Source organism: Hungatella hathewayi WAL-18680, from assembly GCF_000235505.1.
GTDB lineage: Bacteria > Bacillota > Clostridia > Lachnospirales > Lachnospiraceae > Hungatella_A > Hungatella_A hathewayi_A.
Map to the genome: position 1 here is coordinate 345573 of NZ_JH379027.1, position 115343 is coordinate 460915.

109 protein-coding genes, 4 tRNA genes, 1 pseudogene, 1 riboswitch and 1 other annotated feature (2 of these 116 cut by a window edge) are annotated in these 115343 nt (G+C 50.8%); of the genes and pseudogenes, 92 read left to right on the plus strand and 22 right to left on the minus strand.

The window, feature by feature from the left end; genetic code table 11:
• On the minus strand, positions 1-139 hold the beginning of the coding sequence (locus HMPREF9473_RS01665) for an anthranilate synthase component I family protein (protein ID WP_080568843.1). Its footprint begins 1334 nt before the window's first position; the window shows 139 of its 1473 coding nt (coding positions 1-139); the start codon lies at positions 137-139; its stop codon lies off the left edge, out of view.
• Between the two features lie 70 nt (positions 140-209).
• Positions 210-476, minus strand: a binding site (T-box leader).
• A gap of 162 nt (positions 477-638) precedes the next feature.
• Here HMPREF9473_RS01665 and spoVT point away from each other — a divergent pair.
• Complete coding sequence (gene spoVT / locus HMPREF9473_RS01670) at positions 639-1187, plus strand: stage V sporulation protein T (protein WP_006778314.1); 549 nt, start codon at positions 639-641, stop codon at positions 1185-1187.
• Positions 1188-1227: 40 nt separating this feature from the next.
• Here spoVT and HMPREF9473_RS01675 read toward each other — a convergent pair whose 3' ends face one another.
• Positions 1228-2544, minus strand: coding sequence for an ATP-binding protein (locus tag HMPREF9473_RS01675; RefSeq protein WP_006778315.1), 1317 nt, complete (start codon positions 2542-2544; stop codon positions 1228-1230).
• Positions 2541-3251: a LytR/AlgR family response regulator transcription factor gene (locus HMPREF9473_RS01680; RefSeq protein WP_006778316.1), complete on the minus strand. Its 711-nt coding sequence runs from the start codon at positions 3249-3251 to the stop codon at positions 2541-2543. Before HMPREF9473_RS01680 ends, HMPREF9473_RS01675 begins: the two co-directional genes overlap by 4 nt.
• Before the next feature lie 197 nt (positions 3252-3448).
• Here HMPREF9473_RS01680 and HMPREF9473_RS01685 point away from each other — a divergent pair, with 197 nt between their 5' ends.
• The 29 genes from HMPREF9473_RS01685 to HMPREF9473_RS26660 all read left to right on the plus strand — a co-directional run bounded on the left by HMPREF9473_RS01685 (position 3449) and on the right by HMPREF9473_RS26660 (position 33514).
• Positions 3449-4879, plus strand: coding sequence for an APC family permease (locus tag HMPREF9473_RS01685; protein ID WP_006778317.1), 1431 nt, complete (start codon positions 3449-3451; stop codon positions 4877-4879).
• 36 nt (positions 4880-4915) lie between these two features.
• Positions 4916-6157: a metal-dependent hydrolase family protein gene (locus HMPREF9473_RS01690; RefSeq protein ID WP_006778318.1), complete on the plus strand. Its 1242-nt coding sequence runs from the start codon at positions 4916-4918 to the stop codon at positions 6155-6157.
• Between the two features lie 139 nt (positions 6158-6296).
• The gene (locus tag HMPREF9473_RS01695; RefSeq protein ID WP_006778319.1) at positions 6297-6677 is read left to right on the plus strand and encodes a MazG family protein; all 381 of its coding nucleotides are present in this window, start codon (positions 6297-6299) and stop codon (positions 6675-6677) included.
• A gap of 98 nt (positions 6678-6775) precedes the next feature.
• Positions 6776-7051 (plus strand): HU family DNA-binding protein, encoded by a 276-nt coding sequence (locus tag HMPREF9473_RS01700; RefSeq protein WP_006778320.1) that lies wholly within the window; start codon positions 6776-6778, stop codon positions 7049-7051.
• Positions 7052-7054: 3 nt separating this feature from the next.
• The gene (locus HMPREF9473_RS01705; RefSeq protein WP_006778321.1) at positions 7055-7294 is read left to right on the plus strand and encodes an RNA-binding S4 domain-containing protein; all 240 of its coding nucleotides are present in this window, start codon (positions 7055-7057) and stop codon (positions 7292-7294) included.
• 71 nt (positions 7295-7365) lie between these two features.
• Positions 7366-7650, plus strand: a complete 285-nt coding sequence (yabP, locus tag HMPREF9473_RS01710) for a sporulation protein YabP (RefSeq protein WP_006778322.1) — start codon at positions 7366-7368, stop codon at positions 7648-7650.
• A gap of 24 nt (positions 7651-7674) precedes the next feature.
• Positions 7675-8127 (plus strand): spore cortex biosynthesis protein YabQ, encoded by a 453-nt coding sequence (yabQ, locus tag HMPREF9473_RS01715; protein ID WP_006778323.1) that lies wholly within the window; start codon positions 7675-7677, stop codon positions 8125-8127.
• Positions 8128-8442, plus strand: a complete 315-nt coding sequence (locus tag HMPREF9473_RS01720; RefSeq protein ID WP_006778324.1) for a septum formation initiator — start codon at positions 8128-8130, stop codon at positions 8440-8442.
• Between the two features lie 168 nt (positions 8443-8610).
• Entirely contained in the window at positions 8611-10026 is a 1416-nt protein-coding gene (locus HMPREF9473_RS01725) for a SpoIIE family protein phosphatase (RefSeq protein ID WP_006778325.1), read from the plus strand.
• 140 nt (positions 10027-10166) lie between these two features.
• A complete protein-coding gene (tilS, locus tag HMPREF9473_RS01730; RefSeq protein WP_006778326.1) occupies positions 10167-11528 on the plus strand; it encodes a tRNA lysidine(34) synthetase TilS in 1362 nt (453 codons plus the stop codon).
• On the plus strand, positions 11518-12042 hold the full coding sequence (gene hpt / locus HMPREF9473_RS01735; protein WP_006778327.1) for a hypoxanthine phosphoribosyltransferase: 525 nt from the start codon (positions 11518-11520) through the stop codon (positions 12040-12042). Before tilS ends, hpt begins: the two co-directional genes overlap by 11 nt.
• Positions 12043-12075: 33 nt before the next feature.
• Positions 12076-13887, plus strand: coding sequence for an ATP-dependent zinc metalloprotease FtsH (gene ftsH / locus HMPREF9473_RS01740; RefSeq protein ID WP_006778328.1), 1812 nt, complete (start codon positions 12076-12078; stop codon positions 13885-13887).
• A 344-nt stretch (positions 13888-14231) separates the two neighbouring features.
• Positions 14232-16394 carry a glycoside hydrolase family 13 protein gene (locus HMPREF9473_RS01745; RefSeq protein WP_006778329.1) on the plus strand — a complete coding sequence of 721 codons (2163 nt, stop codon included), beginning with the start codon at positions 14232-14234 and terminating at the stop codon, positions 16392-16394.
• A 192-nt stretch (positions 16395-16586) separates the two neighbouring features.
• A complete protein-coding gene (locus HMPREF9473_RS01750) occupies positions 16587-17933 on the plus strand; it encodes an L-fucose/L-arabinose isomerase family protein (RefSeq protein ID WP_006778330.1) in 1347 nt (448 codons plus the stop codon).
• 145 nt (positions 17934-18078) lie between these two features.
• On the plus strand, positions 18079-19089 hold the full coding sequence (locus HMPREF9473_RS01755) for a LacI family DNA-binding transcriptional regulator (protein WP_006778331.1): 1011 nt from the start codon (positions 18079-18081) through the stop codon (positions 19087-19089).
• A 184-nt stretch (positions 19090-19273) separates the two neighbouring features.
• Positions 19274-20626, plus strand: coding sequence for an ABC transporter substrate-binding protein (locus tag HMPREF9473_RS01760; RefSeq protein ID WP_006778332.1), 1353 nt, complete (start codon positions 19274-19276; stop codon positions 20624-20626).
• A 44-nt stretch (positions 20627-20670) separates the two neighbouring features.
• Complete coding sequence (locus tag HMPREF9473_RS01765; protein ID WP_006778333.1) at positions 20671-21582, plus strand: carbohydrate ABC transporter permease; 912 nt, start codon at positions 20671-20673, stop codon at positions 21580-21582.
• A 14-nt stretch (positions 21583-21596) separates the two neighbouring features.
• Positions 21597-22436, plus strand: coding sequence for a carbohydrate ABC transporter permease (locus HMPREF9473_RS01770; protein WP_006778334.1), 840 nt, complete (start codon positions 21597-21599; stop codon positions 22434-22436).
• Positions 22437-22458: 22 nt separating this feature from the next.
• Positions 22459-23322, plus strand: coding sequence for a class II fructose-bisphosphate aldolase (locus HMPREF9473_RS01775; RefSeq protein ID WP_006778335.1), 864 nt, complete (start codon positions 22459-22461; stop codon positions 23320-23322).
• A 4-nt stretch (positions 23323-23326) separates the two neighbouring features.
• Positions 23327-24682 (plus strand): sulfatase-like hydrolase/transferase, encoded by a 1356-nt coding sequence (locus tag HMPREF9473_RS01780; RefSeq protein ID WP_006778336.1) that lies wholly within the window; start codon positions 23327-23329, stop codon positions 24680-24682.
• A gap of 37 nt (positions 24683-24719) precedes the next feature.
• A complete protein-coding gene (locus HMPREF9473_RS01785) occupies positions 24720-25772 on the plus strand; it encodes an SIS domain-containing protein (protein ID WP_006778337.1) in 1053 nt (350 codons plus the stop codon).
• Between the two features lie 91 nt (positions 25773-25863).
• A tRNA-Tyr gene (locus HMPREF9473_RS01790) sits at positions 25864-25945 on the plus strand.
• A 54-nt stretch (positions 25946-25999) separates the two neighbouring features.
• A complete protein-coding gene (locus HMPREF9473_RS01795) occupies positions 26000-26254 on the plus strand; it encodes a helix-turn-helix domain-containing protein (protein WP_006778338.1) in 255 nt (84 codons plus the stop codon).
• A 137-nt stretch (positions 26255-26391) separates the two neighbouring features.
• Positions 26392-27609, plus strand: a complete 1218-nt coding sequence (locus HMPREF9473_RS01800; protein WP_006778339.1) for an ROK family transcriptional regulator — start codon at positions 26392-26394, stop codon at positions 27607-27609.
• Positions 27610-27883: 274 nt separating this feature from the next.
• Positions 27884-28537 carry a fructose-6-phosphate aldolase gene (gene fsa, locus HMPREF9473_RS01805; protein WP_006778340.1) on the plus strand — a complete coding sequence of 218 codons (654 nt, stop codon included), beginning with the start codon at positions 27884-27886 and terminating at the stop codon, positions 28535-28537.
• Between the two features lie 20 nt (positions 28538-28557).
• Positions 28558-29397: a transketolase gene (locus HMPREF9473_RS01810; RefSeq protein WP_006778341.1), complete on the plus strand. Its 840-nt coding sequence runs from the start codon at positions 28558-28560 to the stop codon at positions 29395-29397.
• Positions 29385-30344 (plus strand): transketolase family protein, encoded by a 960-nt coding sequence (locus HMPREF9473_RS01815; RefSeq protein WP_006778342.1) that lies wholly within the window; start codon positions 29385-29387, stop codon positions 30342-30344. The genes HMPREF9473_RS01810 and HMPREF9473_RS01815 overlap by 13 nt, the downstream gene beginning before the upstream one ends.
• Positions 30345-30561: 217 nt before the next feature.
• Positions 30562-32274 (plus strand): DUF5722 domain-containing protein, encoded by a 1713-nt coding sequence (locus HMPREF9473_RS01820; RefSeq protein WP_006778343.1) that lies wholly within the window; start codon positions 30562-30564, stop codon positions 32272-32274.
• 178 nt (positions 32275-32452) lie between these two features.
• A complete protein-coding gene (locus HMPREF9473_RS26660) occupies positions 32453-33514 on the plus strand; it encodes an NUDIX hydrolase (protein ID WP_006778344.1) in 1062 nt (353 codons plus the stop codon).
• An 89-nt stretch (positions 33515-33603) separates the two neighbouring features.
• Here HMPREF9473_RS26660 and HMPREF9473_RS01830 read toward each other — a convergent pair whose 3' ends face one another.
• From HMPREF9473_RS01830 to HMPREF9473_RS01840, 3 genes are all read right to left on the minus strand, one after another.
• The gene (locus HMPREF9473_RS01830; RefSeq protein WP_006778345.1) at positions 33604-34782 is read right to left on the minus strand and encodes a DUF4317 domain-containing protein; all 1179 of its coding nucleotides are present in this window, start codon (positions 34780-34782) and stop codon (positions 33604-33606) included.
• Positions 34783-34820: 38 nt separating this feature from the next.
• A complete protein-coding gene (locus HMPREF9473_RS01835; RefSeq protein ID WP_006778346.1) occupies positions 34821-35468 on the minus strand; it encodes a GntR family transcriptional regulator in 648 nt (215 codons plus the stop codon).
• Positions 35469-35562: 94 nt separating this feature from the next.
• Positions 35563-36210, minus strand: coding sequence for a GntR family transcriptional regulator (locus HMPREF9473_RS01840; RefSeq protein ID WP_006778347.1), 648 nt, complete (start codon positions 36208-36210; stop codon positions 35563-35565).
• Between the two features lie 291 nt (positions 36211-36501).
• On the opposite strand from HMPREF9473_RS01840, the gene HMPREF9473_RS01845 reads away from it, so the two are divergent.
• The 8 genes from HMPREF9473_RS01845 to HMPREF9473_RS01880 all read left to right on the plus strand — a co-directional run bounded on the left by HMPREF9473_RS01845 (position 36502) and on the right by HMPREF9473_RS01880 (position 43412).
• A complete protein-coding gene (locus tag HMPREF9473_RS01845; RefSeq protein WP_006778348.1) occupies positions 36502-37395 on the plus strand; it encodes a DUF6282 family protein in 894 nt (297 codons plus the stop codon).
• Between the two features lie 28 nt (positions 37396-37423).
• Positions 37424-38164 carry a PIG-L deacetylase family protein gene (locus HMPREF9473_RS01850; RefSeq protein WP_006778349.1) on the plus strand — a complete coding sequence of 247 codons (741 nt, stop codon included), beginning with the start codon at positions 37424-37426 and terminating at the stop codon, positions 38162-38164.
• Positions 38165-38205: 41 nt separating this feature from the next.
• A complete protein-coding gene (locus HMPREF9473_RS01855) occupies positions 38206-39282 on the plus strand; it encodes a TAXI family TRAP transporter solute-binding subunit (protein ID WP_006778350.1) in 1077 nt (358 codons plus the stop codon).
• A 67-nt stretch (positions 39283-39349) separates the two neighbouring features.
• Positions 39350-41278: a TRAP transporter permease gene (locus HMPREF9473_RS01860; RefSeq protein ID WP_034857805.1), complete on the plus strand. Its 1929-nt coding sequence runs from the start codon at positions 39350-39352 to the stop codon at positions 41276-41278.
• Entirely contained in the window at positions 41275-41976 is a 702-nt protein-coding gene (locus HMPREF9473_RS01865; protein ID WP_006778352.1) for an RraA family protein, read from the plus strand. The genes HMPREF9473_RS01860 and HMPREF9473_RS01865 overlap by 4 nt, the downstream gene beginning before the upstream one ends.
• Positions 41977-41984: 8 nt before the next feature.
• Complete coding sequence (locus tag HMPREF9473_RS01870; RefSeq protein WP_006778353.1) at positions 41985-42923, plus strand: AEC family transporter; 939 nt, start codon at positions 41985-41987, stop codon at positions 42921-42923.
• Positions 42924-43103: 180 nt separating this feature from the next.
• Positions 43104-43176 (plus strand) — tRNA-Phe (locus HMPREF9473_RS01875).
• Between the two features lie 165 nt (positions 43177-43341).
• A tRNA-Gly gene (locus HMPREF9473_RS01880) sits at positions 43342-43412 on the plus strand.
• Positions 43413-43443: 31 nt separating this feature from the next.
• On the opposite strand, the gene HMPREF9473_RS01885 is transcribed toward HMPREF9473_RS01880, so the two are convergent.
• The 4 genes from HMPREF9473_RS01885 to HMPREF9473_RS01895 are packed head-to-tail and all read right to left on the minus strand — an operon-like array spanning position 43444 to position 47671.
• Positions 43444-45189, minus strand: coding sequence for a flavocytochrome c (locus HMPREF9473_RS01885; RefSeq protein WP_006778354.1), 1746 nt, complete (start codon positions 45187-45189; stop codon positions 43444-43446).
• Complete coding sequence (locus HMPREF9473_RS01890; protein ID WP_006778355.1) at positions 45186-45953, minus strand: response regulator transcription factor; 768 nt, start codon at positions 45951-45953, stop codon at positions 45186-45188. The genes HMPREF9473_RS01885 and HMPREF9473_RS01890 overlap by 4 nt, the downstream gene beginning before the upstream one ends.
• Positions 45931-46353, minus strand: coding sequence for a sensor histidine kinase (locus HMPREF9473_RS25870; protein WP_006778356.1), 423 nt, complete (start codon positions 46351-46353; stop codon positions 45931-45933). Before HMPREF9473_RS25870 ends, HMPREF9473_RS01890 begins: the two co-directional genes overlap by 23 nt.
• A gap of 37 nt (positions 46354-46390) precedes the next feature.
• Complete coding sequence (locus tag HMPREF9473_RS01895) at positions 46391-47671, minus strand: cache domain-containing sensor histidine kinase (protein ID WP_006778357.1); 1281 nt, start codon at positions 47669-47671, stop codon at positions 46391-46393.
• A gap of 205 nt (positions 47672-47876) precedes the next feature.
• Between HMPREF9473_RS01895 and HMPREF9473_RS01900 the strand changes: the two genes are divergently transcribed.
• From HMPREF9473_RS01900 to HMPREF9473_RS01910, 3 genes are all read left to right on the plus strand, one after another.
• Positions 47877-49976, plus strand: coding sequence for a flavocytochrome c (locus HMPREF9473_RS01900; RefSeq protein WP_006778358.1), 2100 nt, complete (start codon positions 47877-47879; stop codon positions 49974-49976).
• A gap of 163 nt (positions 49977-50139) precedes the next feature.
• Positions 50140-50212: transfer RNA gene (locus HMPREF9473_RS01905), tRNA-Gly, on the plus strand.
• 75 nt (positions 50213-50287) lie between these two features.
• Positions 50288-51010: a DUF5131 family protein gene (locus HMPREF9473_RS01910; RefSeq protein WP_006778359.1), complete on the plus strand. Its 723-nt coding sequence runs from the start codon at positions 50288-50290 to the stop codon at positions 51008-51010.
• A gap of 64 nt (positions 51011-51074) precedes the next feature.
• Here HMPREF9473_RS01910 and HMPREF9473_RS01915 read toward each other — a convergent pair whose 3' ends face one another.
• From HMPREF9473_RS01915 to HMPREF9473_RS01945, 7 genes are all read right to left on the minus strand, one after another.
• A complete protein-coding gene (locus HMPREF9473_RS01915) occupies positions 51075-52151 on the minus strand; it encodes an ABC transporter permease (protein ID WP_006778360.1) in 1077 nt (358 codons plus the stop codon).
• Positions 52129-53019 carry an ABC transporter ATP-binding protein gene (locus tag HMPREF9473_RS01920; RefSeq protein WP_006778361.1) on the minus strand — a complete coding sequence of 297 codons (891 nt, stop codon included), beginning with the start codon at positions 53017-53019 and terminating at the stop codon, positions 52129-52131. Before HMPREF9473_RS01920 ends, HMPREF9473_RS01915 begins: the two co-directional genes overlap by 23 nt.
• Positions 52995-53777, minus strand: coding sequence for a hypothetical protein (locus HMPREF9473_RS01925; protein WP_006778362.1), 783 nt, complete (start codon positions 53775-53777; stop codon positions 52995-52997). The genes HMPREF9473_RS01920 and HMPREF9473_RS01925 overlap by 25 nt, the downstream gene beginning before the upstream one ends.
• Complete coding sequence (locus HMPREF9473_RS01930; RefSeq protein ID WP_034857809.1) at positions 53767-54306, minus strand: RNA polymerase sigma factor; 540 nt, start codon at positions 54304-54306, stop codon at positions 53767-53769. Before HMPREF9473_RS01930 ends, HMPREF9473_RS01925 begins: the two co-directional genes overlap by 11 nt.
• 195 nt (positions 54307-54501) lie before the next feature.
• Positions 54502-55557, minus strand: a complete 1056-nt coding sequence (locus tag HMPREF9473_RS01935) for a fibronectin type III domain-containing protein (RefSeq protein ID WP_006778364.1) — start codon at positions 55555-55557, stop codon at positions 54502-54504.
• 99 nt (positions 55558-55656) lie between these two features.
• The gene (locus HMPREF9473_RS01940; protein WP_006778365.1) at positions 55657-56133 is read right to left on the minus strand and encodes an SAM-dependent methyltransferase; all 477 of its coding nucleotides are present in this window, start codon (positions 56131-56133) and stop codon (positions 55657-55659) included.
• Positions 56134-56221: 88 nt separating this feature from the next.
• On the minus strand, positions 56222-57040 hold the full coding sequence (locus HMPREF9473_RS01945; protein WP_006778366.1) for a MerR family transcriptional regulator: 819 nt from the start codon (positions 57038-57040) through the stop codon (positions 56222-56224).
• A 253-nt stretch (positions 57041-57293) separates the two neighbouring features.
• Between HMPREF9473_RS01945 and srtB the strand changes: the two genes are divergently transcribed.
• From srtB to HMPREF9473_RS01965, 4 genes are all read left to right on the plus strand, one after another.
• Positions 57294-58067 (plus strand): class B sortase, encoded by a 774-nt coding sequence (gene srtB / locus HMPREF9473_RS01950; protein ID WP_157140194.1) that lies wholly within the window; start codon positions 57294-57296, stop codon positions 58065-58067.
• A gap of 67 nt (positions 58068-58134) precedes the next feature.
• Positions 58135-58566, plus strand: coding sequence for a DUF3788 domain-containing protein (locus tag HMPREF9473_RS01955; protein ID WP_006778368.1), 432 nt, complete (start codon positions 58135-58137; stop codon positions 58564-58566).
• A 179-nt stretch (positions 58567-58745) separates the two neighbouring features.
• Positions 58746-60251 (plus strand): hypothetical protein, encoded by a 1506-nt coding sequence (locus HMPREF9473_RS01960; protein ID WP_138669831.1) that lies wholly within the window; start codon positions 58746-58748, stop codon positions 60249-60251.
• A 141-nt stretch (positions 60252-60392) separates the two neighbouring features.
• Positions 60393-60926: a nitroreductase family protein gene (locus HMPREF9473_RS01965; RefSeq protein WP_006778370.1), complete on the plus strand. Its 534-nt coding sequence runs from the start codon at positions 60393-60395 to the stop codon at positions 60924-60926.
• Between the two features lie 60 nt (positions 60927-60986).
• Here HMPREF9473_RS01965 and asnA read toward each other — a convergent pair whose 3' ends face one another.
• Positions 60987-61994, minus strand: coding sequence for an aspartate--ammonia ligase (asnA, locus tag HMPREF9473_RS01970; protein WP_006778371.1), 1008 nt, complete (start codon positions 61992-61994; stop codon positions 60987-60989).
• Positions 61995-62233: 239 nt separating this feature from the next.
• On the opposite strand from asnA, the gene HMPREF9473_RS01975 reads away from it, so the two are divergent.
• The 25 genes from HMPREF9473_RS01975 (at position 62234) to HMPREF9473_RS02095 (ending at position 88435) form a co-directional block, all read left to right on the plus strand.
• Positions 62234-62584 carry an AtpZ/AtpI family protein gene (locus tag HMPREF9473_RS01975; protein ID WP_006778372.1) on the plus strand — a complete coding sequence of 117 codons (351 nt, stop codon included), beginning with the start codon at positions 62234-62236 and terminating at the stop codon, positions 62582-62584.
• Complete coding sequence (locus HMPREF9473_RS01980; protein WP_006778373.1) at positions 62577-62987, plus strand: hypothetical protein; 411 nt, start codon at positions 62577-62579, stop codon at positions 62985-62987. Before HMPREF9473_RS01975 ends, HMPREF9473_RS01980 begins: the two co-directional genes overlap by 8 nt.
• A 37-nt stretch (positions 62988-63024) precedes the next feature.
• Positions 63025-63738: a F0F1 ATP synthase subunit A gene (gene atpB / locus HMPREF9473_RS01985; RefSeq protein WP_006778374.1), complete on the plus strand. Its 714-nt coding sequence runs from the start codon at positions 63025-63027 to the stop codon at positions 63736-63738.
• 110 nt (positions 63739-63848) lie between these two features.
• Positions 63849-64106 (plus strand): ATP synthase F0 subunit C, encoded by a 258-nt coding sequence (atpE, locus tag HMPREF9473_RS01990; protein WP_006778375.1) that lies wholly within the window; start codon positions 63849-63851, stop codon positions 64104-64106.
• Between the two features lie 44 nt (positions 64107-64150).
• Positions 64151-64666 (plus strand): F0F1 ATP synthase subunit B, encoded by a 516-nt coding sequence (atpF, locus tag HMPREF9473_RS01995; protein WP_006778376.1) that lies wholly within the window; start codon positions 64151-64153, stop codon positions 64664-64666.
• Positions 64654-65202 carry an ATP synthase F1 subunit delta gene (gene atpH, locus HMPREF9473_RS02000; protein WP_006778377.1) on the plus strand — a complete coding sequence of 183 codons (549 nt, stop codon included), beginning with the start codon at positions 64654-64656 and terminating at the stop codon, positions 65200-65202. Before atpF ends, atpH begins: the two co-directional genes overlap by 13 nt.
• 39 nt (positions 65203-65241) lie before the next feature.
• Positions 65242-66744, plus strand: coding sequence for a F0F1 ATP synthase subunit alpha (gene atpA / locus HMPREF9473_RS02005; RefSeq protein ID WP_006778378.1), 1503 nt, complete (start codon positions 65242-65244; stop codon positions 66742-66744).
• Positions 66745-66809: 65 nt separating this feature from the next.
• Entirely contained in the window at positions 66810-67667 is an 858-nt protein-coding gene (gene atpG / locus HMPREF9473_RS02010; RefSeq protein WP_006778379.1) for an ATP synthase F1 subunit gamma, read from the plus strand.
• A 40-nt stretch (positions 67668-67707) separates the two neighbouring features.
• A complete protein-coding gene (gene atpD, locus HMPREF9473_RS02015) occupies positions 67708-69099 on the plus strand; it encodes a F0F1 ATP synthase subunit beta (protein ID WP_006778380.1) in 1392 nt (463 codons plus the stop codon).
• 11 nt (positions 69100-69110) lie between these two features.
• The gene (atpC, locus tag HMPREF9473_RS02020; protein ID WP_006778381.1) at positions 69111-69509 is read left to right on the plus strand and encodes an ATP synthase F1 subunit epsilon; all 399 of its coding nucleotides are present in this window, start codon (positions 69111-69113) and stop codon (positions 69507-69509) included.
• Positions 69510-69523: 14 nt separating this feature from the next.
• The gene (locus tag HMPREF9473_RS02025) at positions 69524-70444 is read left to right on the plus strand and encodes a nucleotidyltransferase family protein (protein WP_006778382.1); all 921 of its coding nucleotides are present in this window, start codon (positions 69524-69526) and stop codon (positions 70442-70444) included.
• Between the two features lie 131 nt (positions 70445-70575).
• The gene (locus HMPREF9473_RS27165; RefSeq protein WP_006778383.1) at positions 70576-71226 is read left to right on the plus strand and encodes a hypothetical protein; all 651 of its coding nucleotides are present in this window, start codon (positions 70576-70578) and stop codon (positions 71224-71226) included.
• 132 nt (positions 71227-71358) lie between these two features.
• Positions 71359-73833: a hypothetical protein gene (locus tag HMPREF9473_RS02035; RefSeq protein ID WP_006778384.1), complete on the plus strand. Its 2475-nt coding sequence runs from the start codon at positions 71359-71361 to the stop codon at positions 73831-73833.
• A 111-nt stretch (positions 73834-73944) separates the two neighbouring features.
• Entirely contained in the window at positions 73945-75237 is a 1293-nt protein-coding gene (locus HMPREF9473_RS02040) for a UDP-N-acetylglucosamine 1-carboxyvinyltransferase (protein ID WP_006778385.1), read from the plus strand.
• Between the two features lie 70 nt (positions 75238-75307).
• Positions 75308-76147, plus strand: coding sequence for a tyrosine-type recombinase/integrase (locus HMPREF9473_RS02045; RefSeq protein ID WP_006778386.1), 840 nt, complete (start codon positions 75308-75310; stop codon positions 76145-76147).
• Positions 76148-76557: 410 nt separating this feature from the next.
• Positions 76558-77325: a signal peptidase I gene (lepB, locus tag HMPREF9473_RS25875; protein WP_006778387.1), complete on the plus strand. Its 768-nt coding sequence runs from the start codon at positions 76558-76560 to the stop codon at positions 77323-77325.
• 42 nt (positions 77326-77367) lie between these two features.
• Complete coding sequence (locus tag HMPREF9473_RS02055) at positions 77368-82719, plus strand: hypothetical protein (RefSeq protein ID WP_006778388.1); 5352 nt, start codon at positions 77368-77370, stop codon at positions 82717-82719.
• An 87-nt stretch (positions 82720-82806) separates the two neighbouring features.
• A complete protein-coding gene (locus HMPREF9473_RS25880; protein ID WP_006778389.1) occupies positions 82807-83403 on the plus strand; it encodes a hypothetical protein in 597 nt (198 codons plus the stop codon).
• Positions 83400-83972, plus strand: coding sequence for a hypothetical protein (locus tag HMPREF9473_RS25885; protein ID WP_006778390.1), 573 nt, complete (start codon positions 83400-83402; stop codon positions 83970-83972). Before HMPREF9473_RS25880 ends, HMPREF9473_RS25885 begins: the two co-directional genes overlap by 4 nt.
• Positions 83973-83982: 10 nt before the next feature.
• A complete protein-coding gene (locus HMPREF9473_RS25890; RefSeq protein ID WP_006778391.1) occupies positions 83983-84522 on the plus strand; it encodes a hypothetical protein in 540 nt (179 codons plus the stop codon).
• Positions 84523-84559: 37 nt separating this feature from the next.
• Positions 84560-85270, plus strand: coding sequence for a hypothetical protein (locus HMPREF9473_RS02075; protein ID WP_006778392.1), 711 nt, complete (start codon positions 84560-84562; stop codon positions 85268-85270).
• A 39-nt stretch (positions 85271-85309) separates the two neighbouring features.
• The gene (locus tag HMPREF9473_RS02080) at positions 85310-86029 is read left to right on the plus strand and encodes a hypothetical protein (protein WP_006778393.1); all 720 of its coding nucleotides are present in this window, start codon (positions 85310-85312) and stop codon (positions 86027-86029) included.
• Positions 86030-86069: 40 nt separating this feature from the next.
• The gene (locus tag HMPREF9473_RS02085) at positions 86070-86261 is read left to right on the plus strand and encodes a helix-turn-helix domain-containing protein (RefSeq protein ID WP_006778394.1); all 192 of its coding nucleotides are present in this window, start codon (positions 86070-86072) and stop codon (positions 86259-86261) included.
• A 228-nt stretch (positions 86262-86489) separates the two neighbouring features.
• The gene (locus HMPREF9473_RS25895; protein WP_006778395.1) at positions 86490-86996 is read left to right on the plus strand and encodes an L-2-amino-thiazoline-4-carboxylic acid hydrolase; all 507 of its coding nucleotides are present in this window, start codon (positions 86490-86492) and stop codon (positions 86994-86996) included.
• A 44-nt stretch (positions 86997-87040) separates the two neighbouring features.
• Positions 87041-88435, plus strand: coding sequence for an MFS transporter (locus tag HMPREF9473_RS02095; RefSeq protein WP_006778396.1), 1395 nt, complete (start codon positions 87041-87043; stop codon positions 88433-88435).
• A gap of 73 nt (positions 88436-88508) precedes the next feature.
• On the opposite strand, the gene HMPREF9473_RS02100 is transcribed toward HMPREF9473_RS02095, so the two are convergent.
• Positions 88509-89942 (minus strand): GntR family transcriptional regulator, encoded by a 1434-nt coding sequence (locus HMPREF9473_RS02100; RefSeq protein WP_006778397.1) that lies wholly within the window; start codon positions 89940-89942, stop codon positions 88509-88511.
• A gap of 170 nt (positions 89943-90112) precedes the next feature.
• Positions 90113-90232: riboswitch (SAM riboswitch) on the plus strand.
• Positions 90233-90344: 112 nt separating this feature from the next.
• On the opposite strand from HMPREF9473_RS02100, the gene metK reads away from it, so the two are divergent.
• From metK to HMPREF9473_RS02150, 10 genes are all read left to right on the plus strand, one after another.
• Complete coding sequence (metK, locus tag HMPREF9473_RS02105; protein WP_006778398.1) at positions 90345-91532, plus strand: methionine adenosyltransferase; 1188 nt, start codon at positions 90345-90347, stop codon at positions 91530-91532.
• Positions 91533-91656: 124 nt separating this feature from the next.
• On the plus strand, positions 91657-92358 hold the full coding sequence (locus tag HMPREF9473_RS02110) for an MBL fold metallo-hydrolase (RefSeq protein ID WP_006778399.1): 702 nt from the start codon (positions 91657-91659) through the stop codon (positions 92356-92358).
• 18 nt (positions 92359-92376) lie between these two features.
• Positions 92377-93150 carry a threonine/serine ThrE exporter family protein gene (locus HMPREF9473_RS02115; RefSeq protein WP_034857818.1) on the plus strand — a complete coding sequence of 258 codons (774 nt, stop codon included), beginning with the start codon at positions 92377-92379 and terminating at the stop codon, positions 93148-93150.
• The gene (locus HMPREF9473_RS02120) at positions 93147-93599 is read left to right on the plus strand and encodes a threonine/serine exporter family protein (protein WP_006778401.1); all 453 of its coding nucleotides are present in this window, start codon (positions 93147-93149) and stop codon (positions 93597-93599) included. Before HMPREF9473_RS02115 ends, HMPREF9473_RS02120 begins: the two co-directional genes overlap by 4 nt.
• Entirely contained in the window at positions 93596-94879 is a 1284-nt protein-coding gene (locus HMPREF9473_RS02125; RefSeq protein WP_006778402.1) for a dihydroorotase, read from the plus strand. The genes HMPREF9473_RS02120 and HMPREF9473_RS02125 overlap by 4 nt, the downstream gene beginning before the upstream one ends.
• 74 nt (positions 94880-94953) lie before the next feature.
• Positions 94954-95373, plus strand: coding sequence for an HIT family protein (locus tag HMPREF9473_RS02130; protein ID WP_006778403.1), 420 nt, complete (start codon positions 94954-94956; stop codon positions 95371-95373).
• Positions 95374-95508: 135 nt separating this feature from the next.
• The gene (locus tag HMPREF9473_RS02135) at positions 95509-96354 is read left to right on the plus strand and encodes an amino acid ABC transporter substrate-binding protein (protein ID WP_006778404.1); all 846 of its coding nucleotides are present in this window, start codon (positions 95509-95511) and stop codon (positions 96352-96354) included.
• Positions 96355-96480: 126 nt separating this feature from the next.
• The gene (locus HMPREF9473_RS02140) at positions 96481-97134 is read left to right on the plus strand and encodes an amino acid ABC transporter permease (RefSeq protein WP_006778405.1); all 654 of its coding nucleotides are present in this window, start codon (positions 96481-96483) and stop codon (positions 97132-97134) included.
• Between the two features lie 11 nt (positions 97135-97145).
• Complete coding sequence (locus HMPREF9473_RS02145; RefSeq protein WP_006778406.1) at positions 97146-97910, plus strand: amino acid ABC transporter ATP-binding protein; 765 nt, start codon at positions 97146-97148, stop codon at positions 97908-97910.
• A gap of 178 nt (positions 97911-98088) precedes the next feature.
• Complete coding sequence (locus HMPREF9473_RS02150; protein ID WP_006778407.1) at positions 98089-99726, plus strand: ABC-F family ATP-binding cassette domain-containing protein; 1638 nt, start codon at positions 98089-98091, stop codon at positions 99724-99726.
• Positions 99727-99782: 56 nt separating this feature from the next.
• Here HMPREF9473_RS02150 and lepB (HMPREF9473_RS02155) read toward each other — a convergent pair whose 3' ends face one another.
• Complete coding sequence (lepB, locus tag HMPREF9473_RS02155; RefSeq protein WP_006778408.1) at positions 99783-100340, minus strand: signal peptidase I; 558 nt, start codon at positions 100338-100340, stop codon at positions 99783-99785.
• Positions 100341-100542: 202 nt separating this feature from the next.
• Between lepB (HMPREF9473_RS02155) and HMPREF9473_RS02160 the strand changes: the two genes are divergently transcribed.
• The 8 genes and pseudogenes from HMPREF9473_RS02160 to HMPREF9473_RS02195 all read left to right on the plus strand — a co-directional run bounded on the left by HMPREF9473_RS02160 (position 100543) and on the right by HMPREF9473_RS02195 (position 111445).
• Positions 100543-101829, plus strand: a complete 1287-nt coding sequence (locus HMPREF9473_RS02160) for a DUF3810 domain-containing protein (protein WP_006778409.1) — start codon at positions 100543-100545, stop codon at positions 101827-101829.
• Between the two features lie 92 nt (positions 101830-101921).
• Entirely contained in the window at positions 101922-104420 is a 2499-nt protein-coding gene (glgB, locus tag HMPREF9473_RS02165; RefSeq protein ID WP_006778410.1) for a 1,4-alpha-glucan branching protein GlgB, read from the plus strand.
• Positions 104421-104439: 19 nt separating this feature from the next.
• Complete coding sequence (locus HMPREF9473_RS02170) at positions 104440-105408, plus strand: mechanosensitive ion channel family protein (protein WP_006778411.1); 969 nt, start codon at positions 104440-104442, stop codon at positions 105406-105408.
• Between the two features lie 239 nt (positions 105409-105647).
• Positions 105648-107043: pseudogene (locus tag HMPREF9473_RS02175) on the plus strand (ABC transporter substrate-binding protein).
• A 109-nt stretch (positions 107044-107152) separates the two neighbouring features.
• Positions 107153-107995 carry a carbohydrate ABC transporter permease gene (locus HMPREF9473_RS02180; protein WP_006778413.1) on the plus strand — a complete coding sequence of 281 codons (843 nt, stop codon included), beginning with the start codon at positions 107153-107155 and terminating at the stop codon, positions 107993-107995.
• Positions 107995-108834, plus strand: a complete 840-nt coding sequence (locus tag HMPREF9473_RS02185; protein ID WP_006778414.1) for a carbohydrate ABC transporter permease — start codon at positions 107995-107997, stop codon at positions 108832-108834. The genes HMPREF9473_RS02180 and HMPREF9473_RS02185 overlap by 1 nt, the downstream gene beginning before the upstream one ends.
• A gap of 17 nt (positions 108835-108851) precedes the next feature.
• The gene (gene malQ / locus HMPREF9473_RS02190; RefSeq protein ID WP_006778415.1) at positions 108852-110348 is read left to right on the plus strand and encodes a 4-alpha-glucanotransferase; all 1497 of its coding nucleotides are present in this window, start codon (positions 108852-108854) and stop codon (positions 110346-110348) included.
• A gap of 68 nt (positions 110349-110416) precedes the next feature.
• On the plus strand, positions 110417-111445 hold the full coding sequence (locus HMPREF9473_RS02195) for a LacI family DNA-binding transcriptional regulator (protein ID WP_006778416.1): 1029 nt from the start codon (positions 110417-110419) through the stop codon (positions 111443-111445).
• An 89-nt stretch (positions 111446-111534) separates the two neighbouring features.
• Here the strand turns inward: HMPREF9473_RS02195 and HMPREF9473_RS02200 are convergent, their stop codons facing one another.
• Positions 111535-112245 carry a hypothetical protein gene (locus HMPREF9473_RS02200; RefSeq protein ID WP_006778417.1) on the minus strand — a complete coding sequence of 237 codons (711 nt, stop codon included), beginning with the start codon at positions 112243-112245 and terminating at the stop codon, positions 111535-111537.
• Positions 112246-112395: 150 nt separating this feature from the next.
• On the opposite strand from HMPREF9473_RS02200, the gene HMPREF9473_RS02205 reads away from it, so the two are divergent.
• Together HMPREF9473_RS02205 and HMPREF9473_RS02210 are read left to right on the plus strand one after the other, a co-directional pair.
• Complete coding sequence (locus HMPREF9473_RS02205) at positions 112396-112929, plus strand: HD domain-containing protein (RefSeq protein ID WP_006778418.1); 534 nt, start codon at positions 112396-112398, stop codon at positions 112927-112929.
• Between the two features lie 44 nt (positions 112930-112973).
• On the plus strand, positions 112974-114134 hold the full coding sequence (locus HMPREF9473_RS02210) for a polysaccharide deacetylase family protein (RefSeq protein ID WP_006778419.1): 1161 nt from the start codon (positions 112974-112976) through the stop codon (positions 114132-114134).
• A gap of 14 nt (positions 114135-114148) precedes the next feature.
• On the opposite strand, the gene HMPREF9473_RS02215 is transcribed toward HMPREF9473_RS02210, so the two are convergent.
• Entirely contained in the window at positions 114149-114415 is a 267-nt protein-coding gene (locus HMPREF9473_RS02215; RefSeq protein WP_006778420.1) for a hypothetical protein, read from the minus strand.
• Positions 114416-114574: 159 nt separating this feature from the next.
• On the opposite strand from HMPREF9473_RS02215, the gene HMPREF9473_RS02220 reads away from it, so the two are divergent.
• Together HMPREF9473_RS02220 and HMPREF9473_RS02225 are read left to right on the plus strand one after the other, a co-directional pair.
• Entirely contained in the window at positions 114575-115096 is a 522-nt protein-coding gene (locus HMPREF9473_RS02220) for a hypothetical protein (protein WP_006778421.1), read from the plus strand.
• A 227-nt stretch (positions 115097-115323) separates the two neighbouring features.
• On the plus strand, positions 115324-115343 hold the 5' end (the start) of the coding sequence (locus HMPREF9473_RS02225; protein WP_006778422.1) for a hypothetical protein. It continues 763 nt past the right edge of the window; the window shows 20 of its 783 coding nt (coding positions 1-20); its start codon is at positions 115324-115326; the stop codon falls past the right edge of the window.

Below are 115343 nucleotides of genomic sequence, written 5' to 3' on the forward strand. Positions count from 1 at the left end.
AGAACCGGGTGCTCTTTTCCGCGATGCGGCGAAGAAGGGTGATTGGCGTCACCACATCCGCGTAAACTTCCCGGCAGAGTGGAATTCGTTTGTAATACTTTGCGAGTTTTGTAATTTCCTCACAGTCTGGTGTGATAATCATAGTGCGTTTCTCCTTTCCTGATGATATTTAAAATAATTGAAATAATAAAAAAAGACTTCTGCCCCTCGAAAGGGACAAAAGTCTTGAATTAACTTCTGCGGTACCACCCAAATTGGCGTAAACTACGCCCACTCAAAAATGCACTAACATGCATCTCCCCTTGGTAACGGATAGGAACCCCGTCGCCACCTACTCTCCATGAATACTGATAAATATGGATTTCAAAGCGCCCTCGCAAGTCCATTCGGATGAATTATTAAGACCTTCTTCCACCATATGAAGGCTCTCTGTGCAAAATAGAAACATCTTACTTACTCTTGCTCACCGGTTTGTTTGGTGATATTTAATTGTGCTTTAGTATATTACAGCGAAAAAGAAATGTCAACTAAATTTTGGAAAAAATTTTAAACCTTATGTAAAAGAAGTGTATAAATTCCTCAATTTTACAGATACTACTTCCAGAAACGGATAGTACAGTAAATGGAGGAATAATTTTATGAAAGCTACGGGAATCGTAAGAAGAATTGATGATTTGGGGAGGGTAGTAATACCAAAGGAGATTCGTAGAACACTTCGTCTGCGGGAGGGAACGCCACTGGAGATTTTCACGGACAGAGAGGGAGAAATCATTTTAAAGAAGTATTCTCCTATGGTGGAACTGACTGCATTTTCCGGTCAATATGCGGAAGCCATGGCCCAGTCGACCGGGATGATTGTATGTATTACGGACAGAGACCAGGTGATTGCCGTGTCCGGCGGCTCCAAGAAGGACATGATACAGAAGACTATCAGCAAGCAGCTGGAGCATATCATCGGAGAGCGCAACGTGGTGATGGCATCCAAGGATGACAAGGCGTTTATCTCCCTGACCTCCGATGAGATGGAGGGCATCACAGCCCAGGTGATTGCGCCAATTATCTGCGAGGGCGATGCCATCGGCTCAGTGGCCTTACTTAGCAGGGATGCCAAAGCAAAATTCGGAGATATGGAAATGAAGCTGGTCTTGACAGCCGCCGCCTTCCTGGGACGCCAGATGGAGGCATAAGACAAATAGACAGAGAAATGAAAAAAGAGGGGATTGCCTGTCACGCAATGCCCTCTTTTTCCAATGCCAGCATAATGCTGACGGTAAAGGTATGTTCCTCATGGCTGATTTTCATGTCGCCCTCGTATTTTTCCACCACGGTGGAGACGTTGGAGAGGCCGATGCCGCAGAAGGTTTCTCCGGTTTTGGTGCTCTCGTAGCGGGCGCCGCTCATGTGGTATTCTCCGTTGAAGGAGTTGGTGATGCTGATGACAAGAAATGCCTTGCGGAACAGGATTTCCACATTGATAAATTTGCGGATGGAGTCGTCGGTGATTCGCTCGCAGGCTTCCACCGCGTTGTCCAGAAGGTTCCCCAGGATGATGCACATGTCCACATTTTCGATGGGAAGGGTAGGCGGAATCATGATGTTGGTGGTGAAGGCGATGTGGGCTTCCTCCGCCTGGAGCTTGGTGCGGCTTAACATGATGTTGACCATCCGGTTCCCGCTGCTGACGGGGACCGTTAAATGGTTGGTGGAATCGTAGATTCCGTTGATATATTCCAGGGCCTGGCCGTACTGCTCCATCTGAAGCAGGGAGACAAGGCTGTGTAAGTGGCGTTTTAAATCGTGGCGCAGGGCCGTGATTTCCGTCTGGGCTTCCTCCACCTGTTTGTAGTAGTCGGTCTGCATGGACAGCAGCTGGTCGGCCATAATCCGCTTCTGGCGCACCTCGTTGATGATAAAGGTCTTGTCCACCAGGTAGAACAGAAAGAAGGTGGTGCACATGAGGATTCCGGCAATATCGGAATACAGAAGAAAGGTGTTGTCCCGCACGGAAAACAGGTGGATGGATATGAGCAGGATGCCAAAGGGATAGATGTAGCTGATAATGGCATACAGCGTCAGCTTGTTAGAGTCGTGCATCTTGCGGAACTGGACAAACAGCAGGGTGAACAGGAAAAATAAAATGCAGGCCAGCATCTGGGACGCGGCGCCCTGAACGAAATTGCTGGGCAGCGCCGGTATCTTCTGATGCACCAGTCCCATAATCAGGACGGAAGCTATCAGCTTGCAGGAATAGTTCAAAAACACGAACAGGCAGGCCACTAAAACCTTAATCTGATTGGAGTCCTGGTAGAACAGACAGGCAATCAGAAGCGAGAACAGACAGTAGAAAAACCAGGCGCTGAACAGCGGAAAATCCTGCACATAGGTCACCATCTGAAACAGAAAGTAGACCAGAAAGGCCCCCCGGATAAGATACCGCGGCAGCGCCTTGGGGTGCAGGAAGGTCTGGCAGAGCCAGAAGAATATCCAGGTCTCAGCCATAGACAAAAGCAGGCTGTTAATCAGGTGGTAGACGGACGGCATCATAGGTGGGCCTCCATATAGCTGAGAAATTCATGGCTGACATCCTTGCGCTTGTGCTTGCTCATAGGGATGACGTCCTGGTTGTCCATAGTAACCGATTCCTTGAAAATGTTTCGGACCCGGCTGATATTTACCAGGAAGCTCTTATGGATCCGGATAAAGCCGTGGGGCCTTAATTCCTCCTCCAGTGCGCTGATGGTTCCTGTAAAGGAGAAACGCCCCTCCTCAGCAACGACCTGAATGGTGCGGATATTGGATTCCAGGTAGTAAATATGCTCCGTCATCAGCTTGGTAGTGCCGGTTTTGGACGGAAAGGTGAAAAAGGAATTCCGCTGCTGAATCAGGTGGTCCAGCGTGTTGCGGACGGCATTCAGAAAATCCTCCTTCACCACCGGTTTTACCAGATAGCGGCAGGCGTTCACCAGATACCCATCCACCGCGTAGTCCACGGTGGCCGTCACAATCAGGATAGGAAGACTCTCATCCACTTTCCGAATCTCCTTGGCCACCTCAATGCCGTTCATCTCCTCCATCCGCATATCCAGTATCAGCAGGTCGTAAAATTGCTTCTTCTGATAGTCCTTAATCAAATCAATTCCGTTGCTATAAGTATAAATCTGAATGGGATAATGCTCCTGCAATTCAGACAAATATTCCGTGAGCTGTAATGTATCCTCTGCGCTGTCGTCGCAGCATACGATTCTGAACATGATAAATTCCCCCAATGATGTGTCTTAAAGTGTTCAAAAGCTACTGTACATTATAGTCTTGCACGGGTAAAAAAGCAAATGGATTTGACCGATTATGACACTGGATTTATCGATTTTGCAGGGCATATTGAATTTAGAAATTTAAGGAGTAAAATGAGTCTCGACAAGACAAAAGGAAAGACAAGGGGGAAGGTTTTATGCCTGAATCAAAGGGAGCCGCGTCAGGCGGCACAGGGATGAAAAAGACATTATCCATCTGGAACTTTTTTACCATCGGATTCGGCGCCATCATCGGTACCGGATGGGTGCTGCTGGTAGGTGACTGGATGGTAATCGGCGGCGGTCCTATCGCGGCTATGATTGCATTTTTAATCGGCGCTATTTTCCTGCTTCCAATCGGAGCGGTGTTCGGAGAGCTGACAGCAGCCATTCCCATATCGGGTGGCATCATTGAGTACGTAGACAGGACTTACGGCAACAACATGTCCTACATAACCGGCTGGTTTCTGGCTCTTGGAAACGGCATTCTGTGTCCGTGGGAAGCCATCGCCATCTCCACGCTGGTATCTGATATGTTCGGGGGTCTGTTCCCGATTTTAAGAGCCGTGAAGCTCTATACCATCATGGGAGCGGATGTGTATCTGTTTCCGACGGTGATTGCACTGGGGTTTGCATTTTACGTGATTTCGCTGAACTTCAGAGGAGCCAGCGCGGCGGCAAAGCTCCAGGCATTTCTGACCAAGGCGCTGCTTGCAGGCATGCTTTTAGCTATGGGCATCTCCTTTATCAAGGGCGGTCCATCCAACATTCTGCCGGCATTTTCAAAGGCCACTGGCCCAAGCTCCACCACCAGCGCAAACAATATGTTTGCCGGAATTATCTCCGTGCTGGTGATGACACCGTTCTTCTATGCCGGGTTTGACACGATTCCCCAGCAGGCGGAGGAAGCGGCGGAAGGACTTGACTGGAACAAGTTTGGCAAGGTTATCAGTATGGCGCTTTTGGCAGCCGGCGGTTTTTACATGATTTGTATCTATTCCTTCGGTACCATCATTCCTTGGACCGAATTTGTACAGAGTACGGTACCGGCACTGGCGTGTCTGAAAAATATCAATATGGTTCTGTATGTGGCCATGCTGATTATCGCTACATTAGGGCCTATGGGACCCATGAATTCCTTCTATGGGGCCACAAGCCGTATCATGCTGGCGATGGGGCGTAAAGGACAGCTTCCGTCCTCCTTCGCGGAGATTGATGGAAAGAGCGGTGCTCCGAAAATGGCAAATATGGTTCTGGCGGTGCTGACCGTAGTGGGACCGTTCCTGGGCAAAAATATGCTGGTTTCGCTGACCAACGTATCGGCGCTGGCCTTCATTTTCTCCTGCACCATGGTGAGCTTTGCCTGTCTGAAAATGAGAAAGACGGAGCCGGACCTGCCTCGTCCTTACAAGGTACCTGGCGGCAAGCTTGGCATCAGTATGGCGTGTCTGGCGGGAAGTATTATTATTGCACTGATGGTAGTACCCTTCAGCCCTGCGGCCTTAAAGCCGGTAGAGTGGGCGATTGTGGCCGGATGGCTGGTGATTGGTCTGATTTTAAAAGCGGTTTCTTCAAAGAAAAGCGCTTAAAATATATTTTTAAATTTCATAAAGGAGGATTCACATATGAACAAAGTTGCATTTCGCGGCGGTCTTTTGATTGACGGTACCGGCGCAGAGCCAGTAAAAAACAGTCTGGTGCTGGTAGAGGACGACAAGATTGTCTATGCAGGCGCTGACAAGGAAGTGACAGATTATGAGGTAAAAGACATCACAGGTAAGACCATTATGCCAGGTCTGATTGACTCCCATCTTCATTTCTCCGGTAACTTGACTGACGATGACAGTGACTGGGTACTGGAGGATGTGGTTCAGAAATCGGTTGTTGCCGTTCAGCAGGCTCATGAGTGTCTGGAGAATGGTCTGACCACTGTTGGTGAGATTGGGCGCAACGGTATCGCTATCCGTAACATGGTAGAGGCCGGCGTGATGAAAGGACCTCGTGTGGTAGCTACCGGACTTGGCTTCTGCCGCACCGCTGGACATGGCGATTCCCACAAACTGTTACGGGAGCATAACGACCTGGCTCATCCGTGGGCAGAGCGCGTTGACAGCCCATGGGATTTGAGAAAGGCAGTGAGAAGAAGACTGCGCGATAACCCTGACGCTATCAAAATCTGGTCAACAGGCGGCGGTATCTGGCGCTGGGACCAGAAGCTTGACCAGCATTATACACTGGAGGAAATCCAGGCAGTGGTTGACGAGTGCAACATGGTACATATTCCGGTATGGTCCCATGCGGAAGGCTACGGCGGAGCTCTTGATTCCGCAAAAGCCGGCGTTCATTTAATCATCCACGGACAGACCTTAAATGACGAGTGTCTGGACATTATGGCGGCTAAGGGCATCTACTTCTGTCCGACCATCCAGTTTCTGCATGAATGGTTCAAGACCTATGCTCCGCCATACATCCCGGAGGTACATGACCAGTATCCTGGTGAAACCGTGGCAGAGAAAGAGTTAAACCGTGTTTATGCAAACCTTAGAAAAGCAAAAGACAAAGGCATCGGCCTGACCATCGGTTCCGACTCCTTCTGCTCCAGCCTGACTCCTTATGGCACAACGGCTATCGGCGAGATGTACTCCTTCGTAGAGTGCGCAGGCATCAGCCCGATGGATACCATCATGGCAGCAACCAAGGTTGGCGCCGAGATGCTGAAGGTTGACGACGTGACAGGAACCCTGACCCCAGGTAAGAGCGCAGATCTGCTGGTTATCAACGGCAATCCGCTGGAGAATATCCGCGCCATCGCAGTTGACAACATGGATGTTATCATGAAAGAGGGTTATTTCGTAAGAAACAACTAAGGAATAAGGCGAATGAGCGCCTCAATGGGCCGTGATGCGGCTTTGAGGCGCTCATTCCTTTTTTGGCTGATGACTGGCATTCAGGCTATCTTTTTCTTTCGGATTCTGCTATGATGAAGAAAAAATGGAGGGCAGGTATATGCATACATTTGACGATTTGGTCCATATTATAGACGAGCTCCGTTCCGAGCATGGTTGTCCCTGGGATAAGGAGCAGACACACGAGAGCTTGAAGATTTGTCTGGCCAACGAAAGCCAGGAGGTTTATGACGCCATTGACAATCAGGACATGGAGAACCTCTGTGAGGAACTGGGAGATATCCTGCTCCAGGTGATGCTGCACAGCCAGATAGCCAAGGAAGAAGGGGCGTTTACCATCGACGATGTGGTGGATGGCGTGTGCCGGAAGATGATTCGCAGACACCCCCATGTATTCGGGGATGTGAAGGTGAATTCTGTCGAAGAAGGTCTGGCGCTGTGGAATGCAATAAAAAAGCAGGAAAAAGCCGAAAAACCTTGACAAAGCATGGAGAAACGGCTATAAATGATAGAGTATAGAAAATTTATAATGGAACAGAATGGTTGCCATTATAATCCATATTTAGGAGGAAGATGTCAATGAATAAGACAGAGTTAATCGCAGCAGTAGCTGAAAAGGCAGAAATTTCGAAAAAGGACGCTGAGAAGGCAGTTAAGGCATTCACAGAGGTTGTTTCTGATGAGTTAGTGAAAGGTGAGAAGATTCAGTTAGTTGGATTTGGTACATTCGAAGTATCTGAGAGACCAGCCAGAGAGGGTAGAAATCCTAAGACAGGCGAAGTTATGACAATCGCTGCTTCCAAAGCACCAAAGTTCAAAGCTGGTAAAGCATTAAAGGACATGGTAAACGAATAATTCATGAGATTGGACAAGTTTTTGAAGATATCACGACTCATTAAGCGCAGAACCGTTGCCAACGAAGCGTGTGACGCAGGCCGCGTTCTGGTCAATGACAAGCCGGCCAAGGCATCGCTGAACGTAAAGGTGGGTGACACCATTGAAATTCAGTTCGGGACAAGCTCTGTCAAGGTAGAAGTACTGGATGTGCAGGAGACCGTGAAGAAGGATGAGGCCAAAGAGCTTTATCGCTATCTGTAACATGAATAAATTGAGAAACCTCTTAATATACTTAAGCAGATGATTGTATAAGTATGTTAGGAGGTTTTTTTATGGATGAAAAAATAGGGACCCGCCCTCACAAGCTGGCGATTCAGAACCGCGCCGTGGGCAATATCACGGGAATTCAGGACGTGGTATCCTTTGATGAGAATCAGGTTGTTCTGGACACGGATATGGGCCTCCTGACCATCAAGGGCAAGGATATGCATGTGAGCCGTCTGACCCTGGAGAAGGGGGAGGTGGACGTGGAAGGGACCATCGATAGTCTGGTATATTCCTCCAATACCTCTTACAGAAAATCCGGTGAATCCGTCTTTACCCGGCTGTTTAAATAGAGGTGCGGAAGGAAGGTGACAGGCATGAGCGCAACCATCAATTATGAGGTAAGGCTTCTGGCGGTAAGCTTTCTGACGGGGGTGGGGCTGCTGGTGGTCTATGATTGTCTGCGGGTATTCCGCCTTCTGTGTCCTCACAGCGATATTGCCGTTGGAATAGAAGACATGCTCTATTGGATATATTCGGCACTGATGACATTCAGCCTGCTGTACCGGGAAAATGACGGCGATATCCGGGCCTACGCCGTGGTGTCGGCCTTCGTGGGAATGGCCCTGTATCAGTGGCTTGTCAGCCGTAATTTCCTAAAGTACTTGAAAAAACTGTTAAAGTATCTTAGAATGAAGACAGGTAAACATAAAACGGAAAGACAGAAGAAACGAAACGAGAAGAAAAGCGGGAAACAGCGCGAGAAATTGAAAAAGCGTGAGACAAGCAGACACAGGAAGCAGACATCAATAAAAGAAGCCGGTGATTGAATGAGAGTCAGAGTTTCAAAGAAGAAGAAAAAAGACAAGCTGGGCAACCGGATGGCGTTGCTGGGCATTACATTTGTGGTTATCAGTATGGCCGTTGTGGTCAATCTGCGCGGCGCGTCGTTAAAAGATAAGGAACTGCAGTACCAGATGAAGGAAGAGACCCTGCAAAAGCGCCTGGAGCAGGAGGAGCAGAGGGCCGAGCAGCTGGAGGAGCAGAGAATCTATGTCCAGACCAAGCAGTACATAGAGAAAGTAGCCAAGGAAAAACTGGGGCTGGTGAATCCCGATGAGATTCTGTTAAAACCGGCCGAATAATAACAGGAATATTTTGTCGATGAGTTTCATGGATTTGCGTCCATGAAATGACATTTATTTCCCTTCTGACCATGTATAATGCCAGTGGAGAAGGAATGCCCGGGAGGGGCATTTCCGAAAGACCGGCCCACGAAAGCGGTGGGAGATACAGGTTAGGAGGGATTTTTTGTGTTGAATCGAAGGAGCGGCCATAAGGATATGGCCGATATTCATGTATATACGGCAAAGAAACTGAGCGATATGGCCGGTTCCCTGGAGGAGTTGGCGAAATCCTTTGATGACGAGATAAACGGAGGGGGACGTCTGACGAAGGAGGACGGGCTGGCCGCCATGCAGACTGCCGGCGCCATGGTGTGCGGGGACTGCCGCCGGTGCAACGTGTATTCCGATACGGAAAAGGAGGACAGCTATTATCTGTACTATCTGCTGAGAGCCTTTGAGCAGAAGGGCAGCATCGACTATGAGGACATGCCAAGACTGTTTCAGGAGACCTGCCGGAGGAAAGAGGATTATCTGGGGCAGCTGAACCGCCATCTGGGGAAGGCCACCATGAATCTGTCCTGGAAGAACCGGTTTCTGGAGAGCCGGGACGCGGTGGTGTCCCAGTTTCGGGAACTGGCGGTGATATTGGAGGAGTTCTCCAGACAGATGGAGGAGGCGGTCGACGTGACGTCCCAGTACGAGCGGGCGGTGCGCCGGGTCTTCTATCATCAGAACATGGTGATTGACCATATGCTGATTCTGGAGTACGAGAACCGCTGCCGGGAGGCATTTCTCACGGTGAAAACCAATCATGGGAAATGCATCACGACAAAAGAAGCGGCCGGCTATCTGGGACAGGCTATGGGAGACGGCGAGTGGGATGTGGCCAGGGACAGCAAGGTGATTGTGACCAGGCAGTTTGCCACTATCCGGTTTATCGAGAGCGGGAAATACCGGGCGCTTTACGGCGTGGCCAAGGCGGTGAAACAGGGAGAAGCAATATCGGGGGATAATTATACCTTCTGTGAGAATACGTCCGGGCAGGTGGTGATGAGTCTGTCGGACGGTATGGGCAGCGGGGAGACGGCCTGGGAGGAGAGCAAGCGGGTCATCGAACTGACAGAGCAGCTGCTGGCCGCCGGCTACTCGCCAAGGTCGGCATTAAAGCTGGTCAATACCATCCTTTTGCTGGCCGGCACGGAGCAGCACCCGGCCACCATTGATTTGTGCTGCATAGACTTGTATACCGGTGTGCTGGAAGTGATGAAGCTGGGGGCGGTTGCCACCTTTATCATCGGAGATGACGGCGTGGAGCTTCTGGAGGCGGTGGATGTGCCAGCGGGGGTATTAAATCCCGTTGAGCCGGTGCTGCTGTCCAGGAAGCTGTGGGAGAACAACCGGATTGTGATGGTCAGCGACGGGGTGCTGGACGCGCTGCCGGGGGCGGAGAAGGAGCAGGTCATGAAGGATTTTCTGGAAAGCATCCCAAGGAGGACGCCCCAGGATATGGCGGAGCGGATACTGGAGTTTGCCGCCTCGTTTGCGGAGAGCGCCAGAGACGACATGACGGTGCTGACGGCGGGAATCTGGAAGAGAAATTAAGGATACGGCTGACAGGCGGGTCTGCAGCCGTAACAAAAGAATTGCAACTGCGGGGAAATCCTAGTATACTATCCACAGATGTAACAGTTTAGACGGTTATTGGGCTGTTTTTAGAGAATGACGGATTGAGGAATGATATCATGCAAAAGAAGGTGAGGGACTATATATCGTCCTGCCATATGCTTGAGGAGGGGGAGCAGGTGATTGCCGCGGTGTCCGGTGGGGCGGATTCGGTGTGCCTGCTTCATCTTCTTGTGGGGCTTCGTAAGGAACTGCATATCGGCGTCAGCGCCGTCCACGTCCACCACGGTATCCGTGGGGAGGAGGCGGACAGGGACGCGTCTTTTACGGAGGAACTCTGCCGGAGTCTGGGGGTCCCCTGTCTTGTGGTGCGCAAAGATGTGCCGGGATATGCCGCCCGGCATTCCATGTCCCTGGAGGAAGCGGGGAGATACCTGCGCTATGAGGCATTTGGGGAGGAGGCCAGGCGGCTTGGCGGGGCCAAGATTGCGGTGGCCCACCACAGCGGAGACCAGGCGGAGACCATTTTACACAATCTGCTCCGGGGCAGCAGTCTGAAAGGACTGGGGGGGATGGAGCCGGTGCGGGATGGCATTATCCGGCCGCTTCTGACCTGCAGCCGGGAGGAGATCCTGGATTATCTGGGACAGAACGGTCTCACCTACTGCGAGGATTCCACCAACGCCGGCGGCGATTACACCAGGAACCGCCTGCGCAACGTCATTATCCCGCAGCTTGTCAGTGAAATAAATCACGGGGCGGTGGAACATATTATCCGCGCCGGGGATATGATAGGGCAGGCGGATGCATATATTAAAAAAGCGGCTGTCAGGGAACTGGAAGTCCATGGACAGTGGGAAGAAGAGCGGGCAGGGATGGATACGGATGTCCTGAAGGAACTTGACGGGATTGTGGGAAGCTATGTCATCATGGAGATGATAACCAGGCTTGGCGGCTCCAGCAAAGACATCACGTCCCGGCATGTGGCGCTGGTACGGGAACTTCTTGACAAGGAAGTGGGCGCCCGGCTGAATCTGCCTTATGCACTGACTGCCAGAAGAAGTTATACGAAATTGTGGATAGAGCGTGAAAATAAATCCACTCCTGTGGATAACATTCCGGAAATTCCCCTTCCAACGCCGGTATTTACTGTGCTGGAGCGGGAAAAACATCAGAAATTTCCAGAAAATGAGTATACGAAATGGTTTGATTATGATAAAATAAAGGGTACGTTATCTGTTAGGACCCGGCAAACGGGAGATTATATCACTTTGAGGGATGGAAAACGGAAAACCGTGAAATCCTATATGATTGATGAGAAAATTGAGAGAGAGCTGCGGGATGGAATTCCGCTTCTGGCAGAGGGAAACCATGTTTTATGGATTGTCGGATATCGAATCAGTGAATATTATAAGATAACAGAGGAAACGAAGAAGATACTGCAAGTACAGATGGATGGAGGAAGAGACCATGGCAGATAAGATTCGGGTTTTAATCCCTGAAGAAGAGGTCAACAAGAGAATCAGTGAAGTGGCGGCACAGATAAGCAAGGATTATGAGGGACGTGATATTCACCTCATCTGCATTTTAAAGGGAGGCGTGTTCTTTACCTGTGAACTGGCGAAGAGGATTACGGTTCCGGTATCCCTTGATTTCATGTCCGTGTCCAGCTACGGGGCAGGCACCGTGTCCAGCGGCGTTGTGAGAATCATCAAGGATTTGGATGAACCGCTTGACGGCAAGGATGTCCTGATTGTGGAGGATATCATTGACTCGGGCAGAACTCTGGCTTACCTGATTGAGGTCTTAAAACAGAGGAATCCGAAACGGATCCAGCTGTGCACCCTGCTTGACAAACCGGAGCGCAGAGTGAAGAAAGAGGTGGAGGTAGCGTACACCTGCTTTACCATTCCGGACGAATTTGTAGTGGGATACGGTCTGGATTACGACCAGAAATATAGAAATCTGCCATACATCGGAGTGGTGGAACAATAAATAACGACAGTCAGAATATAAGGAGGCAGCTAGTTGAAACAACGTCAGCCATTAAGCGGTTTTGGGTTTATCGTGCTGGCCATCATGATTGTCATGCTGGCTACAACATTTAACAGACAAAATTACAGTGAAAAGATTACGACCCAGGAGTTTTTGACAGAACTGGAAGCGGGGAACGTGGCATCAGCAATTTTGAAGCCCAACAAGGAGACCCCGACGGGAGAACTTATCCTGCTCATGAAAGACGGCAAGGAGAAGCAGTTATACCGCTCCGATGTGGAAGCGACAGAGACGCTTTTGCTGGAACACGGAATTTCCTACGAATTGGAAAATGTGCCCCAGGAGAATTATCTCCTGACCATTGTACTGCCGATTATCATCTCGGCCGTGGTGTTGGTGGGGCTGTTCATGTTTATCAACGCCAGAGCGGCGGGAAGCGGCGGAGCCAACGCCAAGATGATGAACTTTGGCAAGAGCCGGGCCAAGATGAGCAAGGAGACCGGCAAGACCAATTTTAAGAAAGTGGCGGGACTGCAGGAGGAGAAGGAGGACTTGGAAGAACTGGTCGATTTCCTCCGCAATCCCCAGAAATACACGGCGGTAGGCGCCAGAATTCCGAAAGGTGTGATTCTGGTGGGCCCTCCGGGAACCGGTAAAACACTGCTTGCCAAGGCGGTGGCCGGGGAGGCGGGAGTGCCGTTCTTCAGCATTTCCGGTTCGGACTTTGTGGAGATGTTTGTCGGTGTCGGCGCGTCCAGAGTCCGGGATTTGTTTGAGGAGGCCAAGAAGAACGCCCCCTGTATCGTGTTTATCGACGAGATTGACGCGGTGGCAAGACGGAGAGGCACCGGCATGGGCGGCGGCCACGATGAGAGGGAGCAGACATTGAACCAGCTGCTGGTTGAGATGGACGGCTTCGGAGTCAACGAGGGCATCATCGTGATGGCGGCCACCAACCGTGTGGATATTCTGGACCCGGCTATTTTGAGACCGGGACGTTTTGACAGAAAGATTGGAGTGGGCCGGCCGGATGTGAAGGGCCGGGAAGAGATTCTGGAAGTTCACTCCAAGGAAAAGCCATTAGGCGAGGATGTGGATTTGAACCGGGTGGCCAGAACTACCTCCGGCTTTACCGGCGCGGATTTGGAGAACCTGCTCAATGAGGCGGCCATCGTGGCGGCCAGGGAAGGGCGCAAGTTCATCCAGCAGGCGGATATTGACCGCTCCTTTATCAAGGTGGGAATCGGTGCGGAGAAGCACAGCAAGGTGATATCCGAGAAGGAGAAGAAGATTACGGCTTACCACGAGGCAGGGCATGCCATATTATTCCATGTGCTTCCTGATGTGGGACCGGTGCATACGATATCCATCATTCCTACGGGAATGGGAGCGGCAGGCTACACCATGCCTCTGCCGGAAAATGATGAACTGTTCAACAGCAAGGGCAAGATGCTTCAGAATATCATGGTGTCCCTGGGAGGAAGAATCGCGGAGGAGATTATCTTCGACGATGTGACCACCGGAGCATCCCAGGATATCAAGCAGGCGACGAGCATCGCCCGGGCGATGGTGACCAAGTACGGAATGTCGGATAAGGTAGGTATGATTAACTACGACAATGACGACGATGAGGTGTTCATCGGCAGAGATTTGGCGCACACCAAGAGCTACGGGGAGCATGTGGCCTCAGCCATTGACAGCGAGGTGAAGAGAATTATTGACGAGTGTTATGAGAAGGCCAGAGCCATTATTCAGGAACACGTGTCCGTTTTACACCGCTGTACGGAGCTTTTAATCGAGAAAGAGAAGATTGGACAGGAAGAATTCGAAAGTTTGTTCGAATAATTGGAAAAGTTGCACAAAAATTACGATACCTTTTTGTGAAGTTTGTGCAGGCTGATTCTTACATCCTGGGGGAACTTATGATATTATAATTAACGTAACCCCCCCCCAATACATTATATAGTTTTTGCTACACCCCATAAGTAACGAAATACCTTCTCCTAAAAGAGCCAGCTACCCCGCTGGCTCTTTTAATGTCTATGGACAAGAAAACGTATTCGTGCGCGTGAAGGGGCGTCAGGGCAGTAAATATCTTTCATCTGCGGGTGCGATTGGCTGTTGTATATTTGGGCAGAATCATATAAAATAGAGTTATGAGGGTGGTATTAAGAAGGGAAATAGAATTGATGGAACCTGAGAATTTGACGTTGAATATAGAAAAGTTAAACAGACAGGCGCTGTTTTGTGACGAGAACGAGGATTTCCGCATTCCGCCGGAACCGGATGCCGGGGAGCAGGTGACGCTTCGGTTCCGGACGGCGAAGAACAATGCGGACCATGTCTATTATATAGAAGAAGGAAAAACCCTGGAAGTGGAGATGGAGAAGGCGGATAGTGATGAGATGTTTGATTACTACGAGCATCACTTCACGGTTGGGGAACAGGTGGTGTGTTACCGCTTCCGGGTGGAGAAGGGCGAGGAAATCTGCCATTACAACCGCCTGGGGGCCGCTATGGATACCCAGAGCTGTTTCAGTTTCCGGATTACGCCGGGGTTTCACACGCCGGAATGGGCCAAGGGCGCGGTGATGTACCAGATATTTGTGGATCGGTTCCGCTGTGGCGATACCAACAACAATGTGGAGACGGGAGAGTATGTCTATATCGGGCGGCCGGTATACCGGGTGGATGAATGGGACCGCTATCCGTCCACTATGGATGTGGGATGCTTTTATGGCGGAGATCTGCAAGGTGTCCGGGATAAGTTGGATTATATCCAGTCCCTGGGGGTGGAAGTCATTTATTTCAACCCTATCTTTGTGTCGCCGTCCAACCACAAGTACGACTGCCAGGATTACGACCATATTGACCCCCATTACGGGAAAATTGTGAAGGATGGCGGGGAACTGGTGGCGGAGGACGCCAAGGACAACAGCGGCGCGTCCAAATATGTGATCCGTTCGGCGGATAAGGCCAATCTGGATGCCAGTGACAAGTTTTTTGCCGATTTTATGGAGGAGATACACAGCCGGGGGATGAGAGTTATCATTGACGGCGTGTTTAATCACTGCGGCTCCTTTAACAAGTGGCTGGACAGGGAATTGATTTATGAGCGGGACGGCTCCTACGATTGCGGAGCCTATGTGTCGGCGGACAGTCCCTACCGGACTTTCTTCAAGTTCTTCCGGGAGGACGCGTGGCCGAATAATCCCAACTACGACGGATGGTGGGGCCATGACACGCTGCCGAAGCTGAATTACGAGGAGTCGCCGAAGCTGTATGAGTACATTATGAATATAGCCAGAAAATGGGTGTCTCCGCCCTACTGTGTGGATGGCTGGCGGCTGGATGTGGCGGCGGATTTGGGCCACAGCAGTGAGTTTAACCATCAGTTCTGGAGAGATTTCCGGAAGGTGGTCAAGGAGGCCAACCCGGAGGCGTTGATTCTGGCGGAGCACTATGGGGACCCTATCGAATGGCTTCAGGGGGACCAGTGGGATACCATTATGAATTATGACGCGTTTATGGAGCCGCTGACCTGGTTTTTGACAGGGATGGAGAAGCACAGCGACGAGTGCAACGCGAGTCTTTACGGGGACGGGGAGAATTTCTTCCGCTCCATGTATTACCACATGAGCCGGATGCAGACCCAGTCGGTGCAGACAGCCATGAACGAGCTGTCCAACCACGACCATTCCCGGTTTATGACGAGGACCAACCGGACTGTGGGCCGTATCGGCAATATGGGACCGGCCGCGGCGGAGAAGGGCGTGCATCACGGGATTTTCCGGGAGGGCGTGCTGATTCAGATGACCTGGCCGGGGGCGCCGACCATCTATTACGGCGACGAGACCGGCATGTGCGGCTGGACGGACCCGGACAACCGGAGAACCTATCCCTGGGGACGGGAGGACCACGAGCTGATCGAGTTCCACAAGTATATGGTGAGTATCCATAAAAAGAACGCGGCGCTTCGCAGGGGCTCTTTGAAGAAGTTGCTGGCGGACAGACAGCTGATATCCTACGGCCGCTTCTGTGGCAATAACCGCTGCGTGGTAGTGGTGAATAACAGTGCCGTCAGCCGTACCGTGAAGGTACCGGTCTGGGAAATCGGAATCTGCGACAATGACCGGTTGACGAGAGTGATGATGACGTATACGGAAGGGTATAACGTGGGCGCCGTGGACTGCCCGGTGGAAGATGGGATATTGACATTGGAGATGTGTGGAAACTCAGGGATAGTGCTGGTGTCCAATAAAGATGAGCGGAGAGAGCCGGTAGAGAAAAACGAACAGGCCGGGCAAAGCAAACAACTAGAGCAAAGCGAACAGATAAAACCAGCTGAATAAGCAGACAGATATTAGAACCCGGCGGATGACAAGTCCGTCCGGGTTCTTTTTTTATGAAAATTACGCAAACGATTGGGTAATATTTTTTGCTAATGGAGTTGACAAATTGATTTACATAGGGTAATATTCATATATACACACGTGTTGATAAAGAAATAATTTAACATATTACACAAAACGAAAGGAGGAGCTATGGAGAAACAATTGAATATTGGTTTTCTTACCACCTACTCCGGACGGTGGCCCCAGGAGGTACCTAATCAGAGGAACCGGGAGTACGGGGACTGGCTGGAGGCGAATCTGCCAAAACTTCATGTGGTGAGGGCGGATGTGCTGGGATGCGGGAAAGCCGAGGTGGCTGCCATAACCAGGCAGTTTAAGGAAGCGGAAGTGGATGTCATCGTGATGGTGTACGGAGCATTTACAGGAGATGACATATCGACCTATCTGAGTGAGATGCTGAAGGTTCCGATTATCCTGTGGGCGCCCTACGAGGTACCGTTTCAGAAGGACGACAGACTTTACTCCAACGCCCTGTGCGCCATGACCATGAATTCAGCGGCCCTTCGCAGAGTGGGAGTCAAGTGCCACACCGTCTACGGGAGCTGGGATGATGAGCGGGCGGCCAGGAAGGTGAAGTCCCTGCTGATGGCCTACCACACGGTGAAATGTCTGAAACATACCCAGCTTGGTCTGCTCGGTTACCGGCCTACGGCATTTTACAATTGTGCCTTTGACGAATCCCTGATTCGCAGAGTGTTCGGTGTGAAGATTGAGGAGACGGATTTGAAGGTGGTGTTTGACAAGATGGACGCCCTGCTGAAGGAAGCGTACGAGGCGGACATGGCGAAGATGGAGCAGGAATTTGACACCAGCAGAGTGCCGGAGGGACATTTAGAGAATCACTCCAAACTGTATCTGGCATTGAAGGACGTGATGGCGGAGCAGGGCTACGATTTCGGAACGTTGAAATGCTGGCCGGAGATGGGCAATTTACATACGACGCCATGCGCGGTATTGGGGCGATTGGCGGACGAGGGCATCAATATTGGATGCGAGGGCGACGTGGACGCGGAGCTGGCCCAGATGGCCGAGTTCTATCTGACCGGGCAGCCCAGCTTTATTACCGATATGATTAACATTGACGAGAAAGAGAATGTGATGACATTCTGGCATTGCGGCAACGCGGCGCCATCTCTGTGCAACCCCAAGTATCCGGTATCCATGTGCAACCATCCGCTGGCTGGACAGGGAACCGCCTTTTACGGGGCGCTGAAACCCGGTAAGGTGACTGCCGCCAGATTCTGTAATCTGGGCGGGGAATACAAGCTGTTCCTGCTGTGGGGAGAAGCGGTGGATATGGACCGATATACCAAAGGCATCATGGCCAATATCCGGGTGGAGAAACCGGTGAGAGAGATTATTGAGCAGATCATCGAGGAGGGAGTGCCCCACCATTACAGCCTTGTATGGGCGGATGTGGCAGACGAACTGAAGGAAGTCTGCGGGCTGCTTGGAATCCAGGTGATTGAGGCATAGGACCTGCGGGCAGCGTGGCAGAGTTAGTTATCCGAAAGCATCAGGCGAAATAACCGCATGAAATGGAAAGGAACATTTGACAGCTGTCTGAGGAAAAGATAAACTATACATATTCGATGATATAGTTTAGAAAAGAGGATTTCCTATGAATCAGAACGGTGAACGGGTGACAAGGGCGGATGTGGCGAAGCTGGCGGGTGTCAGCGAGACCATCGTCTCCTATGTGATAAACAATAACCGCTACGTAGCCAAGGAAAAGCGTGTACGGGTGGAGGAAGCCATCAGCGCGCTGAACTACCGGCCCAACAACGTGGCGAGAGCATTAAAAGGCAAGCACAGCAATCAGATCCTGTTTATTGCCGACCAGATAACCAACGAGTATTTCAGCCGCATTGTCAGCGAGATGGATAAATACGCCTACGAGGCGGGCTATCTGATCTCCCTGTGCGCCAACCGGAACACGCCGGAATTTGTGTCCCAGGTCATCAGCAGACAGTATGACGGCATCATTATCAGTTCCACCAGCTTTCCCACGGAATATGTGAAGGAGTTGGACAATGCGGGGATTCCTGTGGTGATGTTTAAGCACCGCAGAAGGCAGCAGCTGCCGGAGCGGGTGGCCGTTCTGGCGTCCGGACTGTATACGGGGGCCAGAGACTGTGTCAGCCATCTGGCGGAGACCGGGAGGAAGAATATTATCTACATCGACCGTATCAGCCGCAGAGGAAACCGGAGCACGGAAGATGATTTGAGGCTCAGCGGATTTGTTGATGAGATGAACGCGAGGGGATTCCGTCTGGATGAGTATAGCACCGTGGCCGGCTGCCACAATGAGATGGAGCTGACAGAGGCGGTGGCAAAACGATTGAAGGAAGGCCCCAAAGTAGACGGAATGTTTGGCAGAAATGATATGGTAGCCTGTATCGCCATGAATGCGGCCATGAGCCTTGGTTACAAGGTGCCGCAGGATTTGGGCGTTATCGGCTTTGATAACTCCAGCATCAGCCAGTTCTGTTCCCCACGTCTCAGCACCATGGAGATGCAGCGGGAGGAAATCAGTCGTACGGCGATCCAGATGATTATGGATATGGTGGACGGAAAACGGCCGGAGAATGCGGAGTTTCGCACGAATTTAATCGTGCGGGAGAGTACCTGATGGAAGGGGTACTCTCTGTGATAAGAAAATTGCGGAATTGAGGTTTTTTGTCCCAGATATACACACGAGTGTACAAATGCGGGGAGGACAACGTGGGACGCTCCGGTCATACGGCCGGAAACCTGGATTCTGTGATGAGATAAACCTAAAACAAAATGTTAAAGAGAAAGAGAGGGTATTATTTATGAAGAAAAGACTGTTAGCACTTGCAATGGCATCAGTTATGGTTATCGGAACAGGATGTTCCAGCGGAAAGACTGACGCACCGGCCACAACACCGGCACAGACGGAGGCTAAGACAGAGTCCAAGGCGGAGACCGACGCACCGAAGGAGACGGAAGGCTCCATGGAGCCAGTGACCATCAAGGTAGCCAACTACGCGCTGTTGGAGCAGGGCTACGAGGCATTCTGGAACGGCGTAAAGACCGGTTTTGAGGCGGAGAACCCCAACATTACCATCGAGTGGGTGACAGCCCCTTACGGCGAGATTGTGAACCAGGTTATCAACATGGCAGGCGGCGGTGACAGAATTGATATGATATTCGGCGAGATTGGATGGGTACCAGGTCTTGCGGATGCAGGGCTTACCGTGCCGGTAACCGATGTACTGCCGGCCGACTATCTGGCGGATTTCTATCCGGCGATTCTGGATTCCTTCAACATTGACGGCCAGCCTTACGGACTGCCCATGTACGTGTCTCCCTACGTTCTGTACTACAATACGGAACTGTTTGAGCAGGCAGGTCTTGACCCGGCGGCTCCTCCGACAACCTATGATGAGATGTTAGAGTATGCGGAGAAACTCTCCAAACTGAAAGACTCCAACGGTAACCCGGTTTACGCCTTTGGCCAGACAACAGCATCCGTACCGGTATCCGGTTCCTCGATTAACGGCATGATTTTCAACTTCGGCGGCACTCTGCTGGCAGACGACGGCACCTTAAGCGTTGACAACCAGGGATTCAAGGATGCCATCACCATGTTAAAGACACTGGATGAGAAGGGCTACAACCCGCAGAATGCGAAGTTAAAAGACTTGAGAAACTTGTTTGCACTGGGACAGCTGGCAATGTACTATGACCAGTCCTGGGGCTTCAACGGAATTCAGTCTATCAACCCGGATGCCAAGAACTTTACCGCTTCCGCAAAACCACTGTCAGGCGGAGCAGGCAAGGGACAGAGTATCTTACAGGCACACTGCCTGATGTATGCCGACAACGGCGATGCTCAGAGAGAGGCATGCAGCAAGCTGACCCAGTATCTGGTAACCTCTGAAGTGTTAAATGATTATCTTGCAAACATTACACCTGCTTATCCGGCGAAAAAGGATATGGAAGGCAGCGAGAATATGAACCCGGTACTGGCAGGCGCGGCAGGTTCCGCTGAGAATGTAACCGCCCAGGTATTCGTTCCCCAGATTAATGATTTGAACCTGGAGCTGTGTACACTGGCACAGTCCGTAACCGTATCCGGCAAGGATGTGGACGCGGCGATTGCGGACTTTAAGAAAGCGGCGGAAGCGATTCTGGAGCAGTAGAAGAGCAGACGCAGATTCGGAAATGAAGATATGGAGGTATTTTTATGGAACGTGGCAGAACGTTAAGCAGGTCAATGAAAGATAAACTGTTTTCGCTGCTTCTGGCATCACCGGCAATCATCATGACGACCGTTTTTATTCTGGTTCCCGTGGTTGACTCGGTTATCAAGAGCTTTACGAAGTACCAGATAAAAAATATCATCAGTGGAAAACCGGGAACCTGGAATAATTTTCAGAACTATATCAAGTTATTTCAGAATGCAAAGCTGCCGCAGGCCATATCGAATACATTTATCTTCGTGATTGTGGTGGTACTGAGTGCATTTATCCTCGGTATGGCATTGTCTCTGATACTGAACAGCAATGTAAAAGGGGCAAAGATTATTCAGGGCGTTATGATGACGCCCTGGGTAATCCCCACGGTTATCTCGGCCTTAATCTGGATGTGGCTGTTCCAGCCCCAGTACGGCCTGGTGAAATATCTGATTTCGGTGTTTAGCGGCGGGACGGTAACGAATCTTGCGGTGCTGAATAACCCGAAAACAGCCCTCATGGGCGTCAGTATCGCGGCGCTGTGGAAGCAGGTCCCGCTGATGACCCTGTTACTCCTGGCAGGACTTCAGAACGTGCCGGAGGAGCTTTTGGAGGCGGCCACGGTGGACGGCGCCAACCGGGTGCAGAAGTTCCTGCACATCACGATACCCAGCATGCGGAGCGTCATCAGTATCGCGGTATCCATGTCCATCATTGAGAATTTCAAGCAGTTCCCGCTGTTCTGGACCATGACCGGAGGCGGACCGGACGGAGCAACGACCACACTGGCTATCTTAAGTTACCGGGAGGCGTTTGTCAGCCAGGATTTAGGTTCCGGCGCGGCGGTAACCACCGTCTGGATGCTGTTGATGATTGGCGTTATCTTTATCTACAACAAGCTGTTTAAAAAATCTGACGATTAAGGAGGGGAATAGCCATGAAGAGAAAACAGATAGGACTTCAGTGTCTGATGTATGCGATTATGGCCCTGATTCTTGTATTTCTGCTGTTCCCCGTCTACTGGATGGTTGTGACAGCTTTGAAAACCAATATGGAGGCTTACAAATATCCTCCCACCCTGGCGCCAAACGAACCGACGGTGTCCAGTTTCAAGAGCCTGCTGACGGTAAATAATCAGTTTTTTGTATACTATAAGAACAACTTTATTGTCTCCGGCTTTGCAGCATTGATTTCCACCTGTGTGGCACTGGTATCCGGTTATGCGCTGTCCCGTTTTCATTTCAAATGGAACCGGTGGATTCTGGCGGGCCTGTTATCATCCCAGATGTTCCCGGTTGTCAGCCGTATGATATCCCTGTACGGACTGCTTGGGAAAGTAAACCTGATTAACACCAGAGTCGGGCTGATACTGGCCGTGGTGGCGGCGCAGATTCCGTTCTGCACCATCCTGATGTCCAGTTTCTACGACGCAATACCCAGGGAACTGGAGGAGGCGGCCACGGTAGACGGCTCCAAGCGTTTCCAGACCCTGTTCCAGGTGATTGTGCCTTTGGTGAAGCCTGGAATCCTGGCGGTAGGCATTTATTCCTTCCTGATGACATGGGATGATTATCTGCATGCGGCCACGCTGATTCAGACAGATGCCCTGCGGACGCTGTCAGTAGGAATTGCACTTCGCTATCTCGGTGAGCTTTCCTATGACTGGTCGCTGGTCAACGCCATCTCCGTTGTGGGGGCGCTGCCGATGATTCTGCTGTTTGTCTTCTTCCAGAAGTATATGGTGAAGGGACTTGTTGCAGGGGCAGTAAAAGGATAGCAGAAAAAAGGAGAATACAACTATGTTAGTGACAAATAGAGAGAATATGATACATGCGGCCAAGTCCGGCTACGCCATACCGGCCATTAACACCCAGGGGGGGAATTTTGACATCATCTGGGCAGTCTGCAAGGCGGCGGAGGAGTTGAAATCCCCAGTCATTCTGGCCCATTATGTGAACACGGGAGCTTACTCTGGCCATGACTGGTTTGTGGAGGTGTGCCGCTGGTGCGCCAACAAGGTGTCGGTGCCGGTGTCCATTCATCTGGACCACGGAGCGGATTTTGAAATCTGCATGGAGGCGTTAAAGCTGGGATTCACGTCGGTGATGATTGACGGTTCCACAAAGCCCATCGAGGAAAATGCGGCCATGACCAACGAGGTTATCAAGGTGGCCAAATGCTTCGACGTGCCGGTGGAAGCCGAGATAGGGGAACTCCTCCGTCTCGACAACCTGGGAACGGTGATGGAGAACAAGAATATCGTGGACCCGGAGGAAGTGAGACGGTTCCTGGAACTATGCCAACCGGATTCATTGGCTATCGGTATCGGCAATGCTCACGGGTATTACCGGGGCGAGCCGGATATCCATCTGGACGTTTTGAAGGCGGTGAGGGAGTTCACGGATATTCCGCTGGTGCTTCACGGCTGTACGGGAATGAAGGAAGAGGTTGTGAAAGAGGCCATTAAGCTGGGCGTGGCGAAGATTAACTTCGGCACGGAAATCCGGTATAAATATGTGGAGCATTACGAGGAAGGTCTTAGGACGCTGAACCACCAGGGACATTCCTGGAAGCTGTCCCAGTTTGCCAACGAAAAACTGCAGGAGGATGTGAAGAAGATTATCCTGCTGGCCGGCTCGGACGGGAAAGCGGAAGCAAGGTGACGGGATGGAGCGGCCTAACATAATCTTTTATTTTACGGACCAGCAGAGATGGGATACCATCGGGTGCTATGGACAGAAGCTGGATGTGACGCCGAATCTGGACCGGCTTGCCGGGGACGGCGTGGTGTTTGAGGAGGCGTATACGGCCCAGCCGGTCTGCGGACCTTGCAGGGCGCTGTTCCAGACGGGGAAATATCCGCTGGAGCTGGGATGCTACAAGAACAATATCGCGCTTCCGCCGGATGTAAAGACGGTGGCGGATTACCTGGAAGAGAGCGGTTATGAGACTGCCTATGTGGGGAAATGGCATCTGGCCAGCGGTGGAAACCGGTATGGGGAAGAGAAGGATGATTATAAGACGGATGCGGTTCCCCTGAATCGACGAGGCGGGTACCGGGGATTCTGGAGAGCGTCGGATGTGCTGGAATTCACCTCCCACGGGTATGGGGGATACGTGTTTGATGAAAATGGCAATCGGCATGATTTTACGGGGTACCGGGCGGACTGCATCACGGATTATGCCCTGGAGTTCCTGGATGGATATGACGGGAAGAAACCATTTTTTATGACCATTTCCCAGATTGAGCCCCATCATCAGAATGACCATGACCGGTATGAAGGACCGGATGGCTCAAAGGAGCGGTTTAGGGAGTTTGAGCTTCCGCCTGATTTGAAGCTGCCGGGAAGCAACGCGGCGGAGGAGTATCCGGATTATCTGGGATGCTGCAGGAGTCTGGATGAGAATCTGGGGCGGCTGGTGGAGAAGCTGCGGGAAAAGGGGCTGTATGAGAATACGGTGATTGTGTTTGCTTCGGACCACGGCTCCCATTTTAAGACGAGAAACCGGGATGAGCATTTGAACGGGTATGACGATTATAAGAGGTCGTGCCACTCCGGCTGTCTCCATGTGCCGTTAGTGATAGCGGGACCCGGATGGCGGGGCGGAAGAAGGATAAAGAATCTGGTCAGCACAGCCAGTCTTCCGAAGACCTGGCTTGCCATGGCGGGAATTGACGTGGGAGACGGGATGATTGGCGAGGATTTGCGGGATGTAGCGGACGGAAGGAGTGCTGGGCGGAGAGAGGAAATCTATGCCCAGATCAGCGAGAGCCGTGTGGGCCGGTGCATCCGCACGCCGGAGTACCTGTATGCAGTATACGCACCGGGGATGGACGGACGGGAAGCGGGACGCAGCGATGTGTACCGGGATGATTTTCTGTATGATTTGAGAAAGGACCCCTATGAGCTGGTGAATGTGGTTCACGAGGAGGAATACCGAGCGGTCCGGGATGAGATGGCGGAGCGGCTCCTTGCGCTGATGGAAGAAGCGGGGGAGAGTGGAGCCAGGATTCAGATGTAACAGGCTGAACAGACTGAAAGGAAGGGATATTTTAAACATGGAAAAGAAAAACAGTGAGATAACGTATCGTGAGATGTATTTACAGCCAGATTCATTTTCGGCCATCAATGGCAGTCTGGATGGCATCTATGAGGTGCTGGAGCAGGTGTTTGCGGAGAAATATGACGAACTGATATTTACGGGGTGCGGGACCTCCCTCTATCTGGCGCAGGCGGCGGCCCACGCATTTTCTACCTACAATGCAGTGCCGGCTAAGGCGATGTGCTGCTCGGAGCTTTATTATTTCCCGGAAAATTATGTGAAGGACAGGAAGGTGCTGGTGCTTCCCATAACCAGAAAGAGCTATACCACGGAAGTGCGGATGGCGATTGACAAAGTGAGAAGTTTTCTGGGTGTGAAGACACTTGCCATCACCTGCGACGGGGACAGTGCCCTGTACAACGACTATGTGGCCCTCTCCCCGGATACGGCGGAGGACAGCGTTATCATGACCCGCTCCTTTACCAGCATGGTATATCTGGCAGCGGTGATTGCCATGTATGCAGGCGGCCGGAAAGACGAAATCGAGGCCATGGCCGGTTATGCGGCTAACGCACAGGATGCGCTGAAGAAAATGGACGATATGGCCAAAAAGATTGTGGCGGAGCATGAGCATCTGAAGCTGTATATCACCCTGGGGCAGGGCGTCTTCTACGGCGTTGCCAACGAGTGTATGAACAAGATGAAAGAGATGGGACTGACCAACTCTGAGGCATATTATACCCTGGAATACCGTCATGGACCTATGAGCCTTGTGGATGAGGATACCCTGGTTCTTTTGCTGGGAAGCGAGCATACGGCTGACGGTGACAGCAAGCTGCTGACAGAGATGAAGAGCTATGGGGCGGTAACGGCTGCTATCAGCAATCATGCGTCTACGGATTTCGCGGATGCGGATTATACCCTGGATTTGCCTTATGGATACAACGATGTGCAGAACGCGGCGCTGATTGGATTTATTGGCCAGTTTATGGGATACTACATTGCCGAGAAGAAGGGATTGGATGCGGATACGCCGAGACATCTCTCCCAGGCGATTGTCATTAAATAGAAGAAAATTTAACCAGAAAAACTTTCGAAAAATTGCTTGACTTTAAACCAGGTGCTATGATAAACTAATTTTTGCTTATCATAGCACCTATGGATGGGTTCCCGAGTGGCCAAAGGGGGCAGACTGTAAATCTGTTGCGACACGCTTCGATGGTTCGAATCCATCTCCATCCATTTTGGAATCGATTTTCCTTCTATTTTGGATACACTTCATGAGAGGTGGAGCGTATGGATAGAGTGAATCAGAGAACGAATCATTTGTTAGGCAGGAACATTAAGAGGTTGAGGCTGGAAAAGGGGTTGAGAAATAAGGATATGGTTGCCAGGTTACAGACTAGAAATGTGGATGTGACGACTGGGACATATAGTAAGATTGAGATGGGATTGAATAATCCTAGTGTGGATTTATTGATTGCCTTGACCGATATTTTCGGATGTGATTTTAATGCGTTTTTTGTGAATGAGGAAGAAAGCCGAGAGTAAGTTTTTTATGGACGCCCGTAAAAAGCGATGCATTGAAAAACGAAACAGATTGCAAGGTTTACAGAAAACATCAAGCTGTGTATAATTAGTTTTAATAATATGCGGCGGAGTATGGCGCATGGGAAGAGGGGCATTGGATGATGCAGAACCGGGGGATGAATCAGGATTTGACCCAGGAGATTAACCGGTCTTTGATATTGAAGAATTTACGCAGGGAAGAGATGTGTTCCAGGGCTTATCTGGCGGGACTTACGGGGTTGAAGCAGGCGACGGTTACGAATATCATGAAAGACCTTCTGGACGCGGAGCTTGTGAAGGAAGTGGGCTTCTTGAATGGCAGCAAGGGGCGGCGCTCGATTGGGGTCTCCATTAATTCTGAGAAATACAGGGTGATTGGGGTCAGACTTGCCAGGAAGCATTACAGCGTGGGGCTGTATGATTTATCAGGCGGGCTGATTACGGAGAACCGGGTGGATTTCCGGCCGGGAGAGCAGATGGACGCGCAGATGACGCTGGCGAAGATTGCCGGCGATATGCATGCGCTGATGAAACGGTATAAAAAGGACAAGATTCTGGCGGCCGGCATGGCGGTGCCGGGGCCGTTTATTGCCAAGAAGAACCGGATTGCGTTGATAACTGGGGCGGATATCTGGAAGGATGTGGATATCAAGTCATTTTTTGATAGGGAAATGGAGATCCCTGTCTTTCTGGAGCACAATGCCAATGCGGGCGCCTATGCGCATATGTGGGATTTGAAGAAAGATTATCAGGATGATATTCTGATCTACATTGCGGCGGGGCAGGGAATCGGAGCGGGCATTATCATGGATGGGAAAATCTATGAGGGGGCCCTGGGGACCGCCGGTGAGATTGGACATATGAGCATTGACAGAAACGGCAGAGACTGTGCCTGCGGGAACCGGGGCTGTCTGGAGCGGTATGCGTCCTCCCTGGAACTGGTGCGGGAGATATACGGCGACAAGGCCGGGACGCCGGGTTGCAATTTTGAGGATGTGGAGCGTCTGGTGGGAGAAGGAGACGAGGTCTGCGTGGAGGCATACCGCAGGGCCTGCGAGAGCCTGGGAATCGGGATTATCAGTCTGGTCAATGTGCTGAATCCCAATCGGATTATCATCGGGGACGATATGGCGTTTCCAAATCCGGCTCTGATGGAGCAGGTGGTGCGGGAAACGGTTAAAAAAGGAGTCCTGAAGGATGTGTGGGAGGACTTGAAACTTTCGGTCAGTGTGTATGAGGGAGACGCCATTTTGAGGGGTGCCGCTTTTGTGGCGATTGACCATATCTTTGACACCCCCGGACAGTTTATCAAAGAAGAGTTTGACAGTGTAAAATAGCCGTACGGTATGGCAGTGCAGAAAATGAGACAGAAATCAATACAAAAATTGATTCGGAAAATGATGCGAAAAATGATACGGAAAATGGTACGGAAAACAAGAAAAATCAGGGCAAAAATCGGAAACCGGTTTGACCCTGATTTTTTGTTGTACAATAAATAAGATATTTTCCGTTTTCGTATTGACATTTCCATATCCTGTGGTAATATTTAAATGAAAGTATTGATTAATTGAATTAATACATAAAATGAAAGAATGAAAAGGAGAAGGAATTATGAGATTTTTCGTGGACACAGCAAAGGTGGAGGATATTAAGAAGGCCAATGATATGGGAATCATCTGTGGAGTGACGACAAACCCGTCACTGATTGCCAAAGAAGGCCGCGATTTCAAAGAAGTGATCAAGGAAATCACAGAGATTGTGGACGGCCCAATCAGCGGGGAAGTGAAGGCCACCACAGTTGACGCAGAAGGTATGATACGGGAAGGCCGCGAGATTGCTGCCATTCACCCGAACATGGTAGTGAAAATCCCTATGACCGTAGAGGGCTTAAAAGCCGTAAAGGTATTAACCGCCGAGGGAATTAAGACCAATGTAACCCTGATTTTCTCCGCCAACCAGGCGCTGCTGGCGGCCAGAGCCGGTGCTACCTACGTTTCCCCATTTTTGGGACGTCTCGATGACATTTCCCAGAATGGTGTTGATTTAATCCGCACGATTGTGGAAATGTTTGAGATGGGCGGAATTGAGACCGAGATTATCGCGGCCAGCATCAGAAATCCGATTCACGTGACAGACTGTGCGTTAGCCGGAGCCGATATTGCTACCGTGCCTTACAACGTTCTGGAGCAGATGACAAAGCATCCGCTTACAGACCAGGGCATTGTAAAATTCCAGGCTGACTATAAGGCCGTATTCGGAGAGTAAATAAAAGGGGGAAATCAATTTTGGCAGACTATCTGGAACTGAAAAAAACAGCCAACGAGATTCGCAAAGGCATTGTGACAGCTGTTCACAGCGCCAAGTCCGGTCATCCGGGCGGCTCTCTTTCCTCGGCCGATATTTTTACCTATCTCTATTTTAAGGAAATGAACGTGGACCCAAAGGAGCCTCAGATGTCGGGGAGAGACCGTTTTGTACTCTCCAAGGGCCATGTGGCCCCGGGCTACTATTCAACGCTTGCCCATCGTGGATTTTTTCCGGTGGAGGATTTGAAGACACTGAGACATACCGGTTCCTATCTGCAGGGGCATCCGGATAAAAAGCATATTCCGGGTGTGGATATGTCCAGTGGTTCTCTGGGACAGGGAATCTCAGCCGCCACAGGCATGGCATTGTCCGCCAAGCTGCAGGTGGAGGATTATCGGGTATATACATTATGTGGAGACGGGGAACTGGAGGAAGGCCAGGTATGGGAAGCGGCTATGTTTGCCGGTTTCCGCAAGCTGGACAATCTGGTCGTGATTGTGGACAATAACGGACTGCAGATTGACGGGGCCATCGATGAAGTGTGCTCCCCATATCCCATTGACAAGAAGTTTGAGGCCTTCCAGTTCCATGTGATTAATATCGACGGCCATGATTTTGGCCAGATAGAGAAGGCGTTTGAGGAGGCCAGACAGACGAAAGGAAGACCGACAGCCATTATCGCAAAGACCTTAAAGGGAAAAGGCGTTTCCTTTATGGAGGGTTCGGTAAGCTGGCACGGAGTGGCCCCCAATGATGAGCAGTATGTGGCTGCCATGGAAGAACTTGAGAAAGCGGGGGAAGCATTATGTCAGGAGTAATCGGAACATCCGGCAAGAAGATTGCCACACGGGAAAGCTATGGAAATGCCCTGGCGGAGCTTGGCCGGGAAAATGAGAAAATCGTGGTGCTGGATGCCGATTTGGCGGCGGCGACTAAGACCGGAATTTTTAAGAAGGCATTTCCGGAGCGTCATATTGACTGTGGAATTGCAGAGTGCAATATGATGGGGATAGCGGCAGGACTCGCGGCTACGGGCATGGTTCCTTTTGCCAGCAGTTTCGCCATGTTTGCGGCCGGAAGAGCTTTTGAGCAGGTTCGCAATTCCATTGGTTATCCTCACCTGAATGTGAAGATTGGTGCTACCCATGCGGGAATCTCCGTGGGGGAGGATGGGGCGACCCATCAATGCAACGAGGATATTGCCCTGATGCGGACTATTCCGGGGATGGTGGTTATCTGTCCTTCTGACGATGTGGAGGCGAAGGCGGCTGTCCGTGCGGCGGCAGAATATGACGGACCGGTATACCTGCGGTTCGGGCGTCTGGCCGTGCCGGTGATTAACGACAGGGAAGATTATAATTTTACCATCGGTAAGGGAATGATACTCCGGGAAGGCAAAGATGTGACCATCGTGGCTACCGGCCTGCCAGTGTCCTCCGCCCTGGAAGCGGCGGCTCTGCTTGAGAAAGATGGAATTGACGCGGAGGTAATCAACATCCACACCATCAAACCTCTTGACGAGGAGCTTATCACCGCCTCAGCCAGAAAGACCGGCAAAGTGGTGACAGTGGAAGAGCATTCGGTTATCGGAGGTCTGGGAAGTGCAGTCTGCGACGCCCTCTGTGGCAGCTGCCCCGTTCCGGTAAAGAAGATTGGCATGCAGGACCAGTTCGGCGAATCAGGCCCGGCTATGGAGCTGATTCATAAATACGGGCTGGACGGCGAGGGCATTTATGCCCAGGTGAAAGAGTATTTGGGCCGGTAATCAGATTCGAAAGATAGATTTTATAGAATGGCCGTAAATTTTGAGCAATCAGAATTTACGGCTTTTTTGGTACATAAAATAACTGTGGTGGCTGGTGCTGGTTCAATATATTAAGAGAGCTGTAATAAAAACTTTATTGTAAAAAGTTGTCAGATGAGGTAGGATGTAACTGGTTATAAAATGTTCATAATGCAGCAGAAGGCGGAAGGAGAAGAGGATGAACAGAAAAGGATTCAGAAGTGTGAGAGCGCTGGCGCTGCTTGCGGCAGTGGTCTGCAGCGTGGGAGCCGTGGGAACGGTGACGTCCCGGGCAGATGAGACGGTGCAGTCAACGGAGGAGACCCAGGTGTTTGTACCACAGGTCAGTGCGTCGATTACATCATGTGCGATTACCTCAGATAAAAATAATATACATATAACGGCAAATGGCAGCGGTGACACCACAGGGACAGACGGGAAGATGTATCTGTTTGAGCTTCAGCCTTATGAAGATGGGATTGGGAGCAGGACGGATTATATTACATCGACAGGAGTTGGCGCAGGAGCAGCCTTTACAATTCCACTGAACCATAATACTGCGTCAGACCGGCTGTACAGCAAGTTTGTGATGGCGGTTTATGATACGGAAGGTAAGACATTTATGGAGGTCAGTTCCCCCCATTATGTGACAAATCCGGAAGTGGTTGCCAAGAACCAGGCGGAGTTTAAGATAGCTTTATCTAAGAAGGGACTGAACATTGAGTTAGATATGCTGGCTGATGCATTTGAGCTGGGCGTAAAACATGCGTCAACCAACATTGCATTTTCACAGCTTGTAGGGACAGGAATCGAATATACCTATGACGGAAAAGTTTATCATTTTAATAAAGCGGTAGTAGATGATTACGACAAAACCATCAGTGCCATGTCTAGTAAAGGTATGACGGTGACAGCGATTATCCTGAATGACTGGAATCCGGCTACGCCTGAGCTGGTTTACCCGGGAACTAAGAAAGCTTCCAATGCATTTTATTACATGTTTAATGCGGCCACACAAAAGGGATTTGAGGAGACGAGAGCCATAGCAGCTTTTCTGGCAGAGCATTACAATGGTTCTAACCCGAAGGCGGGAAAAGTATCCAACTGGATTATCGGTAATGAGATTAACAACCAGCAGTGGAACTATATGGGGCCGATGGACTTGACCAATTACGTCAAGGCATTCCAGCAGGCGTTCCGTGTATTCTATACGGCGATTAAGAGTACCAGCGCCAACGACCGCGTGTATTTCTCCCTGGATTATTATTGGAATTCAGCGGGGGATAACAGCCTTCGTTATACGGGGCGTGAGATTATGGAGTCCTTCAATGCCATGTGTATCGTTCAGGGACAGATGGAGTGGGGGCTCGCCTATCATCCATACCCACATCCGATGACAGAGCCGGAATTCTGGGATGACGCGGCTACGGGAACGATTACCAACGATGCCAAATCTCCGATTATTAACTTTGCAAATATCAATGTACTGACAGATTACATAAGCGGTGACGCTTACAAAACGCCGTCAGGCGGTGTGCGGCACGTGATTTTGACGGAGGAGGGATTCACATCCAGAAGCGCTACAAGAGGTGACATTCCGGAGATTCAGGCGGCGGCTTATGCCTATTCCTATTATCTGGTAGACAGCAATCCTTACATTGACGCTTATATTCTAAGCCGTCAGGTGGATGCGCCGGAGGAGGGGGATTTACGTTTTGGCCTCTGGGAATGTGATAGGACGCAGACAACCAAGCATGTTGCCACTAATCGTAAGAAAATATGGCAGGTGTTCAAGAATATTGATAAAAAAGAACAGACTCTATCAAATACGGAATTTGCAAAGTCGATTATTGGAATCAATAAATGGTCAGATGTAATTCCGAATTTCAGGTGGAGAAGTCTGGAGAAATAATAGCTCCATGATCAGGAGGCGCCGCTTGGCGTCTCCTGTTGTTTTACCCGGCTCCATTTTCAGATAGACGGGAGGGCGGTTTATCGTTTATACTATATATTAGTAGATGTACCTGTAAAGATATACGAAAGATGCCCATCGTGTTAGTGGTGGTCATGATGGAAGGGGGACTGCGGCTATGACGTATAGTCACGTAGTGTTTTCAGATGATTATGAGATGTTCGGTGCAGTGGACATGAGTCTGCTATTCAAAGCGTTGAAGGCGGCGGGGTATCAGCTGGGCATGATTGCCAGGACGATGATGGAGGGATACCGGGAAGGCGACTGCTTCTGGAGTCTGTACAGCCAGATCGACTGTGTGGTTCATGAGACAAGAACGGAGGAGGAGCCGGAGCTGGACGGAAGGCTGCTGAAGGAATATATGGAGCGGTATCAGGTGGACAGAAGTGAAATCCTGTTTGTGGGCTGTGATATCAGCGATATGGAAAATGCCTCCGGCGCCGGGGTGGACTGCGGGCTGGCCCTGTGGGGATGCGAAAGTCCCAGGCATGCCTGGGCGACCTATTATTTTTCACACCCCTATGATATCTGGAACCAGCTGAGCAAAATCGCAGACCCGTTCCAGGGAAAAGAGTGGGTCGATATGGCGATGGAGATGCAGTTTATCGCCCAGGCTGGCGTGACCTACACCCGGGATATGTATGACAAGGAGCGGTTTGAGCGCGTCCGGGAACTGGCGTCTCAGGCCATGGAGATCGGGACGGGACTTCCCATTGAGCGTATCCGGGATTTGTTCTGCAATGAGACGGGATATCAGACGCCGAAGCTGGACTCCAGGGCTGCTATCTTTCAGGGGGACAAGATTCTGCTTGTCCGGGAGAGAAAAAGCGGGCTGTGGTCCCTGCCGGGGGGCTGGGTGGATGTGAACCAGAGCATTGCCAGCAATACGGTGAAGGAAGTGAAGGAGGAAGCCGGACTGGATGTAGCGCCAGTGCGACTGATCGCCCTGCATGACAGAAACAGACACAACAAGCCGCTCTATGCCTATGGCATCTGCAAGGCATTTATGCTCTGTGAAGTTATCAGCGGTGAGTTTGAGAGAAACCACGAGACGGATGCCAGTGAATATTTTGGATTGGATGAACTTCCGCCCCTGTCTGTTGACCGGGTGACGGTGGAGCAGATTCAGATGTGTTTTGCGGCCTATAAGAGTAAACATTGGGAGCCAATCGTTGATTAAAATAAGATAAAAACCCCCGCCTGCCATTAATGATGCAATCCTACGGCAGGCGGGGGTTTTATGTTTAGTTACACGTTATATGTTATGTATCACATATCGTCGGAATCGGCAGCAGTACCGGCGGCCACTTCATTTTCATGATTAAATGCGGTCACGCTGATGCCGTTGACTTCCATATGGTCGCTGACCGGGATGACCAGACATTGGCGGCCATCAATATATTTGGTCTCGATCAGGCTGGTGTACTCCGGGTTGACCTTTATCACCACATCCGGAGTCTCGATGTTAAACTTCTTCGGGTTTGTGATATTGGCGGCCATCAGGGCAGTCTTCTCCCCGGCAACCATCTCATAGTTGTGGTCAAACTCTTCCATCTTGTCATCCGGGACGCCGCTGTCCTCAAAGAGGCGCTTCACATCGGTTTTGGTGAGCGTCAGTGGTTCCGGGAAGTCTTTAGATTCTTCCAGCATGTCGCCAAGCGTCTCGTGGATGTTCTTCACGATGTTATAATCGCAGTCATCCCCCAGCGTGGTGGCAATAACCGCGTTGAAGGTCTCCTTCTGGTTCTCCGCCGACAGCGGAATGGTGCGGCAGCCGAACATATCCTCGATAAATGCCTCCTGAAGCTCCTCCGCGTTTTTGGAGTAGTAGAGAATGCTGTGGATGTCGGTAAACCGGTCGTTGAATACCGGGAACAGGAATCCTTTGGCCGGAGCGTCCACGATCCAGTCACGGATGCGGTTTTCAATGGTGTTCTTCTCACTGTTGTAACCAAGTCCCTCCTTGGACAGGTGGACAGGGCAGATGCTGCACATGATGTACTCGAACACATTGTCAGAGGCGTCATACATCTGAGTGCCGTCCGTGGCCTTGCCAGGCACGTCGTAGACGGCGTGGATGAGAATGATATAGTAGTTCTCGCCGAAGTCGTAGGACTCAATGATTTTGTTGTAGAACTCGCTTATCAGCATGTCGTCCTGGAGCTTGCTGTTGCGAAGCTGTAACAGAAATGCCTGTTTGCCCTCCTCTTTTTCCTCTTCCAGCGGAAAATCCATATTCAACAGATTCTTCCCGATAGAACCGGATAAGGTCTGCTTGAAGATGGTAAAATACTTGAAGGTATCCTCCTCCGGAAGCGATAAGAAGGCTTCTTTTAACTCAGTCTTAATATTTTTTTCCGCATCTACATAACAGCCGCAGATACGGGTGATGGTGCAGTTTTCCGGGAAAAATTGCTTTCTGATTTCCAGTACCTCTTTTTTATTCATAACAGTTTCAATCCCTCTCTTGTCTGAATGCTCTCGTACTAAAATAAAAGTGAATAAAACTCATCAAAGGTATTTCTCACATTGCGGATGTGCTGATGCATATACTGTTCGGCTTTGGCGGCATCTTTCTGTTTGATGGCCTCCAAAATGGCGCAGTGCTCCTGATAGGACTTCTCGTCGCGGCCAGGAATGAGGATGGTTTTGCTGTTGTATTTTCTCATCTGGTTTTTCAGGCGGACGGTGACATCGATGGCGGTGCGGTTGGGGCAGATGCCATAGATGACGTCGTGGAACTTCAGATTGCAGGCGGAATAAGCCATCAGATTGGAAGCCGCCTTGTGGGCTGCCATCTCCGCTGTCAGCTCCTCCAGCTTTTTGACCGCTTTCGCATCGAAGCATGGGACGGCCAGCCGGACGATAAATCCCTCCAGCTCCTCCCTCAATTCCAGAAATTCCAGCACTTCCACTTTAGAATAACTGCGAACCTTGGCGCCTTTGTTCTGCTCGATAGTGACAAAAGCATCATTTTCCAGCATGAGAAGGGCCTTTTTGATGGTGTTGCGGCTGACATTGTACTCGTTTGCCAGGTCAATTTCCGGAAGGCTTTCGGCGGGAGAATAGTATCCCTGCTCAATCCTTTCCTTAAGATTCTCATAAACCATCGTTGTCTGATTTGTTTTAATCATATTTTTTTATCCTTCGTTTATATTTTTCCAATATAAGCTGAATAATCTTCTGTCAAATAATCAGTATAATGAGTTTCCCCGGGCATGTCAATATTTAAAATAGCAGAGAGTAATACTCCTCAAACGTATTTCTCACGTTGCGGATATGAGTGCGGATGCAGGATTCCGCCAGGGCGGAGTCTTTTTCTTTGATGGCGTCCACGATGGCCTTGTGCTCCTGGAAGGAGTTATCGCCCCGGCCGGGAATTAAGATGGTCTTGCTGTTGTATTTCTTCATCTGCTTTTTCAGGCGGACGGTGACATCCACGGCGGTCCAGTTGGGACAGACGTCGTAGATAATGTCGTGGAAACGCTGGTTGCAGGCGGAGTAGGCCATTAAGTCGGACTGGCGGCGGTGCTCGGCCATCTCTTCCAACAGGCTGTCCAGCTGCTTGATGTGTCTGCTGTCAAAGCAGGGAACGGCCAGTCTCACGATGAAACCCTCCAGCTCCTCCCTCAATTCCAGGTATTCCACCACTTCCACCTTGGAATAACTGCGGACCTTGGCACCCTTGTTCTGCTCGATGGTGACAAAGGCGTCCTTCTCCAGCATCAGAAGCGCTTTCTTGATGGTGTTGCGGCTGACGTTGTATTCGCTTGCCAGCTCAATCTCCGGCAGACTCTCCGCGGGAGAGTACAGTCCTTGCTCAATGCGCTTTTTTAAATTCTCATAAACAATAGTCGTTTGGTTTGTTTTTGCCATATAAAGATATCCCCAATCTTCTTGTATCGATAGTTTTCGGATGAGCCAAAATGTTAAACATTTTTGATGTACATATTAAGTATAGATTGTATAGGGTTCTATGTCAAGAAAGGAATCGTACAATATCTGAGGCTTTTGACCATATTGCATAAAAAAGATTGCAAAATATGTCGAAATTTGACAAATACCGTATTGTGGGATTGACAGAACCAAAGGTTGATGATAGAATCTGAATTACAATAAAACAAAATTGTTGAACAAATTTGATGAACCGAAAAGGAGAAATGAACCATGGATTACAAAGAATTGATAAAAGGTGCTTATGATTTACATGTACATTCCGCACCGGACGTTCTTCCGAGAAAAATGGACGATATCGAGATGGCCCAGCGGATAAAAGAGAGCGGCATGGCAGGATATGCGATTAAGAGCCATTATTTCTGTACATCAGAGAGGGCAGAGCTGATAAACAAGCTGTATCCGGACTGCGATGCGGTTGGCACCATCACACTCAACAGCTCCGTGGGCGGCATCAACCCTACGGCCGTGGAGATGGCGGCGAGAAGCGGGGCTAAACTGGTGTGGTTCCCAACCTGTGATTCCGCTCATGAGATTGCCCACGTGTTCGACGGGAATCCCAACAAGAAACTGCCGTACTGGGCGCAGATTATTATACAGATGAAGGAAGCTGGAATTCAGGCGCCGGTTATTCATATCCTGGAGGAAGATGGGACGCTGAAGAAACCGGTGATGGATGTGCTTGACATTATCGCCAAGTACGACATGATACTGGCCACCGGACATGTATCCCACGAGGAGGCATTTGCCCTGGTAAAAGAGGCGAAGAACCGTGGCGTGAAGAAAATCGTTGTCACCCATGTGGATTTCCCGACGACCTACTATACCGTGGAGGAGCAGAAGCGGTTTGTGGAAATGGGAGCGGTGATGGAACACTGCTACACTACCTGGGCTACCGGCAAGGTGGAGTTTGAGGTGACAAAAGAGATGATTCGTGAGATTGGACCGGCCAACTGCATACTGGCAACGGATTTGGGGCAGAAGACAGCCCTTTACCCGGATGAGGGCCTGCTGGAATTTGCAAAACGCCTTTATGATGACGGTTTCACAGCGGAGGAAATCCGCACCATGACAGTGGACAATCCAAGAGCATTGCTGGGGAAATAAAAGAGGAGAAAAAAGGAGGATATCAAACATGATTCAGGGAAAGAAAATGCTGGTAGTGAGCGCCCATGCGGCTGACTATGTATGGCGCAGCGGCGGCACCATCGCAAAGTACATCAAGAATGGGGCGGATGTACATGTGGTGGTACTCAGTTTCGGTGTGCGGGGAGAGAGCAACGACTTGTGGAAGCAGGAGGGAGCCACCGCGGACAGCGTGAAAGAGGCGAGAAAGAAGGAGACTATGGAGGCGGCCGCAATCCTTGGCATTCAGGACATTGAATTCTGGGATTTACCGGATTATCCCATGGCGCCTGCATTGACGCCGGAGGTTCAGGAGCGTCTGATTCGGAAAATCCGTGAGGTGAGACCGGACATTATTCTGACTCATGACAAGAATGGGGAGGACGTATTAAACCCGGACCACAACGCGGTGAGCCAGTTTGTGTTTGAATGCAGTATCCAGAGCAATTCCAACGGTGTGAGAATCGAGGGGACGCAGACGACCAAGCAGATGCGCCTGTATGGTTTCGAGCCCCACCAGACGGAGCTTAGCAAGTTCACGCCGGGCAGTTTTATCGATATCACGGAGGCCTATGAACAGAAGGTGGCGGCTATGAAATGCTTTAAAGCCCAGGGCCATTTAATCGAATATTATACGGAACGTGCATTTTTGAGAGGCAACCATATCCGGAGAATCTCCGGCAATCAGACTTACAAATATGCGGAGTGCTTTTCCAATTTCTTCCCGACAGCGGGCGAAGAGCTTTACTAAAACAGAAAAGAGATTATACATATATGAAGGAGAGGGAAATCATGAAAAAACAGATAGCGGCAATCGCCATAGGTATGGCAATGGTAACAGGTATGTTGAGCGGCTGCTCCGGCAGCGATCAGGGGCAGACAACGAAGGCGGCGGAGACGACAGCAAAGGCAGCGGCAGACACGTCAAAGGCAGAGGGGACAGATACGGCAGACACGGAGGCAGCAGGCGTGGACGCTTACAGCGTAGGCGGAAACTTGACACTGGGAACCGCTTCCTCCACGGGAACCTTCTATTATGTAGGCGCGGCAATTGGCAACGCGGTATCCAACGCGGGCAAACTCAACGTGCTGGTTCAGTCTACCAACGGCTCTAATGAGAACGTGGCCATGTGCCAGACCGGCGACATCGATATCGGTATGGGCAACTGCGATTCCCTGTATGCGGCTCACAACGGGGAAATGTCTTACAAGGATGCAGGCGCGCAGGATATTCTGGAGGTTGCATCTTTATACAACTCCCAGCTTCATGTGTTTGTCAATGAGAAGAGCGGTATCACCGACATTTCCCAGTTAAAGGGCAAAAAGGTGTGTGTCGGCTCTCAGGGGACAAGCTATCTGTTTATCAATGAGGCATTGATGGCGGCCTACGGCATTTCCATCGATGATATTGAGCCTTTCTATATGGATTATGCGGAGTCCGCGCAGGCTCTGGCGGACGGTGATATTGACGCGGCATTCCAGACCGGCGGATATCCCATCGCGGGAATCCAGCAGTCGGCGGCGACAACCAGCTTCCGTATGCTTCCGGTAGATGACGCGCTGATGGACAACATTATCAAAGAATATCCATTTATCATCAAGACCACGATTCCGGCCGGTATCTATGAGAACCAGGCCAACACGGAAGAGGTGGAGACTCTTGGCTACCAGACCTGCCTGTTCGCATCCTCCAAGGCGGACGAGGACCAGATTTATGCATTTGTAAAACTGATGATGGAGACGTTAGATACCTACAAGGATACCAACGATGCCACACGCCAGATTTCAAAAGAGACGATTGCGACTCCCTACATTCCGTTCCATCCGGGAGCAGAGCGTTATTACAGAGAGGCTGGAATTCTGAAATAAGAAAAGACATGACAGAGTAATCCGGGTGCCGGTGGGAAAGCCGGTACCCAGGGAGGAGGAATGATTGGTGAGCGAAAAAGAACAGACTTCCCAGGTGGTGGAGGCCGGCAAACCGGAATCAAAGTTTAACCAGGTGTTTCAGGGACTTGCGGTGTTGGACGCGGTGGTACTGTGTATCTTTCATCTGCTGGCGGCGTCCCCGTTTCTGACCTTGAACAATACGGAGCAGGCGGTGATTCATGGAGCGCTGGTGGTGACATTTTTTCTGCTGGTGCGTCATCTGAAATTCAAGGGAGGCAAGCTGATTGATATCGGTTTGATTGTGATAACGATTATGGCGGCCTATCAGGTCATTGCCATGCGGAATTCGAATTCGGCGTCGGCGGTGCTTTACAGCCAGTTCCAGCAGACGATATCCATTATTTTTGTGATTGTGGCGTTGTTTGTGGGGTACCGGGCTTTGGGGAAGATTCTTCCCACGCTGTGCGTGCTGTTTCTGGCTTACACCCTGCTGGGGCGTTATCTGCCGGGAGCATGGGCCACGGCACGTGTTACTGTGACACGTATGAGTACTTATCTGATGGTCAGCAGCGAGGGCCTTTTTGGAAATGCACTCAGCACGGCTGCAAACTTTATCTTTTTGTTTGTTATCTTCGGCTCTGTACTGAGTTTTATCGGGGCGGGCGAATTCTTTGTGAAGATTGCATTTGCCGCCTTCGGTAAAGTGTGCGGAGGGCCGGCCCAGGCGGCTGTCTATTCCAGTATGCTGATGGGGATGGTAAATGGTTCCGGTGCGGCTAACGTGGTGACAACAGGTACCTTTACCATTCCGCTGATGAAGCAGACGGGCTTTGACAAGGATACGGCGGGGGCCATCGAGGCGGTGGCGTCCAACGGCGGCCAGATTATGCCGCCGGTAATGGGGGCGGTTGCCTTCCTGATGGCGGATGCAACCAGTCTGCCTTACACAGTGATTTGCCTTGCGGCTTTGCTGCCGGCGGTTCTTTACTACATCACTCTTTCGACCTCCATCGCGGCGTATTCCCATCGGAATAAGATTCCGGTGCGGGAGCCGGACCCCAATGCGGAGACCACGCGGCAGATATTTAAATCCGGATGGTTTTATTTCCTGCCGATTGGCGTGCTGGTGGGGCTTATGGTGAAGGGCTTCAGCACGCAGAGAGCGGCGCTGATTACCATTATTCTGTGTCTGGTTATCGGATTGTTGACAGACAGAAAGAAATTTACGGCGAAGAATCTGATTGATTTATGCGTGCAGTCGGCGAAGTCGATTATGGCGGTGTCCATCGCGTGTATGATTGCAGGCGTGATTGTGGGCAGTATCAACATCACCGGGCTGGGGCTGAAGATAAGCGGACTGATTACGGCGGCGGCCGGCGGAAGAATTTTCATCATGGGAATTCTGACCGCGATTGTGTGTATCGTGCTTGGTATGGGGCTTCCCACATCGGCATGCTATATTGTGCTGGCGGTTTTGGTAGCTCCGGCGATGATTGACCTTGGCGTGGCGACGATTTCCGCCCATATGTTTGTGCTTTACTACGGCGTGGTTGCGGCGATTACGCCTCCGGTGGCGCTGGCCGTGTTTGCGGCGGTGGGTATCTCGGGAGGAGATATGTGGAAGACTGGGTTCCAGGCCATGAAGATGGCGATATCCGGGTTTGTGATTCCGTTTATCTTCCTGTATAATACGGATTTGCTGATGTTTAACTCGGCGGCAGGCACCTTTGGATTTACGCCGATGGTGGCGCTCAGCTTTGTGACGGCGGCGCTTGGATGTATGATTATGGCGCTGGCGCTGTTTGGATGGTTCTTCCGGGACTTTAACCGGATAGAGCGGGTGATTCTGCTGGTGTGCGCGGTGTTCCTGATGTTGAACGAGCCGTTGATTTTGAACGGTGTCGGTTTTGTGATTGCCATGGTGGTACTGTTTGGTGCAAAGGCCACGGCGAAGAAGAAGGAGGTAGTGGTATGAGAAACCAGTGTGCTCCGCTGCTTCCGGCGGATGTGATTGCCAGGGCGGAACGGTTAAATGTTCCGCTTCTGCTGGACGGATTAAAGGCGGCGAAGATTGAGATTCCGGGCGGCGGATGTATGGCGATGGAGATTATGCCGGTAGAGCGCGGGATGAAGGTGGTCGGGACGGCCATGACGGTTGAGACGGACAATGGAGATAATTTCCCGATTCATGTGGCCAGTTACAGTGTGAAGGAAGATGGCTATGTGATGGTGATTGACGGGAAAGGGTACGCGGGCCGGGCGTATTTTGGAGATTTGATCATGGGAGCCTGCCAGGCGGCTGGGTTCAAGGGCATGGTTATCGACGGCTGCACCAGAGACCGTGACGGCAATGTGGAGCTTGGGTTCCCGGTGTACAGCCGGGGATTTATGCCGAGAGGGCCGATTAAGAAGGACGAGGGAAATATCAACACGCCGATTATGTGCGGCGGCGTGAAGGTGGAGCCGGGCGACCTGGTGGTTGGCGATTCGGACGGCGTGTGCGTGATTCCCAGGGAGCATATCGAGACAGTTCTTTCAGAGGCGGAGAAGAAGCTGGCCTATGAGGAGAACCGGGAGAAGACGATTGCGGCTTACCGGAAGGCGAAAGCGGAGGGAAGGGAACTTCCACAGCTGGCGCCCCAGTGGGTGCTGGACATGCTTCAGGCTGAGTAGGCTGGCCTATGGAGAGTTTCCAGCTGTCATTTGGAATTGTGATGCCAATGTTTTTGACACTGGCGGCGGGATGGTGCCTGAGGCATTTTCAGGTGCTGCAGGCTTCGGGATTCGATGCCATCAACACGCTGTGTTTCAAGGTGCTGCTGCCGGTGTCCCTCTTCTGTAATATTTACGGGGGAGGGGATTTGAGGCTGCTGGATGGGCGGATGCTTGTCTGGGCGCTGGTCTGCCAGGTTCTCATCCTGTTGCTGCTGTTTCTGACAGTTCCCAGGATTTTTGAGAAGAATCCGGTGCGGGCCAGTATCATCCAGGCGTGCTTCCGCTCGAATTTTATCACGTTCGGGATGGTGATTGCCGGGGAACTGGGCTCGCCGGACGAACTGATGGTGGTCTCGGTTCTGGCGGGAGTGCTGATTCCGCTTTATAATATTGGCGGTGTGGGGATATTGGAGTATTACCGGGGCGGGAAACTGGAACCGGGGAGAATGGCGAAGCAGGTGGGCAGCAACCCGTTTGTGATCAGCTGTATGATATCGCTGGTATTGGTAGTGCTTAAGATCAAGTTGCCGGTGTGTGTGGAGACGGCGTTGGGAAACGTGGCGTCCTGCGCGAATCCCATGTCGTTTTTGGCGCTGGGCGGGTGTTTGAATTTGATGTCGGTCGGCGGTTATAAGAAGGAGATTCTGACCGGCGTGGGATACCGGCTGGTGTTCCAGCCGGCGGTGTTTCTGGGGCTGTCCTATCTGCTGGGATTCAGAGGAACAGAGTTCCTGGCGCTGGTGGCCATGCTGATTTCACCGACAGCGGTGGCGACGTATAACATGGCCCGGAGCATGGACGCCGACGGGGAACTGGCGGGGCACCTGGTGGTGTTCCAGTCGCTGGGGTCTATGGTGACGATATTTTTGTGGATTTTTTTGTTGAGTGGGTTGGGAGTGTTGTGAGAGGAAGAAGAAGGTGGAGAAAAGCGGGTGGGGCGTTGGGGCGGTAAAACGCCTCGCCCCGAGCCTGCTCCGGCTTTGGAGTAAATCTAAATTTAGAAATTCGGGAAAAATGGTTGACAAGAAAGGAGATTTATTATAAAATCGATGAGTCTGAAATTGCTGTGAGTCGATGGAGGATAGGCCTTGGTAGCTCAGTTGGTAGAGCAGAGGACTGAAAATCCTCGTGTCACTGGTTCGATTCCGGTCCAAGGCATGAGAGTGTAAGGTTATCTGGGGCTGAGACCGAGGTATTGTGGAACTTCGTTCCACAATCGCCGTTTGCAACGGCGATTCAGCCAACCAGCCAAAAAGCCACTTATGTAAGCGAGCTTACAACGTGGATTTTTGCCAGTTTGTCTGTACCTCTCATTGGTTATTCGCGGGTGTAGTTCAATGGTAGAACACTAGCCTTCCAAGCTAGATACGTGGGTTCGATTCCCATCACCCGCTTTTTTGATACCCAAAAGTGTGGTGGCAGAGCTTAACGCTCTGCCACCGCACTTTTTGCTGCAATTCTTCCAAATGTCACCGTATCCGGTATCGACATGGAGCCAAGGCGGTTACTGCCATGGATGCCTCCGGTCACTTCACCGGCTGCATATAACCCTTTGATTGGTTCCCCTGAGGTGTCTATGACTCTTGCATACTCATCGATCTCTACGCCGCCCATGGTATGATGGACTGATACAATACAGGAAAACATGATGTAAGGCCCTTGGGATATGGCTTGCAGGTGTTCCGTCCTTCCAAAATCCAAATCATTTCCGGCGGCTGCAAACTCATTGTATTCCTCTATTGTGTTCCTTACTTCCTCAATTGGAAGCTTAAAATATTCACAGCAGTCCTCCAGACTTCCCCGCGCCAGAACTCCCTGCTGGATGCATTTTTCCATCTCCCCTTCATAGAGGTGTTCCAGGTTCATGCTCTTGATGACGCTGCTATCAATTAATTCATAAGCCCTGGCATCTGTCTGCTTCAGAATGGCGGCGGAAAGGTTGTCCCTGGTTTCCTTCTCGTCTACAAACCGCTCCCCCTCCTGATTCAAAAGCAGTGCGTTGGCGTTAATTCTCGCATAATCCATGAAATAGTAATTGCCCGTCGCCGGATTGTTGACCGGATATAGCTGAATATCTTCCATGCCCACAAGATTGGCTCCGATATCCCGGGCCATGACAATGCCATCCCCGACGATGGCCGGAGAGTTGGTGGTAGGAATGGACGCGTCCAGCGTTTTCCAGTGGGTGTCATACTCCATTCTCATGTCCACATTTGCCCCAAAACCTCCTGTCGTGAGAATCACACCCTTGTGGGCCACATAATCCACGGTTTTTCCCATCCGGACCGCGCGCACACCGGATACCCGCCCGGCAGAATCACGGATTAATTCCACCGCCCTTGTATTGTAATGCACATCCACTCCAAGCTCTTCCGCCTTCCCAATCAGCGTATCGATATAAGCCGGGCCGTCTCCCACAGGCCATAGCGTTCTTGGCACACTGTGCCCGCCGTACCAGGACTGGTAGTCCTTATACTCCACGCCCACGAAGTCACGGAGCCAAAGTGCATTTTCCAGGGCCTGCTCAGCCAGTATCCGAATCAGTTTTGGGCTGCCTTTTCGACCTCCACCTTCATAAATATCCTGGTAATACAGCTCCTGGCTGTCATCGAAGACCCCTTCTTCCTGCTGGACCCAGTTTCCGGGGGCGGCATATTCTCCACCTGACATTCTGGTATTTCCGCCCCCAAATGACATCTTTTCCAGCACAATAATCCGGGAATCGCTTGTTGAAGCGGCTTCAATTGCCGCGCTGAAGCCCGCCCCGCCTCCGCCGATTATCAGAATGTCACACTCCGTCTGCATATGGTCCGCGGAATCATTTTCCCGCTCTGCCGTGGCTAAATCCTCCGGAGAATATCCTTTCTCCTCCAAATTCCGTTTGACTGCCTTTAAGAATCGATTGCTGGTCAGGGTTGCCCCTGATATCACATCCACATCCGGACTGTTTTTGGCAACGATATTATCTGCCAGCTGCACCATGGACTTGCTGAATTCCGGCATTTCGTTGTGTTCCAAAATTTCGATGTGGGTGATAACGTGATTGTCCACCACCACATCCACGCGGATTTCGCCCGGTTCTCCTGTTTGGCGCCCGGTGGCTGTCAGCCAGATTCCGGCGGCCGTTATCATCATCAGAACCAGGCACAGTATCCAGCCTTTTCTCTTCATGATGTTCCCTCCCCGCCAGTCTCCTGATTTCTCGCCCGATAATCGCGGGGGGAATACCCGGTATTCTTTTTAAACACCCGGCTGAAATAATACTGGTCGGAATACCCACATTCCAACGCCACTTCGTGAGAGGTAATCTCCGGGTTTGACAAGAGCAGACGGGTGGCATGCTTCATCCGGAGCATGGTGATATATTCGTTGAGACTCTTTCCCGTCTGTGATTTTATCAGCTTAAAAAGGGCGGAATGACTGATATGAAATTCCTGTTCCAAATACTCCGAGGATAAATCTTTATCCGTGTAATGCTCCTGGATATATTCGACTATGCTCTGCCTGCTTCTTGGCCGCTTCTGCATCGATTTGGAGATAATATTCTGCCGCTCGATTCGGTCGTCAAACTTGGCCACAGCCTGTTTCATAACCTGATAAAAGTCGTGATCTTCCACCGGTTTCAATAAATAGAAATCCACACCATGCATAATCGCCTGCTGTGCATACTCAAAATTATCGTAACCCGATATGATGATAATCACACTGGTGGTGTTGGTCTCGCGTATCTGTTTGATGCACTGAAGCCCGTCAATATGGGGGATGTTGATATCCACCAGAAGGAGGTCGGGAATCAGTTTTTCATATTGTTCTAAAAGTTCTTTCCCATCTTCCGCCGTTCCCTGAACCACAATATCAAGATTCATGGAAGAGATCTGCCGGGAAATCCCTCTTCGTATCATTTCCTCATCATCAGCTACAAGCGCCCGGTACATATGATTTCCCCCTCTCAACTGGTATGCGGATGGTGACGGTGGTTCCCGTAGAAAGACTACTCTCCACCTTCATTTCCGCCTTGTCCCCATATGCGGATTTTAACCGCCGCAGCGTATTTACCATTCCAAAATGTTCCTCCGAATCCATGTCTGCAAGTCTTTTTTGCAATGCCTCCAGACATTCCCTGTCCATGCCGACCCCATTGTCAGCTACGGTGATATAGACGGAGTCCTCTTCCTGCCAGGCTTTGATGGTGATATGGCCGTTAACCCTAGACGGTTTAATTCCGTGGTAAATAGCATTTTCCACCAACGGCTGGACAATGATTTTCACCGTTATAAAGTCACTGATGGCTTCCTCCATCTCAATCGAGAAAGACAGCTTTTCCCGGTACCGCATCTTCTGGATATCCAGATAACATCTCGTGTGCTTTAACTCATCCCTCAGGGAGATTTTTTCCTGTCCGTTGACTTAAAAAGATGCGGAAATAAGTAGATAGTGACGTGATGGCGGCCGCAATATCCTCCGCCCCGTAGTCCTTTGCCATCCATTTCAGGTTGTCCAGGGTGTTGTAGAGGAAATGCGGCTTTATCTGGGTTTGCAGCGCGATAAACTCCGCCTTCCGCTTCTCGCTCTGCTCCTGGTAAATCGTATCAATCAACCGGGTGATTTCATCCAGCATTTTGTTGTAGGACATTCCAAGCTCATAAATTTCATCTTTCGCGGAGGCCGTATCGTAATAGGCTTTCAGATTCCCTTCCTCCACCTGATTCATGCAGGTCTGAAGTTCTCTGATGGGATGCATCACCGAGTGGGTCAGGAAGAAACCAAGCCACAGGGTAATCACCAGCAGCAGAACAAACAGAAGAAGACATCCCGCCACCATCTCATTGGTGGTTTCCGACAGGGCCCTGTTTTCCACCAGCGTGAATACGAGCCAGGGTGAATAATGGTATACCGGGGAGTAAAACAGCGTGCAGGGCTGTCCGTCCACATTGGTTACCGCCATCGTACCGGAACTGGTAATGTCCGACACATCCAATTCCGTCAACACCTGTTCTGAGAGATAATGACTGTAAAAATAATCCTCATCAGTGGTAATCAACTGGTGGTCACGTCCCATGACCCAGGTTTTCCCGCCGTAAATGGTGTCGGCATTGACAATCTCCTTTACCCCCACCGTTGGCACGGCCGAGCAGATGAGCGCCTCTTTTTCACCCCCATATCCCAGTACCGGATAGTAGAACAGAATGACTTCCCGGTTGTTTTTGTTGACAATGGGATTGCCGATGATAAACTCCCCGTTCCCCGTATAGGCCTGCCGGTAATCATGGTAATTCATCAATTCCTCGGTGGCTTCGCTGTTAATCCAGCAGAATCCATTTTTCCCAATATAGGAAAATGTCTCCATGGTCTCCCCGTTTTGAGAGTATAAATCAGTAAACCGCCCAATCAGAGGCGTGATTTCCCGCACATCCATGGAAGTAAACGCCGGTATGGCAGAAATAATCCGGTATTCCACCGCTTTTTTATTAATCCAGCTTCCTACCTCATTGGATTTGGACTCCACAATCTGACTGATGGTAAATTCGGTATGATTGATATTTCGTGGTTTTATAACCTGGTTGATATAGAGTAGAAGAGACCCAAAAATCAGAAACAGGCAGATTGAAAAAAACATAACAATTTTCCATTTGATATTCATGTTTAATTTCATCTTTATCCCCCAAAAGCGAACGTATCCTGCTGTTATGTCTGTTCATTATACCAGTTCCCCCGGATGGATTGCAAGATAATTGCATCATGACCGCGATTTTGGCTGGACAGCTATACAAAAGTACAAGTTTTCGACACATTAGTCCATTTTACCGGAAAACACTTGTTGGTATAATAAGTTAAAGATTTAACAAATGGAGGTAATTATGAGACGGAAATTAGCTTTTTTATTGGCGGCATCCATGGTTTTGGCCGGGTGCAGTGCGAAGACTTCCCAAAAGGAACCGGAGCAGTCTGTGGCGGAAACAGAATCCACCGCGTCAGAGGGCATGTATAAGGCCGGAACCTATGAAGGAAGCGCAGAGGGATTTGGGGGACCTTTGACGGTCAAGGTGACATTGACCGATGACAGCATCGAGAAGGTTGAGGTGGTTTCCCACGGCGAGACAGAAGGAGTCGGAACAAAGGCGATTGATGCCCTTCCGGCAGTCATTGTGGAACAGAATTCTCTGGATGTGGATATGATAGCGGGGGCAACGATTTCTTCCAAGGCCATTATCACGGCGGTGAAAGACGCTATGAAAGACTTTATCCAGACAGATTCCACACCTTTAGCGGACGGCGTTTATACTGGAGAGGCCACGGGCTACCAGGGACCGCTGAAACTGGAAGTGACCATCGCAGACGGTAAGATTGATGATATCAAAATTCTGGAGCATGTGGAGACAGAGGGCATCGGTACAAAAGCTCTGAAGGCAGTACCGGAGCGGATTATAGAGAACCAGTCCATTGCTGTGGATGCACTTTCCGGCGCCACATCGAGCAGTAAGGCGGTATTGGCAGCGGTGACCAGCGCATTGGAGACGGCAAATGCAGATTTATCGGTATTTATGAATAAACCGGTGATGGAAAAAGGCGAAGCAGTGACCGTGGATGCGGATGTGGTTATCATCGGCGCCGGCGGAGCCGGAATCACGGCAGCGATTGAGGCCAAGAACCAGGGCGCTGAGAAGGTAGCCGTGATTGAGAAGATGGATATCACCGGTGGAAATACCAGAATGTCCGGAGGCGAGTTTGCGGCTCCAGGCAACTGGATTCAGATAAAGGAAGGCATCACGGACGACAGCGTGGACCAGTACTACGAAGATATTTTAAAGGGCGGATACAACCTGGCCAATCCTAAATTAGTCCGCATTATTGCAGAGCAGGCGCTCCCGACCGCTGTCTGGTTAAGAGATGAGATTGGCGTTAAATTCCGCGATAATCAGAGCTGGTATGGAGGACATGCCGTGGCACGTACTCTGTGGCCGGAAGGCGATGGCCCTGCTTACGTGGATACACTGGAGGCCAAGGCCCGCCAGCTTGGCGCGGAGTTCTACCTTCAGACAGAGGCGACCAGTTTACTGACAGACGAATCTGGGAAAATAGCCGGCGTCAAGGCCGTACATAAGAGCGGAACGGAGTACACCTTCAACGCTTCTTCCGGTGTTATCGTCGCGACAGGCGGTTTTGGTGCCAATGTGGAAATGCGTGAGGAGTACAATACCTTATGGCCGACTCTGGATGAGTCCATTCCAACCACAAACAGCCCGGCTATCACCGGCGACGGTATCCGCATGGCGCTGGATGCAGGCGCTAACGTTGTAGGCATGGATAAGATTCAGCTCTACCCGGTAAACAATCCTGCAACCGGTAATTACTATTACATCGATTATGCAAGATTAAATTCCACGGCTCTTCTCGTAAACAAAGAAGGACACCGTTTCGTCAATGAGAAGGGAACCCGTGATGTCATCTCCGATGCGACCTTAAAGCAGACGGACAGCATGGTTTACGAGATTATCGACGCCGATGTGGTTGCGGAGCAGAAGCTGTACGAAGAATACCAGGCAGAAATTGACCAGTGCCTGAAGAAAGGTGTTCTGGCGATTGGAACATTAGATGAAGTATGTGCTCATTTTGATGTTCCTGCAGAAGAGGTGAAAAAGAGCATTGAGCGCTATAACAGCCTGGTGGAATCCGGTGAGGACACCGATTTTGGCCGTACGGATAACTTCAACAAAATTGGGGATGGTCCTTACTTCATGTTCTCCAGCGTTGTGTCGGTTCACCATACCATGGGTGGTTTGGAAATCGATGAGCTGGCCCGTGTGATTGACAAAAACGGGGACGCTATTCCGGGACTTTACGCTGCCGGAGAGGTAACCGGCGGTATCCATGGTGGAAATCGTCTCGGCTCCGTTGCAGTACCGGATACGGCTATCTTCGGCAGAATCGCCGCGGAAAGCTGTGTAAAACAAAAATAATTTGATGAAGTCCGCCTGCCCAACTCTCCTGGCAGGCGGATTTCATTTGATGGAAGAAAATTCCTTTCTTAGTTGCTTTTTTTTGATAAAAAAGTACTTGCAAAAATAAAAAAGTTATGCTAGAATTTAGCTTGTTGTTGAGAGCATCTTAACAATTAGCTATGCGCGAGTGGCTCAGTTGGTGGAGCGCGACCTTGCCAAGGTCGAGGCCGCGGGTTCGAGTCCCGTCTCGCGCTCTTTTTATGCCCAGTAGATACTGGGCTTTTTGTTTATCATGATGTATGTCGTGCTGCATGAAGAGGGGGATGGATATGAACTGGGAACCATGGACGGGGTGTTACAGGGCCAGCGAGGGCTGTGCGAATTGTTATTTTTATGGGCCGCATGCGAAGCGGTATGGGCAGAATACGATAGAGAAGACGGACAAATTTGACTGGCCTGTCAGGAAGAATGCAAAAGGGGAGTATAACATAAAAGGAAATAAGATTCTTGCGACCTGTTTTGCGACGGACTTTTTTCTTCCGGAGGCGGATGAGTGGAGGAAGGAAGCCTGGGCCATGATCAAAGAGAGAACGGATATTGACTTTTTGATATTGACGAAGCGGATTGACCGTTTCCTGGTATCACTTCCGTCGGACTGGGGAGACGGATATGACAATATTAATATTGGGTGCACGGTGGAGAACCAGAAATTGGCAGATGAGAGACTGCCCCTGTTTTTATCTTACCCGATAAAGAGGCGATTTATCGCCTGTGCGCCGCTTCTGGAGGCCATTGATTTGACACCTTATCTTCACGGGGTAGACCATGTGAGCGTAGGCGGAGAGACCGGGCGGGAGGCCAGAGAATGCAATTACGACTGGGTGCTGGATATCCGGGAGCAGTGCGTAAAGGCGAATGTGACCTTCTGGTTTAAGAACACGGGTTCGCTTTTTCGGCGTGATGGGGAGTTGAAAAAGATAAATCCCTTCAAGGAGACTGGAATGGCGAAGGAGCTGGGGATTAGTATATTGGACGGGAAACGATTGTTTTAACAAGCAGTAAAAAGATAACATGTAATTTTCTATGTGTTATCTTTTTACTGCTTTTTTCCGTTCTTTAAGCCACCTGATGGGTGGAAAACGTATGCCGGCAGAAGAAAACAGAGCCGGTGCCAACCACGATGGCCAGCAGCAGGATTGCCCAGAACAGGGAATATTCTGTTCCGGCGATGGAGAAACCGCCTGCTTTTAAGAACTGGGAGATATTCATGCTGTTGACGGGCATCACGGCGATGAAACGCTTCAGTGCCGGATTGCCCGGATTCAAAAACATCGGTACCACATAAACAGCAGTTACTGCCACGATGGAGGTAAAAGAGGTTTTGCTGACAGCGGAAAATGCCAGCACCAGCCCATTTAGTGTCAAAGTGGAGAGGATGGAGGCACCGCTCATCAGCAGAGCCGCCTCATAACATTTTAACGGCTTTCGAACCCTGGTATAGAGAAGCAGTTCACTGAGCTGAATGTCTGAGTTCCATCCTACAAACCCCTTCGCCAGAAAGAGCATGGAAAATCCGAGCGCCAGGATTGTGATGACCAGAAACAGGGAGAACAGGAAGGAGGCGATGATTTTTGCTTTCACGCACTGCCGTTTTCCCTTTTCAGAGGTCAGAATCAGGGCATCCATTCCGCTTGTGTACTCTTCCGAAAACACAGGAGAGATGACAATGATTATGACTAGTCCTGCCAGCAAAACCACATAGGACATGCTGTAAAGGAGCGCCTCCCACCGGGAGGAAAAACCAAGAACCAGCGGTTCTTCAAATTCGGGAAATGCCTCCGCCACCGTCTTCCCATTCCAGGACCCGTCCGCATTGGCAAATACGCTGGCAATTGGCGTGTAAACCTGGTTAAGAATATCGAGCTGTGAGTCCACCGTGCCTGAAAATTCATTCAGGATTTCCTGTACCTTCTCATCGGTCAGCGCTCCCTGATAGCGCAGTGTCAGCTCCTCGTTGTAATCAGCCGCCTCCTGCCCGAAAAGCATCTCTCCGCTGGGCAGTCTCGCCCATTCGTTTCCGGAGACCCAGGAAAACAGCATCACTATCATGATCACACTGAATAATCCAAGTGTGACATAGACCAGTTTTTTCTTTAACAATTTCGTCATCTCAAATCGCACCAGTTGTCCCATATCCATCCTCCTCATTAAAATAATACAGATATAAATCTTCCAGATTCGGTTTCACCGGTATTGCGTCCGGAGCAGGTTTTTCTTTTGCAATTACCCGCAAAACCGCATTATTTCCCTCATTTCTCAGATTGCCGATCACATATCGCTCCGTCCATCGATGGACCTGCTGTTCCGGCACCCGGCATTCCCACACATATCCGCTGACTTCCTCCGTCACCCGCTCCGGACTTCCACGGTGGATGAGCTGGCCGGCCTTCATCACCAGTATTTCGTTGGCGATATACTCGATATCGGACACAATGTGGGTGGAGAGCAGGACAATCTTGTCATTGGAGAAGGAGCTGAGCAGATTGCGGAATTTCACCCGCTCTTTTGGGTCAAGGCCCGATGTGGGTTCATCCAGTATCAGAATTTTGGGGTCATTTAACATGGCCTGGGCAATTCCCAGCCGCTGTTTCATTCCACCGGAAAATGTCCTGATTTTTTTATCTTTCACATCCATAAGCCCGGTTGTCTCCAGAAGTTCCATGGATTTTGTCACGGCGGCGGTTTTGCTTAATCCTTTCAGGGAAGACATGTACATGAGAAATTTAAACGCCGTGAATTCCGGGTAATAACCGAAGTTCTGTGGCAGGTATCCCAGTATGCACCGGTACTGTTCCCCCATGTCTTCGATGGGCTGGCCGTCGTAATAAATCTGGCCGGATGTGGGGCGGTTGATGCCGCAGAGCATCCGCATCAGAGACGTTTTCCCGGCTCCGTTGGCTCCGAGGAGTCCATAAACCCCGGCTTTCAGCGTGCATTCCATTCGGTCCACCGCGATTTTGCTGCCATAACGTTTGGTTAATCGGTCGATTCGAAGTTCCATAATGATTCTTCCTCCTTGTCAAATTGATGAATGAGATGATAGCCCATTCCAGCCAGAAGCGCCTGGCTGACAGCCACCACCAGCCAGATACAGCCCTGGCCGGCCAGCCGCAGGAACCAGGTTATCTGAAACAGTCCGTATCTCTGGGCGGCCAGCCCGGCAAGTACCATCAGGATACCGGCCGCCGCCAGCACAAACCCGTCACAGCGCCGTTTCAGGACGTGAAACAGTCCCAGATAACAGGCGGTGGAGAGGTTGAAGGGCACTGCAAGATAGTAAAATGCTTCCGCCGCCCCGGTGCCCTGGCTTCCGGCCGCGGCTATCATGGTGAGGAGCAGAATTCCGTCCACAATGCCGAATAGAAGTATTTTCAGCAGGATGACCTGCCGCAGATTGTAAAAACAGCTTTCTTCCAGCTCCCACATTCCGTTTGAAAAGCTCTTGGCCAGTTCAGGGACGCCAATCAGGCCGATGAGCGGGATGAAGGCGGACAGGCTGGCGGCGGTTACCCCTTCCTCCCCAGCCAGGAGAAACAGGATACCGAGCGTCAGGACCATGAATTGAAGAGCCCAGGTGCGGGGGGATAAGTAGGCGGCCTGCTCCAGAATTCTCTGCGCCAGAGGTTTGTGAGGCATCCATGCCATCTGGCTGGCCTCGTGGGCAATCAGGTGATTCAGACGGTCTTTCTGGGCGCCGGTGAGTTGTGGCGCTTCTATATGAAGTAACATGGTTTTCAACTGCATTTCTTCACGGTTCATGGTAATGTTCTCCTTTCTCTCCCAGGAGCAGCTTCAGTTTCTCCATACCCTGTCGCAGTCTTGACTTGGCGGTGGGGAGACCTACCCCGGTAATGGCGGCAATCTCACGGATTTTCATATCGTAGTAAAAGCGGAGAATGACGGTCTCTTTCTGGGGGGCAGGAAGTCTGGCGAGGGCTTTTTGAATGTCGTCCCGGATTTCTGCCTGGGCGAAACGTTTCTCCTCCACGGGAATGGTTTCCAGATATTCTTCCTCCGTTGGAATGGGGGAGGAAGTCCGGAAATAGTCTTTGCAGACATTGACGGCGATGGACAAAAGCCAGGCCTTGAACTTGTTCTGCTCCACGTAGCTGTCCAGGAAGCGCACCATTTTTAAAAATGTCTCCTGGGTGCAGTCCCAGGCGGCGTCCTCACTGCCGGTGCGGTACCAGCAGAAACGGTAGATATCCTGGTAGTATTTTTGGGCCAGAACGTCCAGAAGCTCTTTTTCACCCTGTTTAATTTTCCTGATGAGTTCACGGTCCTTCAAGTGGTCTGGCACCTTCCTTTGCTCTTGAGTGTTTATAAAACGTTTTATACCAATATAACGGGGGATTTGGGGAAAAGGATTCATAAGATTAGAAAAAATAAAATTTGGGAAGAAAAGAGAACGCCCAAGGGGGAAATCCCTTAGGCGTTTTCTGGATTGGCGATTAATAAGTGATAGGACTTGTTTGTTAGTTGTTTACTCGCAGGTCTTGTGACAGGTATCCCGGCGGACACTGGAACAGCATGGGCGGGTTACCGGACAGCAGGAGGGAGGAACTGGGCAGCATGATGGAGGCACCGGGCAGCATGATGGCGGTACCGGGCAGCATGACGGTGGTACTGGACAGCATGGCGGTGGAACCGGGCATGGCGGCGGCACTGGGCATGGCGAAGAGGTGCAGCTGCCTGTGACAGCATAGACGGGGGACGACAGCGCGCCCTCAACACCATTTCGAAATGCCGCTATCCGATAGAAGTAGGAGGCATTTTCTTCCAGCCCTTCATTGAGATAGTATGGGGTATTCACAATGGTAATCAGCGAGTAAGGTCCGGCTTCGGATGCGGAACTGCGGTACACATAGTAACCTTCGGCTGTTTCGACGGCATCCCAGACTAACAGGACACTGTGGCAGCTTTCCGTAAATGCGCTGACGTGTTCCGGGGCGGGAAGAATATCCGGTAGTGGCCCGAAGGTGGTGGCCGCGGCGGCATCGCTCAAGATGCCCGCGATTCCGCCTACGATGGCGATGACGCGGTAAAAATATGTCGTCGAGGGTAACAGCCCCTGGTCGATATGCTGTGGCTGGGTTGAGATGCCAATCATGATGAACGGACCCTGCAAGGATTCACTGCGGTAAATCTGATAACTTCCTGCTCCCGCAACGGCGTCCCAGGTTACCAGAATGCTGGTTTCACTGAGGGCCTCCGCACGAACATCCTGTGGAGCGGGAGGCAGCTCAGCGCTGGGGGTGGTGGCGTTTGCCGGGTCGGAAAATCCGCCTGTCTCGATGGCATTGTGAGCGGCTACCTTATAATAGTAGGTGGTGCTTGCCGACAGCGTGTCATCTATATAGGCGGTTGACGGGGTATCTCCTATCTGTCCGTAAAGGCCGTCTTCCGTTTCGCTTCTGAAAATATAATACCCCTCCGCATCGGAAACTGCATTCCAATGAAGCAGAATCTGGGTAGCGCTTATGGGGGCTGCCATTAAATTTACGGGAGAAGGGATTGCATACAAAGAATCATTACTCATATTAAAATCTCCTCGATATTAATCGTTATATGAGTATGATATGAGCCTGTATCAAATTGTGTTCAAGCTCTGGCTTCTGCGTGCCATTTCCCAGAATGTTTAAAAGTTGAAAACGTCCTCCCAGTCAAAGTCACCGGAATCCTCAATACTCCTTGGCCAATGGCCGCACCAGGCCGGCACGCCCGGAGTCTCAACCCGGTCAAGGCTGGGTGTGTAGGGCTTGAGGTCCAGAACGGGGGTGCCATCATTTGCATCGATATACGCAAGCTGAATGATTCCGTTTTGATAGCCAATGTGGATGATTTCTGACGTGGATAGGGCGATGGGGTTTGGGCGGACCGGGGACCTGGTGGCGAAAATGCCCATGGTTTCCGGTGCGTTTTTATAGGGCTGGGGGGTCTGGAGTACGGACCTGGCTTCCTCGCTGTCAAAGTCACTGAACCACCAGATGACATTGAGGTGGCTGAAGCCATCCAGGGCCTGCAAGGCAGGGATGTACTCCGGGTTGATGATGAGGAGGCAGCCCTCCTCGTTGTTTTGGATTTTCCCGATGGGATGTACCTGATAATTGTTCATATGTAATTCCTCCAATCGTTTGTTGTAAATGGAGGATAAACCCTGACACCGTGTGAGAGTCAAGTTGGAATATTCGGTTATTTCTAGGTCAGGCGTTTTTTAAAGGAATTTGGATTTCCGTCAGGTATTTATCCGGGCATTCCTCATTCCATGGCCCCCGGTGGACAATCTGGCGGCTTGTCTCACCCATCTGATACTGGGAATGTTTTTGCAGCCAGTTGGCAAAGGTGAGATAGGCACCGGCGATATTGCTGAAAGGGCCGTAAACCATGGTGGACGCCATGAGAGGAACGGGCTCCGTGTTGCGGAATACAAATCCGTCCGCAGAGTTCCCCATCCGCTCCACGGGAGCGCATATCTCGATGTCAACGTCTTGCTCCCGGTAGTCGGTGTCGTGATAGATGGTAAAGGTCTGGTGGGAGACCGGGATATTGTGTTTGGCGGCGAAGGCGGACATTTCCTGCCATAAGTCCCCCTCCGAATAGTAATCTCTCACAATCCGCCGAAGGGAGAGTACCTGATAGGAAGGGATTGATTTGATGGAAATGTGATAATGTATTTCGCTGTTGTCTCTGTTCAAGAGTTCATTTCTGGCAAGCTCGATTTTTTTCAGTTTTTCCTGTTCCAGTTGAATTGCAGCTTCAATTTCCTGGTGTTTCTGATTGAGCTGTTCCACGATAAACTCGTCGTCCGTCTGTTTCAGCGCCTTAGCGATTTCCGAAACCTGAAATCCGCTGTCGCGGAGATAGACAATCTTATTGAGAACCGGTATCTGCTCCACCGAATACATCCGATATCCTGTCCACGAATCAATCTGAGAAGGCTTCAAAAGCCCCGCCTCATCATAATACCGCAGCATCCGTACTGAAACCTGCGTCAATTTAGAAAATTCCCCTATTTTAAACATCACCATCACCACCTGTTTCTTATCATTATACACATGGTGGGGGATACTTCAAATGATTTTTATAGAAGGCGGCGTTAAAGTACGAAAATGCCGGTTGACACCGGGAGTTATGGCCGTTACAATATAGATACTATTTTATCTTTTAATCAATAGAAAAGTTCTGAAAGATAGCAGTTCCATGATTTCATTACCCGGATTAAAGAATTAGTTAAAATTTTATCAATGAAATTAGAGCGATTTTGAGGTTGAGAAGGTGATTACAGTAAAAAGAGCGGTTATCAATATTTTTCTATTCTTATGCATAGTGGCAGTAGCAGGGAGTGGGATGCTGCTGGTGAGAGAAACGGTTCATAGCTGGGAGAATCGAGAGGTACTGGAGTCGGCGGCACGGCTGGTGGAGGAAGTGGCGAAGGAGCGGATGGAAGAGCGGGGAGGGGAGGTGGAGAAGGATGACAGACTTTTGGGGTATGACAGGCTGCGGCAGCAGAATCGGGATTTTGTTGGATGGGTTTGTATTGAGGAGACGGGGATCGATTATCCGGTGATGCAGACGAGGACGGGGGAGGATTTTTATCTGGACCATAATTTTGAGGGAGAGCCGAGCGCCTATGGGGTGCCGTTTGTGGATGGGAGTTGTGAATTGGAAGAGGGGGATTATCGGAATGTTGTGGTGTATGGGCATCACATGAAGGATCAATCGATGTTTGCGGATTTGGTACGATATGAAGAGCAGTCATATCAGGAAGAACATTCGGTGATTTTGTTCGATACATGGAAGGAGCGGGGAGAGTATCGGATTATTGGAGTTTTGCGGGTGCCGGATGTGAAAGAGGAGATGTCATTTTACAGAAATATGCAGTGTGGGGATGAGAAACAGTATGAGGCGTTTGTGGATGAGGTGGAAGAGCGGTCTCTGTATGACTGCGGTGTAGGTGACGTGCAAGGAGAGCAGCTCTTGACGCTGGTTACCTGTGAGTATTCCACAAAAGATGGACGAATGGTAGTTGTAGCCAAGAAGATATCGTGATATGCTCATAACATGACAGACTGTTGTCTGAGGCATTTTTTTAAATGGGTAAAAAAGGAGGGGTCACATGTTTGAACGTATGCTTGATAAAAGCAGAAAACCGGATGAGGCGGAAATCAGGGAATATATCGGTGAGGACAGCTACAAGCGTCTGTGCCAGTTTGAGTCAATTCTTTCAGAACAGTACCAGTTATCAAAGGAACTGCGTTTCCCGTTCGGCAATCATTATGGCTGGGGATATAAACTGAGCCATAAATCAATACACCTGTGCTATGCATTTTTTGAAAAAGGGGCTTTCACCATCACGGTACAGATAGGTGACCGCCAGGTGCCCAAGGCGGAGCAGATAATCGCAGAGATGTCGCCGAAGGCCAGGGAACTCTGGGCCAACCGTTATCCCTGTGGGGATATTGGCGGCTGGATTCATTACCGCGTGTTGGAGGATGAGGAACTGGCAGAAGTGATTTCATTTGTAAATGCCAAACGTGCGCCCAAATAGAACATAATATAGCAGGCAGGCAATCTCTGCCAGACTGTATCATCGGGACGGGAAAAAGTAAAGCCAGGATGCTGGGGATTACAATTGGGAAAAATGGGCTGGGAGGGACATTAGGTGTGCATATGTATAGGAGGCAGGTTAAATATACGATAGTGGTTTTTTTAATAGTTTTGTTCTGCATGACTTTATTATCCTGCAGCCAAAAAGCAGCAGTGCCGATGGAAGGTCCGGCCCCGTCAGAGACAGAGCCACTGGAAGGCCCGGCTCCTTCAGAAACAGAGCTGGTGGAAGGTTCTGCTTCATCGAAAACAAAGCCGGACCTGGCCGGGGAGACTGCGAAAGAAGCGGTGAAGCACTATATGGAATTTCTGAAAAAGGAAGACATGTATGAGCTGACCGCATCGCCTCCTTATCCGAGGGGAGACAGCCGGGCGTCCTATGCTATTGGGGACAGCACCGGGGACGGTGTGCCGGAGCTGCACCTGGAGGGCGGAGGACATTACTATATTTATACGTACCGGGAGGGGGAGGTGGCCCTTCTTCTTGAGCTAATCCTGTATCAGCAGCTGACACCGGCAAAGGACGGGACATTGGTGCTATCCAAGCGTGTAGACAGCGGGCCGGATACGATACGGGCGGAATACAGAATACCGCCGGAGGAGGATCTGGCTGCTGAGAAAGCCAGGTTGGACGGCAGTACGGATTACTACGAAGTAATCCGTCTCCTGCCCGATGGGAGTGGCGGAGTAAACATCTCGAGGCTCCATTCCTTTTCAAAGATATTCAGGAACAACCGGGGATTTGCGGAATATGTATACTCGGTTGACGGAGAGGCGTGCACAGCGGAAGAGTGGGAGATACAAGTAGGGATTTTAAATGACAAATCTAAGCAGCTTGCATGGACGGCCATATTTCCCAGGGAGGAATGGGATTATTTAGATGCGAAGGAGGAAGGGAGCGGGGATAACAGTGGGGAGGATAGCGAAGAATGGCAGTTTTATAAACGCATTTTGTCAGGAGACTTCTCTCTGATAGAGATGGAAGATCGGGGACGGCTGGCTTCTTTCTATGAATCCAGTCTCGACCCATCCACCGGAAGAAGTAATTGGAAATATATTCTGCTGGATTTTAATGGCGATGGCATCAGGGATTTATTTATACAGTTCGACTCTGACAGCAGCAATTATACAAGCACAGATTTTTATGATAACAATGTCAGCAGAGGAGTGGCATTGATCTGCTATTCAGCTGAAAAGACAAAGTGTATGATAAGTGATGGGATTACCGGCGTTCGCATGATTCCTTTGAAGAACGGGCAGATTATTTGGCTGGAAGGCTATGCAGCTACAAGAACGCTATTGCTTGGCAGGATGGAACGGGATACAGTCTGGCATGAAACGGAGAAAGCGTTTACAATCTTACACGTGAGTTATGATATAGGCCTGTATTATAATGAGGACTGGTATGAAGAGTGGTACGGACCGGGCCGCAAGGAGGGGGAAACCTATTATTTCGTGCAGAATTATAATGACGGTCATCCTGAAGGTGTGTGTAAGGAGCTGTCAAAGGAGGACTGGAGGAGGCTGGAGGAATGGATGGGAGCCTTATTGATTCCCGACAGCCAATGGGAGCCGGCCTCCGTCTTTCTGCCTGAACGCTATCCCATAAGTTTTAGCCAGGGATGACAGGAGTGCCTTTTTAGCAGTACTGCAGGGTTCCTCACAATCGCAGACTTATATAAATAGAGCAAGAAAGCCCAGTAAAATCAATGGGTTTGGCAATTTGACAATTGCCCATAATATAGCAGAATAAAGGAGAATAACACAATGGAAAACATGGACAAAGATTTTTTGGAATTGGCGGCAAATCGGTATTCCGTGCGTAAATTTATTGACAAACCCGTGGAACAGGAGGATTTGGACAAGATTCTGAAAGCAGGATATCTTGCCCCGACCGCCTGCAACCGGCAGCCACAGCGCATTCTGGTCATCAACAGTGACGAGGGCCGTGCAAAACTGAAGAGATGCACCAAATGTCATTTTGACGCCCCGACCGCGCTGCTCATCTGCTACGACAAAACCGATTGCTGGCAGCGCAAATACGATGACAAAATCAGCGGTGACATTGACGCCAGCATTGTCACAACCCACATGATGCTGGAAGCCGCCGCCACAGGCGTAGGCACCACCTGGGTCATGCACTTTGACCCGGCCGCAGTCAAATCAGAGTTCAAAGTCCCGGAAAGCTATGAGCCCACCGCCCTTCTTATCATGGGCTACCCAGCCCCGGATGCGGCGCCATATCCAGGCCACTCTGAATACCGGCCGATAAAAGAAACGGTATTTTATTATGAGTTTTAAAAGATATCATTCGAAAAAAAATTGCGCATCCCCAATGAGATGCGCAATTTTTATAGTCATTTACAACAGGAAAATATGATTCTTCCGGCACTCTTCCCTCATTTCCTTCGGCCAGATGCTGGCCTGGACTTCGCCGACGTGGGCGCGGTCTAGGAGGAGCATGCAGAGACGGGACTGGCCGATGCCTCCGCCGATGGTGTAGGGGAGTTCTCCGTTTAATAGCATTTGGTGGTAGAGTAAATGGCGGCGTTCTTCACAGCCTGCCTTTTGTAACTGTTCTTCTAGGGCTTTCTCGTCAACGCGGATGCCCATGCTGGAGATTTCCAGGGCGCATTGCAGGTTTTCGAACCAGAACAGGATATCGCCGTTCAACTGCCAGTCATCGTAATCCGGTGCGCGGCCGTCGTGAGGTTCTCCGTTGGACAGCTTCTCGCCGATTTTCATCAGGAAGACACAGCCATGCTCTTTGGTAATCAGGTTCTCCCGCTCCTTTGGCGTTTTGTCCGGATATAAATCCAGCAGCTCCTGGGAGGTGATGAAGAAAATATCCTTCGGAAGATGCTTCACGGCGTTGGGGTATTTATACCACACTTCATGCTGCATATGCTTGATAATTTTAAAGATCAGCCGCACCGTATCTTTTAAGGTCTCCAGATTTCTCTCTTCCTTCGTGATGACCTTCTCCCAATCCCACTGGTCCACATAGACCGAGTGAAGATTGTCTAACTCTTCATCCCGCCGGATAGCATTCATATTGGTATAAAGCCCTTCCCCGGGCTGGAATCCATATTCGTGCAGCGCCATCCGCTTCCACTTCGCCAGGGAGTGGACCACAACCACCGGGTCCTCCGGCATTTCCAGCAAGTCAAAGCTGACCGGCCGCTCCGTTCCGTTCAAATCGTCGTTGAGACCGCTGCTCTGCTCCACGAAAAGCGGTGCGGAGATTCTCTCCAGATTCATCTCTTTTCCCAGTTCTTTCTGAAAGGTATCGCGTATGTATTTGATGGCTTCCTGTGTCTCGCGGACACTCAGATGCGGGTCGTAATCTTTTGGTATTGTTAAATTCATGGTATAGCCCCTCTCAAGATTTTATCTTCCTTATGGTACCATTATTGGCTCAAACATGCAAGTCATGACAGGCAAAAAGAAAGACTGCGTTAAATAAATATCAAACAATTAGAAAGATTTAGTGAAATTTTGGTATTTCGTATAAAAAATGTAGGAAATACACATGAATAATAGACAAAATAAAAAACTTTGGTTATAATATAGGTTACATGCGCAAAGATAGAGAAAGAGGTGGGTGAATGAAATACAAGAAGAGTGTATTTCGCAGTCTGAGCCTGGTGACGCAACTGGGGCTCAGCGTTATTACGCCCATCTTTTTGTGTATTTTTGCGGGCAACTATATCGACTCCCGGTTCGGGACAAAGACGGTGGTGCCCTTTCTTATCGTGGGAACTTTGGCAGGCGGCCGGTGCGCTTATGTGCTGGTGAAGAAGATGATTGCCGCGGAAGCGAGAGACGATGAGAAGGCGCGGGCGGAAATGCTGAAAGAGGCGAGGGAACATCCAATGCCCACAGTTGTGAAGCCCAAACAGCCAAGCCGTGTCCGGACCAGCAGGGATGAGACAGACAGGGAGGATGGGAATGTCTAAAAATATGATACGTCTCGTTCTTGAGATGTCCGTCGGTATGCTGTGCTACGTGTTACTATTGGGTGTGCTTGGCTGGCTGCTTCATGGCAGCCTGGGTTTTGTGCTGCCTCCTGTTTTATTGGGGCTGGCGGCCGGCTTCGTGTCGGATGTGCTGATGTTAATCCATATGGCTTATATCACAGAGCGTGTGGCGGACAGCATGGACGAGGCGTATGCCAACAAAACCACAATGATTCATGCCATGATTCGTAAGGTTGTGTTTATCATTGTCCTTGTATATCTCGGTACGAGACCACAGATTAACCCGGTAGCAATGATTCTCGGGGCCTTGGGCCTCAAGGCTGGAGCATTTCTTCAGCCATTCGTTCACAGGGCCTTCTCGCGCGGCGCAGTGACACACTGATAAGCGGAAGGTATCTTTTAAGAAAGGAGGACGGTGTATGGGAATGATGAAAATGCCGATAATAGCCAATGAACCTGATTTTATGATTCATGGCGTACTGAAGTATCATGCTTTCGGACAGGAAGTATGGATTACCACGACAACCATAGGAGCGTGGCTCATTACCCTGACATTACTGCTGATAGGGTTTATCGCCAGCAGGAAGTTGAAGAACGCGACCGATGTGCCTGGAACGTTCCAGAATATGCTGGAATATGCCATGGAGATGCTTGACAAGATGGCAGAAGGCATTCTGGGCGGAAATGCAAGGCGGTTTGTGAATTACATCGGAACGATATTCTTATTTATCTTATTCTGTAATTTAAGCGGGTTGTTTGGACTCAGAGCGCCTACGGGTGATTTCGGTGTGACGTTTTTGCTTGGTATGTTTACATTTTTTATTGTCAACTATCAGGGTATCAAAAATCGGGGCGTGGGACATTTTACAAGTCTGTTTCAGCCGATACCGATATTGTTCCCAATTAATGTTATCGGTGAGATAGCAAATCCCATCTCGATATCCCTGCGTTTGTTTGCAAACTTACTGTCAGGTATCATCATTATGGGACTCTGGTACGGCATGATGCCATGGTTCGCCAAGATCGGTATTCCGGCGGCATTACATGTGTACTGTGATTTATTCTCAGGATGCATTCAGACGTATGTATTCTGTATGCTGACTATGGTTTATATTAACGACAAAATGGAGTGACGAAGTCACGGAATGCTACGCAAACGCAGCGTAGCGGAGTTCGCGTTTCCCGTAAGGGCACAGTGAAGCAATAAATATATTTTATTATATTAATCTAGGAGGATTTTAACATGAATGGTATTTCAGGACAGGATTTTATCTATGGATGTTCAGCGATTGGTGCAGGTCTTGCAATGATAGCCGGTATCGGACCTGGTGTAGGTCAGGGTATCGCAGCCGGTCAGGGCGCCGCAGCCGTAGGCCGCAACCCAGGCGCAAAGTCTGACATTACATCCACCATGCTTTTAGGTCAGGCCGTTGCCGAGACAACCGGTCTGTATGGCCTTGTTGTTGCTATTATTCTGATGTTCGTAAAACCTTTCAGCTAAGGAGAAAAGACATTGGAAAATAGAAACAGGAAGGAGGCAGAACCTTGGAACGTTTAATAGGATTTGACCCGCAGCTGCTGTCAGAATTATTCTTTACAGCACTCAATATATTTGTTCTGTTCTTTGGATTATCCTATCTGTTGTTCAATCCGGCGCGCGACGTGCTGGAGAGGAGAAGGCAGAAAATTGCCGGGGAACTGGCTGAGGCAGCGAGCGACAAGGAGTCTGCGGCTGCAATGAAGGCCGAGTATGAAGAGAAGCTGAAAGAAATTTCGAAAGAGGCAGATAACATTCTGGAGGACGCGAGAAAGAAAGCGAAGGCCAGAGAGGCGGAAATCATCGGGGAAGCCAAGCAAGAGGCAGCCAGGATTATGGATAGAGCCAATCGTGAGATTGAATTAGAGAAGAAGAAGGCCTTAGATGACATGAAACAGGAAGTTGTCTCCATCGCATCCATGATGGCAGGCAAAGTCGTAGCCGCTTCCATAGATACCACGATTCAGGATACCCTGATTGACGAGACTTTGAAAGAGATGGGTGAGAGTACATGGCAAAGCTAGTATCAAAAGTATACGGCGATGCGTTGTTTGAGGCAGCCCAGGATATGGGGAGTATAGACGCCACATATGAGGAAGTTCTGGCGCTCCAGTCCATATGGCAGGAACAGTCCGACCTTGTGCAGTTATTGAATCACCCTCAGATTGTAAAGGAAGAGAAAATCCAGGTCATTAAAAATATTTTTGACGGAAAAGTCTCTGACGGAGTGATGGGTTTCCTGGCAACAATCGTTGACAAAGGAAGACAGCAGAGTATTCCGGATATCTTTGTCTATTTTATCGACAAGGTGAAGGAGTACAAGAAGATAGGTACTGCATACGTAACCAGCGCCGTGGAACTGAGCGAGACGCAGAAGTCCCAGGTGAAAGAGCGGTTGCTGGCCACCACCGTGTATAAGGAATTTGAGATGAATTATACCGTGGATGAGTCCCTGATTGGCGGAATGGTGATCCGCATCGGCGACCGGGTGGTTGACAGCAGTATTAAGACCCAGCTGTACGAGCTTAAGAAGAGTCTTCTTAACGTGCAGATGGTGTAATGTGAACATTAAATATTTAGGAAAGAGGTGCGAACCTTCATGAATTTAAGGCCAGAAGAAATTAGTTCTGTGATTAAAGAACAGATAGAAAAGTATTCTACCAAACTTGAGGTGTCTAACGTTGGCACGGTCATTCAGGTTGCCGACGGTATCGCCCGAATCCATGGTCTTGAGAGCGCTATGCAGGGTGAACTTCTGGAGTTTCCGGGAGAAATCTATGGCATGGTTTTGAACCTGGAGGAGGATAACGTTGGTGCCGTACTTCTCGGTGATACCAGAAATATCAACGAGGGCGACACGGTTAAGACGACCGGAAGAGTGGTGGAAGTGCCTGTTGGCGACGCCATGACAGGACGTGTTGTCAATGCACTGGGACAGCCCATCGACGGCAAGGGACCGATTGAGACAGAGAAGTTCCGCCGTGTGGAGCGTGTTGCCCACGGTGTTATTGAGAGAAAATCCGTAGATACCCCGCTTCAGACCGGTATCAAGGCGATTGACGCCATGATTCCCATCGGTAGAGGACAGCGTGAGCTGATTATCGGCGACCGTCAGACAGGGAAAACGGCGATTGCCATCGATACCATTATCAACCAGAAGGGCCAGGGCGTACACTGTATCTACGTTGCCATCGGCCAGAAGGCTTCCACGGTTGCCAACATTGTGAAGACACTGGAAGAGTTCGGCGCTATGGACTATACCACCATCGTGGTATCCACAGCATCCGACCTGGCTCCTCTTCAGTACATTGCTCCATACTCCGGCTGCGCGATTGGCGAGGAGTGGATGGAGAATGGCGAGGACGTGTTAGTAGTCTATGATGATTTGAGTAAACATGCGGCGGCATACCGTACATTATCCTTATTGTTAAAACGTGCTCCGGGACGTGAGGCGTATCCTGGTGATGTATTCTATCTGCATTCCAGACTGCTGGAAAGAGCGTCCAGACTGTCCGACGATTTGGGCGGCGGTTCTCTGACAGCACTCCCGATTATCGAGACCCAGGCGGGCGATGTATCGGCTTATATCCCGACCAACGTTATTTCCATCACGGACGGCCAGATTTATCTGGAGACCGAGATGTTTAACGCCGGTTTCCGTCCTGCTATCAACGCAGGTCTGTCCGTATCCCGAGTTGGTGGTGCGGCCCAGATTAAGGCGATGAAGAAGATTGCCGCTCCGATCCGTGTGGAACTGGCACAGTACCGTGAGCTTGCTTCCTTTGCACAGTTCGGTTCCGAGCTGGATGCGGCTACCACAGAGCAGCTGGCGCAGGGCGAGCGCATCAAAGAGGTGCTGAAACAGCCACAGTATCAGCCAATGGCCGTGGAGTATCAGGTTATGATTATCTATGCGGCAACCAGAAAATATCTTCTGGACATCCCGGTAGATGAGGTTCTGGAGTTCCAGAAAGAGCTGTTCAAGTTTATCGATGCCAAGTATCCTGAGATTCCTGAGAAAATCAGGACTAGCAGGGAGATTACACCTGAGATTGATGAACTGCTTGGAAAAGCGATTACGGAATGCAAGGCAGAACGCTAGTGGCAGGGAGCGGAACGTCCCCTTCGCATCCGCTTAGGGGATTGTAGAAAGGCAGGTGAGACATCATGGCATCCATGAGAGATATAAAACGTAGAAGAGCAAGCATTCAGAGTACGGAGCAGATTACGAAAGCCATGAAGCTGGTCGCCACAGTCAAATTACAGAAATCCAGGGTAAAAGCGGAGAATTCCAAACCCTATTTTAACCTGATGTATGAAACCATCAGTTCCATGCTGCAGAAGTCGGGAACGATTCATCACAAGTATCTCCAGCCGGGCAATACGAACAAGAAGGCGGTTGTGGCCATCACGTCCAACCGTGGACTGGCCGGCGGTTACAACAACAATATTGTGAAGCTGGTGAGCAGCGAGCTTCCGGCGGCGGACACCTATGTGTACGCCATCGGCAAGAAGGGCCGTGACGGCCTGATTCGGAAAGGGTTTGAGATTAAGGCTGATTATCATGACGTCATCAATGAACCGATGTATCGTGACGCGGCCGACATCACCCTGGAGCTGCTGGATTCCTTTGCACAGGGACAGATAGGGGAAATCTATCTGGCTTATACTTCGTTTAAGAACACGGTGGTCCACGAGCCGAAGCTGATTAAACTGCTTCCGGTGGAGATAGATTTAAGCAAGGTGGACCCCAACGCCAAGGCGGGCGCGCTGATGAATTACGAGCCGGCTGACGAGGAGGTATTGGACGCCATCGTTCCGAAGTATATGAGTAGTTTGATTTATGGTGCTTTACTGGAAGCGGTTGCAAGCGAGAACGGGGCCCGTATGACGGCCATGGATTCGGCAACCAGCAATGCGGAGGAGATGATTGACGCGTTGAGCTTGCAGTACAACCGTGCTAGACAGGGTGCGATTACTCAGGAGCTTACTGAGATTATCGCCGGTGCCAACGCAATCGGTTAATGTGATATCTGAATGACTTAAAAAGATAAGGAGAAACAAGATGGCAGAGCAAAACATTGGTAAAATCACACAGATTATCGGTGCGGTTCTGGATATCAAGTTCAGCCAGGGCAAGCTGCCTGAAATCAATGAAGCGGTTAACATCGCGACAAATGATGGCGGCAAGCTGGTGGTTGAGGTATCCCAGCATCTCGGTGACGATACGGTCAGATGTATCGCCATGGGAACCACGGATGGTCTGGTGCGCGGTATGGACGCGGTTGCAACAGGCGCGCCAATATCCGTACCCGTTGGTGAGAATACCCTGGGGCGTATTTTCAACGTGTTAGGTGACCCAATCGACAATAAAGAAGCGCCAGTTGTGGAAGAGTATCTTCCAATTCACAGAAAAGCTCCAACCTTTGAGGAGCAGTCCACGGAGACAGAGATTCTGGAGACCGGTATCAAGGTCGTTGACTTACTGTGCCCGTACCAGAAGGGTGGTAAGATTGGACTGTTCGGCGGCGCCGGCGTTGGTAAGACGGTACTGATTCAGGAGCTGATTCGTAACATCGCTACCGAGCACGGCGGATATTCCGTATTCACCGGCGTTGGCGAGCGTACCCGTGAGGGAAATGACCTTTACTATGAGATGACGGAATCCGGGGTTATCAACAAGACGACCATGGTATTCGGTCAGATGAACGAGCCGCCGGGAGCCCGTATGAGAGTTGGTCTTACAGGACTGACCATGGCGGAGTATTTCCGTGATAAGGGCGGCAAGGACGTGCTGTTGTTTATCGACAACATTTTCCGTTTCACACAGGCAGGTTCCGAGGTGTCCGCGCTGCTTGGGCGTATGCCTTCCGCCGTTGGTTACCAGCCAACGCTTCAGACGGAGATGGGCGCTCTTCAGGAGCGTATCACTTCCACGAAGAACGGTTCCATCACATCGGTTCAGGCTGTTTACGTGCCTGCGGATGACTTGACGGACCCGGCGCCGGCCAATACATTCGCCCATCTGGATGCAACCACGGTTTTGAGCCGTGCCATTGTGGAGTTGGGTATCTATCCGGCTGTTGACCCGCTGGAATCCACCTCCAGAATCCTGGACCCGCGTGTTGTGGGTGAGGAGCACTATGAGGTGGCTGAGAGAGTAAAACAGGTGCTTCAGAAGTATAAAGAGCTTCAGGATATCATCGCCATGCTGGGTATGGATGAGCTTTCCGAGGAGGATAAGCTGACCGTATCCCGTGCCAGAAAGATTCAGAGATTCTTATCCCAGCCATTCTTCGTTGCAGGCCAGTTTACCGGCCTGGAGGGACGTTACGTTCCGCTTAGCGAGACGGTACAGGGCTTTAAGGAGATTCTGGAAGGCAAGCATGATGATGTGCCGGAGGGCTATTTCCTGAATGCAGGTAATATTGACGATGTTCTTGCCCGTATCAAATAAGGGGGGAGAACATGGCTGATTTATTTAAGTTAAAGATTGTCACCCCGGATAAGATCTTTTATGAGGGTGATGCCATCATGGTGGAGCTGACGACGACGGAGGGACAGATTGGTGTCTATGCCAACCACATCCCGCTGACGGCGATTATTTCTCCCGGAGTCTTAAAGATTCACGAGGAGGGCCAGGTGAGAAAAGCATCCCTGATATCCGGTTTCATGGAGATTCTGCCGGAGCAGGTGGTCATCATGGCGGAAGTGGCCGAGTGGCCGGAAGAGATTGACGCCAACCGTGCGGAGGAAGCGCGTGTGAGGGCCGAGAGACGGCTGAAAGAGAACAGCGCCGAGACAGATACTCTGCGTGCCGAGATGGCATTAAAGAGAGCGCTGACCCGTCTGGAAGCCAGGCAGTAGGCGAAGGAGACGTTATGAAAAGCACAACACTTGTGATTATGGCGGCGGGAATTGGAAGCCGGTTTGGAGGCGGAATCAAGCAGCTGGAGCCAGTGGGGCCAGGCGGGGAGATTATTATGGATTATTCTATCCATGATGCGCTGGAAGCCGGATTTGACAAAATTGTCTTCATTATCAGAAAAGATTTGGATAAGGATTTCCGGGAGATTATCGGGAACCGGATTGAGCGGATTGCTCCGGTGGAGTATGCCTATCAGGAGCTTGAGGATTTGCCGGAGGGCTATGTAAAACCGGCGGAGCGGACGAAGCCCTGGGGAACCGGGCAGGCCATTCTGGCGGCCAAGGACCTGGTGAAGGAACCGTTTCTGGTGATTAATGCGGATGACTATTACGGGAAAGAGGGCTTTCGGAAGATTCACCAGTATATGGTGGAAGAGATGGATACGGAGGCGGACGTGTATGATATGTGCATGGGTGGCTTCATTCTCTCCAATACCCTCAGTGAAAATGGCGGCGTGACTAGAGGCGTCTGCGTGGTGAATCCGGACGGAAGTCTGAAGGACGTGACGGAAACCTACAATATTGAGCGGAAAGGGCATGGATTGTTCGCGGACGATGAGGAGGGAAATCCTGTTCTCGTGAGTCCGGACCAGCATGTTTCCATGAATATGTGGGGATTTCCACCGGCGTTTATCCAGGAACTGGAGTGGGGATTCCCGGAGTTTCTTGACAGCTTAAAGCCAGGTGACTTAAAGGCGGAGTATCTGCTTCCAAGGATTGTGGACAAGATGATTAAGACCGGCAAAGCCCGTGTTACGGTGCTGGAGACCAGGGATAAATGGTTTGGCGTGACCTACAAAGAGGACAAGCAGACGGTGGTCAAGGCCATCCGCGAGCTGATAGAGCAGGGCGTTTATCCTGAGAAATTGTTTTAAATAAATGTGAAAAATATATGCGAAAAAGCGGCGGTGCGGTAGTGCGCCGCTTTTTTCGTGTCAATACGGGGTACATTTCGTATTGCGGCTTCATATACTGGGGTAGAACGAATAGTAAGGAGACTGTCTATATGCAATATTCTTCTTTCAAACAGAAGGACAATTGGCGGGAAGAGCAGAGTCTGCGGGATATCGAGTATTTCCAGGCGTTCTATCCGGAGAGTATGAAGCGGCTGCAGACATTTGTGGCGGCGGAGTGCGATAAGATGGATTATGACGGAAGCCCGATTTACGATGAGTACCCGGACAGAGTGATGATAAGCCAGCTTTGTGACAATATCTGTCGAAAGATACCGGACAATATGAGGGCCGGCATGATGGATACGGCGCCGCTGCCGGCCATGGGCTGCGGCTGTGAGAACACGGAAGTGGAAGAGGTTGAGATTTATGAGCTGGCGCAGGAACCGCTGATATTTGGCCCGGGGAGACCGCCACAGGGCCCGCCGCCGTGGGGGCCGCCACCAAGACCGCCGCAAGGTCCGCCGCCGTGGGGACCGCCTCCAGGGCCGCCACCAAGACCGCCGCAGGGTCCGCCACCGTGGGGACCGCCGCCAAGACCGCCGCAGGGCCCACCGCCGTGGGGACCGCCTCCAGGGCCACCGCCAAGGCCACAGCCACAGCCACAGCCACAGCCGGGACCAAACTGGATGAATGACATTATCCGGATTCTCCTGTTGAACGAACTGCAGAGACGCCGGTGCGCCAACGGAAGATGTTTTTAATAAAGAGGAATTCATAAAAGATTAAGTTGAGATTTTCATGGTTACCATATACAATAAAGAATAGTGGCACGCTGTGCCACTATTCTTTACGCAGACAAAGTGAACCGCACGAAAAATGAAGGAATATTGTATATGAGTAAATTTTTTAAGAAAATCTGTATCCTGGCTGGCATATTTGTGGTGGCTGCCGGAATATATTTTATATTAGCACAAAATACCATAGAGAAACAGGATACGGTGTATACCGCCATGGAGGACCCCACGCTTCCGGTGGTATATACCTCCATGTTTGGTTCTTACGACAACCGCATGCCCGGTTACCTGGAGGATATGGAGCAGAAGACAGCCAGAGACTGTCTGACTGTTCTTCCTCAGGACAGGCAGTTGAAGCTCAAGATTGCCAATTATGGGGAGAGTGTGCTGTCCATCCGGTATGAAATCCGCAGCATGGATTTGGAGCGCCTGGTGGAGAAGACGGAGGTGCAGCAGTGGGAGGACCAGGAAGGGGTCGTTTATGTGACCCTGCCCATCCAGAATCTGCTGACCAAAGGCGCCCAGTATCTGCTTCATCTCACGCTGCAGACGGAGCGCCACGAGACCATTCACTATTATACCCGGATTATGGAGGAGGAAAATGCCTACGGAGAGGAGATGGTGAACTTCGCCAGGGATTTCTCCATGAAGACCCTGGACAGCCAGGAGGCCCAGACGCTTGTCACCTATCTGGAGACCAACGACACCGAGGACAATACCTCTCTCGGAACCGTCACCATCAAGTCCAGTTTCTCCCAGCTGACCTGGGCCGGTTTGAAAATGCAGCTGGCCGGCGAGATGCAGGTGACGTTAAAGGAGCTGGATGGCATCATGGGTGAGATTCAGGTCCAGTACAATCTGAACCGGGAGTCGGAAGACGGTGTGACGGAGACCTACAATGTGACGGACTACTATACGGTAAAATACAACACCCAGCGCCTTTACCTGATGGATTTTAAGCGCAATACTACCCAGGTATTCGACGGAGGACGGGAACTCTATTCCGGCCGCCGTATTCTGCTGGGTGTGGGAAATGATGACGCGGTGAAGGTGAAATCCAGCACCGACAGACGTTACCTGGCCTATACCTTCAACAAGGATTTGTGGAGCTATGACCAGACAGACGGGAAAGCCGTCAAGGTCTTCTCCTTCCGGACCAGGGAGGATGTAAGCGGGCGCAGCGCCTACGACCAGCATGACATTCAGATTGTGTCCGTCCGGGATTCCGGCGACATTGACTTCCTGGTATACGGCTATATGAACCGCGGCCGCCATGAGGGTTATGTGGGAGTCAGTCTGTACCGCTATGACCAGTCCACCGGCGCCATCGTGGAGAAATTTTTTGCCCCTGTGAAGAACAGCTATGAGTCTCTGAAACAGGATGTGGAGCAGCTTTGCTATTTAAACAGCGCGGATATGCTTTACATGCTCATAGACCACACGGTCTACGGCATTGATTTGACCAGCAACGAGTACATGGTGGTGGCCGACGCTCTGGAGGAGGGCAGCTATTCCATCAGCGGGGACAGGCACAGTCTGGCCTGGCAGGAGGGACAGAAACTCTATGAAGCCAGAACGCTCCACCTTCTGAACCTGGAGACCGGTCAGAAGCAGGAGATCACTGGGGAAAATGATTCCTACCTGCGGGTGCTTGGATTTGTAAACGGAGATTTTGTCTACGGACTGTCCCATCCCGAGGATTTGTGGGTGATCAATGGCAGAGTGGAGACCCTGCCCATGTACGCCATGGAGATTGTGGATGAGAATCTTCAGGTGGAGACCAGGTATGAGAAGCCGGGATATTACCTGACAGATGTGGATGTGGAGGACGCCAGAGTCCACATGAACCGCCTGATTCGAAGCGGTGACGGCTTTGCCTACCAGGACGATGACACCATTGTCTGCAACACCGCCGCCGAAGAGGATAAGATGGCGGGAATCGGCTGGTTTGCGTCTGAAATCCGCAGAAAACTGTATTTTATCCAGCTGGACGCCGACATCAAAACCGGCAAGAGCATCAAGATATCGGCTCCGAAGAAAATCACCTACGATACGTCGGAGACCCTGATGCTAAAATCCAACCAGCAGATGCAGGGAATGATGTTCTACGCCTACGGCCAGGGCCATCTGGTGGGAAGCTCCAGAGATTTCTCGGAGGCGGTCGCTATGGCCTATGATAAGATGGGTTATGTGGTAGATAATAAGCAGCGGATTGTCTGGGACAGAGTGAACCGCTCCCCGTCAAAGACCATAAGAGAGCACCAAAGCGCGGCTTACAACATCACAAAACATCTGGGAGAATTTACCGTCAGCGATGATTTTGGAGACGGATATCTGATACTGGATGCCCGTGGATGCACGCTGAATCAGATGCTGTATTTCATTGACCAGGGCACCCCGGTGGTGGCATTTGCGGAAAATAACCACTATATCTTGTTATATGGATTTGACCAGTACAATATATCGGTTTATGACCCGGCAACGGACCAGACCTACAAGATGGGGTTGAACGACGCCGGAGAGTATTTTACCCGGTATAAGAATGACTTCATCTGCGCCATCCCGATTGATTAATCTTAGGCTTTTCTTTACAAATGAGAAACATATGGTATAATTAAATGGACAGACAGAAAAAAGTAATCATTTTGTAAAGATAAATATAGCATTACGATATAGAGGTGTAAAATGGAACAGTATATTATGAAGGGCGGCAATCCGCTTGTTGGTGAAGTAACCATAGGCGGTGCTAAAAATGCGGCCTTAGGCATATTGGCGGCGTCCATTATGACTGATGAGGATGTTCTCATTGAGAACCTGCCGGATGTGAGGGATATCAACGTTCTCCTGGAGGCGATTCAGGAGATTGGGGCCCGTGTGGAGAGAGTGGACAGGCATACTGTTAGGATTAATGCCAGCGATATCAAAGAGGTCTCTGTGGATGATGATTACATCCGCAAGATTCGTGCTTCCTATTATTTTATCGGTGCACTGCTTGGAAAATACAAGAGTGCGCAGGTACCCCTTCCGGGCGGCTGCAATATCGGCAGCAGACCCATTGATTTACATATCAAGGGATTTCGGGCGTTAGGGGCCAAGGTAGACATTGAGCGGGGCGCGGTACTGGCCCATGCCATAGATTTGGTGGGCAGCCATATTTATCTGGATAAGGTTTCCGTGGGCGCGACTATCAATATTATGATGGCGGCGGCGCTGGCGGAGGGACAGACCACGATTGAGAACGTGGCGAAGGAACCTCACGTGGTTGATGTGGCCAACTTCCTGAATAGTATGGGGGCCAACATCAAGGGCGCCGGTACGGATATCATCCGTATCAAGGGCGTGAGAAAGCTGCATGGAACGGAGTATTCCATTATTCCGGACCAGATTGAGGCAGGAACCTTTATGTGTGCGGCTGCGGTAACCCGCGGCGACATTATGATTAAGAATGTGATTCCAAAACATATGGAGGCCATCTCGGCGAAGCTGATTGAGATTGGCTGTGAGGTGGTGGAATTTGACGATGCCATCCGTGTGGTTGGGAAGCCGAGACAGGGGCATACCAACATCAACACACTGCCATATCCTGGATTCCCGACGGATATGCAGCCACAGATGACGGTGACACTGGCCCTGGCTAACGGCACCAGCATCGTGACGGAGAGTATTTTCGAGAACCGGTTTAAATACGTGGATGAGCTTGCGCGCATGGGCAGCAGCATCAAGGTGGAAGGCAATGTGGCGGTGATTGACGGCGTCAAGGGCTTCACCGGGGCACAGGTGAACGCACCGGACCTTCGCGCGGGAGCGGCGCTTGTGATTGCGGGGCTGGCGGCCGAGGGTTATACTACGGTGGATGAGATTGGATATATCCAGCGTGGGTATGAGCATTTCGAGGAGAAGTTAAAAGCGCTTGGCGCGATGATTGAACTGGTGGACTCCGAGAAAGAGGCGCAGAAGTTTAAATTGAAAATTGGATAATGATGATTTGATAAGGTATCGCGGGAGACTGCGATACCTTTTTTAAAGTTTACAAGAGGAGGAACAGTGTATGATAATCATGGAGTCAATGCTGGAAGAATACGAGGGATATCTTCAGGATGAGGAGCGGAGCCGAGCTACGGTGGAAAAATATCTCCGGGATGTCAGGAAGTTTATGAGATATCTGGCCGGCGATACGGAACTGGACAAAAATAGAGTGAGGGAATATAAACAGTGGTTGAGAGAGCGGTACACTATCGCCAGCGCCAATTCCATGCTGGCGGCGGTCAACAATTTTCTGGTGTTTTTGGGGAAGGAAGAACTGCGGGTAAAACTTTATAAAGTGCAGCGGGTTCTGTACAGCAGACCGGAGAGAGAGCTGACAGAGTCTGATTACAAGCGGTTAATCTATGCGGCCAGGAGAGAAGGTGATATGCGGATGAGTATGCTTCTTCAGACCATATGCAGTACGGGGATACGAATCAGTGAGTTGAAATATATTACGGTGGAATCATTGAAGACAGGCCGGGTGGAGATCTATAACAAGGGGAAATCCAGGCTGGTGCTGCTACCAGCCGAACTGGTGCGGATGCTGAAGCGTTACTGTGGCAAAATGAATCTTCATGCCGGAAGCATTTTCGTCACGAGGACCGGCAGAGCGCTGGACAGAAGTAATATCAACAAGCGGATGAAACAAATCGGGGAGGCGGCAGGAGTGGATACCGCGAAAGTATTTCCCCATAACCTTCGTCATCTGTTTGCGAGAACGTTTTACAATATGGAAAAAGACGTGGTGCGGCTGATGGATTTGCTGGGACATTCCAATATCAATACGACGAGAATCTATACGGCGGCCACCGAGGAACTGCCCAGACAGCAGATGGCGCGGATGCATCTTGTGCTGGGTTAGTGTGAAAATAGGGGAAAAATAAAAAGAACCGCATAATATACATTATGTGGTGTTTACGATAATTTATGAAAATTCTGCCTGTTACAATATAGTCTATTATACCTGATTTCGTAAAATTTGCAAGGTTTAAAATGGAAAATGTGGAAATTTGAGCGGCATAAAACGTATATATGCGAAATCAACGGCTGGTAGGAACACCAATGGTTTGAATGATATGCCGGACTAGCGGTTTGTTGTACAAAAAGGTTCTGAACGTTTCTTATCTATTCTAATTGGTTGTCGATAAGGCCAAAATCAGGTCATAAAATCCATTCTATGATTTCAATGTGTTTTATTCTATTGGAAAAAATCCGGGAGGAAACTACATAATGTATATTACGAGGTAAAGCCGGAAAGAGAGGTGCCAGTCCGTGAATGCGGCTGAAAGACAGGGGAGGTCCCGCAGGCAGAAGCAGATAAGCCGGATTAGAAAATCGGGAAAGGCCTCCCATTTTCGGACGGTGCGGCATGGCGGATTTGAGGAGACCCAGATCATCTGTTATCTGTGGGATATGATAAAGGCAGTGGAAGAGGGACAGAAGACCCGGACAGGTGCGGCTGACAGGCTGGATGAGGCAGTGAGACAGATGCGCAGGCAGGTGCGGGTGGAGATAAGGCGCTATTTTTTGAGACGCAAACGTAGAAATGTGGGCACCGCGCTTGTTCTGGCGGCTATGGCGCTGAGTGTCACGTGCCTGTTTACCTTTGTTATTGGGATAGACCGGGTTTCCGGGGAGTCTATGTACCCGTATCTGAATCATGGAGATTGGATTGTATACAGCCGTCTGGGAGAGAGATTTGAGAGAGACGCGGTGGTGGTGTTTGAAAAGGACGGGGAAAATTTTGTGAAGCGGGTTGTGGGACTTCCGGGGGACACCGTGGAAATCAGCATGTCCGGAGGGCGCGTGGTAGTCAACGGAAGCCAGGTGAGAGAGCGGTATGTGACGCTGACAGACCCGGAGCAGAAGGGAAATGAGATGGGCGTCCCGCTGACCGTGATAGACGGACAATATCTGGTGCTCGGTGATAACCGTGGCGTTTCCATAGACAGCCGCGACCGGGATATGGGCACGGTGGCGGAGGAACGGATACTTGGGACGGTCATTCTGATTGTGAGGACAGGCAGGAAGCCGGGATAGCGCGTAAGCCGGAGAGAAAACGCAAATGTTGGAGGGATACAGATGAGCCATTTTATACTGCATACGAAAGCGAAAGAAAAGAGATACCTGACAGCGGGAATCGTATGTGTGCTGCTGGCGGTGGCGGGATGCTGTGCGCTGCACGCCGTGGGGACAGCGAGGGCCAAAAGCCGTGAGACAGTGCTGATTTATACGGAGGAGGAGCTGGAGCATTATCTTCTGGATAAAGAAAGTGAGGAGTACAACTTAAAGGGAAGGTATCGGCTGGAGGCGGATTTGGAGCTGGGCTGGCTGGAGGGCTCCATCGGAACGAATGTGGAGCCATTTGCGGGAAATTTTGACGGGAATGGACATGTGATCAGCGGCCTTGAGAGACCGCTGTTTGGTGTGCTGAATAAGGCCAGGGTGGAAAATTTGTTCCTGAGTGACGCGCTGATTCTGCATCCGTTTACGTATTTTGATGGTGAGAAATATGTGGATGGGTATGGGGCACTGGCGGCGTATGCGGTGGATTCTGCCGTGGAGAACTGTGGAATGAATGGGGAAATTCATATGGCCACTCCCACGGAAGCGGAATACCAGGTGGCGATAGCCAGCGCGGCGGATGCCGATGAGCAGAAGGGGCCGGGGTATGAGGCAGTAGAAAAAACGCAGGGAGAGAGTCACCCGGCTGGCGGCGAAGCGGGAGTGGAAGGCGGTCCGGGATATACCACGGAAGTGGATGACGAAGCTGGCACGGGAGACGGCGGAGCAGAGCAGGGGAGTGGTTCGGAAACTGGGAATGACTCGGAAATGGAAAGCAGTGTGGAAAGTGGAAGCAGTCAGGAATCAGGAAATAGTTCAGAGTCCGAAAGCAGTCAGAAACCGGGAACTGGTGCGGAATCGGGAGGCGGCCAGAAACCAGAAACTGGTTCAGAGTCCGGAAGCAGTCAGGAGACGGAAAGCGGCCTGGGAACCGAAAGCAGTGAGGAATCGGAGAACAGTCAGGGGACAGAAACAGGTTCAGAAGCGGGAATGGAGACAGAATCAGAACATAATACAGACGTAGAAACTGGAAGTAACAATGAAATTGCGTCCAATTCAACAGATAAAAAAGAAACAGACACTTCCGACAAGGAAACTGAAAAGAATGAAAACAGTGCGTCTGAGACGATGGAAGCAGAGGGAGTTCAGACCGTGGCATTATCTGAAACAATCGGATTCGGTGCCATGGAGCGTCAGCTATTGATGATGAAAGTTCCGGCGCTGGTGGACTCCGATATGGAATTGGCGGGTATCGCCAGTCCGTCAGACGCTGAGGAGTCAAAAATAGAAAATGGAGGGCCGGGAGAAAGCCAATCAGAAGAAGGTCAATCAGAAGACAAAACAGATGGTGTGACAGGCAATCAGGGAACCAGCGGCGCTGACGCCGGACCTGGAGTTGGCAGCGTGGAAACATCCGGCGCCAGTGAAGAGACCGGCTCAGTCGAATCGCAGGACCAGCCCGAAGAGTACATAGGAAATCCAAACGGCGATATCTACCTGTTAGTGACCGCACAATCCATCACGGCAGGCGGATTGACAGCTGAGATAACCGGAGACAGTCTAATCTCCAACTGCTTTGCCCTGGTAGTAATTGGGGCTGAACTGGATGACCAGAATATCTGCACCGGAGGAATGGCTGGTATCATCCGCTCATCAAGCCGGATAGAAAACAGCTATACCGCAGGCCTTGCAGATGCGGATGGCACGACCGCCGGCTTTGCGGCGCGCAATGAGGGGACAATCCAAAATTGCTATTCCACCATGACAGTCGGAGAAAGAGGAATCATTCGCGGAGCGTTTACCGCAGCCGGTGATGGCAGGTTTGTGGACTGCGCATACGATTATCAGATGGCATGTGTGGAACAACCCGCACTCGGCAGCCCTGATTTCGCAAATATAAGTGACGAGAATACGGAAGGTTCCATAAATGGTCTGAGTACATTCCAAATGACCGGAGCCGAGCATATGGTTCCGGGAAGCTGGTATCCAGCCGAGCATGCCTATCCCCAGATTCCCTATTTTGCCCAGAGCGAAAATGAGACTGTCATATCATGCTCCATGGCCTCCGCCGTTGCTCTGGAGCTTCCGGAAGGAACCATGCTGTCCGACATTTTAAACGAGGCAGATATTCTTCTTCCGACCGAGATTGACGGCAGGGAAATTCAGTGGGATGCCGAGGGCGATATCACCATCGACGAAAATCATCAGCTGAAAGTGGGACTGGAGGTCGTTATGCAGTCCCACGATGTTCCAAAGGTTGGCGTCAGTCTTACCATGGAAGAATCAGACAGTGACAATGTGGATACGGAAACCGAAGGTTCTGCTGTGGATTCCACTGCGTCCCCAACCAGCGACACCAAACTGAAAGCCAGTATAGGCGGCGCAACCAGAGAGTTTGCCCTGACAGTCGGTTCAGCAAGAGCCGCAGAAAGCTTTACAAGCTGGGAGAGCGTAGCCCTAAAAGTCATTGCCGACCAGACAGCCGGCACGGTCAACCCTGATTACATACCAACACTTAACCCGGAGACAAACTATTACGAGATAAAAACGCCGGAAGCCCTGTCCTGGTTTGCCTATCAGGTCAATATCCTTGGCAGTACGAATATTAATGCACAGCTGATGGCCAATATTGATTTATCCGGAACTGACTATACAAACAATGTGGATGAATTTCTGCCGTGGAAACCAATAGGAAGCAATAATAATTATGTAGGAAGATTTAATGGTAACGGAAAATATATTGAGAATCTTGTTTTAAATAGTTCATCAGGTATTCAGGGGATTTTTGGGAACCTGGGAGCTTTGGCGGTGATTGAAAATGTAGGGCTAAAGAGCGGTAAGATAACTGGGGGAGGATATTCTGGTGGAATCGTTGGTAAGGTAGTGGGCAATGATGTCAAGATATTGGGGTGCTGGAATCAAGTTGATATAACTTGCGCGTCTAATTGCTCCGGCATTGTCGGTGCAAATATGGCAGCCAGACTTTTGATAGATGGCTGCTGGAATGAAGGGGCGATTACCGGAACGGGAAATGATGTTGGAGGAATTGTAGGGAGAGTCTGGGAAAGTTCCAGCCGGATGATAATCAGGAATTGTTATAACACAGGAAAGATTAGCGCAAGCGACTTCGCGGGAGGAATGACAGGAGGTGTTACGGGCAGTGGACATAGTATTCTGAACTGCTATAATACGGGAACTATCAGCGGAGGAAGTCATAAAAGTGCAATTTCGCCAAACTGGGGTTATGGAAATTGTTATTATTTGGACGGCACGCTGGCCGGCGGAACAAAACTCACGGAAAGCCAATTGAAATCATGGGGAGCGGCTTATGCCCTGAATGGGCAGAAACTATCACAGGGAACCGATACCGGAATCAACTGGACTTACGACAAGAATATTTCCCCATATCCCTATCCAGTAAAAGCAGAACTGCCGGCGGCTGAAAACTGGAGCATCGTGGGCCAGGCTTTGGAGGACGAATTACTTGGCAGTGGAAATGCGGTAAAGAAACCTTCCGGAAACGGAGAGTCAAGTCAGCCCTATCAAATATCAAGTGCGGAACAGCTGGCCTGGTTTGCCTATAAAGTAAACACGATTTCAGAGACAGGAGCAAGACCGAACAGCAATTTTTGCGGGGATTTAACCTCAGATATTGCCAGCTTTGTGGGAACCGAGTATGGCGGAACCGAACTGGCTCCGATTCCTTGGGTCCCAATTGACCAATATGGCGGAGCATTTGGAGGGAACCATGAAAGAGTGTACCAGCTTTCCAAACTTTATGTAAACCGCCCAAGCGCGGGCGGAGTGTTTGGCACGATACTGGGAACGGGTATGGTAACCAGAATAGGAATTACGGATTCATCCATCATCAGCGATGCGGCAGGAGGGATTGCAGCCGAAGTTACGACAAATGGGGTGCTGTCCCAGTGTTATAGCAGGTGTACCGTATCTGCCCGCGGAACAGCAGAAGCCTATGTCGGGGGAATTGTCGGAAAGATATCCAGATATGGCAGAGTGGAGGACTGCTATAACATGGATTCCACAATCGTCAGTGCGTTAACCGGTTCTTATAGAACTTCTGCGGGAGGAATTGTGGGGGGAATCATGGGAGGAAGCGGCAGTATCAGAAACTGTTACAGTGTGGGCGGAACCATACGCGCATCCAACACCGGAGGAACTGCCGGGGTTGGTTCCATTGCAGGAACCACAATGCCGGGGATCATCAAACAGTGCTATACCATCAGCCCCGGTATCGGAAATGACAGCAGTAACAGTGTAAACATGGTCAGTGAGAGTGAGATGAAGGCACAGGATGTAACAGATGCCCTGAATATTCCTGGAGGGACCGAAGCGGAACTGCTATCCAAATCCCGTATATGGTACACCAGCCTGGCGGGGGAGGAGACGAAAGGATATCCCACTCTGACGCCTCCAAAGCTGCTGAGCGTGGAATTGCAGCCGGCCACGACCATAGCAGGGACTACCGGGACGTTAGTTGCCGAAAGCGACGCTCTGCCCAGCGAAGTTTTGTTTCGGGGAATCCGGTTTGAGAACCGAAAAGCGATGGGGTATGACATCAACTTAATTGCAAAATCCGCCTTTACGGAGGAGTGGTTCCGTTCCTGCGGTCTGAACAATGCTTTGAGTAATCTTGTGCTTATGGCAGGAGGAACCGATTTAGCCGGAGTCAAGGATCAGGCGTCATTGACCAATCCGGTACAGAAGCTGTCATCATTTTCCAATATGACCCTGTATCACGCGGCGTCCTACCTGGATACCTCGGACCGGGTGATTCTGCTGGATGTGTCCAATGGGACAACCCGCTACGAGATACGAATTACGGTTAAGAGTCTCAGCAGTAAGAGTTTAAGTCTGGTATTTACGGTGAATCCCACGATTACCCTTCAGCCGGGAACGAAACGGAGGTCGGAGTCCAACGATGTCACGGTCACCAATGCCAACGATTATCCCCTGACGGGAAGTATTACCGCCGTGACAAAGATGACAGATGGCGGAAAGATGGAGCTGACCCCCGTTTTGCCAACCAGGCCCATCGACGAAAGCAGATATCTGCAGGAAGCGGGAGTGATTCTTGGAATCACCGGGGCGAAACAGAACCCGGAAACGGTGATTGGGTCGAAAGAATACTACTATAACCCGGAAGCAGGGGCCGCCACGCCGTGGATCAGCTATCAGCTGGGGAGTGGAAATTCCTTCCGCTACTGCTATTTCATGAAGTACAGTCCGCTCTATGCCGGGGAGGAAAAGACTTTTGGGTACAACATTACCTACACCTCCTCCATATCAACGGGGGATATTCCGACGGCCACCGCCACAGTGACCGGAACGGAAGTGGCAGGTGATAGTTAGGCGGGAAAGACGACTGAAAAAGACATGTGGCAATGAGTAAGAGACATGAGTCAAAAAACATGAGTCAGGAAAGATGAGACAGGAAACATGAGTCAGAAGCGGAAACATAACTCCGTCACCGGGCAGACGGGACAGAGCCACGGAAAAAAATGGATGAGATTTCTGACCCGCGGCGCGAGGAGATACCTGATAATTTGGATATGGATGGGAATTCTTATCCTGGCTGCCCTGACAATCGTCCACTATGCAAGGGCGGGCCGTCTGTCGCCCCCGCTCCAGGCCCAGGTGGATATTCTGCCGGACAGGAGAGCCAAAGCGGGGACGCTCAGTGAGACGGAGGGGAGAAGGCTGGAGGAGGGAGAGTTCTGGGTGGTGTTAAACCAGATTCCAACAGTGGAAGAGGGAGACAGAATGTGCAATATCGAGTATGAGAACCCGGAATCCAACCATTACAGCGCCAGGGTGAGTCTGTATCTGAAATCCATGGGAGAGCTGCTGGGTGGTACCAGCCGTGTGGACCCGGGAAATTATGTGGAAAACATAGAATTAAAGAAAAAACTGGCAGTGGGGGAATATCCGGTGACAGCGAGAGTGGAACTGTTTGAGAAAAAGGAGCCTGCCGGTGGTCTGTCTCTGGATATCACCCTTCATGTGGCAGAATCGGCGGGAGGTGGGGAAGAATGAGGACGGAAGAACAGACAGGACATCACGGAAGGAATGTCAGGAGAAACCGGGCAAACAGGTCCGTGGTATTTCTGTCAGGGCTGTTCTGCCTTGCTGTGGTGTGCGCCGCCGTGTACGCGGTATCTTACGTGTCGGGCCATAGGGAGCAGGCGGCCACAGCGCAGAGTTTTGGCCTGGTGGCGGAGGCCAATGTGAAGACGGGAACGATAAATGACCCGGCGGGAAGGCAGGCGGAACTGGATGAGATTGTGCGGGAGGGACTGATTACATTTTCCATCAACGCCACTCCCAATCTGAAGACAGGAGACAGCGAGGCCAATCTTCTGATTGAGAATCCGCCGGATAACGGAACCCGCTTTACCGTCAGCATTTTCCGGGATGACACCGGGGAGGAAATCTACAAATCCGGCTATCTGGACCCGGAGCAGTACATTGATAACACGCCGCTTGACGTGACGCTGCCGAAGGGGGAATATCCCTGCACGGCCTATTTCGACTCGTACCGGATAAAGGACAGCAGCTATCTGGGAAGGGCGGCGGCGAAGATTACCGTGTATGTACTAAATTGACGGAGGGCATATGAAGGAACAGAAAAAAGGATACGGAAAACTTTTGTGGGTGTTGATTGCGGCCATACTACTGCTTGCCCTTCTGCTGGGAGCCGTGATGCTCTTGCTGGTGAGAGACAGAGCCCCGGACAGGAAAGAGGGACTCGCCTATGAGGCCAACGTGGTGGCCGGGGACATTCCCGGGAAGTCGAAGGAGGAACGCCAGAGGGAGCTGGATTCCATTGTGGAGGAAGGGATGCTGGCCATGTCCATCAACGCAACACCCAGCGGGAAAGGAACTGGGAAGGACCGCTCAGTGAACTGGCTTATCGAGAATCCGGGGAATCAGGGGAAACTGATCCGGGTGGAGGTTTACCGGGATGACACCGGAGAAAAAATCTATGAGACCGGGGCCATCAAACCGGGCAGCTATGTGGAAAGCGCCCCACCGGATGTGAATCTGCCCGTAGGGGAGTACGACTGCACCGCCCGCTTTTATACCTACCGCCTGGAGACGGAGGAGTATATCGGACAGGCGGCGGCCAAGATTAAGCTGGTGATATATGAATGACAGGGATGAGAGAGAGGAAGAGAAGGGGGGAAGAGCCTTGAAGAACAGGAATACCGCATGGTGTCTGGCGCTGTGCCTGCTTTTGACATGCGGGATGGAGCCGGCGTATGGAGCTGTGGCGGGAGGCGGTGGTATCGCGCCGGCAGACAGCGGTGTGATTGCCGGAAATGTGGAGTTGAACCCGGCGGATGGCAGTGTCTCAGTCCCTGTGGAAATGGATGCCACCATCACCGCTTCCCTGATTTCGGTCAGTCTGCCGGCGGATGGATTTGATTTCACGGTGGACCCGGAGCAGGTATTTGATATCAGCACTCCGGCCGCCCAGATAACCAGCCCGGATGTGACGGTGGTAAATCATTCGGTTGTGCCGGTTAAACTGGAAATCTCCAGTGTACCGGAGGTGAGGGAGGAGGACATTCAGTTTTCGGAGAAATTTTCGGATGATGTGGAGCAGTCCTTCCGTCTGGTGGACACTCTATCGGGTGTGGGTCCGCCGGGAACCGCCATTCTGGTACTGGGGACCCAGGACAAAATTTACAACAGCAGGGAGGAATTTGAGCGCTATGCCATCCGCCCGGGCAGAACGGGAATCTTTGTAGCGGAGATTCCGGCAGATGGGGAGGCGGTCATCAAACTTTACGGAAAGGTGTCTCCCGACTTTTACGGTGAATTTGAGTTCACCGTGAGACCAACTTTAAAAATCAGCACAGTCAGGGCCAATGAGCCTGCTGATTTATATAGACAGTAAAACAAGGAACAAAAAAAGGATATCTAGGAGGAAACGAAGATGAAGAGGACAAAGAAAATGGCAGCCCTGATGCTGTCGATGGCAATGTCAACCGTGTGGGTGGGAGCCGCCTATGGGGTGGAGGCAAAGGACCCCGTGAAGGTGGAGAGCGCGGACGGGAATACCACAATGACGCTGACAGGAACCATCAAGGTAACCACGTTGAGTGTGACCATACCGACAACGGTGACATTTGACATCGATATGACGGCGGTGCCGGAAAGCGGAGATATCTCGAAGGTAAATCCCCAGGTAAGCCAGCCGGGGCCGGACACCTACAAGATTACAAACAATTCCGCATCCAGTGTTTGGGTGTATGTGAATTCCGTATCCACCGAGGCGGATGCGGGAGGTAGCGCGCCAACGCTGGTCAACGAGTATAAGACGCTGCTCACAGACAGCTACAGCCTGATGTTCACCATCAAGGATGCTAAGGATGATACAACCCCTCTTGCTGTGACGGGGACAGAGGCTTCCGGAATGAAAATTGGTACCGAGGGAGCCGGCGGCGACTGGATGCTGTCGGGAAGTAAAAATTATTTTATGAACAGTGAGCGCGGAAAGCTGATAGCAAAAGACCAGGCCTCAGGTGTCAATGCAGGTAAGAACGAGATGGGCCTTCGAATTTACGCCTACACCAGAAAAGGCTGGCAGGCAGGAAACAGCTTCAAGGTGAAACCGGTCTTCACCGTGTCCGTAACGGAACCGGCAACCACGTAACACTAAGAGTAGAACAAACGTCAGGAAGGAGAACATATCTATGGCAACAAGAATTCCATGCACCCCCTTTGGAAAGAAAATGAAGATAGCGATGGTAGAACAGGATATTCCCCAGCAGGAACTGGCAAAACGTCTCGGTATCGCCAACTCCACGGTGAGCGATATCATTTATGGCAGGAACCAGTGCGAGAAGACGAAAGAGCGCATTGCCCAAACTTTGGGAATTAATTGACGGCCAATCCGGTCCCTCGATAGAAATATCGGGGGACTTTTGCTATTTACACTTAGACATGAAATCAAAATAAGTTCAAAATGTTTATCCTATTATATTTAGGTTGCAAATATACATTGCAGGTGTTAATATAAAGCTATAAATAACGTGTTTTAACAAAAAATGGACATCATTGCTATTCTAAAGAGGTCACAAATTAATATTTCTAAAGAGAAAGGTGGAAAAATCATGTCAAAGATTGAGAACAACTGGCCAACCCAAAGCAGAGAAGGGATGCTGTATTCCCGCGCTCTGGTCAATGCTGCAAAGAAAGGCGCTTTAAATGCAGTGGGATTTGAAGAACGGGGGATACCTTATGAGGATGTTTACCGTGAAAGCTCCAGGAAACTGGCAGTTGAAAATGCAAAAAATTTCCGGGAGCGTATGGAAAATCCGGAGGATTTAAGAGAATGGGGAAAACAGATGACTCCACCTCTGGGGCGTGAGACCTTTGGCATGGAGGTGCTGGAATCGACGGAAGATTGTTTTTCTATGGATATGCATTTTTGCCCGCATTTGAAAGGCTGGGAGGAGCTTGGGCTTTCTGATGAGATGTGTGCAAAGCTTTGTGATTTGGCCATGGCGGGAGATTTTGCAATGGCGGAGGAGATGGGTTATGAACTGGAGAATCCGACCCGTCTGGCCAATGGCGACTGTGCCTGCCGCGTGATTTACCGCCGGAAACAGAGTGAGTAACGGACCGGGATATCCACATTCATAAGACAAAGGAGATACTTGCGATGAAGGAAAACGTAGAAAAATCTGCCAGTGCCTTACCCCGCCGGCTGCGGATGTTTTATGGGGTCGGTGAGTTTGGGCAGCAGCTAAGCGTTCTTACGCTGAATATGTACCTGTTGTATTTTTACACCAATGTCATGGGCATTTCCGGAAAGGCTGCGGGACTGCTTTTGCTGGTGGCCCGTGTGTGGGATGCTATCAATGACCCGCTGATGGGGATGATTATTGACAACACTCACAGCAAACACGGTAAGTGCCGGCCCTATCTGTTATATTGCGCCGTGCCGGCCGGATTGTTTTTGTTCCTTACCTTTGCAGCTCCCGATATGAGCAATACGGCAAAACTGGTTTGGGCATACGTGACCTATATCGGTCAGGGAATGCTTTACACAGCTACGGGTATCTCTTATACTTCCTTGATTTCCCGGATAACGGACGATCCTATTGAGCGTGTAGGTTTAAACCAGAGCCGTGCTTTTATATCCATGTTTGCGGCTATTTTTATTTCTTCTATGACGTTACCGATTATCCAGATGATTGGCCGGCACAGCAGTGAGCGCACCGGTTTTGCTATCACCATCGGTGTATACGGTGTCTTGCAGGCGCTGTGTTATGTCTGTGTATTCTGGCTTACCCGCGGTTATGATAGACAGGAACCGCGGGTTCAGCGGGCGGAAGGCCAGTCTGCCGGAGCTGAAATGTTCAAATCTCTGGGTTATATTGTTAAAAACTCTCTGTGGCGCTGGCTGGCGCTCGGAACCATGCTGTATTATACATCCGCAGCCATCACCCAGGGTATTTTGGTGTATTATGTAAAATATTATCTTGAGCGGCCTGATTTGGTGGGCGTGGCGAGTCTGTGCAGTATGGTGTCCAGCTTCTTTGCGATTATATTGTTAAAGGTATTTGCAAAAAAACTGGGCAAAGCGAAAAGCTGTGCCATGGGTGTGGCAGTGGCAGTTGTCTGCCTGTTAATCCGCCTTACAACCAGGGACAGCATTATCCCGCTTTACCTGGCATGTCTGGTCACATCCGGATTTGGTCTGGGACTGTTTTCCTCTCTGCTGGTGCCGTCTTTAATGGACAGTATCGACTACGGAGAGTGGCAGTATGGGAAGCGTAATGATGCCCTGGTTATGTCGGCCAACAGTTTTGGCAACAAGCTGGGCGGCGGAATTGGTGGCGCGTTACTGGGCTTTTTGCTGGATGCCATGGGCTACGAGGCAACTGCTGTCACACAGACGGCTGTTGTGCGCGGTGGATTATTTAATCTGGCCATATTTGTGCCGCTTACGGTATTTTCCATTGTATTTTGTATTATGCTGGTATTTAACCGCTATGAAAAGAAGATGCCTGCCATTCGTGCGGAATTGGCTGAGCGCCGTAAAGCAGTTTAGATTGTCGCAGAAAATGATTGGAAACAGCGTGTGCCACAAAAGTATTATTACTCTTGTGGCACACGTTTTTTCGTTAACGAATGTTAAAAGAATCTTTTTTTGCCTCTAACTGTCTGTGCAGTTCCAGTCCCAGTTCCTGGCACAGCAGCCCGAACTGGGAGGAAAATGTTTCGCTGTCACCGGTTTCTAAGAGCGCCAGACAGGAAATGACGCGTCTGTGAGTATGCTCCGTAGGCTGAAAGTCGTTGACGGACAATCCGCTGGCATACAGACCGAAGATATAGCGGGTCTCCAGCTGTTCAAATACATTTTCCAGAGCATGGATGGAAAGTGTGGAGACAAACTGTCTCAGCATCCACAGCACCAGGCCCCCGCGGGTGCGGTACTGGTCTGCTCCCGTGCGCAGCATTTCGATATCCGTCTTGGACAGCAGAGGGGCGGCGGCATTTGACAGCGCCTGACCGAGCCCGGCTAGAATATCCAGGCTTTCGCAGCATTCCCGAATGCAAGGCCGTATCTCCGGGGCAGGGGCGCAGGTTCCGGTGAAAAACGTGCCAACTCCATTGACGGTCTGGGCGATGCCTAACTCGTTGAGCAGTGCCAGCGCCCCACGCACCGTGATGGTTGCCACGCCGTACTGCTCCATCAGGACTGATTCCGGGGGGAAATAGCTGCCGGGCTGCATGCCGTCAAGATGGACTGTGCGCAGCAAATCAAAGGCAATCTTTTTGTATAATGGTGTGGGTACCTGATGTACATACCAGTTAAACTCCACCTGCTGTACTTGCTGCATTTCCTCCGAACTCATCAGTGGCTGAAAAGAGCGGTTCAGCCCGTACATGGCTTGCTGGCAGAAGAGTGATACAAGCGTGTGCAGACTCTCTAAATCGCCTCTGCGCAGCAGTTCTGTCCAGTAACGCAAATACTGCATTGTCATACGCGCTTCGCAGGGAACCAGTTTTTCGGAAGGCATCACAATAAAACGCAAATCGTCAAAGCCACGTATCTGTATAAATAAATCGGAAGCCAGTTCATTTTCCGCCTGCCGTATCACCTGCATCTGCCAGGTATAGATGAGAATCAGTAAGTCGTTGCGGGTAGAAAAATGAGTTTCGGGCTGGGCGCACAACTCGTCCAGTGTATCTAACAGATGCGGGGTACAGTGGCGCGCGCCCAGCATCAGCAGGCTGGGGAGCAGACAGGGCAGCGCGCGGTAGCAGTCCAGGTGGGATTGACAGCGGGATAAAAATACCCGCCGCTGCAGTTCACGGCACTGCGGGTTCTGTATGTCAAATATGACTCTGGGGCGTTTGCGCTCCTCCAGCTGGATAAAGTTTTCCTGCTGCAACAGGTGCATGGCCCGCCGGATACTAGTGTATCCGATATCGTATTCCTCATGGATTTTCTGCATCGATGACAGCAGGTAGCCATTCGGATAAAGCCCTGTCAGAATCCGGTTGACAATTTTATTGTATATCAGTTTGTATAGAGGGACACTTTTTTCCATTTTGGGATTGATTCCTTTCGTATCATAGGGCTATTATACTACAAATTCTACGTAAAGTCAGTTTTTATGAAGGATGAAAGGAACGGCAGGTGAAAAATGGCTTGACAGTATAAGGCGGGATGCGTTAGAATATTACTCGCTACACTAACAATTGAAAAGTGCGTAATTATCCCTTATTCAGAGTGATGGAGATACAAAGGATCTGTGAAGTCACGGCAACCCCGGACCTTGACGTTTGGCGTCAGGAGGATGGAAGGTGCCAACCTGAGCGAGAAATCGAGCAATAAGAGGATTTGATTTACAAGTATATCAAGTCCGCAGTTTGCTACGGGCTTTTCTTTTTTGCCTGAAACGGCCAATAGGGGCCGTCTGGCGGAATTTATTTCGAAGGAGGATTTGAAAATGGAGAAGTTATTGTTTACTTCTGAATCAGTGACGGAGGGACATCCGGACAAGATGTGCGACCAGATATCCGACGCGATTCTGGACGCACTGCTGGAGCAGGACCCCATGAGCCGTGTGGCCTGTGAGACGGCCGTGACTACCGGACTGGTGATGGTGATGGGCGAAATTACGACCCATGCTTATGTAGATATGCAGAAGATTGTCCGGGAGACCGTGAGAGAAATCGGGTATGACAGGGCGAAATACGGGTTTGACTGCGATACCTGCGGTGTTATTACCGCGATTGACGAGCAGTCGGCAGATATTGCGCTGGGCGTTGATAAGGCTCTGGAGGCGAAGGAGCATACGATGTCCGAGGCGGAGATTGACGCTATCGGCGCCGGCGACCAGGGCATGATGTTTGGGTTTGCCAGCAACGAGACGGAGGAGTACATGCCCTATCCCATCGCCCTGGCCCACAAGCTGGCCCGCCAGCTGACCAAGGTGCGCAAGGACGGAACCTTAAGCTACCTGCGCCCGGATGGAAAGACCCAGGTGACGGTGGAGTACAGTGAGGATGGCAGGCCCATTCGTTTGGATGCGGTGGTGCTGTCCACCCAGCACGACGAGAGCGTGACCCAGGAGCAGATTCATGAAGACATCCGCAAGTATGTATTTGACGCGGTGCTGCCGGCTAAGATGGTGGATGAGGAGACCAAGTTCTTTATCAACCCCACCGGACGGTTTGTCATCGGCGGCCCCCACGGGGACAGCGGTCTGACCGGACGCAAGATTATCGTTGACACCTACGGCGGTTACGCCCGCCACGGCGGAGGCGCCTTCTCCGGCAAGGACTGCACCAAAGTGGACCGCTCGGCCGCTTACGCCGCCAGATACGTCGCCAAGAATATCGTAGCGGCAGGTCTTGCCGACAAATGCGAGATTCAGCTGTCCTACGCCATCGGAGTGGCCCACCCCACATCCATCATGGCCGACACTTTCGGCACCGGCAGGGTGACCAACGAAAAGCTGGTGGAAATCATCCGCGAAAACTTCGACCTAAGACCGGCCGGAATCATCAAAATGCTGGATTTGAGAAGACCGATTTATAAGCAGACCGCGGCTTATGGCCATTTTGGAAGAAATGATTTGGAACTTCCGTGGGAGAAACTTGACAAAACGGAGACATTAAAGAAATATTTATAAAAATGTGTGGCAGGCCGTATCAACGGCCTGTCCTGTTTTTTATGGAAAAGTCATTGACAAACGGGAATATCTATAACAGAATAAAAACAGTTAATGAGAGTGATGGGAGCAAGGAGGGGTTTTTATGAAGGTGACTTACATTGAGCACAGTTCGTTTCTGGTGGAGTTGGAGAGCTGTTATCTGCTGTTTGATTATTTTCAGGGGGAGATTCCTGGGATGGATGCGGGGAAAGAGGTGTATGTGTTTGTGAGCCACCGGCATGGGGACCATTTTTCGCCGGCGATATTTGGGCTGGCGGACAGGTATCCGAAGGTGCAGTATGTGATATCGGATGATATCTGGCAGAAGCGGGTGCCGGAGGAGCTGTACGGTAGGATTGTGTTTATGGGGCCGGGGGAAGAGAAGAAGGTTGGGCAGGTTTTGGTGAAGACGTACCGCTCTACGGATGAGGGAGTGGCTTTTCTCGTCGAGGTGGATGGCGCCGGCATTTACCATGCAGGGGATTTGAATCACTGGTACTGGAAGGGCGAGGCGGAGAGCTGGAACAGGCAGATGGGCGAGAAGTACCATAAGGAGCTGGACAAGATAAAAGGGGAGTCCGTGGACGTGGCATTTCTGCCGGTGGATTCCAGGCTTGAGGAGTATTATTGTCTGGGCGCGGATGAGTTTATGAGGACAGTCGGCGCGGGTGTGGTATTTCCCATGCATTTTTGGGGAGATTACGGAGTAGGGAAACGGTGGAAGGCGGAGGAATGCGCGGCCGGATACCGGGACAAAATTATAGAGATTACGGCACAGGGAGAGGTATTTTCTCCGGAGCTTTAGAAGGACGGAACTGGAATTATGGGGTATCAGAGAGAAGTGATGGAGGTCGCTATGCAGGCCGGTCACATCCTGCTGGAAAATGGCGCGGAAATCTTCCGGGTGGAGGAGACGATAGGGCGAATCTGCCGCCATTTCGGCGTGGAGACGGTCAATGTGTTTATTATGAGCAACGGGATTATCGTGACGGCCGGGGATGAGAAGGAGCAGTATTTTGCCAAGGTGGAGCACATCCCCGTGCGGGGCTCCAGTCTCAACCGGGTGGCGGCGGTGAACCAGTTGTCCAGGGAGATTGAGGAGAACCGGTACAGTATCGGGGAGGTGAAAGACTGCCTGGACAGTATCCAGCAAATGCCGGGGAAGAGCAAGCGGATGATGACGCTGGCGGCGGGAATCGGCAGTGCGGCGTTCTGCTATATCTATGGCGGGAGTCTGCGGGACAGCTTTTCCTCGTTTTTGGCGGGGCTTGTGCTTTATGTGTTTGTGCTGGAAATCAGTAAGCCCTATATGTCCAAGATTGTGGCCAATATCTGCGGCGGGGCGCTGGTGACTCTGGTGAGTATTGTGCTGTATCATGTGGGCGTGGGGGAGAATCTGAACCATATGATTATCGGCTCGATTATCCCGCTGGTGCCGGGGGTGGCTTTTACCAACGCCATCCGGGATATTGCGGATGAGGACTATATCTCCGGCTCGGTACGGATGCTGGATGCCATGCTGGTGTTCTTCTGCATCGCTATGGGCGTTGGATTCGTATTTACGATTTACAGTCGGTTGGGAGGTATCATGTTATGATGAGACAGGTATTGGCGGCTGTGATAGGTACGGTGGGATTTTCAGTGCTTTATGGGGTGCCAAGGCAGTATTATCCCTATTGCGGGATTACCGGCGGGGCCGGATGGCTGGTGTATTCGCTGCTGATTCCCTGGTGCTCGGCGCCGGAGGCCACGCTGTTTGCTTCGGTGGTGGTGATTCTGCTGTCCCGGCTTTTTGCGGTGCGGGAGCGGTGCCCGGTGACCATCTTTCTGATATCGGGGATATTTCCACTGGTGCCGGGTGCTGGGGTCTATTGGACGGCCTACTACATCGTGACCAACGATGTGATGCGGGCGGCCCAGACGGGATTTACGGCGCTGAAGGTGGCAGTGGCGATTGTGCTGGGAATCGTATTCGTGTTCCAGCTGCCCCAGTGGGTGTTCCGGCTGGGATTTTTAAAGAAGAGAGAGGATGACGGTGAGAAATGATACTGATAAAAGGTGGAAGAGTGATTGACCCTGAGCGGGGGATAGATGAGGTCCGGGATGTGGTGCTGGACGGCGGGATGATAAAGTGTGTTGGAAATACGGGAAGCCCTGACTTGGCTGGCCGGGGTGAAGAGTACGAGCGCGTCATCGACGCCACCGGTCTTGTGGTGGCGCCAGGGCTGGTGGATGTTCATGTCCATTTCCGGGACCCGGGACTGACTTATAAAGAAGACATCGGGACAGGCGCTAAGGCGGCGGCGGCCGGTGGATTCACCACAGTGGTCTGCATGGCCAACACGAAGCCTCCGGTGGACAATGTGGAGACGCTGAGCTATGTCATTGAAGAAGGAAAAAAGACGGATATCCATGTGCTGGCGGATGCCACTATCTCCGTGGGGATGAAGGGCCAGGAACTGACAGACATGGCGGCCTTGAAGGCGGCTGGCGCCGTAGGATTCACCGACGACGGCATTCCCATGATGAACGGCCAGCTGGTGCTGGAAGCTATGGAGGAGGCGGCCAGACTCGACGTTCCCTTGAGTTTCCACGAGGAGGACCCGGCATTTATCAGAAATAACGGTATCAACCACGGGGCGGTGTCGGAGAAAATGGGTATCTACGGTTCCCCTTCCGTGGCGGAGGACGCACTGGTGGCCCGTGACTGCATGATTGCCCTGCACACAAAGGCCAGCGTAAACATCCAGCATATGAGCTCCCGCCATGCGGTGGAGGCGGTGAGACATGCCAAGGCCATGGGAGCTTCCGTGGTGGCGGAGGTAACGCCCCATCACTTTACGCTGACGGAGGAGGCCGTGCTGGAGCATGGAACCCTGGCGAAGATGAATCCACCGCTGCGCACGGAGGAGGACCGCCAGGCGCTGATTCAGGGATTGAAGGACGGAACCATAGATATTATCGCCACGGACCATGCTCCCCACAGCCAGGAGGAGAAGGCAAAACCTCTGGCGGAGGCGCCAAGCGGCATCATTGGGCTGGAGACGGCGCTGGCTCTCGGCATCACGGAACTGGTGGCCAAAGGTTATCTGACCATGCTGGAACTGATGGAGAAGATGAGTCTGAACCCGGCTAAACTGTACCGTCTCCCCTGCGGAAGACTGCAGGAGGGAGCGGCAGCCGATTTGGTGATTTTTGATGAGAAGGAACTGTGGACGGTGGAAAACGGATATTCCAAATCCACCAACTCTCCATTCACCGGCCGACAGCTTCAGGGAAAGGTAAAATATACAATCTGCGGTGGCAAAATAGTGTACGAAGGCTGAAAATCGTGTTATACTTGTTGATAGATATTGATGAAACTCAGATACCATAAAAACGAGGAAAAGGAGACCTACTCATGAAGGATAATAATTGTGCATACTGTATGCAGGGCGAGTTAGTTGCCAAGTTCGGTTACCCGGTTTGTGCCATGGACACAGGTTACTTATACATTTTCAAGGAGCAGAGCAAACCTGGGCGTGTGATTCTGGCGTACAAGGACCATGTCAGCGAGATGATTGACATCAGCGATGAGGAGCGGAACGCGTTCTTTGCCGACGTAGCCAAAGTGGCGAGAGCCATCCACAAAATTTATAAACCGGACAAGGTAAATTACGGCGCCTACGGCGATACCGGCTGCCACCTTCACATGCATATAGTTCCAAAATACAATGGCGGCGACGAGTGGGGCGGCACCTTCCAGATGAATCCGGACAAGGTGTATCTGACCGACGACGAGTACGAGGCCATGGCGGAGCAGATTCGCGCTGCCCTGTAAGGTTTAGGGGAATAATAGAAATTCGAAAATGGGCGGAGGAAATCCCGCCCATTTTGCTTTACAAAAACACTTTCGTATGCTAATATGGTAACGTGTTTAGCTTTTGAGCCATAAACAAAATGGAGGAGAATTATTATGAAGAAGAGAGTATTTACTGTGATATTAGCGGGATGCATGGTTTTATCCATGGCGGCATGTTCCAAGAAGGCAGCCACCGAGACCACGGCGGAGACGACAACTGCGGCTCCTGAGACCACAACGGCGGCCCCGGAGACCACGGAGGCGGCTAAGACTACGTTTACCGTAGGCTTTGACCAGGATTTCCCACCGATGGGATTCGTGGGAGATGACGGCGAGTACACCGGTTTTGATTTGGAGTTGGCAGCGGAAGTGGCAAAACGTCTTGGCCTTGAATTCGTGCCACAGCCAATCGCCTGGGATTCCAAGGACATGGAATTGAACTCCGGCAACATTGACTGTATCTGGAACGGTTTCACCATCACCGGACGTGAGGACGACTATACATGGACCACACCATATATGGAAAATGACCAGGTATTTGTAGTGGCAGGTGATTCCGGTATCGAGTCATGGGATGATTTGGCTGGGAAGACCATTGAGGTCCAGGCAGATTCCTCCGCGGAGAAGGCATTGCAGGATTATCCGGAACTGACAGCCAGCTTTGGCGCGCTTCAGACAACACCGGATTACAATACGGCATTTATGGATTTGGAGATGGGAAGTATCGACGCTATCGCTATGGACGTGACTGTGGCCGGATACCAGATTGGGCAGAGAGATGCCGATTTCGTGATTCTGGAAGAACCGCTGGCGGCTGAGGAGTATGGCGTTGGTTTCAAGCTGGACAACGAGGAATTGAGAGATGACGTTCAGGGCGCTCTGGAAGAGATGCAGGCTGACGGAACCTTGAAGGCTATTTCCGAAAAATGGTTTGGCAAGGATGTCACAACTATCGGTTAAGAGCCATCGGTTAAGCGCCGGAAATTGTGAAAAACAGGATTAAGAAAAAATAGGATTTAAGAAAAAAGGATTAAAAAAACAGGATCTAAAAAGGAAAAGAACAGGATACGGCGGGGGAGAAGCAGGATGAGTTTTGAGATGATGTTAAGGCAATTGGCAGGCGGTATGTGGGTGAGCACCCAGATATTTGTGGTGACGCTGGTATTTTCCCTGCCATTGGGACTTGTGGTGGCGTTTGGAAGAATGTCGAAGAATCCGGTGATTTGCGCTATCACGAAATTTTACATATCCATCATGCGTGGAACTCCCCTGATGCTTCAGTTGATGGTGGTCTACTTTGGACCCTATTATCTGTTCGGAATCAAGATAAAGAGCAATAACTTCCGGCTGTGGGCGGCATTTATCGGCTTTGTCATCAACTATGCCGCCTACTTCGCGGAAATTTACCGGAGCGGCATTCAGTCCATGCCGGTGGGACAGTATGAGGCGGCCAAGCTGCTGGGATACAGCAGGAGCCAGACCTTCTTTAAGATCATTCTGCCCCAGGTCATCAAGCGGATTCTGCCGTCGATTACCAACGAGGTGATTACACTGGTGAAGGACACGTCTCTGGCGTTTACCATCAGTGTGATGGAAATGTTCAGCATTGCCAAGGCCCTGGCGTCTTCTCAGACGAGCATGATTCCATTTGTGGCGGCAGGTCTGTTCTATTATATCTTCAACCTGCTGGTTGCGGTGATTATGGAACGGGTTGAGAAGAAACTATCGTATTACCAGTAGGGGGCAGGGCTATGAATTATTTGACAATCAATCATTTGAAGAAATCCTTTGATGAGCTTGGCGTCATCAAAGATATCTCTCTGGCGGTGGAGGAGGGGGAGGTGGTGTCCATCATCGGACCTTCCGGCTCCGGCAAATCCACCCTGCTTCGATGCGCCACCATGCTGGAGCAGATGGACAGCGGGGAAATCATCTATCTGGGCGAGAAAGCCGCCTGGACCGGTGAGGATGGCAATGCGGTCTACGCGAAGAAGGAGAAAATGCGGGAGATTCAGAGCTGTTACGGTCTGGTATTCCAGAACTTTAACCTCTTCCCCCACTACTCCGTGATGAAAAATATCACCGACGCGCCCATCCGTGTCCAGAAGAGAAAGAAAGAGGACGTTTACCGGGAGGCGAAGGAGCTGCTGCGGAAGATGGGACTGGAGGACAAGGAACATGCTTATCCTTACCAGCTGTCCGGCGGCCAGTGCCAGCGTGTGGCGATCGCCCGGGCGTTGGCGTTGAATCCAAAGATACTATTTTTTGACGAGCCCACCTCGGCCCTTGACCCGGAACTTACGGGGGAAGTGCTGAAGGTCATCCGCTCCCTGGCCGACATGCACATCACCATGGTGATTGTCACCCACGAGATGGCGTTTGCCAGAGATATTTCCGACCGGGTGATCTTCATGGCCGACGGCGTGATAGTGGAGGAAGGCCGTCCTGAGGAGGTATTTGCCTCCACCAACGAGCGCACGAAGAGTTTCCTTGGCAGATACGGGGATATGCTGTAAACATTTTACAAAAACCCTTGCAAATTCAAGAATTTCATGTAAAATAAGAGTGATATATAACATAGAGGGGGCCGCATGACCCCTCTTTTGATGCGCAGGGACAAAGAGCCCTCACAGTCAGGACTCTGATTGGTGAACATGGAAGCGCAGGAGAGCGTGAGCGGAAAGGTTAGAAGATATGATTAGTGCAAATAATGTAACGCTGAGAATCGGGAAAAAAGCATTATTCGAGGACGTTAATATTAAGTTTACAGAAGGAAACTGCTACGGCCTGATAGGCGCCAACGGAGCGGGAAAGTCCACATTTTTGAAGATTCTGTCCGGGAAACTGGAGACTACCAACGGGGACATCGTGATTACACCGGGGCAGAGACTTTCCTTCCTGCAGCAGGACCATTTTAAATACGATGAATTCCAGGTGCTGGACACCGTCATCATGGGAAATGCCAGACTGTATGAGATTATGAAGGAGAAGGACGCCATCTACATGAAGGAGGACTTCACCGACGAGGACGGCATCAAGGCAGCGGAGCTGGAGGGCGAGTTTGCTTCCATGAACGGATGGGAAGCGGAGTCTGACGCCGCCAACCTGTTAAATGGTCTTGGCATCGAGACCGAGCTGCATTACACATTGTTAAAAGAGCTGACCGGCGCCCAGAAGGTGAAAGTTCTGCTGGCCCAGGCGCTGTTTGGCAACCCGGATATCCTGCTTCTGGATGAGCCGACCAACCATTTGGATTTGGACGCCATCGCGTGGCTGGAAGAGTTCTTGATTAACTTTGAGAATACGGTGATTGTGGTATCCCATGACCGTTATTTTCTTAACAAAGTATGCACCCACATTGCGGACATCGACTACGGCAAGATTCAGCTGTACGCCGGAAACTACGATTTCTGGTATGAGTCCAGCCAGTTGATGGTGAAACAGATGAAAGAGGCCAACCGGAAGAAAGAGGAGAAGATTAAGGAACTGCAGGAATTTATCCAGCGATTCTCCGCCAACGCTTCCAAGTCCAAGCAGGCCACTTCCAGAAAACGTGCCCTGGAGAAGATTGAGCTGGATGACATTAAACCGTCCAGCCGGAAATATCCCTATATCGATTTCCGCCCGTTCCGTGAGATTGGAAATGAGGTTCTCACAGTTGAGAACCTGTCCAAGACCATCGACGGCGTGAAGGTGCTGGATAACCTGACGTTCACCTTAAACCGGGAAGACAAGGTGGCCCTGGTTGGCCCCAACGAGCAGGCGAAGACCATCCTGTTCAAGATTCTGGCCGGGGAGATGGAGCCGGATGAGGGAAATTACAAATGGGGCCTTACCACGACCCAGTCCTATTTCCCGAAGGACAACAGCGCCGAGTTTGACAATGATGACACCATCGTGGACTGGCTGACCCAGTACTCTCCGGAGAAGGATGTCACCTATGTGCGTGGATTCCTGGGCAGAATGCTGTTTGCCGGGGAAGACGGCGTGAAGAAGGTGAAGGTTCTGTCCGGTGGAGAGAAGGTGCGCTGCATGTTATCCAAGCTGATGATATCCGGCGCCAACGTGCTGATGCTGGATGAGCCGACTGACCATCTGGACATGGAAGCCATCACCGCCCTCAACAACGGACTTGTGAAGTTCCCGGGCGTGCTGATATTCTCCTCCAGAGACCATCAGATTGTACAGACCACGGCCAACCGAATCATGGAGATTGTAAACGGAACTCTGATTGACAAGATTACCACCTATGACGAGTATCTGGAAAGTGATGAGATGGCCCGTAAGAGACAGGTATTTACCGTGTCTGATGCGGAAGCGGAAGAAGATTAATCAAATGAGAAAGGCCCCGGCTGTTTTGTTAGCCGGGGCCTTGTTAGTAGATTCTGTTATTTTACAATTCCAAAACTTGGCCAGTAGCGGAACATCACCTTGGCGATAATTTTCTCCCGCTTGACGAAGGTATTTCTCCATCGTCTGGAATCGGCGGAGGAATTGCGGTTGTCGCCCATCATGAAGTAGGAATCCTCCGGAACTTCGTAGTGGAGGTCCGGTTCCACGGCCATCGCCTCTTTTAAGTAGGGCTCGTCGAGAGGCGTCTCGGAGTTGTTTAAGTAGACATGGCCGTCCTTGATGTCGATGACATCGCCGGGCAGACCGATGATTCGTTTGACATAGAAAAGGCTCTCGTCATCAGGAAAATAAAAGATGACAATATCGCCCCGCTGTGGGTCTCCAAAATAGTAGGAGAGTCTGGAGCCGATCACTCTGTCCTTGGTCATGATGGTGTTCTCCATGGACGCGCTTGGGACACGGCTGTTGGCGATGATAAAGGTGTTGAGCACATAGGCGATAATAGCGGCTATAACAAGAATCTGAACCCAGCTGAGAAGTTCTTTCTTCCAGTTCAAAGGTTCTTTTTCCGTGTTTTGTTCTTTTTTCTGCATGGGGGTACCTTCTTTACTCAATTATAGAAAAGCAGCCAGGAATATGGCACGCTCTTTATAAAGTGTATATGAGTTTCTTTAATTGTGCAAGGGATTTTAGAAAAAGATAAGAAAAAAGTGAAACGAAATCGGCGGGGACGTGGTATACTTGTTGCAGACAGAAACGTTACATAAGATAGAATTTGTATGGGAGCATTTTACAATGGATAATGGGAAACGCGACAGCAGAAGCAAAAACAGCAGAAACAGGAACACCAGCACAGGCAGCATCGGCAGTGTCAAGCCTGTCAGCGTCAGCGGGGAAAGCCGGAAGGCCAGGCGGAAAGGGGCGGAGAAGAAGGGAAATAATACCGTCGGCGTAAATCTGAACCTGAGCTCCACCGGCAGCGCCAAGGCAAAAGTTCACAGCCGGAATAAGAGTCGGAACAAAATCAGAAAAATGATAGAGAAAAAGCGGTTTTTTACGAGAGAGGACAGGTGGTATCTGATTGCCACGGTCTATCTTCTGGTGGGAGCCGCGGTCCTGCAGGTGATTGCCCGGCAGATTGTGGGATTTGGGCAGTGGTATGCGACTCATTTATACCCGGTTATCGTGAATGTATGGGGAAGATTTTGCGGATTTTTCCCGTTTTCCGTCATAGAAATCGGCGGTTATCTGACGGTTCTCGGCCTGATTGTATATGGGATTTACCACCGGAAAGAGGCGGGGAGAATCATTTCCAGAATGGTGTTTATCCTGGGGGCGCTGGCATTTATCTACACCACTAACTGCGGAATCAACTACTACCGCCGGCCATTTTCCAGCTATCTGGATTTGGAGGTGCGGGAGTCTTCCGTGGAGGAACTGGCGTCGTTATGCCAGTATTTGACGGACAAGGTCAATGAGACGGTGGACAAGACTTCCATGGAGAAGGGCTGGCCGAGGGAGGCCAGGGAATGTATGGTGGAGCTGGGGGAGGAGTACCCGGAGCTTGGCGGATATTATCCGGTGCCGAAGCCGCTGGCAGTCTCCAGAATTCTGTCGGTTCAGCAATTATGTGGTGTTTATGCGCCCTTTACGGTGGAAGCCAACTTTAACCAGGAGATGACTACATACAATATTCCTCATACCATGTGCCATGAGTTATCCCATCTGAAGGGATTTATGAGGGAGGACGAGGCCAACTTCATCGGGTATCTGGCCTGCTTAAAATCAGACAGACGTTCCTTCCAGTACAGCGGATATCTGACCGGCTGGGTCTACGCCACCAACGCGCTGGCGAAGCAGGATATGGACAAATATGTGGAGCTGTACCGCCAGTTAAATGAGGACACGGTGCGGAATCTGAAGGAGAACACGGAGTTCTGGAATCAGTATGACGGCAAGGTGGCGGAGGTCTCCAACCAGATGAACGATACCTATTTGAAGTTTAATGACCAGCAGGACGGCGTTCAGAGCTACGGGCGGATGGTGGATTTGATGCTGGCCTACTACCGGGAGTCTCAGTAACAGGATTTGGGTGAGCCGGAGTTTTGATTGTAATTGATGTGGTTCAATGGTAGAATAAAAGAAATAACTTAAGGGAAGCAAGGGGGATATCTATGGACAAGGTGTTGTACGAGATGATGGATTGGGCGGCAATTGAGGAGCTTGTTTATTCCGAGTCAGGTAACCCGGATAAACTGTTAGGTCCGCATTTGACGGAAAATGGTCTTCTGATTCAGGTTTTTATACCAACGGCTGTCTATGTCACGGTGAAGCTGACTGCTTTGGGGAAGAAATATCCGATGGATATGGAGGATGAGGCGGGAGTATTTGCGGTGCTGATTCCGAGAAAGAGCCTGGCGGATTACACGCTCCTGGTGACTTACGACAATGGGATTACGGAAGAGCTGAAGGACCCTTATGCATTCCCGCCGCTGTTTAACGAGTCTGATTTAAAGAAGTTTGAAGCGGGAATTCATTATGACATCTACGAGAAGATGGGCGCCCATGTGGTGTCTGTCGGGGATGTGAAGGGTGTCTATTTTGCCGTGTGGGCGCCGTGCGCCATGAGAGTCAGCGTAGTTGGAGATTTCAACCTCTGGGACGGCAGAAGACATCAGATGCGGCGGATGGGTGATTCCGGTATTTTTGAGCTGTTTATACCGGGGCTGGCCCAGGGAGAGATCTACAAGTATGAAATCAAGGCCCAGAACGGGGACCCGATGTTGAAGGCGGACCCGTATGGGAATTATGCGGAGCTGCGGCCCCACACGGCTTCGGTTGTGTGGGATATCAACCAGTATCAGTGGCGTGATAAGGACTGGATGGATAAACGGGAGAGGATACAGTCGAAAGAAAGCCCTATGTCCATCTACGAGGTGCATCTTGGTTCCTGGATTCGGAAACCGGTGGAGGTGGACGAGAACGGGGAAGAGATAATCGGCAGTGAGTTCTACAATTACAGAGAGCTGGCGGAGAAGCTGGCTGTGTATGTGAAGGAGATGGGCTATACCCATGTGGAGCTGATGCCGGTGATGGAGCACCCGTTAGATGCCTCCTGGGGCTATCAGGTGACCGGATACTACGCGCCGACCAGCCGGTACGGCACGCCGGATGATTTTATGTATTTCATGGATTATATGCATGAGCAGGGAGTCGGCGTGATTCTGGACTGGGTTCCGGCTCATTTCCCCAAGGATTTGTCAGGACTTGCATGCTTTGACGGGACCTGTGTCTATGAGCACCAGGACCCAAGGCAGGGGATGCATCCTCACTGGGGGACATTGATTTACAATTATGGACGTCCCCAGGTGACCAACTTCCTGATTGCCAACGCGCTGTTCTGGGCCAGGAAGTATCACGCGGACGGCATCCGCATGGACGCGGTGGCTTCCATGCTGTATCTGGATTACGGCAAGAACGATGGCGAGTGGGTTGCCAATATCTACGGCGGAAATGAGAATCTGGAAGCAGTGGAATTCCTGAAGCATTTGAATTCCGTGTTTAAGAAGAGAGAGCCGGGAGCGGTTCTGATTGCGGAGGAGTCGACGGCATGGCCCCAGATTACCGGAAATGTGGACGACGGCGCCGTGGGATTTGATTATAAGTGGAACATGGGCTGGATGAATGATTTCCTGGGATATATGGAATATGACCCGTTCTTCCGGTGCCATCACTATGGGGAATTGACTTTCAGCATGCTGTATGCGTACAGCGAGGACTTTATTCTGGTGTTCTCCCACGATGAGGTGGTGCACGGCAAGGGCTCCATGGTGGGCAAGATGCCGGGCGAGAGACTGGAGGACAAGTTCGCCAATTTAAGGACGGCCTACGGCTTTATGATGATGCATCCCGGCAAGAAGTTATTGTTCATGGGCCAGGATATGGGCCAGATATCGGAGTGGAATGAAAATGAGAGTCTGCACTGGGAGGATTTGCAGTATGAGATTCACAGCCAGCTGAAGCTGTATGTGCAGGCGCTGAACCAGCTGTATACCAGCCATCCGGCTCTGTATGAGATGGATTACCATCCGGATGGGTTTGAGTGGATTAACTGTACCAGCGGGCAGGATAATATTTTGGTGTTCTTAAGAAAGACGAAAAAGCAGGAGGAGAATCTTCTGGTAGTCTGCAACTTTGCGCCGGTGGTTCACGAGCAGTTTAAGCTGGGCGTGCCATTCCATGGGAAGTATAAAGAGATATTTAACAGTGATGAGGAGCGGTTCGGAGGCTGGGGCGTGGGCAACCCGCGTGTGAAGACCTCGAAGAAGGATGAATGCGATGAGAGACCGGAGTCTATCACCATTCAGCTGGCGCCGCTTGGAATCCAGATATTCAGCTGCACGCCGGTGGCGGAGAAAGCGGAGCCGGTGAAGAAAGCGGCGGTAGTGAAGAAGCCGGCGGCTAAGAAGGCGGCGGTGAAGAAGGCAGCGGCCGTGAAAGCGAAAGCCGCTGCGAAAGAACAGCCGGAAGCGAAAGCAAAGGCAGTCGTAGAAGAGAAGCCGGAAGTGAAAGCGAAAGCGGCCGCAAAAGAAAAACCAGCCACAAAAGCGAAATCCACGCCAACAGGAAAGACAACTACGAAAGCGAAAACCGTAAAAGGGAAGACGAAATAACAGCGAGGAGATTTAAAATATGATTTTGTTAAATGCTGCTACGGGTTCGGAAACCACGGCGCTTACGGAGACACTGGCGATTGCGGAGGAGGTGCGGCAGGACATTGCCCAGCTGAAACCGAACGTGGTGCTTGAGACGATGAGGAGCTGGGTTCCCGGCCTGATGGCCTTTGGATACCGTCTGCTGGTCGCTGGTTTGATTCTGTTTATCGGCTTTCGCATCGGCAAGATGCTCCGGAGGATGCTGGGACGGACGTTCCAGCGGATGGAACTGGAAGCCACGCTGAGCAAATTCCTGACGTCGGCGGTCTACGTGATGGTCTGCGGCTTGACCGTCTTCGCTGCGGCGGATAAGATTGGCATCAGCTCCGCCTCCATCGTAGCGGTGCTGGGCTCCGCCGGTCTGGCTCTGGGCCTGGCTCTCCAGGGCAGCTTGTCCAATTTTGCGGGCGGAATCCTGATATTGGTTATGAAGCCCTTCAAGATTGGGGACTACATCCTGTGCGAGGGCATGGAGGGGACCGTATCCTCCATCGGCCTGGTTTACACCACCCTGGATACCCTGGACAACAAGCAGGTCATTATGCCAAACGGCACCCTGTCCAGTTCCGTCCTCACCAACGTGACGGCCCAGGAGCGCAGGCGTCTGCAAATCAAGGTGGGCATCAGCTACGAGTCCGACTTGAAAAAGGCGAGACAGCTGCTTCACCAGCTGTTCGAGACCCATCCCATGATGATGACGGAGGAGCCGGTGGTCTCGTTTGTGGATGAGCTGGCGGAGAGTTCGGTGATTATCGGCGCCAGAGGCTGGGTGGCCACGGGAGATTACTGGGCGGCAAAATGGGATTTGACGGAGAAAATCAAACTGACCTTTGACGAGGAGGGCATTGAGATTCCCTACAACCAGATGGACCTTCATATCCGGAGTGAACAGGGGGCTCAGATTCCCGCTTCGAATTCCGTAACAAAGACAGAAAAAAGAGAATAAACTCGAAATACAGGGGCAGCAATTGTGCAATGTGCACAATTGCTGCCCCTGCTTTCTGGTAAAAGCTAACGAAGTTATAGATAGGAATCACCTTTATCTTGAAATCTGTCAAGGAGTGTGCTATATTGAAACCAAGGAATTGGTAACGTTACCGATACCGTTACCAAGAACCGACAATTGTTTTTACACAGTAACCATAGTTTATGAGTTTATGTAAAAAGAAGGGAAGGATTCAAATTATGAAAATGAAACGAATTGCAGCATTGTCACTGACAGCAGCTATGCTGGCAGGCACCTTAACCGCATGTGGCTCCAAGACAGAGGAGACCACCGCAGCTCCGGCCGGAGATACCACCACGGCAGCAGCCGCAGAGACCACAACCGCAGCAGAGCCGAAAGCAGCTGGCGACGGTTCCGTATACTACTTAAACTTCAAACCGGAGCAGGCTGACCAGTGGGTAGCCTTAGGTGAGGCTTACACCGCAGAGACCGGCGTGCCGGTAACCGTAGTAACCGCAGCTTCCGGTACATATGAGCAGACCTTAAAGTCAGAGATGGCCAAGAGCGAGGCTCCAACCCTGTTCCAGGTAAACGGCCCGGTTGGTCTGGCATCCTGGAAGGATTACTGCTATGACTTAAAAGACAGTGCGGTATACAAAGATTTATCCAGCGATGATTTCGCATTGATTGATGAATCTGGCGCTGTAAAAGGTATCGCTTACGTTATCGAGACCTACGGTCTGATTTACAACAAGAAGCTTCTCAATGATTACATCGCTATGGATGGAGCGGTAATCTCCTCCATCGATGAGATTAACAACTTCGATACATTAAAAGCAGTTGCTGACGATATCCAGGCAAAGAAAGATGACCTGGGAATCGAGGGTGCATTTGCTTCCGCAGGATTTGATTCTTCCTCCGACTGGAGATTCAAGACCCATCTTGCAAACCTGCCTCTGTACTATGAGTACAAAGCAGACGGTATCTCCTCCACAGACGCTGTGAAGGGTACTTACCTGGACAACTACAAAGCAATCTTTGATTTATATATCACAGATGCTACCTGTGAGCCTACCTTACTTTCCGGTAAGACCGGTGAGGACGCTGCTTCCGAGTTCGCTTTAGGCGAGGCAGTATTCTACCAGAACGGTACCTGGGCTTACAATGATATCAAAGACAACGAAGTTGCTGACGAGGACCTTGGCATGATGCCAATCTACATCGGTGCAGAGGGCGAGGAGAAACAGGGCTTATGTACCGGTTCCGAGAACTACTGGTGTGTCAACAGCAAGGCTTCCGAGGCTGATATCCAGGCTACCTTAGATTTCTTACAGTGGGTAGTTGAGAGCGAGACCGGTAGAGCGTCTCTTGCAAAAGAGATGGGATTCGTTACACCATTCACCACCTTCACAGAGGAATATCTGCCGGCTAACCCATTGGTTGCTGCAGCAGACGCTGATGTAAAGAAGGGCAACACCGCAGTATCCTGGAACTTCACAACCATGCCTTCCGAGGAGTGGAAGAATGTATTAGGAAGCGCGCTGCTTGAATATGCTCAGGGCACTGGCATGGGATGCAGTGAAGACCGCATTCGTGGACAACTGGGCTGTTGAGTATCAGGCTGCCAATCAGTAATTAAGGGATTGTTAGATAGTAACCGCAGTCAGGCGGGGTGGGTGAGCGTCACTCACCCCGCTTTTTCTAAGGCTTGTGCAGGGCTTTATAATATAAGGAGAAGGATTTTATGGATAAGGCAATCAAACGTTATTTCCCCATTTTCGTGCTGCCCACGTTGTTAGCATTTACCATGGGATTTATCGCTCCGTTTTTAGTGGGTGTGTATCTGTCATTCTGCAAGTTTACCACCATTAATGATGCGACGTTTATCGGATTTTCGAACTATACTAAGATTTTTACAGACGGAACTTTTGTACATTCCCTGTGGTACACGGCGCTGTTTACCATCGTGAGTGTGATACTGATTAACTTTTTCGCCTTTTTGGCGGCGATGCTTTTGACCAGGAAGATTAAGGGAACCAATATCTTCCGTACCGTATTCTTTATGCCGAACTTAATCGGCGGTATCATTTTAGGTTATATCTGGAGTCTGCTGTTGAACGGCATTCTGCTTCAGGTGAACAAGACATTGACTTATTCTTCGACCTACGGTTTCTGGGGACTGATTATTCTGATGTGCTGGCAGCAGATTGGTTATATGATGATTATCTACATTGCCGGTATCCAGAATATCCCGGGGGATTTAGTGGAGGCTGCGAAGATTGATGGGGCCAACAACTGGGATATCCTGAAAAATGTGACCATTCCCATGGTAATGCCATCCATCACAATCTGTACATTTTTAACTTTGACAAATGGGTTCAAGCTGTTCGACCAGAACTTGGCGTTGACCAACGGGGAACCTTCCAATATGTCTGAGCTGCTTGCGTTAAACATTTTCCGAACCTTCTATGGAAGGGCCGGATGGGAAGGCGTCGGGCAGGCGAAGGCGGTCGTCTTCTTTATTCTTGTGGCGGTGATTGCAATCGGTCAGAATATGCTGACCAGAAGTAAGGAGGTACAGCAGTAATGGGAGAGAAGAAGAGAGCAAAAAATATGGCGTTATCGGTTGTATTTTCAATTATATCCATCCTGTGGCTGTTCCCAATTGCGTTGGTTGTGATTAACTCCTTTAAGAAAAAGGCGTACATCAGCCGGAAACCGTTTGCGATTCCCACGGATAAAATGTTTGTGGGACTTGACAACTATATCAATGGTATCAAGAAGACCGGTTTTGTGGAGGCCTTTGGCTGGACACTGCTCATCACGGTGGGCTCCGTCGCGGCCATTATCCTGTGCACCTCCATGTGTGCCTGGTATATCAGCCGTGTGAAAAACGCGGTGACCACCACCATTTATTACCTGTGTCTGTTCTCCATGATTGTACCGTTCCAGATGGTAATGTTCCCGCTGTCCAAGATTGCGGATATGCTGAAGCTGAATACACCGTGGGGGCTGATTGTGGTCTACCTGGGATTTGGCGCGGGGCTTGCGGTCTTTATGTTCACGGGATTTGTGAAGTCCATCCCGCTGGAGATTGAGGAGGCGGCCATGATTGACGGCTGTACGCCGATTCAGACATTCTTCAACGTGGTGCTGCCGATTATGAAGCCGACCTGTGTGACGGTGGCGATTCTGCAGGCCATGTGGATTTGGAATGACTACCTGCTTCCCTATCTGATTTTGGATTTGAAGCGGTTTAAGACCATTTCCATTGCGGTTCAGTATTTAAAGGGCGGATATGGCTCGGTTGATATGGGCGCTATGATGGGCGTTCTGGTGCTGGCGATTATCCCGATTATTGTTTTCTATCTGGTCTGCCAGAAATATATTATCGAGGGCGTGGTTGCAGGCGCTGTAAAAGGTTAAGAAGGAGATAAAAACGTATGCGAGAATCTGGAATATTACTCCCAATAGCAAGTCTTCCATCCAGATACGGGATTGGGTGCTTTTCGAAAGAGGCCTATGAGTTTGTGGACTCTTTAAAGGCAGCCGGGCAGAAATACTGGCAAATCCTTCCGCTTGGACCTACGGGATATGGGGATTCCCCTTATCAGTCGTTTTCCGCATTTGCCGGAAATCCTTATTTTATTGATTTTGTGAAGTTGACAGAAGAGGGACTTTTGACAGAAGAAGCGTGTGAGCAGGTAGATTTTGGGGATGATGATGAGGTCATTGATTATGAGAAGCAGTACCTGGGGCGGTTTACGCTGCTGAGACTGGCGTTTGAGCGATGGAAGGAGACCCAGGGCGGCTCCGGTTATCAGGAAATGCAGGCGAAGCTGGAAGCGGACCTGGATACGGAGACCATGGATTACTGCTTTTATATGGCGGTTAAGAATCATTTTGAGGCGAAGAGCTGGGTGTTCTGGGATGAGGACATTAAACTCAGAAAGCCGGAGGCGGTAGAGAGATATCAGGAACTGTTAAAGGACGAAATTCTGTTCTATGAGTTTCAGCAGATGAAGTTTCAGGAGCAGTGGGCGGCGTTAAAGGACTATGCCCATGAGCAGGGAATCAGAATTATCGGGGATATCCCGATTTATGTGGCCTTTGACAGCGCTGACAGCTGGGCCCACCCGGAGCTGTTCCAGTTTGACGAAAACTGTCAGCCTATCACTGTGGCCGGCTGCCCTCCGGACGGATTTTCCGCCACGGGACAGCTGTGGGGGAACCCGCTGTACCGCTGGGATTACCATGAGGAAACCGGGTTTGCCTGGTGGATGAAGCGGATGTCCTACTGCTTTAAGTTATATGATGTGGTCCGGGTAGACCATTTCCGGGGATTCGACGAGTACTATTCGATTCCCTATGGCGAGGAGACCGCTATGCACGGGAAGTGGGAGAAGGGACCGGGTATCTCTATCTTTCGGAAGATGGAGGAGGTGTTCGGAAATGTGGACATTATCGCGGAGGATTTAGGCTTCCTGACACCCAGCGTGATAAAGCTGGTGGAGGATACCGGATTCCCGGGCATGAAGGTGCTTCAGTTCGCATTTGATTCCAGGGAAAAGAGCAATTATCTGCCCTGCTACTACAATCAAAACTGCGTTGTTTACACCGGAACCCACGACAATGACACGGTGAAGGGCTGGTATGAGAAGCTGGATGAGGAGGACAAGAAACTGTCCGTCGATTATATGGATAATGCATCCACCCCGGCCGAAGAGATTCACTGGGATTTCATCCGTCTGGCCCAGTCCAGCGTGGCGGAATTGTGTGTGATTCCGCTCCAGGATTACCTGGGACTTGGCAGTGAAGCCAGAATCAATACGCCGTCTACCCTGGGCGGAAACTGGACCTGGAGAATGAACCGGAACCAGTTTACCGATGAGATTATTCAAAAATGTCGAAAAATGACAGAATTGTATGGAAGAGCGTAAGTTATCATTGGATTTTTAGGCTTTTTTGTGGTACTATGTCGAGAGAGGGGTAAAGGAGGGGGGAACCTATGGATACGATTACAATCAAGGATGTAGCGAGGTTGTGCGGCGTGGGGGTCAGCACGGTATCCAGAGCGATTAACAATCACCCTGACATCAATGAGGAGACAAAGCAGAAGGTCCTGCAGGTGATTAAGGAGAATCATTATATTCCCAACAACAGTGCCAGGAACCTAAAGCGCTCGGCATCCAAAACCATAGCCGTGTTGATTAAAGGTATTGATAACCCGTTCTTCAGCGGGATGATTAAGATATTTGAAGAAGAGATACAGAAGAAAAAATATTCGTTTATCCTCCACCGCGTGGACGAGGGGGAGGATGAGGTGGATGTGGCCGTGGAACTGGTGAAGGAGAAGAAGCTGAAGGGAATTATCTTCCTGGGTGGTTATTTCTCCCACAGCCAGGCGAAGCTGGACCAGCTTGATGTGCCGTTTGTGCTCAGCACCATCGCCATCACCGACAAGATGGAGGCGGGGAAATTTTCCAGCGTGTCGGTGGATGACTTTGCGGAGAGCTACAAGATGGTGGATTATCTGTGCAGTCTGGGCCATAAGCATATCGGGATTCTGGCGGCCACGCCCTACGATGAGAGTATCGGCAAGCTGCGTCTGGAAGGGTATAAGAAGGCGCTGGAGGACAATGGGATTACACCCAGAGAAGAGTGGTGCTTTTACAGCCAGGAGGACATCGAGTGCTATACCATGTCCAACGGCTACGAGCTGATGAACAAGGTGATGGCATCGGATACGGGGGTCACGGCGGTGTTTGCCGTGTCCGACAGTATTGCCATCGGCGCCTGCAAGGCCGTGTTTGACGCGGGGAAGAGCGTGCCGGAGGATTACTGTGTGGCCGGGTTCGATGGACTTGATATGGCTCATTACTATAACCCGACGATTACCACCATCCGCCAGCCGGTGGAAGAGATGGCTCATGCGACCATCCGGATCTTGTTTGACATTATCCGGAACAAGTCCCAGAACCAGCAGCGAATCTTCCAGGCCCAGCTGCTGGAAGGGCAGTCTACGAGAAGAATTTGACAGGTTTCATGCAATATGATATGAATGAGAAAAGGCAGACTCCGTTTGGAATCTGCCTTTTGATTTTTGATTATTTACGTATCGTTGATTTACAGTGAGCTGCCTTCACTTTCGCTCAGACCGTCGCCGCCGCTCTCACTTTGACCATCGACACCCTCCACTACTTCATTGATGGATAGCGGCTGCTCGGTGGTGAGACCGGACATGTCGGTTACGTACAGGGTCATGCCTGCTGGGTCTGTCTGGAAGGTGGCGGTGTAGTTTAACTTGTCCACGGACAGAGGCTGGACGATAGCGCCTGTGGAGTTAATGGCATGGAGACTGGTGAAGTCGATGCCGGACTGGCTGTCGGACAGCGTGATAGTCAGGATACCGTCCTCGATGGAAGCGACCTCGATGGTTGGCGGGTCGTCGTCCAGGATGTTGACATGTTCGTAGGTGGATACCGCCATCCCGTTAAAGCTCTCCAGATAGACCTCAATCGTTCCGTTGACCGTGATAGGAGCCGTGTAGGACTTCTTGCCTGTGGACTCCAGCTCCAGCGGTTCCCCGTTCAGGGAGACGGACAGATTCCTGGTAGGGAGAATGGACTTGATGGTGAGGGACATGCTGGTGGTGGTGTAGTCCGTGGTTTCCCCCACACTGACGGTATATTTTGGTTTTACGGTTACCAGATAAAAGATCAGCCCGTTAATCAGCAGATAAGGCAGCACGTAGAAGAGCAGGATTGTTTTCAATCCCGGACTGGCAAGGCGTGCACTTTTCTTCGAGCGGGAATTACTGTATGTGTATTGACGCATGGTGATAATAGCCTCCTGAAATTAAATTTCTCATTTACTAGATTATTAGCATATCAGAAAACAGGGATTGATACAAGTTTATCTATTAAAATTTAAGGATTTATGTTATGATATTTAAGAAGTTACTACCGTGACAGGAAGGATAATCCCATGATAGAAGAAGCAGTGGCTTTTGCGAGGAGGGCTCACGCCGGAGCAGTGAGAAAGGGGACCAATATCCCCTATATTACACATCCTATGGAGACAGCTGTGATTATATCTTTGATGACGGAGGATGAAGATTTGGTTGTGGCAGCGTTGCTGCATGACGTGATTGAGGACACCGATGTGACGCCGGAGGAGCTGGAAGAGCGGTTTGGCAGGCGGGTGACGGAGCTGGTTCTTGAGGAGACGGAGGACAAGTCCGGAAGCTGGTTTGAGAGAAAGAGCGCCACCGTGGAGCATTTAAAACATGCCACGCTGGAGAACAAGATGCTGACACTGGCGGACAAGCTGAGCAATCTGAGAAGCACGGCCAGGGATTATATGATGGTGGGGGAAGACATCTGGCAGCGGTTTAATGAGAAAGATAAGTCAAAGCATAAGTGGTATTATGGCAGCATTATGAGAGAATTGGAAGAACTTTTAGAGTACCCTGCTTACCAGGAGTATGTTCTTTTATTTCATAAAGTGTTTGGTACCTGAATTAGAAAGGGACAGCGATGAGGATTCGTATCAAGGAAATACTGATGAGATTGACGGTGGCAGGTATGGCCGCCGGAATCATAGGGGGTATCAAGCCCATTGTGGCAAATGCCGAAGAGGAAGGCTTGAAGGCGTGTTACAGTGGATTTTTTTATGCCAGAGGATGGAGCGGGATGCACGAGGACAACACCCTGTGTCAGGCCCCGGCAGGAAGCTATCTGACTTCCTTTCAGGCATCCGTGCGCAACCAGCCGGAAGGAATGACGGGAACACTGGCTTACCAGGTTTACGTCAATGGTCTTGGATGGCTTGACTGGGCGGAGAACCTGGTGGAGACCGGGACAACGGATACGCCGGCTCCTGTGGAAGCGCTGCGCATGAGATTGACAGGACAACTGGCCGAAAATTATGATGTGTATTACAGCGTGTTCCAGTCGGACGCCTGGTCGCCCTGGACGAAGAACGAGGAGACTGCCGGTGTGACGGACCAGGGGCTGATGATCAGTGGAATCAAGGTTTCGATTACAACGAAGGATGGGGAGCAGCCGCCGGATATCCCGGCAGGCCCCGTGATTGACTACAACCGGCCCATGGTGGCCCTGACCTTTGACGACGGGCCCAATCTGCCGGTGACCAACCGGATTCTGGATGTGCTGGAGAGCAACGGGGCGCGGGGAACCTTCTTTATGGTAGGCAACCGGGTTCCGGCCAATGCGGATGCAGTGCGGCGGATGGCGGCTCTGAACTGTCAGGTGGGAAACCACACCTTCGACCACAAGTATCTGACCAAGATGACGGATGCGGGGATTCGCACGTCAGTGGGGCAGACCAATGACAATGTGAAAAATATTGCCGGCGTGGCGCCAGTATTGATGAGACCAACCGGCGGATTTTACAACCAGGCATCCCTGGATGTGCTGGGCAGTATGGGAATGTCGGCCGTGATGTGGTCCATCGACACGCTGGACTGGAAGACGAGGGACCCGGCAAAGACAATCAGCGCGGTGCTTGACCATGTGCAGGACGGAGACATTATCCTGATGCATGATTTGTATGGGACAACGGCGGATGCGGTGGAAGTGATTGTGCCGGAACTGGCGGCAAGAGGCTACCAGATGGTGACGGTCAGCGAGCTGGCGGAAGCCAGAGGCGGAATGGTGCCCGGTCATGTATACAGCCGGTTCCGCCTTCAGCAGAATAAGTAGAATATGTGCAGGAGTTACCTGACCCCGGCGTCGTCCAGAGAGATGACGGTCCGGGGTTTTCCTGTCTCCTCGTCGTAGATGGTGAGCAGGGAGCCGGAGGACGCCTCGGCCTCAGGCGGGTTGTACCGGTATATGTGAGGGGATACGGTTTTTAAGGAGGCGGTGTCCTGATAATAGAAGGTGGTGATGACGCCCATGGACAGCAGTATCAGGGCAATCCAGAATACTCCGTTTTCCAGGAAGGGATGGGAGAAGAGGTCGTTGTCATGCTGTGAGTTCATAGAGGTCTCCTGGCATAGCTTTTTATATTATATGAATGGGTTCATAAAAAATTCATAGTCATTACATCTTATTTAAGGTTTTCCGCTTTCCATTGACGGGGGCCAGGCAGGGTGTTATACTCTGTCAGGCAACTAAGTTTTGCGGAAAGAGAGGTAATTATGATGAGAAAGAGAGTATTATTGACAGGCGCTATGATGGCCACAATGTTGACAATTTCTGCGTGTGGCAGCAAAAATACAACGGAGACAACAACGGCGGTGGAGACTACCACAGCCATGGAAACGACGATGGAGGAGAGTACCACAGAGGAGTCCACAGTTACGGCTGAGGGGATGGAATCTGAGAAGGCGGAGGATTTGACGCCGGAGCAGATTAAGTCCTTCGCGGAGGAGATTCAGGCGGCAGTGGCGGCCCAGGATATCGGCTGGCTGGCGGATTTGTCCTCCTACCCGGTGTACGTAAGCCTGGAAGAGGGCGAGGGCTCCGAGATTGAGAGCGTGGATGACTTTATGGCCATCGGCGAGGATAAGCTGTTCACGGAAAAACTGATGACACAGATTGCCGATGTGAAGCCGGAGGAGCTGGAAGTATTCGGCGCCGGCGTGATTATGGGCGAGGATGTGAACATCACGTTTAACAATGTGGACGGGGAGCCGAAGATTACGGGGATTAACCTGTAAGGACCTGATTCTGCGCGGCAGACTATTGACATTTTAATTCGGATAAGCTATCATAAATACACTCTTATTTATGGTAGCTTTATCTGTTTATTCTCCCGTATCGGGAATATTTCCATTATAAGACAGTTGGTTTGGAGAAGGTTTGTAAAGCTTGGGCACATTGACAATCGAATCGTGCGTATGGTTATTGTTGTGATAATTATTTGTGAAATGACAGGAGTGTGCTTATGAGAAAATGGTTGATAAC

Coding starts and splice junctions, on each gene's coding strand:
- HMPREF9473_RS01895 (WP_006778357.1), bottom strand. CDS start 47,671: ATGAAATTAAACATGAATATCAAATGGAAAATTGTTATGTTTTTTTCA.
- atpA (WP_006778378.1), top strand. CDS start 65,242: ATGAATTTAAGGCCAGAAGAAATTAGTTCTGTGATTAAAGAACAGATA.
- HMPREF9473_RS01920 (WP_006778361.1), bottom strand. CDS start 53,019: ATGGAACTTCGAATCGACCGATTAACCAAACGTTATGGCAGCAAAATC.
- HMPREF9473_RS02210 (WP_006778419.1), top strand. CDS start 112,974: ATGAGATTGACGGTGGCAGGTATGGCCGCCGGAATCATAGGGGGTATC.
- HMPREF9473_RS01815 (WP_006778342.1), top strand. CDS start 29,385: ATGTCAGGAGTAATCGGAACATCCGGCAAGAAGATTGCCACACGGGAA.
- HMPREF9473_RS01870 (WP_006778353.1), top strand. CDS start 41,985: ATGGAGAGTTTCCAGCTGTCATTTGGAATTGTGATGCCAATGTTTTTG.
- HMPREF9473_RS25870 (WP_006778356.1), bottom strand. CDS start 46,353: ATGCGGTACCGGGAAAAGCTGTCTTTCTCGATTGAGATGGAGGAAGCC.
- glgB (WP_006778410.1), top strand. CDS start 101,922: ATGGACAAGGTGTTGTACGAGATGATGGATTGGGCGGCAATTGAGGAG.
- HMPREF9473_RS02115 (WP_034857818.1), top strand. CDS start 92,377: ATGGGGTATCAGAGAGAAGTGATGGAGGTCGCTATGCAGGCCGGTCAC.
- HMPREF9473_RS02215 (WP_006778420.1), bottom strand. CDS start 114,415: ATGAACTCACAGCATGACAACGACCTCTTCTCCCATCCCTTCCTGGAA.
- fsa (WP_006778340.1), top strand. CDS start 27,884: ATGAGATTTTTCGTGGACACAGCAAAGGTGGAGGATATTAAGAAGGCC.
- lepB (WP_006778408.1), bottom strand. CDS start 100,340: ATGCAGAAAAAAGAACAAAACACGGAAAAAGAACCTTTGAACTGGAAG.
- HMPREF9473_RS02160 (WP_006778409.1), top strand. CDS start 100,543: ATGGATAATGGGAAACGCGACAGCAGAAGCAAAAACAGCAGAAACAGG.
- HMPREF9473_RS02035 (WP_006778384.1), top strand. CDS start 71,359: ATGAGTAAATTTTTTAAGAAAATCTGTATCCTGGCTGGCATATTTGTG.
- HMPREF9473_RS01755 (WP_006778331.1), top strand. CDS start 18,079: ATGAATCAGAACGGTGAACGGGTGACAAGGGCGGATGTGGCGAAGCTG.
- HMPREF9473_RS02200 (WP_006778417.1), bottom strand. CDS start 112,245: ATGCGTCAATACACATACAGTAATTCCCGCTCGAAGAAAAGTGCACGC.
- HMPREF9473_RS01780 (WP_006778336.1), top strand. CDS start 23,327: ATGGAGCGGCCTAACATAATCTTTTATTTTACGGACCAGCAGAGATGG.
- HMPREF9473_RS01845 (WP_006778348.1), top strand. CDS start 36,502: ATGGATTACAAAGAATTGATAAAAGGTGCTTATGATTTACATGTACAT.
- HMPREF9473_RS02055 (WP_006778388.1), top strand. CDS start 77,368: ATGAGCCATTTTATACTGCATACGAAAGCGAAAGAAAAGAGATACCTG.
- HMPREF9473_RS01700 (WP_006778320.1), top strand. CDS start 6,776: ATGAATAAGACAGAGTTAATCGCAGCAGTAGCTGAAAAGGCAGAAATT.
- HMPREF9473_RS01760 (WP_006778332.1), top strand. CDS start 19,274: ATGAAGAAAAGACTGTTAGCACTTGCAATGGCATCAGTTATGGTTATC.
- HMPREF9473_RS01705 (WP_006778321.1), top strand. CDS start 7,055: ATGAGATTGGACAAGTTTTTGAAGATATCACGACTCATTAAGCGCAGA.
- HMPREF9473_RS02180 (WP_006778413.1), top strand. CDS start 107,153: ATGGATAAGGCAATCAAACGTTATTTCCCCATTTTCGTGCTGCCCACG.
- HMPREF9473_RS25885 (WP_006778390.1), top strand. CDS start 83,400: ATGAGGACGGAAGAACAGACAGGACATCACGGAAGGAATGTCAGGAGA.
- HMPREF9473_RS01885 (WP_006778354.1), bottom strand. CDS start 45,189: ATGAAGAGAAAAGGCTGGATACTGTGCCTGGTTCTGATGATGATAACG.
- HMPREF9473_RS01850 (WP_006778349.1), top strand. CDS start 37,424: ATGATTCAGGGAAAGAAAATGCTGGTAGTGAGCGCCCATGCGGCTGAC.
- HMPREF9473_RS01830 (WP_006778345.1), bottom strand. CDS start 34,782: ATGAATAAAAAAGAGGTACTGGAAATCAGAAAGCAATTTTTCCCGGAA.
- metK (WP_006778398.1), top strand. CDS start 90,345: ATGGAGAAGTTATTGTTTACTTCTGAATCAGTGACGGAGGGACATCCG.
- HMPREF9473_RS01900 (WP_006778358.1), top strand. CDS start 47,877: ATGAGACGGAAATTAGCTTTTTTATTGGCGGCATCCATGGTTTTGGCC.
- HMPREF9473_RS02195 (WP_006778416.1), top strand. CDS start 110,417: ATGGATACGATTACAATCAAGGATGTAGCGAGGTTGTGCGGCGTGGGG.
- yabP (WP_006778322.1), top strand. CDS start 7,366: ATGGATGAAAAAATAGGGACCCGCCCTCACAAGCTGGCGATTCAGAAC.
- HMPREF9473_RS25890 (WP_006778391.1), top strand. CDS start 83,983: ATGAAGGAACAGAAAAAAGGATACGGAAAACTTTTGTGGGTGTTGATT.
- HMPREF9473_RS02040 (WP_006778385.1), top strand. CDS start 73,945: ATGGAACAGTATATTATGAAGGGCGGCAATCCGCTTGTTGGTGAAGTA.
- HMPREF9473_RS01955 (WP_006778368.1), top strand. CDS start 58,135: ATGTTTGAACGTATGCTTGATAAAAGCAGAAAACCGGATGAGGCGGAA.
- HMPREF9473_RS02120 (WP_006778401.1), top strand. CDS start 93,147: ATGATGAGACAGGTATTGGCGGCTGTGATAGGTACGGTGGGATTTTCA.
- HMPREF9473_RS02150 (WP_006778407.1), top strand. CDS start 98,089: ATGATTAGTGCAAATAATGTAACGCTGAGAATCGGGAAAAAAGCATTA.
- HMPREF9473_RS01765 (WP_006778333.1), top strand. CDS start 20,671: ATGGAACGTGGCAGAACGTTAAGCAGGTCAATGAAAGATAAACTGTTT.
- HMPREF9473_RS01745 (WP_006778329.1), top strand. CDS start 14,232: ATGGAACCTGAGAATTTGACGTTGAATATAGAAAAGTTAAACAGACAG.
- atpC (WP_006778381.1), top strand. CDS start 69,111: ATGGCTGATTTATTTAAGTTAAAGATTGTCACCCCGGATAAGATCTTT.
- HMPREF9473_RS26660 (WP_006778344.1), top strand. CDS start 32,453: ATGACGTATAGTCACGTAGTGTTTTCAGATGATTATGAGATGTTCGGT.
- HMPREF9473_RS01855 (WP_006778350.1), top strand. CDS start 38,206: ATGAAAAAACAGATAGCGGCAATCGCCATAGGTATGGCAATGGTAACA.
- atpD (WP_006778380.1), top strand. CDS start 67,708: ATGGCAGAGCAAAACATTGGTAAAATCACACAGATTATCGGTGCGGTT.
- HMPREF9473_RS01785 (WP_006778337.1), top strand. CDS start 24,720: ATGGAAAAGAAAAACAGTGAGATAACGTATCGTGAGATGTATTTACAG.
- HMPREF9473_RS02205 (WP_006778418.1), top strand. CDS start 112,396: ATGATAGAAGAAGCAGTGGCTTTTGCGAGGAGGGCTCACGCCGGAGCA.
- HMPREF9473_RS01680 (WP_006778316.1), bottom strand. CDS start 3,251: ATGTTCAGAATCGTATGCTGCGACGACAGCGCAGAGGATACATTACAG.
- HMPREF9473_RS01800 (WP_006778339.1), top strand. CDS start 26,392: ATGATGCAGAACCGGGGGATGAATCAGGATTTGACCCAGGAGATTAAC.
- malQ (WP_006778415.1), top strand. CDS start 108,852: ATGCGAGAATCTGGAATATTACTCCCAATAGCAAGTCTTCCATCCAGA.
- atpE (WP_006778375.1), top strand. CDS start 63,849: ATGAATGGTATTTCAGGACAGGATTTTATCTATGGATGTTCAGCGATT.
- HMPREF9473_RS02110 (WP_006778399.1), top strand. CDS start 91,657: ATGAAGGTGACTTACATTGAGCACAGTTCGTTTCTGGTGGAGTTGGAG.
- HMPREF9473_RS01795 (WP_006778338.1), top strand. CDS start 26,000: ATGGATAGAGTGAATCAGAGAACGAATCATTTGTTAGGCAGGAACATT.
- HMPREF9473_RS01770 (WP_006778334.1), top strand. CDS start 21,597: ATGAAGAGAAAACAGATAGGACTTCAGTGTCTGATGTATGCGATTATG.
- HMPREF9473_RS02045 (WP_006778386.1), top strand. CDS start 75,308: ATGATAATCATGGAGTCAATGCTGGAAGAATACGAGGGATATCTTCAG.
- HMPREF9473_RS02135 (WP_006778404.1), top strand. CDS start 95,509: ATGAAGAAGAGAGTATTTACTGTGATATTAGCGGGATGCATGGTTTTA.
- HMPREF9473_RS02100 (WP_006778397.1), bottom strand. CDS start 89,942: ATGGAAAAAAGTGTCCCTCTATACAAACTGATATACAATAAAATTGTC.
- HMPREF9473_RS01960 (WP_138669831.1), top strand. CDS start 58,746: ATGACTTTATTATCCTGCAGCCAAAAAGCAGCAGTGCCGATGGAAGGT.
- HMPREF9473_RS01980 (WP_006778373.1), top strand. CDS start 62,577: ATGTCTAAAAATATGATACGTCTCGTTCTTGAGATGTCCGTCGGTATG.
- HMPREF9473_RS01935 (WP_006778364.1), bottom strand. CDS start 55,557: ATGAGTAATGATTCTTTGTATGCAATCCCTTCTCCCGTAAATTTAATG.
- HMPREF9473_RS01720 (WP_006778324.1), top strand. CDS start 8,128: ATGAGAGTCAGAGTTTCAAAGAAGAAGAAAAAAGACAAGCTGGGCAAC.
- HMPREF9473_RS02185 (WP_006778414.1), top strand. CDS start 107,995: ATGGGAGAGAAGAAGAGAGCAAAAAATATGGCGTTATCGGTTGTATTT.
- HMPREF9473_RS02145 (WP_006778406.1), top strand. CDS start 97,146: ATGAATTATTTGACAATCAATCATTTGAAGAAATCCTTTGATGAGCTT.
- HMPREF9473_RS01685 (WP_006778317.1), top strand. CDS start 3,449: ATGCCTGAATCAAAGGGAGCCGCGTCAGGCGGCACAGGGATGAAAAAG.
- HMPREF9473_RS02170 (WP_006778411.1), top strand. CDS start 104,440: ATGATTTTGTTAAATGCTGCTACGGGTTCGGAAACCACGGCGCTTACG.
- spoVT (WP_006778314.1), top strand. CDS start 639: ATGAAAGCTACGGGAATCGTAAGAAGAATTGATGATTTGGGGAGGGTA.
- HMPREF9473_RS01965 (WP_006778370.1), top strand. CDS start 60,393: ATGGAAAACATGGACAAAGATTTTTTGGAATTGGCGGCAAATCGGTAT.
- HMPREF9473_RS01890 (WP_006778355.1), bottom strand. CDS start 45,953: ATGTACCGGGCGCTTGTAGCTGATGATGAGGAAATGATACGAAGAGGG.
- HMPREF9473_RS01940 (WP_006778365.1), bottom strand. CDS start 56,133: ATGAACAATTATCAGGTACATCCCATCGGGAAAATCCAAAACAACGAG.
- HMPREF9473_RS02025 (WP_006778382.1), top strand. CDS start 69,524: ATGAAAAGCACAACACTTGTGATTATGGCGGCGGGAATTGGAAGCCGG.
- HMPREF9473_RS01695 (WP_006778319.1), top strand. CDS start 6,297: ATGCATACATTTGACGATTTGGTCCATATTATAGACGAGCTCCGTTCC.
- HMPREF9473_RS01975 (WP_006778372.1), top strand. CDS start 62,234: ATGAAATACAAGAAGAGTGTATTTCGCAGTCTGAGCCTGGTGACGCAA.
- HMPREF9473_RS02080 (WP_006778393.1), top strand. CDS start 85,310: ATGAAGAGGACAAAGAAAATGGCAGCCCTGATGCTGTCGATGGCAATG.
- HMPREF9473_RS02125 (WP_006778402.1), top strand. CDS start 93,596: ATGATACTGATAAAAGGTGGAAGAGTGATTGACCCTGAGCGGGGGATA.
- HMPREF9473_RS01835 (WP_006778346.1), bottom strand. CDS start 35,468: ATGATTAAAACAAATCAGACAACGATGGTTTATGAGAATCTTAAGGAA.
- HMPREF9473_RS01840 (WP_006778347.1), bottom strand. CDS start 36,210: ATGGCAAAAACAAACCAAACGACTATTGTTTATGAGAATTTAAAAAAG.
- HMPREF9473_RS01945 (WP_006778366.1), bottom strand. CDS start 57,040: ATGTTTAAAATAGGGGAATTTTCTAAATTGACGCAGGTTTCAGTACGG.
- HMPREF9473_RS02140 (WP_006778405.1), top strand. CDS start 96,481: ATGAGTTTTGAGATGATGTTAAGGCAATTGGCAGGCGGTATGTGGGTG.
- HMPREF9473_RS25895 (WP_006778395.1), top strand. CDS start 86,490: ATGTCAAAGATTGAGAACAACTGGCCAACCCAAAGCAGAGAAGGGATG.
- hpt (WP_006778327.1), top strand. CDS start 11,518: ATGGCAGATAAGATTCGGGTTTTAATCCCTGAAGAAGAGGTCAACAAG.
- HMPREF9473_RS25880 (WP_006778389.1), top strand. CDS start 82,807: ATGAGTCAGAAGCGGAAACATAACTCCGTCACCGGGCAGACGGGACAG.
- HMPREF9473_RS02085 (WP_006778394.1), top strand. CDS start 86,070: ATGGCAACAAGAATTCCATGCACCCCCTTTGGAAAGAAAATGAAGATA.
- HMPREF9473_RS01750 (WP_006778330.1), top strand. CDS start 16,587: ATGGAGAAACAATTGAATATTGGTTTTCTTACCACCTACTCCGGACGG.
- atpB (WP_006778374.1), top strand. CDS start 63,025: ATGGGAATGATGAAAATGCCGATAATAGCCAATGAACCTGATTTTATG.
- HMPREF9473_RS01910 (WP_006778359.1), top strand. CDS start 50,288: ATGAACTGGGAACCATGGACGGGGTGTTACAGGGCCAGCGAGGGCTGT.
- HMPREF9473_RS02220 (WP_006778421.1), top strand. CDS start 114,575: ATGATGAGAAAGAGAGTATTATTGACAGGCGCTATGATGGCCACAATG.
- atpG (WP_006778379.1), top strand. CDS start 66,810: ATGGCATCCATGAGAGATATAAAACGTAGAAGAGCAAGCATTCAGAGT.
- HMPREF9473_RS01925 (WP_006778362.1), bottom strand. CDS start 53,777: ATGAACCGTGAAGAAATGCAGTTGAAAACCATGTTACTTCATATAGAA.
- HMPREF9473_RS02130 (WP_006778403.1), top strand. CDS start 94,954: ATGAAGGATAATAATTGTGCATACTGTATGCAGGGCGAGTTAGTTGCC.
- tilS (WP_006778326.1), top strand. CDS start 10,167: ATGCAAAAGAAGGTGAGGGACTATATATCGTCCTGCCATATGCTTGAG.
- HMPREF9473_RS01820 (WP_006778343.1), top strand. CDS start 30,562: ATGAACAGAAAAGGATTCAGAAGTGTGAGAGCGCTGGCGCTGCTTGCG.
- HMPREF9473_RS01775 (WP_006778335.1), top strand. CDS start 22,459: ATGTTAGTGACAAATAGAGAGAATATGATACATGCGGCCAAGTCCGGC.
- HMPREF9473_RS01675 (WP_006778315.1), bottom strand. CDS start 2,544: ATGATGCCGTCCGTCTACCACCTGATTAACAGCCTGCTTTTGTCTATG.
- HMPREF9473_RS01690 (WP_006778318.1), top strand. CDS start 4,916: ATGAACAAAGTTGCATTTCGCGGCGGTCTTTTGATTGACGGTACCGGC.
- yabQ (WP_006778323.1), top strand. CDS start 7,675: ATGAGCGCAACCATCAATTATGAGGTAAGGCTTCTGGCGGTAAGCTTT.
- asnA (WP_006778371.1), bottom strand. CDS start 61,994: ATGAATTTAACAATACCAAAAGATTACGACCCGCATCTGAGTGTCCGC.
- HMPREF9473_RS01915 (WP_006778360.1), bottom strand. CDS start 52,151: ATGGGACAACTGGTGCGATTTGAGATGACGAAATTGTTAAAGAAAAAA.
- atpH (WP_006778377.1), top strand. CDS start 64,654: ATGGCAAAGCTAGTATCAAAAGTATACGGCGATGCGTTGTTTGAGGCA.
- HMPREF9473_RS02095 (WP_006778396.1), top strand. CDS start 87,041: ATGAAGGAAAACGTAGAAAAATCTGCCAGTGCCTTACCCCGCCGGCTG.
- HMPREF9473_RS27165 (WP_006778383.1), top strand. CDS start 70,576: ATGCAATATTCTTCTTTCAAACAGAAGGACAATTGGCGGGAAGAGCAG.
- HMPREF9473_RS01865 (WP_006778352.1), top strand. CDS start 41,275: ATGAGAAACCAGTGTGCTCCGCTGCTTCCGGCGGATGTGATTGCCAGG.